At 42.7% G+C, this 113355-nt stretch carries 124 protein-coding genes, 1 riboswitch and 1 other annotated feature (2 of these 126 running past the window's edge); of the genes, 105 read left to right on the forward strand and 19 right to left on the reverse strand.

Going from position 1 to position 113355, the window contains the following annotated elements:
* A protein-coding gene (locus A8F95_RS02950; RefSeq protein ID WP_065409152.1) for a DUF1002 domain-containing protein crosses the window boundary here: on the reverse strand, positions 1-484 show its 5' portion. It extends 377 nt beyond the left edge of the window; the window shows 484 of its 861 coding nt (coding positions 1-484); the start codon lies at positions 482-484; its stop codon lies beyond the left edge, outside the window.
* A gap of 226 nt (positions 485-710) precedes the next feature.
* Between A8F95_RS02950 and A8F95_RS02955 the strand changes: the two genes are divergently transcribed.
* The 5 genes from A8F95_RS02955 to A8F95_RS02975 all read left to right on the forward strand — a co-directional run bounded on the left by A8F95_RS02955 (position 711) and on the right by A8F95_RS02975 (position 7703).
* Complete coding sequence (locus A8F95_RS02955) at positions 711-2630, forward strand: methylmalonyl-CoA mutase family protein (protein WP_065409153.1); 1920 nt, start codon at positions 711-713, stop codon at positions 2628-2630.
* Positions 2623-4815, forward strand: a complete 2193-nt coding sequence (scpA, locus tag A8F95_RS02960) for a methylmalonyl-CoA mutase (RefSeq protein WP_065409154.1) — start codon at positions 2623-2625, stop codon at positions 4813-4815. The genes A8F95_RS02955 and scpA overlap by 8 nt, the downstream gene beginning before the upstream one ends.
* Positions 4815-5921, forward strand: coding sequence for a methylmalonyl Co-A mutase-associated GTPase MeaB (meaB, locus tag A8F95_RS02965; RefSeq protein WP_065409155.1), 1107 nt, complete (start codon positions 4815-4817; stop codon positions 5919-5921). The genes scpA and meaB overlap by 1 nt, the downstream gene beginning before the upstream one ends.
* Positions 5922-6188: 267 nt before the next feature.
* Positions 6189-6626, forward strand: a complete 438-nt coding sequence (locus tag A8F95_RS02970; RefSeq protein ID WP_049663062.1) for a BrxA/BrxB family bacilliredoxin — start codon at positions 6189-6191, stop codon at positions 6624-6626.
* A gap of 78 nt (positions 6627-6704) precedes the next feature.
* Complete coding sequence (locus A8F95_RS02975) at positions 6705-7703, forward strand: aromatic acid exporter family protein (RefSeq protein WP_065409156.1); 999 nt, start codon at positions 6705-6707, stop codon at positions 7701-7703.
* A gap of 19 nt (positions 7704-7722) precedes the next feature.
* On the opposite strand, the gene prli42 is transcribed toward A8F95_RS02975, so the two are convergent.
* Positions 7723-7818 carry a stressosome-associated protein Prli42 gene (gene prli42, locus A8F95_RS22270; RefSeq protein WP_156187042.1) on the reverse strand — a complete coding sequence of 32 codons (96 nt, stop codon included), beginning with the start codon at positions 7816-7818 and terminating at the stop codon, positions 7723-7725.
* Positions 7819-8001: 183 nt separating this feature from the next.
* On the opposite strand from prli42, the gene mce reads away from it, so the two are divergent.
* The 7 genes from mce (at position 8002) to A8F95_RS03010 (ending at position 13656) form a co-directional block, all read left to right on the forward strand.
* A complete protein-coding gene (gene mce, locus A8F95_RS02980; RefSeq protein ID WP_049663058.1) occupies positions 8002-8427 on the forward strand; it encodes a methylmalonyl-CoA epimerase in 426 nt (141 codons plus the stop codon).
* Positions 8424-9980 (forward strand): acyl-CoA carboxylase subunit beta, encoded by a 1557-nt coding sequence (locus tag A8F95_RS02985; protein WP_065409157.1) that lies wholly within the window; start codon positions 8424-8426, stop codon positions 9978-9980. The genes mce and A8F95_RS02985 overlap by 4 nt, the downstream gene beginning before the upstream one ends.
* Before the next feature lie 118 nt (positions 9981-10098).
* Positions 10099-11223: a M20/M25/M40 family metallo-hydrolase gene (locus A8F95_RS02990; RefSeq protein WP_065409158.1), complete on the forward strand. Its 1125-nt coding sequence runs from the start codon at positions 10099-10101 to the stop codon at positions 11221-11223.
* A 103-nt stretch (positions 11224-11326) separates the two neighbouring features.
* Complete coding sequence (locus A8F95_RS02995; RefSeq protein WP_065409159.1) at positions 11327-11806, forward strand: chemotaxis protein CheW; 480 nt, start codon at positions 11327-11329, stop codon at positions 11804-11806.
* A gap of 275 nt (positions 11807-12081) precedes the next feature.
* The gene (locus A8F95_RS03000) at positions 12082-12564 is read left to right on the forward strand and encodes a DUF2975 domain-containing protein (protein WP_065409160.1); all 483 of its coding nucleotides are present in this window, start codon (positions 12082-12084) and stop codon (positions 12562-12564) included.
* A 10-nt stretch (positions 12565-12574) separates the two neighbouring features.
* Positions 12575-12799, forward strand: a complete 225-nt coding sequence (locus A8F95_RS03005) for a helix-turn-helix domain-containing protein (protein WP_065409161.1) — start codon at positions 12575-12577, stop codon at positions 12797-12799.
* 65 nt (positions 12800-12864) lie between these two features.
* Positions 12865-13656: a DUF817 domain-containing protein gene (locus A8F95_RS03010; protein ID WP_065409162.1), complete on the forward strand. Its 792-nt coding sequence runs from the start codon at positions 12865-12867 to the stop codon at positions 13654-13656.
* Positions 13657-13910: 254 nt separating this feature from the next.
* On the opposite strand, the gene A8F95_RS03015 is transcribed toward A8F95_RS03010, so the two are convergent.
* Together A8F95_RS03015 and A8F95_RS03020 are read right to left on the reverse strand one after the other, a co-directional pair.
* A complete protein-coding gene (locus A8F95_RS03015; RefSeq protein ID WP_065409163.1) occupies positions 13911-15239 on the reverse strand; it encodes an aminotransferase family protein in 1329 nt (442 codons plus the stop codon).
* Positions 15226-16629, reverse strand: coding sequence for an APC family permease (locus A8F95_RS03020; RefSeq protein WP_065409164.1), 1404 nt, complete (start codon positions 16627-16629; stop codon positions 15226-15228). Before A8F95_RS03020 ends, A8F95_RS03015 begins: the two co-directional genes overlap by 14 nt.
* A gap of 431 nt (positions 16630-17060) precedes the next feature.
* On the opposite strand from A8F95_RS03020, the gene A8F95_RS03025 reads away from it, so the two are divergent.
* A complete protein-coding gene (locus tag A8F95_RS03025) occupies positions 17061-18311 on the forward strand; it encodes a DNA polymerase IV (RefSeq protein ID WP_065409165.1) in 1251 nt (416 codons plus the stop codon).
* A gap of 22 nt (positions 18312-18333) precedes the next feature.
* Here the strand turns inward: A8F95_RS03025 and A8F95_RS03030 are convergent, their stop codons facing one another.
* Complete coding sequence (locus A8F95_RS03030; protein WP_065409166.1) at positions 18334-18768, reverse strand: DUF1694 domain-containing protein; 435 nt, start codon at positions 18766-18768, stop codon at positions 18334-18336.
* Positions 18769-18878: 110 nt separating this feature from the next.
* Between A8F95_RS03030 and rnz the strand changes: the two genes are divergently transcribed.
* The gene (gene rnz / locus A8F95_RS03035; RefSeq protein WP_065409167.1) at positions 18879-19793 is read left to right on the forward strand and encodes a ribonuclease Z; all 915 of its coding nucleotides are present in this window, start codon (positions 18879-18881) and stop codon (positions 19791-19793) included.
* 149 nt (positions 19794-19942) lie between these two features.
* On the opposite strand, the gene namA is transcribed toward rnz, so the two are convergent.
* Together namA and proC are read right to left on the reverse strand one after the other, a co-directional pair.
* On the reverse strand, positions 19943-20956 hold the full coding sequence (gene namA / locus A8F95_RS03040) for an NADPH dehydrogenase NamA (RefSeq protein WP_065409168.1): 1014 nt from the start codon (positions 20954-20956) through the stop codon (positions 19943-19945).
* A gap of 69 nt (positions 20957-21025) precedes the next feature.
* Positions 21026-21853 (reverse strand): pyrroline-5-carboxylate reductase, encoded by an 828-nt coding sequence (gene proC, locus A8F95_RS03045; protein ID WP_065409169.1) that lies wholly within the window; start codon positions 21851-21853, stop codon positions 21026-21028.
* Positions 21854-21917: 64 nt separating this feature from the next.
* Positions 21918-22137: a binding site (T-box leader), on the reverse strand.
* Positions 22138-22355: 218 nt separating this feature from the next.
* Between proC and A8F95_RS03055 the strand changes: the two genes are divergently transcribed.
* Entirely contained in the window at positions 22356-23327 is a 972-nt protein-coding gene (locus A8F95_RS03055; RefSeq protein WP_065409171.1) for an MBL fold metallo-hydrolase, read from the forward strand.
* Positions 23328-23344: 17 nt separating this feature from the next.
* Positions 23345-24136, forward strand: coding sequence for an SDR family NAD(P)-dependent oxidoreductase (locus A8F95_RS03060; protein ID WP_065409172.1), 792 nt, complete (start codon positions 23345-23347; stop codon positions 24134-24136).
* Between the two features lie 69 nt (positions 24137-24205).
* Here A8F95_RS03060 and A8F95_RS03065 read toward each other — a convergent pair whose 3' ends face one another.
* Positions 24206-24382 carry a YqzH family protein gene (locus tag A8F95_RS03065; protein ID WP_281181735.1) on the reverse strand — a complete coding sequence of 59 codons (177 nt, stop codon included), beginning with the start codon at positions 24380-24382 and terminating at the stop codon, positions 24206-24208.
* A 148-nt stretch (positions 24383-24530) separates the two neighbouring features.
* The gene (locus tag A8F95_RS03070) at positions 24531-24752 is read right to left on the reverse strand and encodes a CDGSH iron-sulfur domain-containing protein (protein WP_065409174.1); all 222 of its coding nucleotides are present in this window, start codon (positions 24750-24752) and stop codon (positions 24531-24533) included.
* Positions 24753-24845: 93 nt separating this feature from the next.
* On the opposite strand from A8F95_RS03070, the gene A8F95_RS03075 reads away from it, so the two are divergent.
* Positions 24846-25163, forward strand: coding sequence for an iron-sulfur cluster biosynthesis family protein (locus A8F95_RS03075; protein WP_065409175.1), 318 nt, complete (start codon positions 24846-24848; stop codon positions 25161-25163).
* Positions 25164-25207: 44 nt separating this feature from the next.
* Here the strand turns inward: A8F95_RS03075 and A8F95_RS03080 are convergent, their stop codons facing one another.
* Positions 25208-26119: an alpha/beta hydrolase gene (locus A8F95_RS03080; RefSeq protein WP_065409176.1), complete on the reverse strand. Its 912-nt coding sequence runs from the start codon at positions 26117-26119 to the stop codon at positions 25208-25210.
* Between the two features lie 123 nt (positions 26120-26242).
* Between A8F95_RS03080 and A8F95_RS03085 the strand changes: the two genes are divergently transcribed.
* Positions 26243-26488 carry a YqkE family protein gene (locus A8F95_RS03085; RefSeq protein WP_049663023.1) on the forward strand — a complete coding sequence of 82 codons (246 nt, stop codon included), beginning with the start codon at positions 26243-26245 and terminating at the stop codon, positions 26486-26488.
* Positions 26489-26580: 92 nt separating this feature from the next.
* On the opposite strand, the gene A8F95_RS03090 is transcribed toward A8F95_RS03085, so the two are convergent.
* Positions 26581-27501 carry an aldo/keto reductase gene (locus tag A8F95_RS03090; RefSeq protein WP_065409177.1) on the reverse strand — a complete coding sequence of 307 codons (921 nt, stop codon included), beginning with the start codon at positions 27499-27501 and terminating at the stop codon, positions 26581-26583.
* A gap of 110 nt (positions 27502-27611) precedes the next feature.
* Here A8F95_RS03090 and A8F95_RS03095 point away from each other — a divergent pair, with 110 nt between their 5' ends.
* The 17 genes from A8F95_RS03095 to A8F95_RS03175 all read left to right on the forward strand — a co-directional run bounded on the left by A8F95_RS03095 (position 27612) and on the right by A8F95_RS03175 (position 42255).
* Positions 27612-28163: an NUDIX hydrolase gene (locus A8F95_RS03095; RefSeq protein ID WP_065409178.1), complete on the forward strand. Its 552-nt coding sequence runs from the start codon at positions 27612-27614 to the stop codon at positions 28161-28163.
* A 101-nt stretch (positions 28164-28264) separates the two neighbouring features.
* The gene (gene spoIIM, locus A8F95_RS03100; RefSeq protein ID WP_049663015.1) at positions 28265-28900 is read left to right on the forward strand and encodes a stage II sporulation protein M; all 636 of its coding nucleotides are present in this window, start codon (positions 28265-28267) and stop codon (positions 28898-28900) included.
* A gap of 108 nt (positions 28901-29008) precedes the next feature.
* Positions 29009-29500 carry a ferric iron uptake transcriptional regulator gene (fur, locus tag A8F95_RS03105; RefSeq protein ID WP_049663013.1) on the forward strand — a complete coding sequence of 164 codons (492 nt, stop codon included), beginning with the start codon at positions 29009-29011 and terminating at the stop codon, positions 29498-29500.
* Between the two features lie 182 nt (positions 29501-29682).
* Positions 29683-29913, forward strand: coding sequence for a YqzK family protein (locus A8F95_RS03110; protein WP_065409179.1), 231 nt, complete (start codon positions 29683-29685; stop codon positions 29911-29913).
* A 5-nt stretch (positions 29914-29918) separates the two neighbouring features.
* Positions 29919-30815 (forward strand): site-specific tyrosine recombinase XerD, encoded by an 897-nt coding sequence (gene xerD / locus A8F95_RS03115; protein ID WP_065409180.1) that lies wholly within the window; start codon positions 29919-29921, stop codon positions 30813-30815.
* A gap of 197 nt (positions 30816-31012) precedes the next feature.
* On the forward strand, positions 31013-32233 hold the full coding sequence (deoB, locus tag A8F95_RS03120; protein WP_065409181.1) for a phosphopentomutase: 1221 nt from the start codon (positions 31013-31015) through the stop codon (positions 32231-32233).
* An 11-nt stretch (positions 32234-32244) separates the two neighbouring features.
* Positions 32245-33060 carry a purine-nucleoside phosphorylase gene (locus A8F95_RS03125; RefSeq protein WP_065409182.1) on the forward strand — a complete coding sequence of 272 codons (816 nt, stop codon included), beginning with the start codon at positions 32245-32247 and terminating at the stop codon, positions 33058-33060.
* Between the two features lie 11 nt (positions 33061-33071).
* Entirely contained in the window at positions 33072-34376 is a 1305-nt protein-coding gene (locus A8F95_RS03130) for a pyrimidine-nucleoside phosphorylase (protein ID WP_049663003.1), read from the forward strand.
* 299 nt (positions 34377-34675) lie between these two features.
* The gene (locus A8F95_RS03135) at positions 34676-35854 is read left to right on the forward strand and encodes a D-alanyl-D-alanine carboxypeptidase family protein (RefSeq protein WP_065409183.1); all 1179 of its coding nucleotides are present in this window, start codon (positions 34676-34678) and stop codon (positions 35852-35854) included.
* 109 nt (positions 35855-35963) lie between these two features.
* Entirely contained in the window at positions 35964-36326 is a 363-nt protein-coding gene (gene spoIIAA, locus A8F95_RS03140; protein ID WP_049662998.1) for an anti-sigma F factor antagonist, read from the forward strand.
* Positions 36316-36756, forward strand: a complete 441-nt coding sequence (gene spoIIAB / locus A8F95_RS03145) for an anti-sigma F factor (protein WP_065409184.1) — start codon at positions 36316-36318, stop codon at positions 36754-36756. Before spoIIAA ends, spoIIAB begins: the two co-directional genes overlap by 11 nt.
* 11 nt (positions 36757-36767) lie before the next feature.
* On the forward strand, positions 36768-37526 hold the full coding sequence (sigF, locus tag A8F95_RS03150; protein WP_065409185.1) for an RNA polymerase sporulation sigma factor SigF: 759 nt from the start codon (positions 36768-36770) through the stop codon (positions 37524-37526).
* Between the two features lie 121 nt (positions 37527-37647).
* A complete protein-coding gene (locus tag A8F95_RS03155; protein WP_065409186.1) occupies positions 37648-38271 on the forward strand; it encodes a stage V sporulation protein AA in 624 nt (207 codons plus the stop codon).
* Positions 38255-38689 (forward strand): stage V sporulation protein AB, encoded by a 435-nt coding sequence (locus A8F95_RS03160; protein WP_065409187.1) that lies wholly within the window; start codon positions 38255-38257, stop codon positions 38687-38689. The genes A8F95_RS03155 and A8F95_RS03160 overlap by 17 nt, the downstream gene beginning before the upstream one ends.
* A 23-nt stretch (positions 38690-38712) precedes the next feature.
* Entirely contained in the window at positions 38713-40185 is a 1473-nt protein-coding gene (locus A8F95_RS03165; RefSeq protein WP_065409188.1) for a spore germination protein, read from the forward strand.
* Positions 40186-40347: 162 nt separating this feature from the next.
* Positions 40348-41667, forward strand: coding sequence for a diaminopimelate decarboxylase (gene lysA, locus A8F95_RS03170; protein ID WP_065409189.1), 1320 nt, complete (start codon positions 40348-40350; stop codon positions 41665-41667).
* A gap of 231 nt (positions 41668-41898) precedes the next feature.
* Complete coding sequence (locus A8F95_RS03175) at positions 41899-42255, forward strand: GNAT family N-acetyltransferase (protein ID WP_065409190.1); 357 nt, start codon at positions 41899-41901, stop codon at positions 42253-42255.
* Positions 42256-42515: 260 nt separating this feature from the next.
* On the opposite strand, the gene A8F95_RS03180 is transcribed toward A8F95_RS03175, so the two are convergent.
* Complete coding sequence (locus A8F95_RS03180) at positions 42516-43058, reverse strand: DUF309 domain-containing protein (RefSeq protein ID WP_065409191.1); 543 nt, start codon at positions 43056-43058, stop codon at positions 42516-42518.
* A 150-nt stretch (positions 43059-43208) separates the two neighbouring features.
* Here A8F95_RS03180 and A8F95_RS03185 point away from each other — a divergent pair, with 150 nt between their 5' ends.
* The 15 genes from A8F95_RS03185 (at position 43209) to A8F95_RS03245 (ending at position 57512) form a co-directional block, all read left to right on the forward strand.
* The gene (locus tag A8F95_RS03185; protein WP_065409446.1) at positions 43209-43958 is read left to right on the forward strand and encodes a segregation/condensation protein A; all 750 of its coding nucleotides are present in this window, start codon (positions 43209-43211) and stop codon (positions 43956-43958) included.
* On the forward strand, positions 43945-44535 hold the full coding sequence (scpB, locus tag A8F95_RS03190) for an SMC-Scp complex subunit ScpB (protein WP_065409192.1): 591 nt from the start codon (positions 43945-43947) through the stop codon (positions 44533-44535). The genes A8F95_RS03185 and scpB overlap by 14 nt, the downstream gene beginning before the upstream one ends.
* Positions 44536-44631: 96 nt before the next feature.
* Positions 44632-45744: a D-alanyl-D-alanine carboxypeptidase family protein gene (locus tag A8F95_RS03195; RefSeq protein WP_065409193.1), complete on the forward strand. Its 1113-nt coding sequence runs from the start codon at positions 44632-44634 to the stop codon at positions 45742-45744.
* Between the two features lie 15 nt (positions 45745-45759).
* Entirely contained in the window at positions 45760-46353 is a 594-nt protein-coding gene (locus tag A8F95_RS03200) for a nucleoside recognition domain-containing protein (protein ID WP_049662973.1), read from the forward strand.
* Positions 46354-46881 (forward strand): spore maturation protein, encoded by a 528-nt coding sequence (locus A8F95_RS03205; RefSeq protein ID WP_095407425.1) that lies wholly within the window; start codon positions 46354-46356, stop codon positions 46879-46881. It abuts the gene before it with no gap.
* 186 nt (positions 46882-47067) lie between these two features.
* Positions 47068-47799, forward strand: coding sequence for a pseudouridine synthase (locus A8F95_RS03210; RefSeq protein WP_049662971.1), 732 nt, complete (start codon positions 47068-47070; stop codon positions 47797-47799).
* A 170-nt stretch (positions 47800-47969) separates the two neighbouring features.
* Positions 47970-48503 carry a thiol-disulfide oxidoreductase ResA gene (gene resA, locus A8F95_RS03215; RefSeq protein ID WP_049662970.1) on the forward strand — a complete coding sequence of 178 codons (534 nt, stop codon included), beginning with the start codon at positions 47970-47972 and terminating at the stop codon, positions 48501-48503.
* 16 nt (positions 48504-48519) lie between these two features.
* Positions 48520-50133 carry a cytochrome c biogenesis protein ResB gene (gene resB / locus A8F95_RS03220; RefSeq protein WP_065409194.1) on the forward strand — a complete coding sequence of 538 codons (1614 nt, stop codon included), beginning with the start codon at positions 48520-48522 and terminating at the stop codon, positions 50131-50133.
* A 135-nt stretch (positions 50134-50268) separates the two neighbouring features.
* Positions 50269-51456, forward strand: coding sequence for a c-type cytochrome biogenesis protein CcsB (gene ccsB, locus A8F95_RS03225; protein ID WP_065409195.1), 1188 nt, complete (start codon positions 50269-50271; stop codon positions 51454-51456).
* 227 nt (positions 51457-51683) lie between these two features.
* A complete protein-coding gene (locus tag A8F95_RS03230) occupies positions 51684-52400 on the forward strand; it encodes a response regulator transcription factor (protein ID WP_049662964.1) in 717 nt (238 codons plus the stop codon).
* On the forward strand, positions 52397-54169 hold the full coding sequence (locus A8F95_RS03235; RefSeq protein ID WP_065409196.1) for an ATP-binding protein: 1773 nt from the start codon (positions 52397-52399) through the stop codon (positions 54167-54169). Before A8F95_RS03230 ends, A8F95_RS03235 begins: the two co-directional genes overlap by 4 nt.
* A 190-nt stretch (positions 54170-54359) precedes the next feature.
* Positions 54360-54533: a hypothetical protein gene (locus A8F95_RS22275; RefSeq protein ID WP_176713602.1), complete on the forward strand. Its 174-nt coding sequence runs from the start codon at positions 54360-54362 to the stop codon at positions 54531-54533.
* 254 nt (positions 54534-54787) lie between these two features.
* Positions 54788-54918, forward strand: a riboswitch (FMN riboswitch).
* Positions 54903-55040, forward strand: coding sequence for a hypothetical protein (locus A8F95_RS22280; protein WP_176713603.1), 138 nt, complete (start codon positions 54903-54905; stop codon positions 55038-55040). (Overlaps the previous riboswitch by 16 nt.)
* A gap of 30 nt (positions 55041-55070) precedes the next feature.
* Positions 55071-55646, forward strand: a complete 576-nt coding sequence (locus A8F95_RS03240; protein ID WP_065409197.1) for an ECF transporter S component — start codon at positions 55071-55073, stop codon at positions 55644-55646.
* Positions 55647-55823: 177 nt separating this feature from the next.
* The gene (locus tag A8F95_RS03245; RefSeq protein WP_065409198.1) at positions 55824-57512 is read left to right on the forward strand and encodes a methyl-accepting chemotaxis protein; all 1689 of its coding nucleotides are present in this window, start codon (positions 55824-55826) and stop codon (positions 57510-57512) included.
* A 69-nt stretch (positions 57513-57581) separates the two neighbouring features.
* Here A8F95_RS03245 and A8F95_RS03250 read toward each other — a convergent pair whose 3' ends face one another.
* Positions 57582-57830, reverse strand: a complete 249-nt coding sequence (locus tag A8F95_RS03250; RefSeq protein WP_049662954.1) for a ferredoxin — start codon at positions 57828-57830, stop codon at positions 57582-57584.
* Between the two features lie 218 nt (positions 57831-58048).
* Here A8F95_RS03250 and A8F95_RS03255 point away from each other — a divergent pair, with 218 nt between their 5' ends.
* The 5 genes from A8F95_RS03255 (at position 58049) to A8F95_RS03275 (ending at position 63418) form a co-directional block, all read left to right on the forward strand.
* Positions 58049-59095 carry a YpbB family protein gene (locus tag A8F95_RS03255; protein WP_065409199.1) on the forward strand — a complete coding sequence of 349 codons (1047 nt, stop codon included), beginning with the start codon at positions 58049-58051 and terminating at the stop codon, positions 59093-59095.
* 6 nt (positions 59096-59101) lie between these two features.
* Positions 59102-60559 (forward strand): RecQ family ATP-dependent DNA helicase, encoded by a 1458-nt coding sequence (locus tag A8F95_RS03260; protein WP_065409200.1) that lies wholly within the window; start codon positions 59102-59104, stop codon positions 60557-60559.
* Between the two features lie 13 nt (positions 60560-60572).
* Positions 60573-61163: a CPBP family intramembrane glutamic endopeptidase gene (locus A8F95_RS03265; protein WP_065409201.1), complete on the forward strand. Its 591-nt coding sequence runs from the start codon at positions 60573-60575 to the stop codon at positions 61161-61163.
* A 14-nt stretch (positions 61164-61177) separates the two neighbouring features.
* Positions 61178-61903, forward strand: a complete 726-nt coding sequence (locus A8F95_RS03270; RefSeq protein ID WP_065409202.1) for a LysM peptidoglycan-binding domain-containing protein — start codon at positions 61178-61180, stop codon at positions 61901-61903.
* Positions 61904-62038: 135 nt separating this feature from the next.
* Positions 62039-63418 carry an amino acid permease gene (locus tag A8F95_RS03275; protein WP_065409203.1) on the forward strand — a complete coding sequence of 460 codons (1380 nt, stop codon included), beginning with the start codon at positions 62039-62041 and terminating at the stop codon, positions 63416-63418.
* Between the two features lie 22 nt (positions 63419-63440).
* On the opposite strand, the gene A8F95_RS03280 is transcribed toward A8F95_RS03275, so the two are convergent.
* From A8F95_RS03280 to A8F95_RS03290, 3 genes are read right to left on the reverse strand one after another with little or no spacing between them, the layout of a single operon-like run.
* Complete coding sequence (locus tag A8F95_RS03280; RefSeq protein WP_049662941.1) at positions 63441-64010, reverse strand: manganese catalase family protein; 570 nt, start codon at positions 64008-64010, stop codon at positions 63441-63443.
* Between the two features lie 28 nt (positions 64011-64038).
* Complete coding sequence (locus A8F95_RS03285; RefSeq protein ID WP_065409204.1) at positions 64039-64299, reverse strand: spore coat protein CotJB; 261 nt, start codon at positions 64297-64299, stop codon at positions 64039-64041.
* A complete protein-coding gene (locus A8F95_RS03290; protein ID WP_065409205.1) occupies positions 64296-64529 on the reverse strand; it encodes a spore coat associated protein CotJA in 234 nt (77 codons plus the stop codon). The genes A8F95_RS03285 and A8F95_RS03290 overlap by 4 nt, the downstream gene beginning before the upstream one ends.
* A 132-nt stretch (positions 64530-64661) precedes the next feature.
* Between A8F95_RS03290 and A8F95_RS03295 the strand changes: the two genes are divergently transcribed.
* The 3 genes from A8F95_RS03295 (at position 64662) to A8F95_RS03305 (ending at position 67195) form a co-directional block, all read left to right on the forward strand.
* Entirely contained in the window at positions 64662-65429 is a 768-nt protein-coding gene (locus tag A8F95_RS03295) for a metallophosphoesterase (RefSeq protein ID WP_077247184.1), read from the forward strand.
* Between the two features lie 97 nt (positions 65430-65526).
* Complete coding sequence (locus A8F95_RS03300; RefSeq protein WP_065409207.1) at positions 65527-66108, forward strand: adaptor protein MecA; 582 nt, start codon at positions 65527-65529, stop codon at positions 66106-66108.
* 97 nt (positions 66109-66205) lie between these two features.
* Complete coding sequence (locus A8F95_RS03305) at positions 66206-67195, forward strand: YpdA family putative bacillithiol disulfide reductase (protein WP_065409208.1); 990 nt, start codon at positions 66206-66208, stop codon at positions 67193-67195.
* 76 nt (positions 67196-67271) lie between these two features.
* Here the strand turns inward: A8F95_RS03305 and A8F95_RS03310 are convergent, their stop codons facing one another.
* Complete coding sequence (locus tag A8F95_RS03310) at positions 67272-68246, reverse strand: asparaginase (RefSeq protein ID WP_176713623.1); 975 nt, start codon at positions 68244-68246, stop codon at positions 67272-67274.
* 99 nt (positions 68247-68345) lie between these two features.
* Here A8F95_RS03310 and prsW point away from each other — a divergent pair, with 99 nt between their 5' ends.
* The 36 genes from prsW (at position 68346) to A8F95_RS03490 (ending at position 100681) form a co-directional block, all read left to right on the forward strand.
* Positions 68346-69029 carry a glutamic-type intramembrane protease PrsW gene (gene prsW / locus A8F95_RS03315; RefSeq protein WP_065409210.1) on the forward strand — a complete coding sequence of 228 codons (684 nt, stop codon included), beginning with the start codon at positions 68346-68348 and terminating at the stop codon, positions 69027-69029.
* A gap of 88 nt (positions 69030-69117) precedes the next feature.
* Positions 69118-69900: a spore cortex-lytic enzyme gene (gene sleB, locus A8F95_RS03320; protein ID WP_077247185.1), complete on the forward strand. Its 783-nt coding sequence runs from the start codon at positions 69118-69120 to the stop codon at positions 69898-69900.
* Positions 69901-69914: 14 nt separating this feature from the next.
* A complete protein-coding gene (gene ypeB, locus A8F95_RS03325) occupies positions 69915-71264 on the forward strand; it encodes a germination protein YpeB (protein WP_065409211.1) in 1350 nt (449 codons plus the stop codon).
* 113 nt (positions 71265-71377) lie between these two features.
* A complete protein-coding gene (locus A8F95_RS03330) occupies positions 71378-72040 on the forward strand; it encodes a flagellar brake protein (RefSeq protein ID WP_065409212.1) in 663 nt (220 codons plus the stop codon).
* 90 nt (positions 72041-72130) lie between these two features.
* Entirely contained in the window at positions 72131-72811 is a 681-nt protein-coding gene (gene cmk, locus A8F95_RS03335; RefSeq protein ID WP_065409213.1) for a (d)CMP kinase, read from the forward strand.
* Complete coding sequence (locus A8F95_RS03340; RefSeq protein ID WP_065409214.1) at positions 72805-73389, forward strand: lysophospholipid acyltransferase family protein; 585 nt, start codon at positions 72805-72807, stop codon at positions 73387-73389. The genes cmk and A8F95_RS03340 overlap by 7 nt, the downstream gene beginning before the upstream one ends.
* A 99-nt stretch (positions 73390-73488) precedes the next feature.
* Positions 73489-74637 (forward strand): 30S ribosomal protein S1, encoded by a 1149-nt coding sequence (gene rpsA / locus A8F95_RS03345; protein WP_065409215.1) that lies wholly within the window; start codon positions 73489-73491, stop codon positions 74635-74637.
* Between the two features lie 81 nt (positions 74638-74718).
* Positions 74719-75768 carry a type 2 isopentenyl-diphosphate Delta-isomerase gene (gene fni / locus A8F95_RS03350; RefSeq protein ID WP_065409216.1) on the forward strand — a complete coding sequence of 350 codons (1050 nt, stop codon included), beginning with the start codon at positions 74719-74721 and terminating at the stop codon, positions 75766-75768.
* A 184-nt stretch (positions 75769-75952) separates the two neighbouring features.
* Entirely contained in the window at positions 75953-77263 is a 1311-nt protein-coding gene (der, locus tag A8F95_RS03355; RefSeq protein ID WP_065409217.1) for a ribosome biogenesis GTPase Der, read from the forward strand.
* 20 nt (positions 77264-77283) lie between these two features.
* Complete coding sequence (locus A8F95_RS03360; protein WP_065409218.1) at positions 77284-78333, forward strand: NAD(P)H-dependent glycerol-3-phosphate dehydrogenase; 1050 nt, start codon at positions 77284-77286, stop codon at positions 78331-78333.
* 208 nt (positions 78334-78541) lie between these two features.
* A complete protein-coding gene (locus A8F95_RS03365) occupies positions 78542-78784 on the forward strand; it encodes a DUF2768 domain-containing protein (protein ID WP_425414965.1) in 243 nt (80 codons plus the stop codon).
* 23 nt (positions 78785-78807) lie between these two features.
* Positions 78808-79515: a hypothetical protein gene (locus A8F95_RS03370; RefSeq protein ID WP_065409219.1), complete on the forward strand. Its 708-nt coding sequence runs from the start codon at positions 78808-78810 to the stop codon at positions 79513-79515.
* A gap of 145 nt (positions 79516-79660) precedes the next feature.
* Positions 79661-81139, forward strand: coding sequence for a stage IV sporulation protein A (gene spoIVA / locus A8F95_RS03375; RefSeq protein WP_065409220.1), 1479 nt, complete (start codon positions 79661-79663; stop codon positions 81137-81139).
* Positions 81140-81407: 268 nt separating this feature from the next.
* A complete protein-coding gene (locus tag A8F95_RS03380) occupies positions 81408-81680 on the forward strand; it encodes an HU family DNA-binding protein (protein WP_041096968.1) in 273 nt (90 codons plus the stop codon).
* Positions 81681-81968: 288 nt separating this feature from the next.
* Positions 81969-82535 (forward strand): GTP cyclohydrolase I FolE, encoded by a 567-nt coding sequence (gene folE / locus A8F95_RS03385; protein ID WP_049662908.1) that lies wholly within the window; start codon positions 81969-81971, stop codon positions 82533-82535.
* 21 nt (positions 82536-82556) lie between these two features.
* A complete protein-coding gene (mtrB, locus tag A8F95_RS03390) occupies positions 82557-82784 on the forward strand; it encodes a trp RNA-binding attenuation protein MtrB (protein ID WP_049662906.1) in 228 nt (75 codons plus the stop codon).
* Between the two features lie 12 nt (positions 82785-82796).
* Complete coding sequence (locus A8F95_RS03395; RefSeq protein ID WP_065409221.1) at positions 82797-83597, forward strand: heptaprenyl diphosphate synthase component 1; 801 nt, start codon at positions 82797-82799, stop codon at positions 83595-83597.
* A gap of 3 nt (positions 83598-83600) precedes the next feature.
* Positions 83601-84308, forward strand: a complete 708-nt coding sequence (locus A8F95_RS03400; protein ID WP_049662903.1) for a demethylmenaquinone methyltransferase — start codon at positions 83601-83603, stop codon at positions 84306-84308.
* Between the two features lie 18 nt (positions 84309-84326).
* Entirely contained in the window at positions 84327-85289 is a 963-nt protein-coding gene (gene hepT, locus A8F95_RS03405; RefSeq protein ID WP_065409222.1) for a heptaprenyl diphosphate synthase component II, read from the forward strand.
* Positions 85290-85383: 94 nt separating this feature from the next.
* Positions 85384-85830 (forward strand): nucleoside-diphosphate kinase, encoded by a 447-nt coding sequence (gene ndk, locus A8F95_RS03410; protein ID WP_065409223.1) that lies wholly within the window; start codon positions 85384-85386, stop codon positions 85828-85830.
* A gap of 463 nt (positions 85831-86293) precedes the next feature.
* Positions 86294-87067, forward strand: coding sequence for a CheR family methyltransferase (locus A8F95_RS03415; RefSeq protein ID WP_065409224.1), 774 nt, complete (start codon positions 86294-86296; stop codon positions 87065-87067).
* A 204-nt stretch (positions 87068-87271) separates the two neighbouring features.
* Positions 87272-88444 carry a chorismate synthase gene (gene aroC, locus A8F95_RS03420; protein WP_049662898.1) on the forward strand — a complete coding sequence of 391 codons (1173 nt, stop codon included), beginning with the start codon at positions 87272-87274 and terminating at the stop codon, positions 88442-88444.
* Between the two features lie 2 nt (positions 88445-88446).
* Positions 88447-89538 (forward strand): 3-dehydroquinate synthase, encoded by a 1092-nt coding sequence (gene aroB, locus A8F95_RS03425; protein WP_065409225.1) that lies wholly within the window; start codon positions 88447-88449, stop codon positions 89536-89538.
* Complete coding sequence (aroH, locus tag A8F95_RS03430) at positions 89535-89924, forward strand: chorismate mutase (protein ID WP_065409226.1); 390 nt, start codon at positions 89535-89537, stop codon at positions 89922-89924. Before aroB ends, aroH begins: the two co-directional genes overlap by 4 nt.
* 24 nt (positions 89925-89948) lie before the next feature.
* Complete coding sequence (hisC, locus tag A8F95_RS03435; RefSeq protein WP_065409447.1) at positions 89949-91049, forward strand: histidinol-phosphate transaminase; 1101 nt, start codon at positions 89949-89951, stop codon at positions 91047-91049.
* 13 nt (positions 91050-91062) lie between these two features.
* On the forward strand, positions 91063-92166 hold the full coding sequence (locus A8F95_RS03440) for a prephenate dehydrogenase (protein ID WP_065409227.1): 1104 nt from the start codon (positions 91063-91065) through the stop codon (positions 92164-92166).
* Between the two features lie 11 nt (positions 92167-92177).
* Entirely contained in the window at positions 92178-93467 is a 1290-nt protein-coding gene (gene aroA / locus A8F95_RS03445) for a 3-phosphoshikimate 1-carboxyvinyltransferase (RefSeq protein ID WP_065409228.1), read from the forward strand.
* Positions 93468-93776: 309 nt separating this feature from the next.
* On the forward strand, positions 93777-95036 hold the full coding sequence (locus A8F95_RS03450) for a tetratricopeptide repeat protein (RefSeq protein ID WP_065409229.1): 1260 nt from the start codon (positions 93777-93779) through the stop codon (positions 95034-95036).
* A 36-nt stretch (positions 95037-95072) separates the two neighbouring features.
* Positions 95073-95612, forward strand: coding sequence for a ReoY family proteolytic degradation factor (locus A8F95_RS03455; protein ID WP_065409230.1), 540 nt, complete (start codon positions 95073-95075; stop codon positions 95610-95612).
* A 52-nt stretch (positions 95613-95664) separates the two neighbouring features.
* Entirely contained in the window at positions 95665-96171 is a 507-nt protein-coding gene (locus A8F95_RS03460; protein ID WP_077247186.1) for a YpiF family protein, read from the forward strand.
* 153 nt (positions 96172-96324) lie between these two features.
* Positions 96325-96828 (forward strand): Rieske (2Fe-2S) protein, encoded by a 504-nt coding sequence (locus A8F95_RS03465; protein WP_049662883.1) that lies wholly within the window; start codon positions 96325-96327, stop codon positions 96826-96828.
* Positions 96829-96842: 14 nt separating this feature from the next.
* Positions 96843-97517: a menaquinol-cytochrome c reductase cytochrome b subunit gene (qcrB, locus tag A8F95_RS03470; protein ID WP_049662881.1), complete on the forward strand. Its 675-nt coding sequence runs from the start codon at positions 96843-96845 to the stop codon at positions 97515-97517.
* A gap of 52 nt (positions 97518-97569) precedes the next feature.
* Positions 97570-98337, forward strand: a complete 768-nt coding sequence (locus A8F95_RS03475; RefSeq protein WP_049662879.1) for a menaquinol-cytochrome c reductase cytochrome b/c subunit — start codon at positions 97570-97572, stop codon at positions 98335-98337.
* A gap of 113 nt (positions 98338-98450) precedes the next feature.
* Entirely contained in the window at positions 98451-99041 is a 591-nt protein-coding gene (gene lhaT, locus A8F95_RS03480) for a lipoprotein heptaprenylglyceryl N-acetyltransferase LhaT (RefSeq protein WP_065409232.1), read from the forward strand.
* A 99-nt stretch (positions 99042-99140) separates the two neighbouring features.
* Positions 99141-99932, forward strand: coding sequence for a sporulation protein YpjB (locus A8F95_RS03485; protein ID WP_065409233.1), 792 nt, complete (start codon positions 99141-99143; stop codon positions 99930-99932).
* A gap of 68 nt (positions 99933-100000) precedes the next feature.
* Positions 100001-100681: a zinc metallopeptidase gene (locus A8F95_RS03490; RefSeq protein ID WP_049662873.1), complete on the forward strand. Its 681-nt coding sequence runs from the start codon at positions 100001-100003 to the stop codon at positions 100679-100681.
* A gap of 44 nt (positions 100682-100725) precedes the next feature.
* Here A8F95_RS03490 and A8F95_RS03495 read toward each other — a convergent pair whose 3' ends face one another.
* Complete coding sequence (locus tag A8F95_RS03495) at positions 100726-101598, reverse strand: YitT family protein (RefSeq protein WP_065409234.1); 873 nt, start codon at positions 101596-101598, stop codon at positions 100726-100728.
* Positions 101599-101717: 119 nt separating this feature from the next.
* Between A8F95_RS03495 and A8F95_RS03500 the strand changes: the two genes are divergently transcribed.
* Genes A8F95_RS03500 through A8F95_RS03530 form a run of 7 tightly spaced genes read left to right on the forward strand, consistent with a single transcriptional unit; the run spans position 101718 to position 107346 of the window.
* Complete coding sequence (locus A8F95_RS03500; protein ID WP_065409235.1) at positions 101718-102107, forward strand: nucleotide pyrophosphohydrolase; 390 nt, start codon at positions 101718-101720, stop codon at positions 102105-102107.
* A 3-nt stretch (positions 102108-102110) separates the two neighbouring features.
* Positions 102111-102911 (forward strand): 4-hydroxy-tetrahydrodipicolinate reductase, encoded by an 801-nt coding sequence (gene dapB, locus A8F95_RS03505; RefSeq protein WP_049662866.1) that lies wholly within the window; start codon positions 102111-102113, stop codon positions 102909-102911.
* A gap of 10 nt (positions 102912-102921) precedes the next feature.
* The gene (mgsA, locus tag A8F95_RS03510; protein WP_049662863.1) at positions 102922-103335 is read left to right on the forward strand and encodes a methylglyoxal synthase; all 414 of its coding nucleotides are present in this window, start codon (positions 102922-102924) and stop codon (positions 103333-103335) included.
* Positions 103322-104035, forward strand: a complete 714-nt coding sequence (gene bshB1 / locus A8F95_RS03515) for a bacillithiol biosynthesis deacetylase BshB1 (protein WP_065409236.1) — start codon at positions 103322-103324, stop codon at positions 104033-104035. The genes mgsA and bshB1 overlap by 14 nt, the downstream gene beginning before the upstream one ends.
* Positions 104035-105186, forward strand: a complete 1152-nt coding sequence (gene bshA / locus A8F95_RS03520) for an N-acetyl-alpha-D-glucosaminyl L-malate synthase BshA (RefSeq protein ID WP_065409237.1) — start codon at positions 104035-104037, stop codon at positions 105184-105186. Before bshB1 ends, bshA begins: the two co-directional genes overlap by 1 nt.
* Positions 105179-106372 carry a CCA tRNA nucleotidyltransferase gene (locus tag A8F95_RS03525; protein ID WP_245671064.1) on the forward strand — a complete coding sequence of 398 codons (1194 nt, stop codon included), beginning with the start codon at positions 105179-105181 and terminating at the stop codon, positions 106370-106372. Before bshA ends, A8F95_RS03525 begins: the two co-directional genes overlap by 8 nt.
* The gene (locus A8F95_RS03530) at positions 106357-107346 is read left to right on the forward strand and encodes a biotin--[acetyl-CoA-carboxylase] ligase (RefSeq protein ID WP_065409238.1); all 990 of its coding nucleotides are present in this window, start codon (positions 106357-106359) and stop codon (positions 107344-107346) included. Before A8F95_RS03525 ends, A8F95_RS03530 begins: the two co-directional genes overlap by 16 nt.
* Positions 107347-107444: 98 nt before the next feature.
* On the opposite strand, the gene A8F95_RS03535 is transcribed toward A8F95_RS03530, so the two are convergent.
* Positions 107445-108509, reverse strand: a complete 1065-nt coding sequence (locus A8F95_RS03535) for a PQQ-dependent sugar dehydrogenase (protein ID WP_065409239.1) — start codon at positions 108507-108509, stop codon at positions 107445-107447.
* 300 nt (positions 108510-108809) lie between these two features.
* Between A8F95_RS03535 and panB the strand changes: the two genes are divergently transcribed.
* From panB to dinG, 4 genes are all read left to right on the forward strand, one after another.
* On the forward strand, positions 108810-109649 hold the full coding sequence (gene panB / locus A8F95_RS03540; protein ID WP_049662857.1) for a 3-methyl-2-oxobutanoate hydroxymethyltransferase: 840 nt from the start codon (positions 108810-108812) through the stop codon (positions 109647-109649).
* Positions 109646-110503: a pantoate--beta-alanine ligase gene (gene panC / locus A8F95_RS03545; protein WP_065409240.1), complete on the forward strand. Its 858-nt coding sequence runs from the start codon at positions 109646-109648 to the stop codon at positions 110501-110503. The genes panB and panC overlap by 4 nt, the downstream gene beginning before the upstream one ends.
* Positions 110504-110505: 2 nt before the next feature.
* The gene (gene panD, locus A8F95_RS03550; protein WP_065409241.1) at positions 110506-110889 is read left to right on the forward strand and encodes an aspartate 1-decarboxylase; all 384 of its coding nucleotides are present in this window, start codon (positions 110506-110508) and stop codon (positions 110887-110889) included.
* Positions 110890-111015: 126 nt separating this feature from the next.
* A protein-coding gene (dinG, locus tag A8F95_RS03555) for an ATP-dependent DNA helicase DinG (RefSeq protein WP_065409242.1) crosses the window boundary here: on the forward strand, positions 111016-113355 show its 5' portion. The gene runs 465 nt beyond the window's last position; the window shows 2340 of its 2805 coding nt (coding positions 1-2340); its start codon is at positions 111016-111018; its stop codon lies off the right edge, out of view.

Genomic DNA, 113355 nt, shown 5'->3' on the forward strand with positions numbered 1-113355 from the left:
CTACTTGTTTTTGTTCTTCTGGAATTTTTTCTCCTGTAGATGTTTCATAGGCTTTAATCAATCCGGTGAGTGCTGCTGTGCCCGATACTTCAAATGGAGCCGTAATATAGATATCTGCATCTTTTACGCCAGCTGTCGATAAAGCGTTCGTATACATTTCTTTGGAAACCCAAGAAATATTATGTGTCTGTACATTAATACCGTATCCTTTTTCTTTCATCGTAATTTTACTAGATGAAATGGCTTTTGAACCAATTTGCGCTTTCGGTATATATTCACCTAAGTATTTATGTTCTTCAGCATTGGATACGGTGACAGTCGTAACATCGCTTGGAACGTCCATTTCTTCTAGAACTTGCTCTTTTTGAGCGGGTGATAAATTTTCGCCGAGAGTGACAATCACGTCGCCGACTACACTGTCAGCATGCGCAATCGTAGTAAAGCTTAACAACAATACTCCCAACCATGCGAAGATTTTTCTCATTTTTTTCTCCCCTAATTCAGTTTCCTTCTAATGAAGAAGGTAAAGATAGCATAGCATGTTATAAAAAAATTTTCACGGATTGACCACGAGAAAAAGGGAGGAGCTGGTTTCTTTTTGGCTGCTTCTCATTGATTGCCGTAATGGGTTCAGATAAAATAATAATAAAGAAAGAGTTAGAATCTTTAAAGAACGATCATTTAAAGCGAGGCGAAGGAGAGGAGATTGCATGGATATTCAAGAAATAAAAGCTCAGCGTTTTCCAAAAGTGACGCTGGAGGAGTGGGAAAAGACAGCAACAGCTTCCTTAAAGGGAAAACCGCTCGCCGCCCTTCAGACAGCCACCTATGAAAAGATTGTGTTAAAGCCTTTATATGGACCGAATGACGCATCATCTGACACCGAGCAGTATCCCGGCTATCCTCTATATACGAGAGGGTTTCACAAAGGTGGCTACATGGAAGTGCCTTGGAAGAATGCCCATGCTGTGAAGGCAGATAATAGTGCCGCTTTAACAGAAAAGCTTGCGGCGGCCCTCAAAGCAGGACAGGATGCGATCTCATTTGCATTAGAAGATCTGCCAGCAATGACGTTCAGTGAGTTTTCCGCATTGCCTTTAGAGGAACACCCGCTGTACATAAATACAAAAGACCACTTTCTTGCGATCGCTTCTTTTTTATTAAAATCAAAAACTAGCAAGCTGTACGGTGCTATCGGAACGGATATTGTTTCGCTTTATGCGGAAAAAGGACTCGTTGCTGGTGAGCAAACGCTCGCTCTGTACGCACAAGCAGCAACCGAATTAAAGAAAGCGTTTCCTAGACTGAAATCGATCCGTATTGACACGGCTCCTTATCATGAAGCTGGAGCAAATGCTTTTCAGGAAATTTCACTGGCGCTCGCTGAAGCCGTCTTTTATATTGAGTGGCTGAAAGAAAAAGGCTGGTCTCCGGCAGAAGTGGTGAAGGGCATGGCGATTCACTTTGCCATTGGTTCACAATTCTTCATGGAAACAGCCAAGCTGAGAGCCTTTCGCCAGTGCTGGACGACGCTTTGTGAAGCATACGGCATAACAGGGGATGATGTAAAAGTATTGATTGGAGCGGAGACTTCTTCTTTCAATTTGTCAAAGCTCGATCGTCATGTGAATATTTTGCGCACAGGAAGTGAAGCGTTTTCAGCCTTGCTTGGAGGTGTGGAGTATTTACAAGTAAAGTCGTTTGATGAGGTAAGCGGAATGCCTTCTGCACTAGGAGAGCGGATCGCTAAAAATATTCCGCTTATTCTAAAAGACGAGTCCCATCTTGGAGAAGTGATTGATCCAGCGGGCGGCTCCTACTATATAGAGACCTTAACGGCTCAGCTTAGCCAATCAGCGTGGGAGCATTTTCTAGCTATCGAACAGGCAGGCGGGATCATTGCCGCCCTGAAAGCGGGGACGCTGCAAGCAGAACTAGCCGAAATGCTAGAAAAGAAAAACGATGAATTGGCTATACAGAAAAAGTCAATGATTGGCACGAATATTTACGCCGATCTTCATGAAGATATATTGAAAGAAAAGCCAAAGCTATCTGTGCTTCGAGCAGAGCAGTCTGTTGCTTCGTTTAATGAGCTGGCTGATCAAGTAACTGAAAAGACAACGATTGCCGAACTCCATGCAAAAGATAGCGGCAGCGAAGTGATTCCTGTCAAGGGACAAAGGCTGGCTGAACCGTTTGAAAGATTGCGAGAAAGAGCAAAAGGCATAGAAGCGAAGGCGGGGCTCATTTGTTTAGGAAAATTAAAAGAGTTTAAACCACGGGCGGATTTCGTAACGGGCGTATTAGCGACGGGTGGTATCATGGCTCATTTAAGTGGAGAGTGCCAGACGCTTGAGGAGGCCGTGCGCTTCATCAAAGAAAGTAAGCTATCTTATTATTGCATCTGTGGAAAGGATGAAGCATACGACCAATTTGGTCCGCAGCTTGTAGCGGCCATGAAGCAGACAAATTCTAGCCTGAGAATAGACCTGGCAGGAAGGCTGTCCGACGAAATTAAAGCAGAATGGCAGCAGGCTGGCCTTGATGGGCAGCTGTATAAAGGACAAAACCTAATCGAAAAAGCAACAGAGCTGCTTGATCATTTGGAAGGAGTGGCGGCATATGAGTAAACCGGATTTTCAGCAATTCAATCCAAAAGGCAAAAACGATTCTCGTTCTTTTCAAGAGTGGAAGACGGCTCTGGAGCAAGAAGTGAAAAAGTCCTTTGAAGAGCTCGCGTTTGAAACGAATGAACAAATCCGTCTGCAGCCTCTTTATACGAAAGAGACGACCAAGGAGATGGAGCATTTACAGGACCTTCCTGGTGTCGCCCCTTACACACGGGGACCTTACCCGACGATGTATGTGAACCGTCCATGGACCATTCGGCAATACGCTGGCTTTTCGACTGCAGAAGAAAGCAATGCCTTTTATCGCCGTAATCTGGCGATGGGGCAAAAAGGGCTGTCTGTTGCTTTTGATTTACCTACTCATCGGGGATATGATTCCGACCATCCGCGTGTTGTCGGCGATGTCGGAAAGGCTGGTGTCGCCATTGATTCCGTGGAAGATATGAAAATTTTATTTGATGGGATTCCGCTGGACCAAATGTCCGTGTCTATGACCATGAATGGAGCGGTACTGCCGGTTATGGCTTTTTACATCATAGCGGCAGAAGAACAGGGCGTTCCACGTGAAAAGCTGTCCGGGACGATTCAGAATGATATTTTAAAAGAATACATGGTGAGAAACACTTATATTTATCCACCGGAAGTTTCGATGCGGATTATTGCCGATATTTTTAAATATACCTCTGAGAACATGCCGAAATTTAATAGCATTAGCATTTCCGGCTATCATATGCAAGAGGCAGGCGCCCCGGCCGATATTGAGCTGGCTTATACACTTGCCGACGGGTTGGATTATGTTCGGACAGGACTAGAGGCGGGTATTGACATCGATTCTTTTGCTCCGCGGCTGTCGTTTTTCTGGGCAATTGGCATGAATTATTTTATGGAAGTAGCAAAAATGCGGGCTGCCCGTCGGATGTGGGCTCAGTTGATGCAGCCGTTTGAGCCAAAAAACGCTAAATCGCTGGCTCTGCGCACTCATTCCCAAACGTCAGGCTGGAGTCTGACAGAGCAGGACCCATTTAATAATGTAACCCGCACATTGATTGAAGCTCATGCAGCTGCCATGGGGCACACACAGTCACTTCATACGAATGCATTGGATGAAGCGATAGCCTTGCCGACAGATTTTTCTGCTCGAATTGCTCGTAACACGCAGCTATACCTGCAGGAGGAAACGGGTATCACGAATGTGATTGATCCATGGGCCGGCTCGTATTATGTGGAGGCGCTCACGCATGAACTGATGGAAAGAGCGTGGAAACACATAGAAGAAGTAGAAGAGCTTGGCGGCATGACAAAAGCGATCGACACGGGCTTGCCAAAAATGAGAATTGAAGAAGCGGCGGCTAGGCGCCAGGCGCAAATCGATTCTGTTGAAGAAACGATTATTGGGGTCAACCGCTACAGGCTGGCGGAGGAAGAACCGATTGATATTCTCGATATTGACAATACCGCCGTGCGTCTTAAGCAAATTGAACGCTTAGAACGTGTAAAAGCAGGACGCAATGAAGAAAAAGTAAAAGAAGCTTTAACAGCTCTAACTAAGGCAACCGAAACTGGAGAGGGGAATTTGCTTGAACTTGCAGTGGATGCAGCAAGGGAGCGTGCGACACTTGGAGAAATTTCCGATGCGATCGAACAGGTAAGCGGAAGACATCAAGCAGTTATCCGGTCAGTGAGCGGTGTGTACAGCTCTCATTTTTCGGATGAAGAGCAAATTGCTGAAGTTAAACGGATGACCGATGAATTCAGTGAGCAGGAAGGACGGCGTCCGCGTCTGCTGATTGCAAAAATGGGACAGGATGGCCATGACCGAGGAGCGAAAGTGGTGGCTACAGCCTACGCTGATCTAGGTTTTGATGTAGATATTGGCCCGTTATTCCAGACCCCGGAAGAAACGGCTTTACAGGCGGTGGAGAATGATGTCCATGCAATCGGTGTCAGCTCGCTCGCTGCAGGACACAAAACCTTGCTTCCGGCTTTAATGAATGAACTGAAGAAACTAGAGCGAGAGGATATTATGGTCTTTATAGGCGGGGTTATTCCAGCTCAAGATTACGAATTCCTCCGTGCCAACGGAGCAGCCGGTATTTTCGGGCCAGGTACGGTCATTCCAGTCTCCGCTCAAAAAATTTTAGAGGAGATCTATCGCAGGCTCGGTTATGAGGAAGTGGCAGAATAATGGTGAAAGAAGAGCATTCCCATCATGAATCGGCTCTCCATGTAAGAAAAGGCATCGCTTCTTCTCATGATGGCTTTGCTTCTCCTCAGAAGAGGCGATTTCGAAAAAAAGAAGAGCAGCTGCCGGATGCAGGAGAGCTGGCCGCAAAAATTCTTGCCGGCGAACGCAAAGACTTGGCTAAAGCTATTACTTTTATTGAAAGCAATGCAAAAAGCCATTATAACTATGGCCAGGAGCTGTTACAGCAGCTGCTTCCCCATACAGGGAAGTCAATTCGTATTGGCATTACGGGCGTTCCGGGAGCTGGAAAAAGTACTTTTATTGAAGCGTTCGGCCATATGCTCTGTGAAAGCGGACTAAAAACAGCGGTGCTGGCTATTGATCCTAGTTCTTCGATTTCCGGCGGCAGTATTCTCGGTGATAAAACGAGAATGGAGTCATTGGCTAGGCATCCGAACGCCTTTATCCGTCCTTCTCCTTCCGGCGGCACGCTTGGCGGCGTGCACCGGAAAACGAGAGAAACGATGCTTCTCTGTGAAGCGGCCGGCTTTGAAGTGATTTTGATCGAAACAGTTGGTGTTGGCCAAAGTGAATTCATGGTCCGCGGCATGGTCGATTTCTTTTTGCTTATCGTCCTGACAGGTGCAGGCGATGAGCTGCAAGGAATGAAAAAAGGAATTATGGAGCTGGCCGATGCAATTGTGGTAAATAAAGCGGACGGTCCTAATAAGCAATTGGCTGAAAAAACGAGAAGGGAATTTAATCAGATCCTTCATATGCTCCAGCCAGCGACAAAAGGCTGGGCATCGCAAGCTTTCACATGCTCTTCTATTCAACGAAACGGCATTCTAGAACTATGGGAAGTCATTCAAGAATTTGAAGAGAAAACAAAAGCAGCCGGCACATTTGAAGAACGGCGGCGGCTGCAAACGAAAGAGTGGCTGCATACGCTTATCGTGGAACAGCTGAAGGCCAATTTTTATCAGCATCCTTATGTCACTCATCACTTGACGGAAATGGAGCAAAAAGCGATGACAGGTGAAATAACGCCGGCTCAGGCACTGGCCAATTTATTTTCCAATGTTTATAAGCAGAATGAGCAATAAAATAAAGACCCTGCTAAAAGCAGATGACATTTTTTCAATGATTGATCGCAGTGAAAATGTAACAGAGACAAAAAAGCGGCTGATACTCATAAGAGTATCAGCCTTCCATTAGGGAGTTTAGGGGGTACGGATCTAGTTGCCTTATTTATCTTCCCCGATTGGCTGTTTTTAAAACATAATTTATAAAAAATTTACTAGATTATTTGAAAACCGTGCGTCGTTGTCTTATCATAAGGGTACACGAATGTGGATAAAGGAGTGGTAACAATGAATATAGACTTTAATTTTTTAATGAATGATGTCGTTCGCCAGGCACGTGAGGAAATCACAGCTGCTGGATATACACAGCTTCAAACACCAGAGGAAGTCGAAGAAACATTTGCTAAAAAGGGCACAACATTAGTAATGATCAATTCAGTGTGTGGCTGTGCTGGCGGCATCGCTCGTCCGGCTGCGGCTCATTCTATTCATCATGACAAGCGCCCAGATCATCTTGTAACGGTTTTTGCCGGCCAGGATAAAGAAGCGACAGCAAAAGCGCGCAGTTACTTTGTCGGTTATCCACCGTCCTCCCCATCTTTTGCTCTTTTGAAAGACGGCGAGCTGTGCACGATGGTAGAACGCCATGAAATTGAAGGACATGATCCAATGTCTGTTGTACAAAAGCTTCAAGATGCTTTTGACAAGTATTGCGAAGAAGTGTAAATATAGATTGAAACCTTGTCATCGTGATGGCAAGGTTTTCTTTCACTACAAACTGATTTTTCAGCACAGGAGACGATTATGTTTAAAATAGGGTATCGGACGGCGAAAACAGCTGTCGGCACGACTGCAGCTATCATGATTTCCCAATGGGTAGGATTGGAAAACTTCGTATCAGCAGGCATTATTACGATCTTATGTATTCAGAACACGAGGAGGAAATCGCTGCAAGCTGCCCGAAGCCGATTTTTTGCGTGCGCCATAGCGATGGTCTTTTCTTTCGCTTTTTTCGAAGGGATTGGCTATTATGCTCCTGTCGTGGGACTCTTGCTTTTGTTTTTCATTCCTACTCTTGTGGCTACCAAGCTGAAAGAAGGAGTGGTGACAAGCAGTGTCATTATCCTTCATATTTTTTCTGCCGGTGAAGTGACGGGGCAGCTGATTCTAAATGAATTTTATATTATTTCAATTGGAATTGGCGTTGCCTTGCTTATGAACCTTTACATGCCTAGTGTAGAGAAGAAGTTATATGGCTTTCAGGAAGAGATTGAACGGAATTTTACAGCCATCTTCCATGAAATCGCTTTGTATTTACGTAATCAAGATCACATGTGGGATGGAAAAGAAATAGTTAAGACAGAGAAAATGATCAAAGAAGGAAAAATGCTTGCTTTTCAAAATGTAGAAAACCATTTGTTAAAGGATGATAAAATCTTTTACAGTTACTTTGTGATGAGAGAAAAGCAGTTTGACATCATCGAGCGGATTTTAGGAATTGTCACTTCTATTTCTCATCAAGTTAAGGCTGCCATCGTGTTAGCTGATTTTATGGATGCTTTAAGCGAGCGTGTGCATCCGGGCAATACAGCACTGCTTCATCTAGCCAAACTATATGATTTAAAAGCCGAAATTGATCAGATGGATCTGCCGGATACCCGCGAAGAATTCGAAGCAAGAGCGGCACTGTTTCAGTTCATTAAAGAAATGGAAGAGTACTTGCTCATAAAAAGCTCTTTTAAAGGGTTGAAAAAAGAGAAAGCTGCCGGAAGAACAAGAAAGCCGGCCCCCCAGATGGAGTAAGCCGGCTTCTTTTTTGCTGCTATAAAAACATAGATAAGCCAAAAAACAGAGTGGAAACGAGCATCGTCAGCAGCATAATATAAATGACCGTTTTTTGTACTACTTTATTTCTCATAAAAGCTTATACGCTCCTTTTATTATTCCGGACAGGATTCTTTATGTAATTCTATCATAGCGGTTTTCTCGTAAAATCTCAAGTTGAATGGACGGGACAAAAGCAGTAAAAAAGAAGGGATTTTTTTAGTTGTTATCGAAGACTACACATGTTTCAGTTCTTTTCGAAAGGGAGGTCTTGATAATGAACCGTATAGATCATATCGGTATTGCGGTTAGCTCATTGGAAGAAACACTGCGTTTTTATACGGAGCAGCTTGGACTTGCTTTAATGAAAATAGAAGAGGTGGCTTCGGAACAAGTGAAAGTCGCTTTTATTGATGCTGGAAATGTAAAGTTTGAATTACTTGAGCCGATGAGCAGTGAAAGTGCCATAGCTAAGTTTATTGAAAAGCGGGGCCAAGGTATTCATCATGTAGCATTTAAAGTAGAAAATATTGAACAGCGTATCCAGGAAATAAAAGAAAACGGCATTCGCATGATTAACGACATACCGAAGCCGGGGGCGGGAGGGGCAGAGGTCGCCTTTATGCATCCTAAATCAGCCCACGGAGTGCTATTCGAACTTTGTGACAAGAGCAAGACGGAAGGAGAAAAGAAATCATTATGACAACCCCAGATATTTTTACGAGCATTAATGAATTATACGACAGACGGCGGGAGGTAGAGCTTGGCGGCGGCGACGAACGAATTGAAAAACAGCATGAAAAAGGCAAACTGACCGCTCGCGAGCGTATTGACTTGCTTCTCGATCCCGATACGTTTGTTGAAATCAATCCGTTTATTGAGCATCGTAGCACACATTTTGGGTTAGAAGATGTAAAAGGACCGGGTGATGGAGTCGTAACAGGCTACGGAAAAGTGAATGGACGTCCTGTTTATTTGTTCTCTCAGGACTTTACGGTTTTCGGCGGCGCCCTTGGGGAAATGCATGCTAAAAAAATAGCCAATGTGATGGATCTCGCAGCTAAAAACGGAGCTCCTTTCATTGGGCTGAATGATTCGGGTGGTGCACGCATTCAAGAAGGTGTCGTTTCACTAGATGGCTATGGTCATATTTTTTATCGTAATGCGATTTATTCAGGGGTGATTCCGCAAATCTCTGTCATTATGGGACCTTGTGCCGGCGGTGCTGTTTATTCACCAGCGATTACCGATTTTGTTTTTATGGTTGACCAGACGAGCCAAATGTTTATCACGGGGCCAAAAGTAATCGAAACCGTTACGGGAGAAAAAATCTCCTCTGAGGACCTTGGAGGTTCGAAAGTACATAATACCATTAGCGGCAATGCTCATTTTCGCGGCAGCTCTGAAGAAGAGGTACTGGCAATGGTTCGAGCTTTGCTCACTTATTTGCCACAAAATAATGAAGAAAAAACACCGGCAGCTAACCATTCTGAGGAAGACGACTACCGGGAAGATATGACCGATATCGTTCCTTTTGATGGGCTTCGTCCTTACGACGTTCGAAAAGTCATTGAACAGGTAGTAGATGAGCAGTCCTTTATGGAAGTTCAAAAAGAGTTTGCTAAGAATATCGTCGTTGGTTTTGCGCGCATCAAAGGAGAAACAGTGGGTCTCGTCTGCAATCAGCCGAAATTTATGGCTGGGGGGCTCGACATCGATTCATCGGATAAGGCAGCACGGTTTATTCGCTTTTGCGATTCCTTTAATATTCCTCTCATTACGTTTGAAGATGTATCCGGCTTTTTCCCGGGCATCAAACAGGAACATGGGGGGATTATCCGTCATGGCGCTAAAATTTTATACGCTTATTCAGAAGCAACTGTACCAAAGATTACGGTTATTTTGCGTAAGGCATATGGCGGAGCTTATGTAGCTCTTAATAGTAAATCAATTGGAGCCGATCTCGTTTTCTCCTGGCCGAACGCTGAAATTGCGGTAATGGGCCCACAAGGAGCGGCTAACATCATTTTTGCAAAAGAAATTGCCAATAGTGAGAACCCGGAAGAAACAAGAGCGAAGAAAATTGAGGAGTACCGTGAAAAATTTGCTAATCCTTATGTAGCGGCAGCTCACGGTATGGTCGATGATGTCATTGATCCGCGCGAGACAAGAATCAAGCTGATTCAAGCGCTTGAAATGATGAGAACGAAAAAAGAAGAACGTCCAAAGAAAAAGCACGGAAATATCCCGCTTTAATTTCTATCCCCATCTAGCCGCTTTATGAGCGAGATGGGGTCTTTGCTATGTGAAAGATTTGGAATTGCTCAGTGGAAAGAGTATACTGAAAATGGAAAGAATCAGGGAGGTACATAAAATGATTAATAAAGAACGATTACTAAATGAATTTCTTGAACTTGTGCAAATTGATTCAGAAACAAAAAATGAAGCCGCTATTGCAAAAGTATTGAAGAGTAAATTTGAAGAATTGGGTGTGCACGTATACGAAGATGATTCCGCAGCCAAAACGGGTCACGGAGCCGGCAATTTAATTTGTACACTAGAAGCGACAAAAGAGGGGGTAGACCCGATTTATTTTACCTCTCATATGGATACGGTTGTACCAGGAGCGGGTGTCAAGCCGAGCATTGAAAACGGGTACGTGATTACAGACGGAACAACGATTCTAGGAGCAGATGATAAAGCGGGTCTTGCGGCTATGTTTGAATTGGTGAGAGTGCTAAAGGAACAAAATTTTAGACACGGCCTTATTCAATTTATTATCACAGCGGGCGAAGAATCTGGACTTGTGGGAGCAAAAGCGTTAGATCCGTCTCTCGTGAAAGCGAAATTTGGCTATGCATTAGACAGTGATGGTACAGTAGGGAATATTATTGTCGCAGCTCCAACACAGGCAAAAATCAAAGCCGAGATTTTTGGGAAAACAGCTCATGCCGGGGTTGCACCTGAAAAAGGAGTATCCGCTATTACGATCGCAGCAAAAGCGATTGCAAAAATGCCGCTCGGCCGGATTGACGAAGAAACGACAGCCAATATTGGCCGTTTCGAGGGAGGACAGGCAACGAACATCGTTTGTGATTATGTCTCCATCTTAGCAGAAGCGCGTTCACTCGTCCCAGAAAAGATGGAAGCACAAGTACAGAAAATGAAAGAAGCATTTGAACAAACAGCTGCCGAAATGAATGGACGGGCAGAAGTGAACGTGGAAGTGATGTATCCAGGGTTCAAGTTCGGCGAGGGAGACCATGTAGTAGAAGTGGCAAAGAGAGCCGCTGAGCGCATTGGCCGTCCAAGCAAACTGTTAACGAGCGGCGGCGGAAGCGATGCAAACGTAATCGCTGGCTTCGGTATTCCGACAGTAAACTTAGCCGTTGGATATGAAGAAATCCATACAAAAAATGAAAGAATGCCTATTGAGGAGCTTGTGAAGCTCGCTGAAATAGCAACCGCGATTGTGGCCATTACAGCCGAAGAAAAATAAGGACAGTCTCAATGATCGAATGAAGCAAGCCTGAAATAAGTCTTTTTGCCTGTTTCCTCCTCCTTATGATACAGTAAAAGAAAAAGACAAAAGGGGAGTTTTTATGCAGCCAGTCAATAAAGCTGTCATTTTTGAAAGCGGCCGAGAAGAATATGCAGTTTCAGTGCAATCCGTTATCTCAATTGAAAAAGTAGAGTTCATTAACCCTATTCCTCATATGCCTTTTTATATGAGAGGAGTGACCAAGGCGAGAGGGGATCTTATACCGGTTATTGATTTTGAAGCAGTTCTTTATAATCGAACCCTTGCTGAATCAGAGGAGGCGCGGCTGCTCGTCGTGCAAACACAGGCACTGCCGATTGGATTCTTAGTCAAAGAAGCGAAGGAAATTATCGATATCTCGCCCGAATCGTTAAAACAGCTAGGAATTGCGGCTTATGATAAAACGAAATATTTTACGGGGATTGCTTCTTTTTCAGAACGTCTCATCACGATCATCGACCCGGATATACTCGTCTCTTCACTTGAAGGGATAAAGGATATCCAAGAGTATATGAAGAATACGAAAGCCTCTTCTGTATAGACAATATAAAAGGTACAGCGGTAAGTTAAACGTATATAAATGGCGAAGATAGTAAGGATCACCGATCCCTGCTATCTTTTTGTATGGACGGAACGAATTCATTGAAGACGTTATAAAGCATTTCTTTGTAATGAGGAATGCTTTTTCTTTTTGCTAAAAATAATAAGAATATTTGTTTAGCAATAAAATTATAATATAAATAGATAAAAATTTATTGTAAAACGATAAATGATATGGTAAATTCAAATTGAAAATATAGATGTGAGGTGTTTTGTATGGAACGAGGGACAACACTCTTTTTAAAGATAGCTGTTATAATTATTGGCATTCCAGTTCTTGCTTTGTGTATATTTTTAGTGCCTGAAATAGCGAATTTTGCAGAAGAATTGTATCCAGATAGGGCCTATTTGAAATATCTCGTTTTAATTGGCTTGGATGCAGCGGCGATTCCTTTTTACTTCGCTTTGTATCAGGCTTTTAAATTGTTACACTATATTGACCGGAACGAAGCGTTCTCCGAATTATCTGTAGGAGCTTTAAAAAATATAAAATATTGTGCCATTACAATCAGTATCTTATATGTGTTCAATATGCCGCTTTTATATCTCATAGCGGAGAAGGATGACGCCCCGGGTATCATATTAATCGGGCTGATCATCATCTTTGCTTCCATCGTGATTGCTGTCTTCGCTGCTGTTCTGCAAAGGCTTTTAAAAGCTGCTATTGATATAAAATCAGAAAACGATTTAACGGTCTGAGGTGAATAACGTGGCAATTATCATCAATATTGATGTCATGCTGGCTAAAAGAAAAATGAGCGTAACGGAACTTTCGGAGAGGGTAGGGATCACAATGGCTAACCTTTCGATATTAAAAAATGGCAAGGCAAAAGCGATTCGATTTTCAACTTTAGAAGCGATTTGCAAAGCTTTAGAATGTCAGCCAGGAGACATTTTAGAATACCGAAGTGATGAGGACACTCAAGACGGGTGACGAGGAATGGTACTAGTTTGTCTACAGTACTTACATATATTCCAAAAAAACTGGAGGAACAAAGCATGAGAGCACTGACACAACTCGTTCGCTTTGGTTGGGAGCAGGCCTTATCCTGTTTATTTCCTGTCGTTCTTTTTGCCTCTTTAGCTTTTACACAGATCGTGCCGCTTCCTTTCCTGGCACGGTACGACTGGATGCTCATCATCTGTTTGCTGATGCAGTGGTGGATGGTGCGTTCTGGACTTGAAACCCGGGATGAACTAAAGGTTATTACATTATTTCATCTTATCGGGCTTGCGCTTGAACTTTTCAAGGTACATATGGGCTCCTGGTCTTATCCGGAGGAAGGGTATTTCAAAGTTTTTGGAGTGCCTTTGTATAGTGGATTCATGTATGCCAGTGTAGCGAGTTATCTTTGCCAGGCGTGGAGGAGGCTTAAGATTGAACTAATGAAATGGCCGCCGCTTGTAGTCGTTGTGCCGCTTGCAGCAGCGATTTATTTGAATTTTTTCATTCATCATTTTTGGATGGACGTTCGTTGGTGGTTATCTGCCCTTGTCATCATCGTCTTTTGGAAATCCTGGGTCATATATGAGGTTGGCGGAACTCGTTACCGTATGCCGCTTGCGCTTTCTTTTGTGCTCATCGGATTTTTTATATGGATCGCTGAAAATATCGCTACGTTTTTTGGAGCTTGGCAATATCCAAACCAAACTGATGCATGGAGTCTCGTTCATCTCGGAAAGGTAAGTTCTTGGCTCTTGTTAGTAATTGTTAGCTTTCTGATAGTAGCGACGTTAAAACAGGTGAAGGAAAAAAGCCCTGCTAGGGTGAATATTAGGCAAGTGGTCTAACAGTTTAGAATTCTCTTTTAAGTTGAAATTCTCCTGGCGTACAAAACTCCGCCATGCTGCCTCTTCATATAAACAGGCAGGCTCAAGAAAACATAAACGACTAAAGGGTACAGTTAAAAAGAAAAGATGATTTTAAAGAAGCCTGGATCGCTGATTACTTGGTAAACTGCGATCCAGGCTTTATATTTCATGAGTATCAAAGGAAATCGACGTTTGTTAACAGAGTGAAAACAGAACCTGTCACTCTTGGTGTCTTATAAAGCAGCTTGTTGAACTTCTAAAATAGCAGCCTTTAAAATGCTGACAAGTTCGTTTACTTCTTCTTCATTGATGACGAGTGGCGGGGCAAATACGATTGTATCAGAGTCGCCAAACGTAACGGTACGCAGGATGAGTCCGCGTTTTCGTGCTTCTGTAATAATTTGCGGAGCAAGCTTTTCGGAGAAGCGTTCATTCGTTTGCTGGTTTTTCACGATTTCTAAAGCGCCGATTAGACCAAGGAAACGAACTTCTCCGACGATGTTTGTTTCTGATTGGAACGCTCTTAATTTCTCATGAAGGAGGGCTCCCATTTCTTTTGAGTTTTGAACAAGATTCTCTCTCTCTAGAATTTCAATATTTTTTAATCCAACTGCGCATGCGGTCGGATGGCCGCTATACGTAAATCCGTGTAAGAGAGTTCCTTCAGACAGATTAATAAAGTCTTGGTGAACATGGTCACGCACGACAACCGCACCAAGTGGAATGTACCCGCTAGAAATTCCTTTTGCGAGCAGCATGACATCAGGAACGATGCCCCAATGCTCGCAGGCAAACATTTTACCTGTCCGGCCAAACCCCGTAATGACCTCATCCGCAATTAAAAGGATGTTGTATTCATCACAAATTTTACGGATTTCCTGAAAATAACCGTCCGGCGGGATATTGACTCCGCCAGCTCCTTGAACAGGCTCGGCGATGAAGGCAGCAATCGTATCGGCACCTTCTGCTTCAATCGTCTTTCTTAATGCTTCCGGTGAAAAAGATTCAGTATGAACAAACCCTGTTGCGAGAGAGGTCGTCATATGGTGGAAATCCTTAATGCCCGTAGCACTCGTAGAGCCGACTGCTACTCCATGGTAAGCGCGTTCCCGGGAAATAATTTTTGTTTTGTTTGGCTGTCCTTTTATTTTCCAATAATGGCGAACAAGTTTATAAGAGGTGTCATTTGATTCTGAGCCGCCAGATGTAAAGAAAACAGCGTTTAAATCGCCTGGTGCCATGTCGGCTACTTTTGTGGCAAGACGGATAGCGGGCTCGTTGCTGAATGTAGCAAAGCTTGAAGCAAATGCAAGGGTTTCTAATTGTTCTTTCGCTGCTTCGGCTAATTCTGTCCGTCCATAACCGACATTAACATTCCAAAGGGATGCCATTCCTTCAATATATTTTTTCCCTTCAATATCTGTTAAGTAGACACCTTTTCCTTCTTTAAAAATAATAGCTGGTCCATTTTCCTGCTGTTCTTTAATAGAAGAAGTTGGATGGATAAAGTGTTTCTTGTCAAGCTCTACTAATTCGTTAGTTAAGGTTTCATTTATTGACATGTTTATTCACCTCATTATTTGATATTGCTGGTGTTGTTGGAGAGGACTTTTTAAACAAGAAGTAGAAACCAACAGCCCACCAGGCAAGTGTAATAACCCATTCATAAGGCCAGATTAGTGCAGATGGCATACCTGGCATATACAAAATGATAAAGCCAATGGTCAAGATTAGAGAAGACCAGCCGATCAAGCTACTGTTGCCAGCTTTGAAAGGTCTTTCTAACTCGGGCTTGTTTTTACGCAGCCACAAAAAGGAAACAGAAACCATAAAGTAAGCGAGTACAATAGCAAGTCCTCCAGCATCAACAAACCAGACGAGTGCCGGCCGGCCGAGCAGTGGGCTCAGAGTAGAAAGAAGACCAATAACTAAAATGGCATTAGCAGGTGTTTTGTATGTTGGATGGATTTTACCGAACCACGCTGGCAGGGCTCCATCTTGTGCCATAGCATACATAATCCGGCTCGCGCCAATGATAAAAGCATTCCAGCTCGTTAAAATACCAGCAATTCCGCCAAGAATCAAAATTTTAGCAAATAACGGTGAACCAAAAGCCGCTCCCATCGCATCAGCTGTCGCAAGAGTGGAAAGCTTTAATTCATTTGGTCCAAGACTTAGGGAAACACCGTAAATAATAAGTACATACCATAGAACAGCGAAACTAACAGATAAAATAATGATTTTGCCAATCGCTTTCATTGGAATGTTCATTTCTTCGGCTACTTGCGGGATAACGTCAAATCCAACGAATAAGAAAGGGGTCATGATCATCACACCCATCACGCCTGCCATTCCTCCGACAAACAATGGATCCATATTTTGAATTTCACCGCCGCCAAATGTAGAACCAAACACGAGCATTAATCCGATAGCCGTTAACAACAAAGTTAAAACAATTTGCAAAAAGGCCGCCTGCTTAACACCGATCCAGTTAATGATGGTTACGATGATCGATCCGACCATTCCGATCGCTGCCCAGGAAAAGTAAACATCCCAGCCGCCAAGGGTCCATAGATAACCAGCTTGATAATTAGGAAAAATATACTCTACGACTGTAGGCAGAGCAACTGCTTCAAATGCCACCACTGAAATATAGCCAAGCAAGAGGGCCCAGGCCACAATGAAGGCTGCTTTCATTCCGAGTGTTTCTTTGAGAAAGTGATAGGCGCCCCCAGTCTTTGGGAAAACGGTTGTCATTTCCGCGTAGGTTAGACCTACACAAATAACGAGAACACCGCCGAGAAGAAAGGCGATAATGGAGCCGATTGATCCTGCTTTTAGTATCCAATCGCCTGACAAGACGACCCAGCCCCAGCCGATCATAGCGCCAAAAGCGAGTACAAGAACATCGACCCTAGACAATACTTTGTTGAAATCTTGCTGCTTTTCCATTATGTATAACCTCCTGTAAATCCTTAAGCCTTTCCACAATGTAGCAAAAACACTGTTTATTATGAATTTTTAGTTTTTTATGTATAATAAAAGCCAGCAGTAATCAACCGATCTAAAGACAACAGGTTGGTACAGACTGGCTCTTTGACTGCTGGAACAATTCTGGAAGGAAAAGTGAGCAGACTAAACAGTTCTATATTAAAATTGAATAAAAATGTTAAATTGTTAAATTTCTGTGAAAAGGCTTATTTAATGTCAGTTTATCTTATTCTAAAAAATTTGTAAATGAATTTTCAAAATTATTTAATGAATAATAATATTTCTATCAAGAGGCTCAGTTCTATCTTCAATAGAATACATGTTGTTTTTCCTTTTTCGTTGTATAATAAAAAGATAGTTATTATTCGAAAATAACAGCGGGAGTGGATAAATTGGAAAATTTTTATCCAAAGAATGGACGTGTCATCCTGCATGTTGATATGAACAGCTTTTATGCATCCGTAGAAGTTGCCCATGATCCCTCGTTGCGGGGAAGGCCTCTTGCGATCGCTGGAAATCCCCAAGAACGGAAAGGCATTATTGTCACTTGCAGCTATGAAGCAAGAGAGTTTGGGATAAAAACGACGATGACAGTTTGGGAAGCAAAGAGACTATGTCCGGAATTAATTATTTTGCCCCCAAATTTTGAACGGTACCGGCAGGCGTCACAGGAAATGTTTCGTATTTTGACCCAATATACTCCGCTTATCGAACCCGTATCTATTGACGAAGGATACTTAGATATAACGAATAGTCATTCGCTCGGGAAGCCTTTAGACATTGCTCGGGCGATTCAGGAACAAATTTTAGCACACTTGTCACTGCCGTGCAGCATCGGAGTAGCACCTAATAAGTTTCTAGCTAAAATGGCATCAGACATGAAAAAACCTCTCGGGATTACCGTATTAAGAAAGAGAGAGGTCCCCGCTGTTTTATGGCCTCTACCCGTGATAAACATGCACGGTGTCGGGCAAAAAACAGCAGATAAGCTCGCAGCTCTTGGCATTTTAACGATTGGCGATTTAGCTAAGGGAAATGATCATTTGCTTAAAAGTCGCTTGGGTATTAGAGGAATGCGTTTGAAAGAGCGAGCGAATGGCGTTGATCATCGTAAAGTTGATCCTGAGGCAGCGAATGATTTTAAAAGTGTAGGACAGTCTATTACACTGCCAAAAGATGAAACAAAGCAGCAGGAGCTTTTGGCCGTGCTTCAGAAGCTGTCTGAGAGAGTCGCTGCCCGGTTGCAAAAAAAAGAGGTTCTTGGTACGTCCATTAGTATTATGATTCGTTACAAAGATTGGAAGACGATTACACGCAGCAAAAGGTTAGCAGAACCAACGCAAAATACTAGTGCTATCTTAGAAGAGGCTAAATATTTATTTCTAAAGCATTGGAACGGAAATGGAGTCCGTCTTCTCGGTATTACGCTGTCTGACCTAGTGGAGAAAGGGCAGGCAGATGTACAGCTTGATTTATTTTCCTATGAGCAGACGGCTAAAAAAGCCTCATTAATGGAAACGATGAAAAGGATCAATGAAAAATATGGGGATGGAATCATTCATCAGGCAAACGAAAAGAGACCGGTTGGCAAAGAAGCCGTACCCGGCCATACAGAAGAAGATGATGACGTAAAGAATGAATAAAAGTTACAAGAATGATTGTAGTTCAGGAATGTTCACCTTCCACAGCAAAGAATGGATCGATTTGCCGTTTCAAAGTGATAGAGGGACTGTTTTTTCCGATTTTTTTCTCATCTTTCAGCCAAATGCTGTCTTTATCAACGGCATAAGCATGGGCGATCACGAGGCCAATATTTGTCTCAAATTCGTCGCTTTCTACAATTAGATAGGGGATTTGATATTGAATAGCCAATTGAATATAAGGGGTTAAGTATGTGTAATCAAGATCGCTATTTAAGCGCATTTCTCCTTCGCGAATAATGGAGATCCATTTCTCTACTTCGTCTCTTCCTTGTTTTTTGTAGATTTGTTTGGCTGTGAGTGCGCCTTCAATCCGCTCTCTTTCTGTCCCCAAGTATTCTCTTGCTCCATCAGACAGGGTAGCAGCGGATGTTTTGAAAGCTGACATAAATCTTTTCAAAAGCCCAACCTCCCTCTGTATAGACAGCATTTTATTTTGTATACCCTTAATGGCTGCAGATTAACGCACTTTTTGTCTTATTGTTAAATTTTTTTAAGGAAGTGGACAGAATGGATATTTTATTTCTAGGAACCGGAGCAGGTGTGCCGGGAAAAGTAAGAAATGTAAGTTCACTAGCGCTCAGGATGTTGAACGAAAGAGGGGCAGTCTGGCTATTTGATTGCGGGGAAGCGACACAGCATCAAATTTTACATACGTCTCTTAAACCGAGACGGATTGAAAAAATATTTATTACTCATTTGCACGGTGACCATATTTTTGGTCTGCCGGGTTTGCTCGGAAGCCGCTCTTTCCAAGGCGGCGAGCTGCCGCTTACAGTGTATGGGCCAAAAGGAATTAAAGAGTTTATTCAAGTCTCTATCAGTATAAGCGGAACAAGGCTGCAGTATGAGTTGGAAATAATAGAAATAGATGAAGGACATGTGTTTGAAGATGACCATCTAACCGTAACAGCCCGTCGGCTTGAACACGGCATTGAGTCGTACGGATATCGACTTCAAGAAAAGGACAAGCCGGGAGTCCTGCTTGTGGAAGAGTTGAAAAAAGACGGAATACCTCCGGGGCCTCTCTATAAAGAAATTAAATTAGGAAATACGGTTACATTAGAGGATGGCCGGCTTATTGATCCGAAAAAGTATACCGGCTTGCCGCAAAAAGGTAAAACTATCGCGATTTTAGGGGATTCGCGGCCTTGTGAGGCGGCTGTTGAACTTGCGAGGGAAGCCGATCTGCTCATTCATGAAGCAACATTTTCAGCGGAAACTCCGCAAATGGCCCACGACTATTTTCATTCTACAACGGCTCAGGCAGCAGAAATTGCTTCAAAAGCCGGTGTAAAAACACTCATTTTAAATCACATTAGTTCCAGGTATACAAAAGATGAAATGGAACAGCTAAAGAGAGAAGCGGAAGCCGTCTTTACCCCGGTCCTTCTTGCTTATGATTTTATGGAGTTTTCGATTTGATGAAAAGCGAAAAAGTCCGCTTTCCTTCCAGGAAAGCAGACTCTAGAGTATAGATGAAAAATCATTTATATCACGTCAGGCTGATGGCCAACAGATATCTTTCAAAACGTACAAGAAAGAGGGAGTTGGTTAATAGCCTGACATTTTTATTACCAGCCCCGTTCGTACTGTACAGGTGCTTTTATTTCTGTTTTTAACTCGATCGCTGCTCGGCGCGGCCAATAAGGATCTCGCAATAATTCACGGCCGAGGAAAATTAAGTCTGCTCGTTCGTTACGCAAAATTTCTTCAGCCTGAGAAGGGGACGTAATCATGCCGACCGCTCCTACAGGAATGTTGGCACCATGTTTAATCGTTTCAGCAAATTTCACTTGATAGCCGGGGAAAACACTGATTTTTGCCGGTACAACGGCTCCTGAGCTAACATCTATTAAATCAACACCCAACTCTTTCAATTGCTTAGCGATCTCGCTGTAGTCATCGGCATTCAGCCCGTTTTCATTGTAATCATTCGCTGATACCCGAACAAACAAAGGGCCGTTCCAAATGCTTCGGACTGCTTGAATGATTTGTTGTAAAAAGCGAAGTCTATTTTCCGTGCTTCCGCCGTATTCATCTTCCCGGTGATTCGTCAGCGGGGAAAGGAATTCATTGATTAAGTATCCGTGTGCACCATGAAGCTCGATAACGTCAAAGCCTGCTTCTTTTGCTCGTCTAGCTCCTTCGGCAAACGCTTCGATCGTTTGTTTAATTTCAGCTTTTGTCATTTCTTTCGGTGTTTTCATTGTTTCATCGAATGCTAATGCAGTAGGGGCTAAAATTTCTCCTCTTACTTCGGACTTACGCCCAGCATGAGCGAGCTGAATGCCAATTTTCGCATCGTGGGCTTTTACTAAAGAAACGAGCTTTTTAAATCCAGCTGTATGGTCATCGCTCCATATGCCGAGATCATTTTCGCTAATTCGGCCTTCAGGAGTAACCGCAGTTGCTTCTACGATAATCAAACCAACTTGACCGACTGCTCGCCCTGGGTAGTGAACGAGGTGCCAATCGTTTACTTTGCCGTCCTCTTCCGCAGAATACATGCACATCGGCGACATGACGATTCGGTTCTTTAAGGTAACATCTTTAATCGTGTAAGGTTCAAATAATTTTCTTGCCATTGGAATCCTCCTTCAATATCTGCCAAATTCCATTATAGCAAGGCATTTTGAAGAGCCAAAATAATTGGCTTATTGCTTTACTGGGTTTTGGTAAGGAAGGCCGAGGCGTTTGGATTGGGCAGTGGCTTCTACAATGCAGTCTACAAAAGCTTGCTTGACTTTTTCGTCTTCTAAAATTCGAATGCCAGCTTCTGTTGTGCCGCCTGGGCTCGTGACACCTTTGCGAAGCTGTTCCGCTTTTCCTTCTGACACAGAAAGCATTTCAGCTGCCCCGAGCAGCGTTTGGATGATAAGCGGTTTGGCCGTTTCTTTTTCAAGACCAATGGCTTCTGCCGCTTGTTCCATCGCCTCTGCGACATAATAAATGTAAGCTGGGCCGCTCCCAGAAAGACCTGTCACCGCATCTAATTGCTCTTCTTTTACAATTTTTGTAAGTCCGATGGAAGAAAAAAGAGCGAGCGCCGCCATTTTTTGTTGTTCTGTCACATGCTCATTTATAGCGATGGCTGTCGCTGATTTTCCAACTGCTGCAGATGTATTCGGCATAGCACGAACGATTGCACAAGACCGTCCTGTCATTTGTTCAATAAAATGAGTCGTTACCCCTGCCATCAGCGTAACAATTAAAGAGGAAGGTGAGAGGTGCTCTTTAATCTTTTCTAACGCATCTTTTGCATCTTTTGGTTTCATCGCTAACACGACAATGCTGCTATCTGAAAGCATAGCTTCTATTTCGTAGCCAGTGTGAATTCCATAACGCTTGTTAAGTTTCTGAAGCCGGTCTGAGTTCGCTTTGTTCGTTGCATAAATATCATCGGCAGTAAGGGCACCGTTTGAGATAGCACCTGAAATCATCGCTTCCGCCATAGAGCCAGCACCGATAAATGTCGTTTTCATCTGAATATCCTCCTTTAAATAAAATGTGAGTCGATAAATAAAAAAAACACCCTTTCGTCCTCTAGTAAAGGACGAAAGGGTGTTTGCTTCCGTGGTACCACCTTTGTTTGCAGAAATAAAAATTCTGCACACTCTGATCCCGATAACGCCGGGTCTGCGTTTAGGTTTTCCTAAAGGCTCAAAAGGCAGGTTCAATAAAAAAGCGGGTGATGGAGCTTTTCAGCCGGCGGGCTCCATTCTCTGGCACCATTTTTTATTTACTGATCCTTTTTCATCGCTCGTTTATTATGAGAATTTTCTTTTAAGTGTTTATAGTTTGAGTTATATGTGATTATGCAAAAAACCAATTCATCTGTCAAGGGCAAATGAAAAATAAAGTTAATTTTTCCAATTCCATTGTGTGAAAATAATGACAAATACTTAGAGAGAAGCTAAAATGAGTAAAAAGATTGTTTTTTTGAAATAAAGATATGCTTATTATATGCAGGCAGGTGTTTCGTTTATGAATGTTGAAAGTTTTGGCGATATTATAAAAATCACATTGCCGACTCCTTTTCCGGTCGGTGATGTAAATGTTTTTCTAATAAAAGGTGACCGTTTAACCCTTGTAGATGCAGGTGTTAAAACAGCTGCTTCTTTTGAAGCGTTCACATCTGGCTTATCTGAGATTGGTTATACAGTGGATGATATCGAACAAGCTGTTTTAACTCATCATCATCCTGATCATATTGGACTGCTTGATTTTCTTCCAGAAGGCATTGACATTATCGGACACCCATATTGCAAAAAGTGGCTCGCTAAGGATGAAGAATTTTTAAAAGAAAATTTTCTCTTTTTTCGAGAGCTTTTTTTACAAGCTGGTTTACCGCCAGAAGCAGAGACGATGCTTGGGAAGATACAGTCGCCGTTAAAGTTCAGCAGTGAAAATAGTGCGTTAACGACTGCTGTCCAAGAAGGTGACCGACTGCCAGGGCTGGAAGAGTGGCGTGTTTTTGAAACGCCTGGTCATGCTCAAAGCCACCTGGCCTTTTTTCGGGAGAGAGATGGGGCTTTAATTGCTGGGGACCATATTTTAGCGACGATTTCTTCCAATCCACTTCTTGAGCCGCCGCTTAACCGTGGAGAAGAACGGCCGAAGCCTCAGCTTCAGTATAATGAATCGCTGAGAAAAATGATGAATGTTCCGGTTGACACGGTTTATACAGGACATGGAAAAGAAGTAAGAAATATTGTGCCTTTGATAACTCGTCGCTTAGAGCGTCAGCATGAGCGGGCGATGTCTGTGAAAGAGATGCTGAAAGAAAAGCCGCACACAGCGTTTGAGGTGTGTATGCGTCTTTTCCCGGCTGTATACAAAAAGGAAACGGGCTTAACGATGTCAGAGACCATTGGGCAGCTTGATTATCTTCTTCATATTGGGGAAGCAGGAGTTGAGCGGGACGATAAAGGAGTCCTGTTTTATTTTCCTTTGTGAAGAAGAGGAGGAGTAAAATGAGCCGTTTACAAGGAAAAACGATCATCATTACAGGTGCATCGAGTGGCTTGGGAATGGAAATAGCAAAGCAATCGGCAGCTGAAGGAGCTAGCGTAGTGCTGCTTGCCCGCCGTTTAGACCGCCTAAAAGAAATAAAAGAAGAGCTCACCCGCACTTTTTCAACGGATGTATTCATTTATTCTATTGACATTAGCCGCAAAGAAGAAGTAGAGTGTGTATTTGATGAAATTTTAAAAACGGTAGCCTCTGTTGATGTTCTCGTCAATAATGCCGGCTTTGGTGTGTTCAATGAAGCCCATGAAGCGAAATGGGAAGAGATAGAATCAATGTTTCAAGTAAATGTTCTCGGGTTAATTGCTTGTACACAAATGATTCTTCCTCACATGAAAACCCGGCGAAGCGGCCATATTATTAATATTGCTTCACAGGCTGGTAAGATGGCTACGCCTAAATCAAGTGTATACGCGGCCACAAAGCATGCGGTTCTTGGCTATACAAATAGCCTGCGAATGGAAATGGCACGTGACGGGGTTCAAGTAACGGCAGTGAATCCAGGGCCAATTGCTACAGAGTTTTTCACGACGGCCGATCCGTCTGGCTCCTATGAGAAAAATGTAGCCCGATGGATGCTAAAGCCCGAGAAAGTGGCTAGTGAAGTAGTAAAAGCGATGAATACGAATAAAAGAGAAGTTAACTTGCCAAAGTGGATGAATGCCGGCAGTGTTCTTTATACTTTATTTCCGCGTGTAGTGGAGCGGCTTGGCCGCAAAGCATTTTTTAAAAAATAATCAGGGTTAGGCAGCCTAATCCTGATTATTTATTATAAATTCCAAGTGCCGGATAAGCACCCGGAGTCTTTATGTATTTGTGATAAAAGCATAGACCTCATCTTCAATAATTTCATACAATTCATCATCATCCGTGGCCCGCCGCTGTTGAACGCGGTCGATCAATGTGTTATAGATGCTTTCAGCTTCATTTTCCTCTAACGAAAAATGGTATTGAGACAAGTTTTGTTTAATCATTTTTTTCATAAATACCCGTTCCAAAAGATCACTCCTTTGCCGATGGTGGAGAAGAAAAGAGCCGCCAATCGTGACGGCTCACAGGCTGTTGCAAAGAATCCCTTTTCTTTGAAAGACAAGCGCTTTTACTCAGCCTATAGCAAAACTTGAACAAGTTTTATTTTCCGTCTTCGTCTAACACCTTTTCTGCACGGACGCAAGAAGCGAATTGTCCTTTATGGGAAGCATCGCAGAACGGCATTTTTTGTGATCGGCCACAGCGGCAAAGTGAGAATACCGGTTTTGTTTCAAATACGTTTCCATCCATATCGATGAGTTCTACATCCCCTGATACTTTAAATGAACCGTTATCCATTACTTTAATTTGTGCTTTTGACATCTTTTTTGTCCCCTCTCTTATTTGTTGACTCAGTTTGATAGTATAAAGAAAAAGGATAAAAAGCAATCATCGCTATTGAAAGGAGCAGTAAAAATGAACATTCATATTACAGAACAAGCAGCACGGAAATTGGCAGACAGGCTAGATGAAGACAAGCATTTAAAGCTTTATTATGATACAGAAGGCTGTGGCTGTGGGGTGGATGGGATCCCGGTATTATGGATTACCGATCAGATGTCTCCAGATGATATCGAAATAGAGACAAATGCTATGCCTGTGGTTGTAGAAAAGTCGCAAATGATGTTCTATGCAGACCAGTTAACGATTGATGCATCGGGTTCTAATTATTATCGTTTGAGCAGTCCGGGAGAAATTCTAAACGGGCGTATGAACATCATTAATCATTCGTAATATAAATCCCCCGCTCTCGCCACGATGGAAGCGGGGGATTGTCATTAGCTGTGTTTATAATATTGATTAAGAAAGCGGTCAATGGCCTTTCCGTACGCTTCAGGATCCTCATTATAAGATTGGGCATGGGCACCTTTTGGAGCGAGATAAATAGCTTTTGGCCCTTTCTTTTGTTCGTACAGCTCTCTTGTCATATTAGGAAGGATATAAGTATCTTCTTCACTATGAATAAAGAGAACTGGTTTTTCGATGTTTTTTACAGCCTTGAGCGGTGAGACATCCGCAAGGCGAAAGCGGCCGCGCAGTAAAACAGCCCAGTCAGCAAGGTGAACGAGCAGGCGCGGTGCGGCTTTGATTTCACGCTTCATTTGATGAATTAATTGAGTGCGGAAATCAGAAAAAGGGCAGTCTGCAATATAAAAGTCAGCTCGGTCTTCGACGAGGCCGGCATACAAAAGGGCAGTGGCCGCTCCCATGGATTCCCCATGGATGCCAAAAGAAACATCGCTGCCTTCACGACGGATCAGTTCATTTACCACTGCTTGTAAATCTTCCTTCTCATAATAGCCGTAACTTGTTGTCTTCCCTCCTGATTCCCCGTGACGACGGTGATCATATAACACCCCGTTAAAGCCGCGCTCTAAAAATAAATTCATATATTTAATAGAGTTGATTTTCGTTTCTGTGACGCCGTGGCAAAAAATCATATAGGGTCCGCGGGGATAAGGAGTCACAAATACGGCCCGCAATCGATAGCCGAAAGGAGAATCAATCCATACTTCTTCTTTCGGCAGCTGTTCATACTGTTGAACGTCGAGCCGTTTCGCTTCCACCTCACGCCGGTAGATGAAGTCCTCGTTTTTCTTTCTCATATTCAGGACACGGCTTGATAAATAAAAGCCAGCTGCAGCCGTTAGCGCAGCGGCAGAGCTAAGGGCTGTTACCCATTTCTTCATTCATGGTCACCTCGGAATGTTAATATTTTTCAGTGTACCACTTCTGAAAAGAAAGATCATTTGAACTCCTTGCCAGCTCCCATGTAAAATAAGAAAAATAAGGTGAGGGGGAAGAGAGATACAATGAAAAAGAAAAAGCAAGCGAGCTCAAATGAAAAAGCGCAAGAACAGCTGACGTTAAAAGACACGCTAAACGCCGGTATTCTCGAGCAGCTAAAAGAAAAACAAAAGAAATTAAAGATGGAAGAAGAAGAGAAAAAAGCCGCCGCTGAAAAGCAGAAAAGAGAAGAACGGCGCCAGCGTGAAAAAAATAAAAGCTTTGAAGAATTGTTAAATGAAAGCCATATGGACTGGAAAAGGTTCAAATAGATCATCTGTCAATGCAGACAGACCATCAGGCTGATTGAAAGCGAACGTTTGTCAACAGCCTGAAAGCGGCCATTTAATGGCCGCTTCTTTCATTAACGATGTTGTTCATAACGGTTTGCTTTTGTCAGCTGCTCAACAAGCTGCAGCTCCTCTTTTGACAGCGGAGGTTCTTTTACGGCACGGACATTTTCTTTTAATTGGCCGACAGTACTTGCTCCCGCTACAACAGCCGCTACTCCGTCATGCTGAAGGGTATAACGCAGGGCAAGGGCATTTAACGTGCGGTGATCGGCAAGTTTCGCTTCAAGCTCGTTCAGTAACTCAGCGAGTTCAGCTGCAGAATAATCAAGAAAGCCTTTTTCCTGAAAGGCATCAAGTTTTTCCCGCCAGCTCGTACTGAGCAAGCCTTTAGCAAGCGGTCCCCGGGCTACAACACTGATACCGTGCGCATGAAGCAGCGGCAGAGCCTCCTCTTCTGGACGGCGATCAAGCGGGCTGTACTGCATCATAACACTATCGATAGAAGAGCGGACAGCAAATTCGCGAATGACATTTGGACGGATGGAGGAAATTCCGTATGCACGAATCAAGCCTTCTTTTTTTAAGTCCTCAAAGGCTTCGATCGTTTCCTCTAGTGGATCCCCTATTGTTCCGCCGTGCAGTTGATAAAGATCAATATAATCCGTTTGCAGACGGGAGAGGCTCTTCTTTACGGCTTCCTTTATGTATGCTTTCGTGGGATCCCACGTCCAGCCTTCTTTTCCCTCTTCCCAACGGTTTCCAACCTTTGTGGCAATAATGACGTTTTCGCGCACGGGTTTTAAGGCAGTGCCGACGATTTTTTCATTGGTACCAAAATCATATAAGTCCGCAGTGTCAAAGTAATTGATTCCCTGCTCGAGAGCCGTCTCCATAATCGCATGAGCCGCCTTTTCCTCTTTTCCAAGCGACATGCAGCCTAGAGCAAGCTCGCTTACACGCAGATCCGATTTACCAAGCACATTCTTTTTCATTTCGTTCAACCCCTTTCTTTTGTTATCATAGCGAAACAAGAACCGTTCGCCAAATGATCTGTCCAGGGCAGGTATGATAAACTAAATGAGAGATAAAAGGAGTGAAGAGAATGAAAAAATTTGAAGAAAAGACGGTTGATACTGAAATTATTTTTGAAGGAAAAGTGATCCGGTTGCAAGTGGAGGATGTTGAGCTGCCTGATGGCAAAAGAGGGAAAAGGGAAATTATAAAACACCCTGGTGCGGTAGCAGTGCTTGCTTTAACGAATGAAGGAAAGATTGTGCTTGTGGAGCAATACCGTAAAGCTCTCGAGCGTTCTATCGTAGAAATTCCCGCTGGAAAATTGGAAAAGGGGGAAGGGCCGGAAGTGACTGCCCGCCGTGAGCTAGAAGAAGAGACGGGTTACGTTTGCCAGAGCATGAAGCTGCTGCAGTCTTTCTATACGTCTCCGGGCTTCGCGGATGAGATCGTGTACTTATATTTGGCAGAAGGGCTGACTCAAAAAGAAGAACGGCTGCAGCCAGATGAAGATGAGTTTGTTGAATTGATGGAAGTGACACTCGAAGAAGCAGAAAAATTAATGGAAGAACAGCGGATTTGGGATGCTAAAACAGCTTACGCCATTCAATATCTTCAACTCCAAAAGGCATTGACAGAGTAATCGTTCAGCGGCTGAAATTTATCCAAATGAATGTCTAGCATATAAGCATAACAGCCCCCTTTCACACATAAATTGGAGTAATCGCAAAAGGGGGAGCTTATATGCAGAAAAAATTATCGTCGATTATGATTGGCCGCCATATCCAAGCACATGCTTCTATTTACTTATTTGTGAGTGTGCTATTTTTTATGGGAGTTATTTTTGGAGCGATCGTGGTAAATAGTTTATCGCTCGCTCAAAAAGAGGATTTAGCGTATTATTTGCAACAATTTTTTGGACAAGTATCGACTGGGCAAATGGCGGATTCCGAAGATTTATTCCGCCAAAGCTTTATGCACAATTTAAAATACTTAGGCTGCATGTGGTTGTTCGGCATCTCGATCATCGGCTTGCCGCTTATTTTTATTTTTCTCTTTATGAAAGGGATTGTGATTGGTTTTTCAGTCGGCTTTCTCGTACAGCAAATGAACTGGCAAGGCTTCTTTTTAGCGGTCGCCACGATCCTTCCGCAAAACTTAATTATCATCCCGGCTTTTGTTTTTGTTGCGGCTATCTCGATTGCCTTCTCTCTGCAGCTGATCAAAAAGATTCTCATGAGACAAGCAGGCCATTTCTACATTTCGTCCCTTTTTTCAAGATACGTCCTTTTTTTGCTACTCGCGGCTGGTATGGCTGCGCTCGCAGCAGGAATCGAAGCATACATATCTCCTGCTTTCATGAAATTTGTAATAAAATAGTCGTTCTTATCTAATAATTACTATCAGAGATATACGATAATGATTTTATTTTGCAACTTCCTGCCATTTTGTTATAATAAGAATACATCGGCGAGGGAGGGGCTAAATATGGAAAGCCGGATCGAACGCATTAAGAAACAATTACATTCTGCGAGTTACAAATTGACACCCCAGCGGGAAGCCACTGTTCGGGTACTGCTTGAACATGAAGAAGATCATCTAAGCGCAGAAGATGTCTACCTCCTCGTTAAAGAAAAAGCACCTGAAATAGGGTTGGCTACTGTCTATCGAACGCTGGAATTGCTGAATGAACTGAAAGTTGTTGATAAAATAAATTTCGGAGATGGGGTATCCCGCTATGATTTACGTCAAGAAGGGGCGGCTCATTTCCATCATCACCTTGTCTGTATCGAATGTGGGGCAGTAGATGAAATTCAGGAAGACTTGCTCGAAGACGTAGAGAAGGTTGTTGAAAGAGATTGGAAGTTTCAAGTGAAAGATCACCGATTAACGTTTCATGGCATTTGCTGGCGCTGTCAGGACAAAACCGACACAGAAGACGCGAAACAAGACTCGCTTGAAAAACAACATGTTGAATAAAAACCTTTCGCTTGCTAAAAGGCTGAAGCTTGCAGACAACAGCTGCTTCTGCTGGGTGTTCGCAGCCTGAAGCCTTTCGCCTGTCGGAAGGCTTTTTATTTTAATTAAAATCCTATTGTTCTACTTTCTAATCGCGCGCATAAGCTTGTGTATAAAAAGCAAATGGCGGGGGAGATCCATTAATGAAACGGGATTTAGCCAAAGCTGTGTGGCGGACAGGAAAAGTCTTTATTTTATTTACGAGCTGTACCCTATTATTTTATAGTGCCATACTGTGGATTCAGCATGAATATGAAGAAAAGCACCGTTACAAAGAGCCGCAAGGGGAAGCCATGAAAGTAGGTCTTCGCCTGGAGGAAAATGCCGATCAGTGGCTAGAGAGACTGTTGCTTTTTTATTTAGATGGGGAGTAATAAAGATGAAAGAACATTTGCAAGACTTTATTCATTACATGATTGTTGAAAAAGGACTGGCCAAAAACACTGTTGCTGCTTACGAACGCGACTTAAAGCACTATTTGTTATTTTTGGACAAGGTTGAACAGCTTTCTTCGTTAAATGAAGTTTCGCGCATTCACATCGTCCAGTTTCTCGGTCATTTAAAATCAGAAGGAAAATCAGCAAAAACAATTGCTCGCCACGTCGCTTCTATCCGTTCTTTTCATCAATTTCTCTTGCGTGATAAAGCTGTTGAACAAGATCCTTCTGTTCATATTGAGCCGCCTAAAATGGAGAAGACACTGCCAAAGGTGCTTAATTTAACGGAGGTGGAAGCGCTGCTTGAAGCTCCTGACACTTCCACTTCTTTTGGACAGCGTGATCAAGCTATGCTTGAGCTTTTATATGCGACAGGTATGCGGGTGAGCGAATTGACTTCTCTTAACTTAGATGCTGTCCATCTAACTATGGGATTTGTCCGCTGTACCGGAAAAGGAAATAAGGAACGAATCATCCCAATCGGGACAACGGCGATACGGGTCTTAGAAACATACTTACAGACGGGTCGTCCAAATTTAAAGTCTAAAAAACATGCAACAGAGGAAGCTTTATTTTTAAATCATCACGGAAAACGTTTATCAAGACAGGGATTTTGGAAGATTTTAAAAGCACTCGCTAAAAAGGCAAATATTGAAAAAGAATTAACGCCTCATACGTTAAGGCATTCATTTGCGACTCATTTATTAGAAAATGGGGCGGATTTACGAGCGGTACAAGAAATGCTCGGCCATGCCGACATTTCTACTACGCAAATTTATACCCATGTCACGAAAACGCGGATGAAGGACGTTTACACGCAGTTTCATCCGCGGGCATAATCACTATTTATCGGAGCCGTTCTATGAACAGCCGGTTTCTTTCCAACAGTAAATATACTAAGGGAGGGAATCGCCTCATATAGAGCGGTTTCTTTTTACTTGTAAAAAAACGGATGATTTCATAAACTAAAGTAAGCGGCCAGTTGTCAGACATCTGACAGATAACCATTGGATTATTTGAATCGGAATAGGGTATCATGGCAGTAAAAGAATTTACAAAGGGAGGAAACACAGTGACATCACCTACATATAAGCGTATTCATTTGATTGTCATGGACTCGGTTGGGATTGGAGAAGCACCTGATGCTGAAAAATTTAATGATTTGGGAGCGGATACAATTGGACATATCGCAGAGAAAATGAATGGCTTAAAGCTTCCGCATATGGAAAAGCTGGGACTTGCTAATGTCCGTGCCATTCAGGGGCTGGATAAGATGGACAAACCACTTGCTTATTATACAAAAATGCAAGAAGCTTCCAGTGGAAAAGACACCATGACAGGTCACTGGGAAATGATGGGCCTCCGTATTGATACGCCATTTCAAGTTTTCCCAGAGGGGTTCCCGAAAGAGCTAATCGATGAGATTGAAGAAAAGACAGGAAGAAAAGTGATCGGCAATAAGCCGGCGAGCGGAACTGCTATACTAGACGAACTCGGTCCCGAGCATATGGAGACCGGTTCTATTATCGTATATACATCGGCTGACTCCGTTTTACAAATAGCGGCGCACGAAGAAATCGTTCCGCTAGAAGAACTTTACCGAATTTGTGAAATTGCCAGGGAGTTGACGCTTGATGAAAAATATATGGTCGGCCGTATTATTGCCCGGCCATTTATCGGCCAGCCTGGTGCTTTCGTCCGCACAGCGAATCGCCATGATTATGCGCTGAAGCCTTTTGATCGGACAGTAATGAATGAACTGCAGGACGCCGGCTATGATGTAATTGCGATTGGGAAAATCTCTGATATTTTTGATGGAGAAGGAGTGACCGAATCGATACGCACGAAGTCTAATATGGACGGTATGGATCAATTTATCCGCGTGTTTGATAAAGACTTCACTGGCCTCAGCTTTGTTAACCTTGTTGATTTTGATGCGCTATTCGGCCATCGCCGCGACCCAGAAGGATATGGACGGGCTCTTGAAGAGTTTGACGCGCGTCTCCCAGAAGTATTTGCGCAGATGACAGAAGATGATTTACTGATTATTACAGCTGATCATGGCAATGATCCTGTTCATCACGGAACAGACCATACGAGAGAATATGTGCCGCTTTTAGTGTATTCAAAACGAATGGCTCAAGGAAACGAATTACCTGTTCGAAAAACGTTTGCTGACGTTGGGGCGACGGTTGCGGATAACTTCCAAGTGAAAAAACCGACTCACGGAGAAAGCTTTTTGCAAGACCTATCATAAGGGAGAGAAACATGATGAGAGAGAAAATAGAAAAGGCTGCCGAATTTTTAAAAAGAGAAAGCAGCAAAACTCCAAAAACTGGTTTGATCTTAGGGTCTGGTCTCGGTGTGCTGGCTGACGAGATCGAAAGCCCGGTAAAAATTGAGTATAGTCGTATTCCCGATTTTCCTATTTCTACAGTAGAAGGACATGCCGGTCAGCTTGTGTTCGGTACACTTTCTGGAAAAGAAGTAGTGGCGATGCAGGGAAGATTTCATTATTACGAAGGGTATTCTTTTGAGCAGGTGACGTTTCCCGTACGGGTTATGAAGGCACTAGGAGTAGAAACGATTATCGTAACGAACGCAGCAGGCGGCGTCAATGAATCATTCCAGCCAGGTGATTTGATGATCATCACAGACCATATTAATAATATGGGAGGAAATCCGTTGATTGGACCGAATGACAGCGAGCTTGGTGTCCGCTTCCCAGATATGTCGGAAGCTTATAGCAGAAAGCTGCAAAAGATCGCCAAAGAGACAGCTGAGAGCATTCAGTTGTCTATCCGAGAGGGTGTATACGTTGGCAATACCGGTCCTGTTTATGAGACACCTGCAGAAGTTCGAATGACCCGGATCCTTGGCGGAGATGCTGTCGGTATGTCAACCGTTCCAGAGGTGATTGTTGCCCGGCACAGCGGCATGCAGGTACTCGGCATTTCCTGTATTTCTAATATGGCTGCAGGGATTCTTGATCAGCCGCTTACACACGATGAAGTTATCGAAACGACGGAAAGAGTTCGAGCCGATTTTCTTCGCTATATTAAAGAGATCGTAAAATCAATATAAGAGGTGATTGGATGAGAATGGTTGACCTTATTCAAAAGAAACGCGATGGAGAACAGTTGACGACTGAAGAGATCAACTTTATTGTGGAAAGTTATACAGACGGCACGATCCCTGACTACCAGGTGAGCGCATGGCTAATGGCAGTTTATTTTCAAGACATGACTGAAAAGGAACGCGCCGATTTAACCATGGCTATGGTATCTTCAGGAGATCAAATTGACCTTAGAGCGATTGAAGGCATTAAGGTTGACAAGCACTCTACAGGCGGTGTCGGCGATACGACAACCTTGGTTCTTGGTCCCTTAGTAGCTGCGGCAGGAGTGCCAGTCGCTAAGATGAGCGGCCGCGGACTTGGCCATACAGGCGGAACGATTGATAAACTGGAGTCCATTGCTGGATTTCACGTAGAAATTTCAAATGAGCAGTTTATTGAACTTGTTAATAAAAATAAAATCGCTGTTATAGGACAAAGCGGTAATTTAACGCCAGCTGATAAAAAGCTTTATGCTTTAAGAGACGTGACCGCTACAGTCAATAGCATTCCACTCATTGCAAGCTCGATTATGAGTAAGAAGATTGCGGCAGGAGCGGACGCGATTGTGCTTGATGTAAAAACGGGCGCAGGCGCTTTTATGAAGACATTAGAAGATTCTCGGGAGCTTGCGAAGGCCATGGTTAACATCGGTAACAATGTCGGACGTAAAACGATGGCAATTATTTCTGACATGAGCCAGCCATTAGGCTTTGCTATCGGTAACGCGCTTGAAGTAAAAGAAGCGATTGATACATTAAAAGGAGAAGGCCCAGAGGATTTGACAGAACTTTGCCTTGTCCTTGGCAGTCACATGGTATACGCTTCTGGGAAAGCGGACTCATTAGAGGATGCCCGCCAACTCCTTATTAAGCTGATGAACAACGGAGAGGCGTTGGATAAATTCAAGCTTTTCATTGAAGCACAAGGCGGCGACAGCTCAGTAGTAGATCAGCCAGAACGGCTGCCGCAGGCAAAATACAAAATTGAATTGCCAGCGAAAGAGGACGGCTGGGTAGCCGAAATTATCGCGGATCATGTTGGAACAGCAGCTATGTGGCTTGGAGCCGGCCGGGCAACGAAAGATTCACAGATTGATCTTGCTGTAGGGATTATGTTGAATAAAAAGATCGGTGAGAGCGTCAAAGCAGGAGAATCATTGGCTACAATTTATAGCAACCAAGAGGAAATTGAACAAGTAAAAGAGGAATTGTATAGAAGTATTCTCTTGTCACAAGAGCAAGTGGCACCTCCTATCCTGATTCACGAGGAAATAACAGAGTAGGGACTTGAAAGAAGCATCTTTTAACGGATGCTTCTCAGGCTGTTGACAAGCGTTCGCTTTCTTCGTTGCTCACCTGTCTGCGGTGCTCATGACCTTTATGGTCACTCCGCTCCTCGTCAGGTTTCGCGCCTCGAAAGACAAACGCTTTCAATCAGCCTGATGGCATATAAAGTAGACCTTGTCTACAATCTAAGAAGCATCTTTTAATGGATGCTTCTTTTTTTGTATAAAAATAGGGAAAATGGAAAAAATGGGTGTAGATAGAATGGGAATTTTACCACTACACTGGAGGTCATGACATGACGAAGCGAATATTTCTACTATTCATCGCCATTTTATTTGTTTTCTCTGCTGTTTTACCGACATCTATAGCTGACGCTGCAGAGGAGAAAATCAAAATGGCAGAGCAGTCCAAATCTGCTGTCTTGCTAGAGAGGGACACAGGAGCCATTTTGTTTGAAAAAAACAGCCACAAACCGTTGCCGCCAGCTTCCATGACCAAAATAATGACGATGCTGCTCATTATGGAAGCGATTGAGGAAAAGAAACTAACATGGAATGAAAAAATCCGTACGAGTGAATATGCAGCTTCCATGGGCGGCTCACAAATTTTTTTAGAGCCCGGTGAAGAAATGACGACACGCGAGATGCTCCAAGGTATAGCGATTGGCTCGGCTAATGACGCTTCTGTTGCTATGGCGGAAAGAATAGCAGGAAGCGAGGAAATGTTCGTCAAGAAAATGAATCAGAAAGCGAAAGAGCTTGGTTTAAAGCAAACAAAGTTCAAAAATGCGACAGGTCTGCCGCAGCCGGGACACTACAGTTCGGCTTATGATATGGCGATAATGGCGAAAGAGTTGTTAAAACACGAGGGAATTACTAAATATACAGGTACATATGAGGCCTACTTACGTGAAAACAGCGATAAAAAGTTCTGGCTTGTTAATACAAATCGGCTCATTCGATTTTATCCAGGTGTAGATGGGCTGAAAACAGGTTTTACAAATGAAGCAAAATACTGTTTGACTGCTACCGCTTCAAAGGGAAATATGAGAGTGATCGCAGTCATCTTTGGTGCACCGACTCCGAAGGATAGAAATGCACAAATTACTAAAATGCTTGACTATGGTTTTCATCAATATGAGGTGACTCCTTTATACGGAAAAGGAAAAATAATGAGCTCAATCCCAATAGCCAAAGGGGATAAACCCGTTGTTCGTTTGGAAACAGCTGATAAGATCTCGGTGTTAATGAAAAAAGGTGAAAAGAAGGGGAAATTCTCTAAGGACATTCATGTGAAGAAAGATATTCAAGCCCCTATCAAAAAAGGAGAGCGGCTCGGGGAGCTGACGATCAAACAAGATGGAAAAGTCATTTCCAAGACACCGCTTCTTGCAAAAGAAGATGTGAACAGAGCAAGTTGGTGGCAGTTCTATAAAAAAGTATTCCATTATTTCTCTAAGACGGATGCTGCTTAATGCCGAAAGAGCGGCTCTTTTAGCGAATTCATTCTAGTTTTGTCACAGGGAAGGATTGCGTGATGGAACCGTCGAATTGCTCTCTATCAAGGTAAAAGGGGGACTGTCAATGAGTTTAGCAGTGGAGCTTGAAGTAGTCGATCAAGTACTATGTCTGCGGCTTGCAGGCGAATTAGACCATCACACGGCTGAATCGCTCCGTGAGCAGGCGAGTGATGCAATCGAAAGAGAAGGTGTGCGGCACATCATCTTGAACATGGGTGATTTAACGTTTATGGATAGCTCGGGCCTCGGTGTGATTTTAGGCCGCTATAAACATATTAAACAAAAAAATGGCGAAATGGTTGTCTGTGCTATTTCTCCAGCCGTCCGCAGGCTATTTGAGATGTCAGGTCTCTTCAAAATTGTCCGCATGGAGGCATCAGAACAAGAAGCACTGGAACGATTGGGGGCTGCTTGCTATGAGAAATGAGATGAATGTTCAATTCAGCGCTCTAAGCGAAAATGAATCATTTGCGAGGATAACAGTAGCTGCTTTTGTGGCTCAGCTGGATCCAACAATGGATGAATTGACAGAAATTAAAACAGTCGTTTCAGAGGCCGTAACGAATGCCATTATCCATGGATATGAAGGAAATCCAGCGGGAACTGTTTATATTTCCGTTGTTCTTGAGGATGGGGTAGTCGACCTGATCATCCGTGATGAAGGGATTGGCATGGATGACATTGAAGAGGCAAGAGAGCCTTTGTTTACGACGAAACCTGAGCTTGAGCGGTCGGGTATGGGATTCACTATTATGGAAAACTTCATGGACGAAATTGAAGTGATTTCACATAAAGGAACAGGTACAATCATTCGATTGAAAAAGCAGCTTGCAAATAAAAAAGCGATGTGTAATTAAGGGGTCCGGTCATGGATGTCGAAATAAAAAAACAAAAGACGGAAATTTTATCAGACGCTCAGCTAAAGCAGCTAATTAAAGAAAGTCAAGAAGGCAACCAGGAAGCAAGGGATACGATTGTCGAGCGCAACATGAGGCTCGTCTGGTCTGTTGTCCAACGCTTTATTAACCGGGGGTATGACCCGGATGACTTATTCCAAATTGGCTGCATTGGTTTACTAAAGTCAGTGGACAAATTTAATCTAAGCTATGACGTGAAATTTTCCACCTACGCCGTGCCGATGATTATTGGTGAAATCCAGCGGTTTATCCGCGATGACGGCACTGTAAAAGTGAGCCGCTCTTTAAAAGAAATGAGTAATAAAATACGCCGAGCACGCGAGGAGCTACTAAAGCTGCACAGCCGAACACCAACTATCCAGGAAATAGCCAGTTATCTTGATATCTCCCCTGAGGAAGCGATTATGGCACAGGAAGCGGCCCGTTCACCATCCTCTATTCATGAAACAGTCTATGAAAATGATGGTGACCCGATCACCCTGCTTGATCAGATGGCAGATAAAAGCAGTGAGCATCCTTTTGATCAAGTCATATTGAAAGAGGCTATCAGGGAGTTGGAGGAAAGAGAACGGCTGATTGTGTATCTGCGTTATTACAAGGATCAGACGCAGTCCGAAGTAGCTGTCAGGCTCGGAATATCACAAGTTCAAGTATCCAGGCTCGAAAAGAAAATACTCTCCCAAATGAAGGAACGGATGAACGCCACATAGAAATAAAAGCCGGTTGGGCCATTGGGCCCCCGGCTTTTATTTCGTCTGGAAAGCTGTGCATGATTCTCTCTCTTCCGCCCATACTAATTGTTAACAATTTATTTAACAGGGTGGGAGACTAATGGAAGCTCCGATTTACATTCGGCTTCGCCACCGTATTCGGCACCAAGCAAACGTGCCAGTGCAGTTAAAAGAGATTGCAGAAGTGAGCGCGCCGGAAAACTTGCTGCCCGATCTGTTATCGATGGTGATTCACGAAATTAAACAGGAAGAAGGACAAATTATTATTGTTGATGCGATGACAGTTGTAGAAAAGCTGAGTCAGCATTGGCCAGGGGTGGATATTCAATTTATCGGACCGTCTCAAACGATTATTGATACAGCAGCGCAGTCAAAAAAACTGTCTATGCCCATTTTTCTATTTGTCTGGTGCCTGCTTTTTATTGGGGCAGCCCTTACGATTATGAATTTTCATGAAGATGTCAGCATGAGAGATGTACAGATCAAGCTATACGAGATTGTGACGGGAGAAAAGACAGAGTACCCGCTGATTTTCCAAATCCCCTACTCCATTGGTCTCGGGACAGGCATGGTGTTGTTTTTCAATCATCTATTCAAAAAGAGATTCAATGAAGAGCCGAGCCCGCTTGAAGTAGAAATGTTCAATTATCAACAGGATCTCGATCAATACGTGATATTGCATGAACGAAAGGAAAGCAGGAATGATGATGACTCTTCTTCATAACCTTATCCTTGTACTGGCCGGCTTTGCGGGGGGATTGGCAGTAGGGGCAGGTTATGTTGCTTTTATTACGGTTTTAGGCATCATTCCCCGTCTTATGCAAATGACCAAAACGTGGAAGAAAATCAGGAGCTATGAATGGGCGGTGATTGGGGGAGTCATGGCGGGGACGCTCGTCAGCTTTGTACCTGTTACGCTTGGTTTGACATCGCTTCTGTTGATTCCTGTCGGGTTATTGAGCGGTATTTTTATTGGTCTGTTAGCGGCAGCTTTAACAGAGGTGTTGAACGTTTTCCCTATTTTAGCAAAGAGGATTGGGATGCATGAACAGATAATCGCCCTCATGATGGCCATTGCTCTTGGAAAAATAGCTGGTTCACTGTTTCATTGGCTTTATTTTGTTTATCAACAAAGGGTTTGATCAGACAGCAGGGAGGATTCTACATGATAGATCAGAAGTTAAAAGTCCCAAAAGATCCAGAGAAAATGGATCGAATCATGAAAGAGAAGATTGGCCTCGGAGAAAGCTACGACGCTGGAGTGCGGAAGTTTACGATACTCGGGAAACAGGTGCATATCTATTATATAAACGGCTTAGCCGATTCAGATTCTATTATTAAAATTCTAACGGCGCTAACAAGACTGGACGGAAAAGAAAGAAGAAGCCTGCACGCTGCAGAAACAATTGAGAATCACCTGGTCCACGAGTCTGTTGAGCAAATCGAAAAAGTAGATGACGTCGTCGTCGAAGTGCTGTCAGGATTAATGGCTGTTGTCATTGAAGGCAGTGAAAAAGCGTTAGTTGTTGACGTCCGCAGTTATCCTGGCCGTCAGCCTGAGGAGCCGGATACGGAAAAAGTCGTCCGTGGTTCGCGGGATGGGTATGTAGAGAATATTGTGGTGAATACGGCACTGACGAGAAGAAGGATAAGAGATGGCCGTGTTCGCTTTGAAATGACAAAAGTGGGAAAACGATCTAAGACTGATATTGCGATCGCTTACATCGAAGGAGTCGCCGACCCTGATCTTGTCAAAATTATCAAGAAGGAATTAGATGCAATTGATATTGATGGGATTCCAATGGCTGATAAAACGATTGAGGAATTTATTGTGAAACAAGGGTATAATCCATACCCCATTGTCCGCTATACAGAAAGAGCAGATATTGGAGCAGTTCATTTACTGGAAGGGCATGTGCTGTTATTTGTAGACACTTCGCCAAGCGTCATCATTCTGCCAGCTACTTTCTTCCACCACATGCAGCATGCGGAAGAATACCGGCAGTCGCCGGCCGTAGGTACTTTCGTCCGCTGGATTCGATTTATCGGTGTCTTGCTTTCGTTGTTTTTGCTGCCGTTCTGGCTTCTAGTTTCCATTGAACCTGGTTTGCTGCCCCATGCTATCGAATTCATTGGACCGAATAAGAAAACGAACATACCACTCGTTCTGCAGTTATTCATTGCCGATATTGGGATTGAATTTTTGAGGATTGCGGCTATTCACACGCCAACTCCATTGTCCACAGCTATGGGATTAATTGCCGCTGTACTCATTGGTCAAATTGCGATCGATGTCGGTTTATTCGTGCCTGAAGTTATTTTGTATGCAGCGATAGCGGGCATTGGTACTTTTGCAACGCCGAGCTACGAAGTCAGCATCGCCAATAAATTATTTCGCATGTTTTTGCTTGCCGTTGTCGCAATCTTTAAGGTGCCCGGCTTTATGATCGGTAGTACAGTGATTATTATTTATTTAGCAAGAATGCGCGCTTTGAATACACCTTATTTATGGCCTTTGCTGCCGTTTGATCCAAAAGCATTTTCCCAAGTATTCATTCGGCGGGCTATCCCCGGTTCAAAGCTTCGTCCAAGCATCGTACATCCGGAAGACCTTTACAGACAACCGTCCGAGAAATAACGATGTTGAGGAGAAAAGCAATGTATGGTATATTACTTTTAATCTAAATTTTTGTTTGCTGATAGACAGTCTGCTACAGAGCAGCTGTCTATTTCTTCTAAGATATCATCGCAACAAAACAACACGACCGGCAAACAAAACTTCAAGAACCGAGGTGAGGGCATGTATAATTATGGAACGGCTTGTATAAACAAAGAAGGTCATTTGGAAGTTGGGGGAATAGATGTTGTCAGCTTAGCTGAACATTATGGTACGCCTCTCTATATTTACGATGTAGCATTGATTCGGCAGAGAGCCCGGGGGTTTAAGAACACGTTTGAGCAGCTTGGTGTGACAGCCCAGGTTGCTTATGCAAGTAAAGCTTTTGCAGCTATTGGTATGATGCAGCTAGCTAATCAAGAAGGGTTGTCTCTGGACGTGGTTTCCGGAGGAGAGCTCTACACAGCGATGAAAGCGGGCTTTCCAGCCGAGCGCATTCATTTTCATGGCAACAACAAAAGCCGAGAAGAACTAGTGATGGCACTTGAACATCGCATCGGCTGCATCGTGGTTGATAATTTTTATGAATTGGAACTTTTGGAATCGATCTGCAAGGAAAAAAGTGAGAAAGTAAACATTTTGCTGCGCGTTACGCCGGGAATAGAAGCCCATACGCACGATTACATTTTAACCGGACAGGAAGATTCTAAGTTCGGATTTGACTTGAACAATGGACAAGCAGAAGAAGCATTGAAAAGGGCAATGGATATGACAGGGGTAGAAGTATTAGGCCTTCATTGCCATATCGGTTCTCAAATTTTTGAAACAACGGGTTTCAAACTTGCTGCTGATAAAATTATCCAAAAGCTCTCTGAATGGAAAAACCGCTTCCAGTTTGAATCAAAAGTTTTAAATCTTGGCGGGGGATTTGGTATCCGGTATACAGAAGAGGACGAGCCCCTTGAGCCTGCTAAATATGTAGAAGAGATCATTAAGGAAGTTCAAAAGAAGACAGACGAGCACAATCTTGCTATGCCGGAAATTTGGATTGAACCGGGCCGCTCGCTTGTCGGTGATGCGGGGATTACGCTTTACAGTATCGGTTCTGAAAAGTTCGTTCCGGAAGTAAGAAAGTATTTGGCTATAGATGGCGGCATGAACGATAATATTCGTCCTGCTCTTTACAATGCAAAATATGAAGCTATACTTGCTAACCGCGCTAACGATCCGGTTGAAGAAACCGTCTCCATCGCTGGCAAGTGCTGTGAATCTGGTGACATGCTTATTTGGGATTTACCGCTTCCTAAAGCATCTCACAATGATCTTCTTGCTGTCTTTTGCACAGGAGCGTATGGCTATTCAATGGCGAATAATTATAACCGTATTCCTAGACCGCCGGTAGTGTTCGTCGAAAATAGCCAGGCAGAATTAGTGATTAGACGGGAAAGCTATGACGACTTGGTAAAGCTTGATTTGCCGTTGAATGTGACAGTAAAACAATAGCTAACCACCGTCGACTAGAGGTGAAATGATGTGGACAAAAAGAATATACTGCTCTTTATCATATTGCTAATATTCGCCGTTGGCTGGGGATTCTATTATGCCTTTTTTATTATGAAATAAATGGAAGGGAAGTTGAAAAAGCTCCATTTATTTAGTAACATAGTAAATAGTGAACAAAAACAAGGAATAGTAGCAATTTAGATTGAGAATTAAACTGAAGAGGGACTTGGGATGCTGATTCGTTATAAAAAACCTTTTGAAAAAATCGCCATGGGTTTGCTGTCATTCATGCCTGAAGAAAGAGATATTAAAAAGCTTCAAGAAACAATGAAGGCTTATGAAACAGCAGACGACTGGCAGTTGTATTTATGGAAAGAAGAAGATATTGTTGGCGCAATCGGAGCCAGAGTCACAGCGGATGAAGTAGAGATTCAGCATATTAGCGTGAATCCTTCCTATAGACAGGAAGGGATCGGCAAGAAAATGATAAAAGCATTAAAAGACATGTATTCGGATAAACAAATTATACCTAATTCGACTACATCTGCATTCTTTTATAAGTGTGAACAAGAAGAAGACCCGGCATAAGGAGCCAGGGTCTTCTTTCAAGCTTTGACAAACGTTCGCTTTCTTCGTTGCTCGCCTGCCTGCGGTGCTCATGACCATCATGGTCGTTCCGCTTCTCGTCAGGTTTCGCGCCTCGAAAGACAAACGCTTGCAATCAGCCTGGTGGTGTATAAAGTAAAAAGACCCGGTATAACGACCCCGGGTCTTCTTTTTCGCATTTTAGCGTAGGCTCAAGAAAAAAAGATGACTGCTTCAATAGATGTCTGCCCATTAGCAGAAGCTTAAGGATTAGCAGGCGGGTCCATTGTTGGCAGCAATTTACGGCGTTCCCTTAAAGACTGTTCACGGGCGGCGAGCACCTGTGATCGATCCCTTACTAAGTGCTTGTTATATAAATAATTGGGATCACTTTCGAGAGAAAGGGCACCGCTTTCTAAGAAGTGGCGATATTGTTGAACCACTTTTTGATCAGCAAAAGGAATTGTCATGTCAGTAAATGATGTTCCTGCTTTTATTTCCTGGAGACGATGAGTAAACTGGTTAATAAACGTTTCGCTGTCAATGCCAAGAGCGGTTAACTCATCTTTGCGCTTTTTAAAGATTTTCAGTGCTTTACCTGCTAATTTTTGGGCTCCCGAAAGATTTCCTCGGCGATGATGATATAGAGAAACGGCTGCTTGGATCAATCCGACCCAGACAGAGTCCCGTGATTGGTCTGTTTTTTCTTTCCAATATTCTTCTAATACTTCATGGCATTCAAAATAATCATGATTTTCATGAAAGTAAACTAAAAAACTCAAATACGGCAACGGAAAAGAATACATGAAAGTCCTCCCACATGAGATACATACTCTTTCTACTTTACCACGTCCTTCACATTTCAATCAAATTGAAAAAATGGCTGGACACGAACGGTGATTCCTCTATACTAAAAAAAGGGATCGATTAAAGATCAAGAAAAACTGGTGATGAAAATGCAATATAATGTAAAAACAGAAGTGTTTGAGGGGCCGCTTGATTTGTTGCTGCATTTAATTCAGCGGCTGGAAATAGATATATATGATATCCCGATGGCGGAAATTACAGAACAGTATCTTTTGTTTATCCATGCGATGAAAGAGCTTGAACTAGATGTAGCGAGTGAATATTTAGTGATGGCTGCAACGCTTCTCGCTATTAAAAGCAAGACGCTTCTTCCTGTTCATGAGGAAGAGGAAGCGGAGGAGCTGTGGGAGGAAGACCCGCGTGAAGAATTGGTTGAACAGTTGGTGGAATACAGGAAATTTAAAGAGGCAGCCAAGAAGCTTCAAGATAAAGAGCAGGAGCGCGGACAAATTTTTACAAAACCCCCCAGTGATCTAACGGCTTTTAGCAGCGAAGAAACGACCGTGTCTGATTTAAATGTAACAGTGTATGATATGCTCGGAGCCTTCCATAAGCTTCTCCGACGCCAAAAATTAAAGCGCCCTTATACAGCGACAGTAGCAAGGCAGGAGATTCCGATTGAAAGAAGGATGGATGAAATTCTATCCGTGCTAAAACAAAGCCGGAAGCTGTTTAAATTTGAAGAATTGTTTACTGAAGGAGACAAAGAAGTAGTAGTTGTTAGCTTTCTAGCTGTTCTGGAATTAATGAAACAAAATGAGATTATAGTAGAGCAGCAGGAGAACTTTTCAGAGTTGTTCATCCGAGCGAAAGGAGGAGCAGACGATGGCGATTATTAATTGGTTAGGTATAACAGAGAGCCTGCTTTTTGCTGCAGGTGATGGAGGATTGACTTTAAAGCAGCTTGCCCAAGTGCTTGAAATAGAGGAATTCGAAGCGGCGGGTATTATAGAAGAATTAAAAGAGAGATATGAAAAGGAAGAAGAACGAGGCATCGGTTTAATGGAATTGGCCGGAACTTATCAACTCGCAACGAAAAGGGAGCATGCTCCTTATTTAAAAAAATTGGTCGAGAGCAGTCAGCCACAGACTCTCTCCCAAGCTGCACTTGAAACTCTAGCCATTGTCGCGTATAAACAGCCGATTACGAGGGCAGAGATTGAAGACATTCGTGGAGTGAAAACAGAAAGTGCTCTTCATACGCTTGTCGTTAAAGGGCTAATTCAGGAAACAGGGCGCAGCGAGGGACCAGGGCGGCCCATTCTGTACGGTACAACGAAGGAATTTCTCGATTGTTTTGGATTAAGGGATTTGGCGGAATTGCCGCCGCTTTCCGAAGAATTAACTTCAGCTGAACCAGAAGAAGCTGATTTGTTTTTTGAACAATTTGAGCAAGTATTTTCAAACGAATCCTAAAAAAGCGGCATATGCCGCTTTTTTTATTTTTCTATTCATTCTAAATGAGCTCGTCTGGCATATATTTGTACAAATGAGCAAGGGAGAGAAGAGTGGATGAAAAAAAAGCTGCCAATTGCCATCCTGGCTTTCCTGCTGTTTCTGGCAACCGGAACACCCGCAGCAGCCGAGCCGAGTGCAGCGAGTGCTGTATTAATGGAACAGCAAAGTGGACGAGTTCTTTACGCGAAAAACCCTCATGCTGTCATGCGCATTGCCAGTATTACAAAAATTATGACAGCCATCATAGCGATCGAATCGGACAAGCTTGATGAAAAAGTAAAAGTAAGCGAGCGGGCTGTACACACCGAAGGATCGTCAGTTTACTTAAAAAAAAGAGAGAAAATTCCGCTTGAAGATTTAGTATACGGACTAATGCTGCGTTCGGGAAATGATGCGGCAGTCGCTATTGCCGAGCATGTCGGCGGAAGCTTAGAAGGATTTGTCTACCTCATGAATGAAAAAGCTAAAGAAATTGGCATGAAGCATACGTACTTTGCTAATCCGCATGGGTTAGATGACAGCGAAAAGCACCGTTCCACCGCTTATGATATGGCTCTGTTGACAAGGTATGCCATGAAAAATGCCGAGTACCGTAAGATTTCAGGAACGGAAGTATACAGGTCTCCTGATCCGGACGGGGAATGGGATCGAATTTGGTATAACAAAAACCGTCTGTTAACAGAAAAGTATAAGTATTGTACGGGCGGCAAAACCGGATATACGAAAAAAGCAAAGCGGACACTTGTCACAACTGCCACAAAAGGGGATTTGGATTTAATTGCCGTCACGTTAAATGCTCCGGATGATTGGAATGATCATATTTACCTTTATGAACAAGGCTTTTTGAAGTATGATCCGAAAATCATTCTCCAAAAAGGAGAAGTAAAAGCAGGAAACCATCCTTTTTACAAAGGGAATATTTATCTGAAGAGAGATGTCGTCTATCCTTTAACGAAAAAAGAAGAAAAGCAGGTTGCGATCCGGTTCCATATGTTGAAACCAAAAAAGCAGTGGCAAAATGGGGAAGTGCCGCCTGTTGTAGGACAAGCAGAAGTGTATTTGAAAAAAGAGAAGCTGTATTCCTTGCCAGTATATTATAAAAATGAACAAAAAAAGCAGGAACCATCAATTTGGGAAAAGTGGAAGGAATGGTTGCCTTGGTCATGAATGGCGGAATAGAATATGGTTAACTTTATATGGGTAGGGCTGACAATTATTGGTCTTGTTTTTGCAGCTGTAAATGGGAGAATGGAGGAAGTGAATGAAGCTGTTTTTAAATCAGCCGGTGAAGCAGTGACCATTTGTATTGGTCTTGTTAGCGTGCTCGTATTTTGGCTCGGATTGATGAGGATAGCCGAGGAGGCGGGGCTGCTTAGGCAGCTGGCTCGGCTAGTTGAACCATTTGCCAAAAGGCTTTTTCCTGAAGTCCCCTCTGGACATCCGGCAATGGGATATATCCTTTCCAATATGACAGCTAATTTTTTCGGGCTCGGAAATGCCGCCACTCCGCTCGGCATTAAAGCGATGGAGGAGCTGAAGCGGCTTAACGGCGGGAAGGCAGAAGCGAGTCGTTCTATGATCACTTTCCTCGCCATTAATACATCGAGCATTACCTTGATCCCGACGACTGTGCTCGCTATTCGCTTTTCTTATCATTCCGCTTCTCCCGCCGAAATCATTGCTCCTACTATTTTTGCGACTGCCTGTTCGACAATGGCGGCAATTGCCATTGACCGTTTCTTTTATATACGAAGAAGAAAAAAGGAGGGGAAGTAAGTGGCATGGCTTTCTCTCATGTCCATGTGGCTTATTCCAGCCATGATTGCTTTCATCCTGCTGTACGGAACATTTAAAAAAGTACCGACATATGAGAGTTTTGTAGAGGGAGGGAAAGAAGGCATTCATATCGCTGTTTCCATTATTCCTTATTTAATTGGGATGATGGTAGCGATTGGGATATTTCGGGCTTCAGGAGCATTAGATAGTTTAGTAGAATGGGTGAGACCAGTCCTATTATGGATTGGGCTGCCGCCGGAAGTATTTCCGCTCGCGATCATCCGGCCCATTTCCGGAAATGCAGCCCTTGGAATGGTGAGCGATTTAATTGCTGTCCATGGACCGGATTCTTTTATTGGGCGGCTCGCTTCAGTGATGCAGGGGAGTACAGATACGACCTTTTACGTATTAACGGTTTATTTTGGAGCGGTAGGAATTAAGAAAATGGGGGATGCGTTAAAGGTTGGACTATGGGCTGATGTAGCAGGATTTATTGCAGCCCTTGTGATTGTGTCTTGGATGTTTTAAATCATAGTATTCTAACTCTGATGAGCGGTTCCTGCATTCGCAGGAACCGCTTTTTTTTAGCGGGAACAAATAGAAAAGGGAAACAGGTACAATATCATGATTTTAGAAGAATGCTCTTCCTTTTCTTATTTGAATGGATGTGTAATAATGCATAAGGATACATACTGAAAACATGAGGTGAAAAGAATGGAACGATTACAAAAGGTAATTGCCCAAGCTGGCATCGCTTCCAGACGAAAAGCGGAAGAGTTGATCATAGAAGGAAAAGTAAAGGTAAATGGAAAAGTTGTAACAGAGCTTGGTACAAAAGTGGGAGTTTCTGATCGAGTAGAAGTAGGCGGAGTCCCGGTTGAACGAGAAAGAAAAGTTTATTATTTATTTTACAAGCCGCGGGGCGTGATTTCGGCTGTATCGGATGATAAGCAGCGTAAAGTGGTAACAGATTTTTTCCCGTTCGTTGAGCAGCGGATTTTTCCGGTAGGCCGCTTAGATTATGATACATCGGGCTTGTTAATCTTAACGAATGATGGAGAATTCTCTAATTTGCTTACTCACCCGCGCTATCAAATAGATAAAACGTATGTTGCTCGTTTGAATGGAATTCCTCAACGCCATCTGCTCAAAAGGCTAGCAGAAGGGATCCAGCTAGAAGACGGCAAGACGGCCCCTGCTAGAGTGAAGGAGTTGTCGGTTGATCGAAAGAAACAGCGGGCATTGATCGAGATCACGATTCATGAAGGCAGGAACCGCCAAGTAAGGCGTATGTTTGAAGCGATTGGCTTTGAAGTGCAAAAGTTAAAAAGAGAGCGCTATGCTTTTTTAAATTTAAATGGATTGAATGCTGGGGAATTTCGGGAACTTACCACTCATGAAGTGAAACAGCTGCGCACGTTGGCTGAGACAGGCTCTTTGCGATAAGTGATGAAACTGTCACATATCCTTCAAATCCCTTTTCATCAGAAAAAAGACAAAATGGTATAATGGGGGTAGTTTTGAATGTTTTTTGTCGAATAACTACAGTTAATCTTCCCATTCGTTGAAGGATAAGTAGAAAAACAGATGTCTATACTTCATAAGGAGGGCCAGTCTTGAACAAGAAGAAAAAAAGGTTAGTCATTCGCTCTATTATTTTAGCAATACTTGCGATCGCGGTTGGCTATACGTTTTATTCGAATTTGACGAAAGAAGCACGCGGCAATTTAAAGGAAGGTGATCAAGCGCCTGACTTTGTGCTAACGGATTTATCGGGTAAAGAACGACAGTTATCCGACTATAAAGGAAAGGGCGTTTTCTTGAATTTTTGGGGCAGCTGGTGTGAGCCGTGTAAAAAAGAAATGCCTCACATGGAAAAACTGTCTAAAGAGTTCAAGGAACAAGGGGTTGAGGTCCTCGCCGTGAATGTCGGCGATTCGGAGTTGCAGACGAAGAAATTCGCTAAGCAGTACGGACTGACTTTCCCGATCGCCATTGACTCGACGAAGGAAGTGCAGGATGCGTACGGGATTAACCCGCTGCCGGCTACTTTTATGATCAGCCCAGACGGGAAAGTTGAACAAATTGTTATTGGGGGATTAGTGAAAGAAGAACAGGTTCGCGCTTTGTTTGAAAAAGTGAAACCTTAACTTAAGGAGTTTTAGTATGGGGAAAGTAAAATGTGAATGTGGCCACGTAAATCCACATGGAACGATTTTATGTGAGTCTTGCGGCAGGGCACTGACAGAAGAAGCCCAAAGGGAAAAGCTTCATGATATGCGTTATGAAGGCAGTGCCCGGCGATCACAAACGTACAACAAAACGATTATTGATAAAGTGTGGAACTTTTTCTCTTCTGTTAAAGTTGGGATTTGGCTGATTGTGCTAACGTTAATTGCCTCTTCTATCGGGACGATTTTTCCGCAAAAGCTATTTATTCCGAACAATGTCTCTCCGGAAACTTATTATGAAGACACTTACGGCGTAGCTGGTAAGATCTATTACACGCTCGGTTTTTATGATTTATATAATTCTATTTGGTTTATTGGTTTAATTGCGGCAATCGGCGTGTCACTCGTGATTTGTAGTCTAGACCGTGTCATTCCATTATACCGGGCGTTGAAAAATCAGCGTGTTGCCCGGCATAGCTCGTTCATGAAAAAGCAGCGTTTGTTCACTTCAAAAGAAGGGACACTTCAATCTGGCGAGCTTGATAAAGTAAAAGAAAAATTGAAAAGCAAACGTTATCATATCCGGGAAGAAGAGGGAAGTCTTCTTGCTGAAAAAGGACGTTTTTCCCGCTGGGGCCCTTATATCAATCATATTGGATTAATTATCTTTCTAATTGGCGCCATGCTCCGCTCTACAGAGGGGATGTATACGGATGCGATGTTATGGATTCGTGAAGGAGAAACGCTCGAGATCCCAGGGACACAGGGAGAATATTACTTAAAAAACGAAAAATTCACAATTGAAAATTACGATGAAAAGAAAGACCCTGAAGTTTTCAAGGAAGCCCTTAAACGAACAGGAGGCGTCGTGAAGAATTACCAAACTGATGCTGTTCTTTATCGGGATGAAAACCGGGATCTTCCAGGAGCAAAGCCAAAACTTGTGAAAGTAAAAGACGCGGAGATCAGGGTGAACGAGCCGCTAAAGTTTGATAAGTTTGCTCTTTATCAGGATAGCTACAGCAAAGATGAAATGAAGGCAATGGAATTCGCTTTAGCCGACAAAGCCACGCAAAAAGAAGCGGGAAGAGTAAAGATTGATCTCTTTAATCCAAAGGATACATACGATCTTGGCAAGGGGTATAAGGTCGAAATAATTGGTTACTACCCTGATTATGATGGCATTGGATCAGACGGGGAACCGAAAACAAAGTCTCCGCTTCCGAACAATCCAGCCTTCTTATTTAAAATGATCTCCCCCGAGCATCCAAAGGGAGAAATCAGTTTTACAGCGATCCGTCAAACGCTTGAACCTGTTGGAAAAACGGATTATAAAATGGAGTTTAGGGGAATCGAAACGCGGAATATTTCTGCCTTGACGGTTCGCAAAGATTTAACTTTATGGATACTTGGTCTAGGTGGAGCGATCTTTATGATTGGAGTTATTCAAGGGGCCTATTGGAACCATCGTCGTTTGTGGATTCGTGAAATAAACGGTGAAATCTATGTTGCTGCCCATACGAATAAAAATTGGCATGGGTTAAAGCGGGAGATCAATTCCGTGATTGAAGGCACATCCGTTCCGATCCCAGAAGACCAACAAGGATAGTGGGAGACTATGGTGCAACTAAGTTGATGTTGACTTGTGAGTGACCTTTCTTTATTTAGAAATGAACGTGCAAAAAATGAGGCCGACAATCAACTATAGTGTGGCATAGCTTAATTTAAAAGGAGGAAGTATCCTATGTCCGATTTAGTCCAATGGAGCGGAAATCTACTATACGCTTCATTTATTATGTATTTAGTCGCCACTTTTTTCTTCGGCGGAGCGATTCGTCCAAAGAAAAATGGTGAAAAACAGGAAGAGAACCGTTGGGGAAAGCTGGGAATTACGGTAGCCATCATTGGCTTCATTTCCCAGCTAGGTTACTTTTTTACTCGTTGGGCCGCTTCAGGACATGCGCCTGTAAGTAACTTATTTGAATTTATTACGTTTTTCTCAATGATGTTAGTTGGTGCTTTTATTATTATTTATTTTATGTACCGCCTCCCGGTGCTTGGCGTATTTGCTTTGCCCGTCGCCCTTGTCATTATTGCCTATGCGAGTATGTTTCCGCGGGACATTAGTCCGCTTATCCCGGCGCTGCAAAGCCAATGGCTGCATATTCACGTAACAACGGTTGCGGCCGGGGAAGGGATCCTTGCTATTAGCTTTATTGCAGGATTAGTTTATTTAATCAAAACAATTGATCAGTCGAAGCGTAATAAACAGACGTTTTGGCTTGAAATGATTATGTATAGCCTTGTGGCTGTTATCGGGTTTGTTGCTGTTACGACGACTTTCACGCTGTCTGGTTATGAAGCGCAATTTGAGTACGTGAATAAGGACGGCAATGTCGCAAAAGAAACGTTTACGATTCCGGCTATTGTTGGTCCAAATGAAAGTAAATTGCTAACAGACGGAAAATTTGAGCCGATTGTCGATATGCCAGCCTTTATTAATGCCAAGAAATTGAACACTACACTTTGGTCACTTGCTGCCGGCGCTGTATTGTACGGTTTACTTCGTCTATTGACAAGAAAGCGAATGGGCGCTCTCGTGCAGCCGCTCGTTAAAAACGTTAATACGGATTTGATGGACGAGGTAAGCTACCGTTCTATCTTAATCGGTTTTCCTGTTTTCACGCTTGGCGGCCTGATTTTTGCGATGATTTGGGCGCAGATTGCTTGGACTAGATTCTGGGGATGGGACCCAAAAGAAGTGTGGGCGCTTATTACTTGGCTTTTCTATGCTGCCTTTTTACATTTACGCTTATCGAAAGGCTGGCATGGAGAAAAGTCTGCCTGGCTTGCCGTAATCGGGTTTGTCATTATTATGTTTAACCTGGTTGCTGTTAATCTAGTCATTGCTGGTTTGCATTCGTATGCTTGATCGTCTCCGCTCCGCGCGGGGGCTTCACGCCTTGAAAGACAAGCGTTTTCAATGAGCCTGAGATATTGAAAATAGACTTTGTCTATATTCTTTCGTCTCCGCCCTGTGCGGGGGCTTTTTTATAAGGCGCGAATAAATTGAAAAACCGTTTTAATTAGTTAATAATAAAAAAGACAAGCTTATCGGAATTACGATGAATTTTATTGTGCAAACAGGGAGGAATTCAGGTGGATAACGAACTGAAAATTTTAGTCGTTGATGATGAAGAAAGGATACGCCGTTTACTGCGGATGTATTTAGAGAGGGAAAACTACGAAGTAGATGAAGCGGAAGATGGAGAAGCCGCTCTTGAGCTTGCGTTAAATAAAGAGTACGATTGTATATTACTCGATATTATGATGCCAGGAAAAGACGGCATTGAGGTGTGCCGAGAGCTGCGGGAAAAGAAATCAACGCCTGTTATTATGTTAACAGCAAAAGGCGAAGAGGCAAACCGTGTACAGGGATTTGAAGTCGGCACCGATGACTATATTGTTAAGCCGTTCAGCCCTAGAGAAGTTGTTCTTCGGGTAAAGGCACTTTTAAGAAGGTCGTCGCCAACCTCTTATTTGCAAACCGATACAAAGTCAAAAGACTTAATTGTTTACCCTCATTTAACCATTGATAATGATGCTCATCGTGTGACGGCAGATGGGGAAGAAGTAAACTTAACGCCTAAAGAATACGAATTGCTTTACTTTCTTGCTAAATCACCAGATAAAGTATTCGACCGGGAGCATTTATTAAAAGAAGTGTGGCATTATGAGTTTTTTGGTGACCTTCGAACAGTAGATACACATGTGAAGCGCCTGCGCGAAAAATTAAATAAAGTGTCAGAAAAGGCATCAAAAATGATTGTGACCGTGTGGGGGGTAGGTTATAAATTCGAGGTAGTGAATGAATGAAACTTTGGAGAAGTGTAGTAGGGAAGCTATGGATGACCATTTTACTGCTGGTTTCCTTTGTTCTCTTTTTCCTGACGATTTTGCTATTAGAGTTTTTTGAGAACTATCATACAAATGAAGTGGAAAGAGAATTATCGGAAACAGCTGTAAAAATTTCTAAAGTGATCTCTGATCATGAAAACAAAACAACAGGAATGGAAGTAGCGTGGGAGTTAGTGGATCGACCTGTTCACGTCATTATCGCCGAGAATAGGGATACGTTTCATTACTCACCGAGTGATCCGGCTTCTAAAAGGCTTAAACAGAGTGAAATCGTGAATGACCCTACACTTTCCCGTGTGTTTACAGACAAAAAGAAAGTAAAGGCGGAGCTAGAGGTAGACGAAGACGGCCGATCTAATCGTCATGAGAATTCGATCGCCATTGCCGTTCCCTTGAAAATGAATAAGGGAGAAGATGGTGCGGTTATTATTTACCAATCACTTGAAGTGATAAAAGAAACGTCCCATCAGACAACGAAGCTAATCTTGCTCGCTGCTGGCATTGCTATATTTTTGACAACCATTTTCGCGTTCTTTTTATCCACAAGGATCACGGCTCCATTGCGCAAAATGCGAGAAGCGGCAAATGAACTGACAAAAGGAAATTTCGATACGACTGTCCCCATTTTAACAACAGATGAAATTGGCGCGCTTGCTACTTCATTTAATCAAATGGCGAAACAACTAAATCATAATATCCATGCACTGAATCAGGAAAAAGAGCAGTTAGCAAGTATTTTAAGCAGTATGGCAGATGGCGTCATGACCTTTAATCGGGATGGAACTATCCTCATTACTAACCCGCCCGCAGAGCGCTTCTTGCAAAATTGGTATTATGAAGTAGGAAAAGAAAATCCAAAACAAACGATGCCTTCGCTTGTCGAGGATCTTCTCAAAGAGGCTGTTCAAACAGAAACAGAAAAGATTGGTGAGTTCTCCATGCAGGGCCGTTCTTACGTTATCATTGTTAGTCCGCTGTATAATGGAAAAGCGGTCCGTGGAGCAGTGGCTGTCGTTCGTGATATGACGGAAGAACGCCGCCTTGATAAGTTGAGAAAAGATTTTGTTGCGAATGTGTCTCATGAACTTCGCACTCCCATTTCAATGCTTCAAGGATATAGTGAGGCAATTATTGACGACATTGCCGCTACTGAAGATGAAAAAAGAGAAATGGCTCGAATTATTTACGATGAATCGCTGCGGATTGGCCGGCTTGTGAATGAGCTGTTAGATTTAGCTCGTATGGAAGCAGGGCATATTTCTTTAAATCTGGAAGAAATTGATTTCCCAGCCTTTATTAAGCGGGTGACCGATAAGTTTCAAGGGCTTGCGAAAGAAAAGCATATTGATCTGACATGGCAGATTCCTAGCGAACAAGTCATCGTTAAATTGGATCCAGACCGAATTGAACAAGTCTTAACGAATTTAATAGACAATGCTTTACGCCATACACCAGAACACGGTTTCGTTAAAGTGAGCTGTGAATATAGGACAGACGGTCACCATGTGTCTGTGCAGGATTCAGGAGCAGGCATCAGCGAAGAGGATTTGCCCTTTGTATTCGAGCGCTTTTACAAAGGAGACAAAGCAAGAACGAGAGGCCGTTCCGGAACAGGACTCGGACTTTCTATTGCTAAAAACATTATCTCTGCCCATAATGGCAGTATCAAAGTGCAGAGCAAATTGGGACAAGGTACTATATTTTCATTCCGGTTACCAAGAGAATAAATGTTTCTAGCCTTTATGATGTTAGGGCATGAGCATTCAGTCTGCCAGTCGTGAAGAAAGTGAGTGCTTGTCAGCGGCCTGCAAAGCATTTGCAGCTTTTATCGTTTATCTAGAAAAGTAGTCATACTGGAAACACTTTCCGTCATACAACTAATAGGGCAGTAAAAAAGCAAGTTGGAGGCGGTACAACATGAAAGACTACGTGAAACGTTTTATGATCGCTTTGCTTATGGGGGTATGTGTTAGTTTGCTGATGATCGGCGGAGGGCTTGCCCAGTCAAAAAGTGAAAAGAAGCAGTCTCAGGTTCAAACTGGTGATCTTGAAGGCACGATTGGAATGCTACATACAAGCAAGGCTGCTTAGCGCAAGTATGGAAATAGCAGAAGCTATTAGCTGTGTCGGACGTCTGATCAAGTTTACTTTATTCACTGATCGCTTGGTCTTTAGGCATAGCAGTTGGCTGTCGGAGACATAAAGCATGAAAAAGCGAGCGTTTGTCAACAGCTTGAAGCAAGGGGATCCCCTTGCTTTTTTTTTATAAGGTTGTTATCATTAAATAAATCTATTAAGATTCTCTTGTCGCAATGACATGAGAATCTTAGTGGAAAAAATTTTATATTCATCTTCGGGGCAGGGTGCAATTCCCGACCGGCGGTATGGAAAGAATGTTTTCCGAGCCCGCGAGCCGAAAGGTTGATTTGGTGAGAAGCCAAAGCCGACAGTATAGTCTGGATGGGAGAAGGTGAAGGTCTGCCAACGTTCAAAAAGTGCAGATTTGAACGTTTATTTGAGTATGACTTTTCTTCCCCTAAGCGAGCAGCTTGGGGGATTGTCGTTTCTCGAGGGTTTTGGCAGCCTTTCTTCTTATGAATGATGAATGAGAAGAAGGAGAGAATGATCGTGAGAAAAATGAATATTCGTACGCTGACGTCTGTGGGGTTATTAAGTACACTGTCTTATCTATTAATGCTGTTGAACTTTCCAATCCCCCCATTTCCGAGCTTTTTAATGATTGATTTCAGCGATATACCTGCACTAATCGCTGCTATTATCTTTGGGCCGCTTGCAGGTATCATGGTCGAACTAGTGAAAAATGTAATAGACTTCTTTATGACTGGGAGTCCGACAGGTGTACCTGTTGGCCACTTAGCCAATTTCGTTGCTGGCATCACGTTTATTCTTCCAGTTTATTATGTGTACAAAAAATTCGAATCGAAAAAAGGATTAACCTTTGCTTTAGTAGTAGGTACATTGTTTATGGCGATGATGATGAGTGTGTTAAATTACTATATTATCCTGCCCGCCTACACACTTTTCCTAAACGCACCAGCAATGAGTGCTCCGGAAACGAAGCAAATGGTTGTCTCAGCTATTCTGCCCTTTAACATTGTAAAAGGAGTTCTGATGGCTACTCTATTCATGTTAATTTACTCCCGTATTCATGTGTGGATGCGCAAGCAGGCAGCCGCTTTATAAAAATAGAGTTGTAGGGAAGAAGCTCTAAAAGTCACAAATAGGACTTTTAGAGCTTCTTTTTTATCTATCTTTTTTACTGATACATAGTTCAAAAGAACTTGAATGTTGCATGGCGAATAGTATAATTGTTCGTGGAAGGCATTATAAAATGTTAAAGAGATGATAGGAGGGATGAAAGTGGGCTTTTCGGTAGCAAAAAAATTGTATACAGGTTTTATTGCTGTGTTATTGATCTTAATGGCAGTGGGAGTAATCGGCTATTTGGCAGCTATGAAGCTTAATAACGAGTATGCTTTCTTGCTCGATGACCGTGTGAAGAAAGTAGAAATGATTAATGAACTTATTAGTATCGAAAAAGATATATCGATCAACTCGCTCACTTATTTTGCTTTTTCGGAACAACGAAATTTAGAGGAGATCAAGAAAAAGCAAAAAGAATTTGCCGACATACATAATGAACTTAGCCAAATAATTAAACAGCCCAACAACAGGAGAATATTGAGTGAATTGGAAGAAGCGGGCAGCCGGTATAGCGACCTTGTTTTTAAGGTTTTTGACAGCCAGGAGAAGGGGCTGCAAGCTCAGACAGCTGAATATGCAGATGAGGCTAACAAGGCAGAAGAGGTGTTTAAGAACAAAGCATTAGAGTTAAAAGAAGTACAGGTATCCTTGATGAATGAAACGAGGACTGATTTAAACGGTTTTGTTCGTGCCATGAAGATATTTCTCATTATTATGGTGGTCGCAGGTGTCGCTTTAGGAGGAGTCATTGCTTATCTAATCGGAAAGTCCATTACAGTTCCTGTCAAGAAAATGACAATAGCTCTCAATGAAGTGGCCGCTGGTAATTTACAAATAGAAAAAGTGAGAATAAGAAATAAAGATGAAATCGGGGAAATGGGTGCAGCCTTTAACGAAATGACTGAGGATTTGCGGACTATTCTTAGCCAGGTGAATCAGTCTGCCCTTCAATTGTCCGCCCAGTCTCAGGAGTTGTCAGCCAGCACTGAGCAAAGCACGGCCTCTTCACAAATGGTAGCAGGGGCAGCAGAAGAAAATATGAGGGGAAGCAGTGAACAGCTGGAGCTTGTCGGTAAAGTGGTCGTTTCCATGGAGGAAATGACAGAGGGAATTAAGCAAATTGCCAAAAATAATGAGGAGATGCTTTATTCCGCAGAGGCGGTAGAAGCCCTTATTTCAGAGGGAGAAAAAGCTACAGAAAATGTATCTAGCCAAATTGAAGACATTCACTCTTCTATGCAGGAAACAGAAGAATACATGAGTATTTTAGAAAAGCATGCAACGGAGATTCAAAGGGTCACCGGCTTGATTACGGTCATTTCTGAACAGACAAATTTGTTAGCTTTAAATGCTGCTATTGAAGCAGCACGAGCAGGAGAAAATGGCAAAGGATTTGCTGTGGTAGCGGAAGAAGTACGAAAGCTTGCGGAACAATCCAAAACTTCTGCTGCCGATATTGAAGAAATGGTAAAAGAAATTCAGAAGGACACGAATTTAGCTGCTAGTTCGATCGGAACAGCAAGCCACAAGATCGAAGAGGGATTATCTGCTTCGGAAACATCACGTAACGTATTTAAGAAGATAACAGATTCCGTTAAAGAGGTAGGAGACAAAGTGGAGACCGTGGCTGCTGCTGTGGAAGAGCTGGAAGCGATGACGGGATCTATTGCTGAAAATGCTAATCAAGTAAGACAAATAGCTGAAAAGACAGCTGCCACAGCGCACGATTCAAGCGCAGCAACGGAGGAACAATTAGCGGCTATTGAACAGATAACCGCAAGCACTCAAGCTTTAGCGACAATGGCGGTGGAGCTGCAATCTGAAGCAAGTAAGTTCAGAGTGTAAAGACAAATTTCTATACAATGAGCAAAAACCCGGTAAGGCTTGTTCGCCTTACCGGGTTCTCATTTCCTATTATTCGTGCTTTAAAGGATCGCCTTCAAATGGCTCATCCGCCACTTTAATAGAATCAGTTGGGCAGCCTTCAAATGCGTCCTGCATGTCTTCTTCTAATACTTCTGGTACTGGCGTATTTCCTTCGTTATCATCTAAAATTACGAATGCAAGGCCTTCATCATCGTAATCGTAGATATCAGGCGCAGCTGCACCGCAAGCACCGCAGGCAATGCATGTATCCTGATCAACAATTGTATACTTTGGCATTTCAAAACCTCCTAAAATCTATCCAAGCTATGTGGCATTTGTATATCCACGCTCGTTTGAAAACTTCTTCCCTCATTGTATATCCGATTAGTTTTCTTTTCAATCATAATTTCTTAATAAAAAAATGATAAGGCTTTCATTAGTAATTCCTCCACATACGAGGAATTTTGACAAAATTCATGGTAAAATAGATGAAAGTATGAAAAGGGAGGAAAGGTATGCCTTTTCTACAGGTACTTTTATTGATGATGATTGATCAAATAAATGGACAAAGAACTTCTTCAGCTGTTTTTCATTTGTTAAAGGGAAAAAAGTCCTCCCAAACGATACAGGATGCCAAGCTATATCACTTAGACAAATGGTTTCAAACGGCACCCTTTCTTGAAAGGGAGGCGTTTGAGCGTTTCATTCATAATCTGGCTGATCATAGGCTTATTGAATTTGATCCTTTAAACCATGTTAATATTACGGTTTTGGGAAAAGAAAAGTTGAAGGCTCTCTCTGCAGCATTGCCATCACTGACGTCCTTAAATGGCTGGAAATTGCAGGATTGCGCAACCCTTTTTTGGAAAAGGCTCTCTTTAGCTGTTCAGGTGGCTTCTCACTTGCTTTACCGGGATCGTACTTATTTTCCAGTCTCTCGAGATGAACAAACTCAAAGGTGGCTAAAGTCATTTTTGGCAGCCAGGCAGTCGTCTAGAGAAGAGTTAGCGGCACATCTTTATGAAGAACTGCTAATGCTTCTGAAAGACCAACAAGCTGATGATCCGCTTATTCTCGTTCTCCGGCTTTCAGGTAAAAAGCGGACCGGTAAAACAACAGCCCAAGCAGGAGAACTGCTTAATATAGAAAGCACTGAATATTGGTATCGCTTTTTAAATTTATTGCATTTTGCAATCCAGCATATTATTCAGCATGCCGCACATTTTCCACTATTATTCGCCATGATACAAGATATCTATGAACCAGTTGTGTTAACACAATCGACAAGAAAAACAGTCGATATGTTACAAAGCGGCTTCACGATTGAAGACATCATTGCGAAGCGGCGCTTAAAGCGGAGCACAGTCGAGGATCATATCGTAGAGCTGGCATTTCATTATCCGGATTTCTCCATCCGGCCTTTTGTCAGTGAAGCGATGGAGGAAGAAGTGCTTAACATAGCGGCAGTGCTTTCTAATAAACGAATAAAGCCGATTAAAGAGAAGCTGCCGGACGTCTCCTATTTTCAGATTAGACTCGTGCTTGCGAAATATAGCAAATAAAGGAAGATGACCATGGATCAAGTTTTATTCAAACGGTTTGGCTACTCTGCTTTTAGAACCGGCCAAAGAGAAACGATTCAATCCTTGCTTTCAGGCCGACATACTTTGGCTATGCTTCCGACAGGGACTGGGAAATCTCTATGTTACCAACTGCCAGCCTATTTATTGCCAGGAAGTGTTCTTATCGTTTCGCCGCTGTTGTCATTAATGCAAGATCAGGTCGAACAATTGAAAATGCGCGGAGAAAAACAAGTAGCCGCTTTGAATTCATTTTTGACTTTTGAAGAAAAGCAACAGGTTATTAGAAGGCTGGCGAATTATCGTTTTATCTTTTTGTCGCCTGAAATGCTAATGAACAAACAGGTTATTCAAGCATTGAGCAGGGTACAGCTTTCTCTGTTTGTTGTGGATGAAGCACACTGTATTTCCCAATGGGGACATGACTTCCGCCCTGATTATCGTCTTTTAGGCGAGGTGAGGGAAAAGCTGGGGAATCCTTTAACACTTGCTTTAACAGCAACTGCTACAGCTGAAGTAAGAAAGGATATTATCCGGTATTTGAAGGTAGATCATATGGAGGAATGGATTTTTTCAGTTGATCGGCCAAATATCGGGATAGCCGTCGAGCATCTTTCATCGCAAAATGAGAAGCAGGCTCGGCTTTTACACTTGGTTAGCCAGCTTCAAAAACCGGGAATTGTGTATTTTTCAAGCAAACGGGCAACAGAGGAAGGTGCCGATTGGCTGCGGCAGCGTGGCATTGGAAAATCAGCGTTTTATCATGGCGGAATGGAGCAGGAAGATAGGATTTTAATTCAGCAGCAATTTTTGCGTGGTGAATTAGACGTGATCTGTGCTACTAGTGCTTTTGGAATGGGGGTTAATAAGGACAACATTCGGTTTGTCATCCATTATCATCTTCCTGCTCAGCTTGAATCTTATTTACAAGAGATCGGCAGAGCAGGCAGGGATGGAGGAGAAGCGCTTTCTGTTCTGCTGTATGTGCCGGGTGATGAAGAGCTTCACTCGATTATAGCTGAAGGGGAGTTTCCTTCAGATAGCCAAATTATTGGCTATTTGTCGTCTAGCGATCAGGCTGAGGAGGCGAAGGCAGCTGCCTTGGAGCTGACTGATATACAATACCGGTTTCTTCGCCATTATGCTCAAGAAGCTCTGCAAAAAGAAAAAGGAAATCCAGCTGAATATGTGATCAGCAAGCGGCAAAAGCGATTAGCACAGAAAGAAGAAAAACGGTTGACGATGCTGCGGTGGGTATGGATAAAGCAATGCCGGCGAAAAGAAATCCTCCGCTACTTTGAAGAAAAATTAGAAAATCGACCAGCTGATTGCTGCGACATATGCGGCTTAAACTGGGAAAAATATAATAAGCAATTTGATCAAGAGGAGAATGAGGCACTAAATTGGAAAGCTATACTAAGTTCTTTGCTGCAAATTGAGAGGTGATGAGGATAGGAATATGAAAAGAAATAAACAAGCGGAGCTTATCCGGGAAATGACTGATAAAGAAGTGCTCAATGCCCTTTATTTAACACAGTTTCTTTTGCTGTCACTTTCCCTCATTATCGGAATTTTTATATTTAAAGATGCAGCAGACTTTTATCGCCTGTTCCAATGGTCCTTTGCTGACATAGTCGTGCTAGGCGGAGGAGCAGGACTTTTAGTAGTTATTATGGATGTATATATGATGCACAAGCTGCCCGAAAAGTATTACGATGATGGCGGGATTAATGAGAGGCTGTTTGGCGGCCGCTCAACTGCCGGAATTTTTTGGATTGCTTGTATTGTGGCAGTTGCTGAAGAAATTTTCTTTAGAGGAATGATTCAGACCATCTTCGGATTTGTTCCGGCAAGTATTCTTTTTGCTATTATTCATGTGAGATATTTATCGCAATGGTATTTAACGGTAAATGTAATTCTTTTAAGCTTTGGGATCGGATGGTTATTTGAATGGACAGGCAATCTGGCAGTGGTCATCGTTATGCATTTTACTATTGATTTCCTACTTGGTCTTGCCATTCGCCGTAAACAAAATAAGAAGAACCAGTAAAGAAGGGATGAATTATGACGAAAGACCCTTACCGTGAATTAGCGAAAAAAACTCGTGTAGAAATTCAAAGAGTGAAGCGTGAACAGGAAGAACAACCTGATCAGGCAGCATCCTCAAGAATGGAAAGAAAAGAAGAGAAAAAACAAAAGAAGTATCCATTATTAAAAGTGCTGCTCATCTTTTTTATTGCTTTGCCTTTTATCACATTATTCTGGTACACGCATGAGAAGGACCGAGGCCTCTCCTCAACAACTGTAGTGACAGAAAGCTCTGGTTCCTCAACACCAGTATATGCAGTACCAGAGGACGAGGAGGAGCAAGATGAATCAGAGGTCGAAGAAAATAGTGAGCAAATAGAAGAAAAAACGGCGGAACCGGCCCAAGAAACAATAGCCTCAGCAGTTGAGGTGCCAGTTGAAAAGACGAGTGAGCAGCCTAAAGAACAAGAAAGGCCAAAGGCGAAACCAATACAGGAAGAACCAAAAGCAGTGCAGGAAGAACCGAAAAAAGAAACTCAGCCAGTGAAACAAACGGAAACAAAAAAAGAAGAAGTACCAAAGAAGGAAGAAGAGCCGGCTGGAAAAGTTATTTATCATACCGTGAAGCCTCAGGAAACAGTTTTTCGAATTTCAATGATGTATTACAAATCGCAGGCAGGTATCGAAAAAATCAGACAGGCTAATCATTTAAATGGCAATGAAATTCGAGTAGGTCAAGTATTAAAAATCCCTCTGCCTTAAAATCAGGTAGAGGGATTTTTGGATTATTCATGGAATTTAGAAAAATGAAAAAAAGGAAGAATATTGTCGAAATGTGATATACTAGGCTCCTGTAACCGCTTTATTTTAAAATTGACAGAGGGGAAAGGTGGATTTATGGGGGATCAAAAACTTAAAAGGGGTTTAGAAGAGAGGCATATTACGTTAATGTCACTCGGTGCTTGTATTGGGGTAGGTTTATTTTTAGGATCCGCTACGACAATAAAAATGGCGGGACCAGCGATTTTATTAGCTTATATTGTAGCTGGCGCTGTAATGTTTGTTATTATGAGGTCCCTTGGAGAAATGGCCATTGAAAATCCAGTTGCGGGCTCTTTTAGCCGTTATGCACAGGATCATTTAGGGCCCATTTACGGTTACATTACTGGTTGGAACTATTGGTTTTTGTGGATTGTTACTTGTATGGCGGAGATTACAGCGGTAGGGGTATACATGCATTTATGGTATCCAAGTGTCCCTAACTGGATTTGGGCGCTTGCTGCATTAGTTATTATGGCTGCAGTGAACTTAATTACAGTGAAGGCTTATGGAGAATTTGAGTTTTGGTTTGCTTTAATTAAAATTGTCGCAATTATTTTAATGATTATCGTAGGGTTGGCCATCATTTTATTCGGAATTGGAAATGGCGGAGTAGCGACTGGTATTCATAATCTTTGGACACATGGCGGATTTGCTCCGAATGGCTTAAAGGGAATTTTAATGTCGATGACGATGGTGATGTTCGCTTATCTTGGAATTGAGATGCTCGGTGTAACAGCGGGAGAAGTGAAAAATCCAGAGAAAGCGATTTCACGTGCTGTCAATACAGTATTTTGGCGGATACTTGTTTTTTACGTTGGGGCACTATTCGTTATTATGTCGATCTACCCGTGGAATGAAATCGGCACAGCAGGAAGCCCATTCGTATTAACGTTTGAGAAAATCGGCATTCCGAGTGCTGCCGGAATTATCAACTTCGTTGTCTTAACAGCGGCTCTTTCTAGTTGTAACAGCGGGATTTTCAGTACAGGACGAATGTTATTTAACTTGGCCGATCAAGGTCAGGCATCGTCTTCTTTTAAAAGAATTAGTAGATCAGGCGTTCCTTCCCGGGCGATTCTTGCATCGGCAGGCGTTCTATTAATCGGTGTTGTGCTAAACTATTTCGTCCCGGAAAAAGTATTTGTGTGGGTAACGAGCATTTCTACATTTGGAGCGATTTGGACCTGGTCGATGATTTTACTTTCACAATTGAAGTTTAGAAAGAATCTGTCTGCTGAACAACAAAAAATATTAAAATTTGCTGCTCCATTTTGGCCGATAGGTTCCTATCTTTCTTTAGCATTTTTAGCGATGGTCATTGTGTTGATGGCTTTCTCGCCAGATACACGAATTGCTTTATATGTTGGTCCACTTTGGTTGTTATTCTTAGTGGGAATGTATTATGGAAAAGGGCTGCAGCAACAGGCTTCTAATTCAAAAAGCTCCGGAGTGTAAGACTCCGGAGCTTTTTAGCTGATTAAAAAACTTTTTTGCGGTCTCGTTCCTCTTTTAACATTTCAACAGCTTCACGGAAGCGTTGGGAATGAATGACTTCCCGTTCCCGTAAATAGCGGAGTCCATCATTAAGGTCAGGATCATCACTTAAATCAATGAGCCATTGGTAGGTCGCCCGTGCTTTTTCCTCTGCGGCAATATCCTCGTAAAGATCAGCAATCGGATCTCCTTTTGCCTGAATATAAGTGGCTGTCCATGGAACGCCAGCAGCATTATGGTAAAAAAGTGCCTTATCATGATCGGCGAAATGACCAGAGAGCCCGGCTGCTTTCATTTGATCAGGCGTGGCATCTTTCGTTAGTTTATACACCATTGTCGCGATCATTTCCAAGTGAGCGAACTCTTCTGTGCCGATGTCGGTTAATAAGCCAACGACCTTATCTGGAATAGTGTAGCGCTGATTTAAGTAGCGCAGAGCGGCAGCCAGCTCTCCATCTGCTCCACCGTATTGTTCGATTAAATATTTGGCAAGCGTCGGGTTGCATGTGCTTACTCGTACTGGATATTGTAATTTTTTTTCATATACCCACATAGTGATCTCCTTTCGGCTGACATCTTTGTTACACTTGCCAAGGCCATGGCGCTTCCTTGTAATCAAACGGACAACGGGCATAGCTATAGCCAAAGCTGGTGAGAGCACCGTACTTTCTTTCAAAATCTTTCTTTAAACTTTTGCTTAATTTTACATATTCATTGTATTGCTTCACTGCCTCAAGGTCGTTAGGATGTGTATGAAGGTAGAGCGCTAGTTCAACAATGACAAAATCAGCAGCTTGGATTTCTTCTAGCTCACTATAATAATCAGGAGGAAGCTGCTTCATTCTCTTTCCCCCTTTTTTATTTCCTTCATTGAATAATAAGGATCATAAAAACATTTCCATAGTGTCCCGGCCTTTAGTGCAGCAAGTGCTGGAAACTGCTCGAGACCTGGCGGTTGAAATCCGACGTATAGTTGGGGCGGGGTAGAATATCGCTTTACTCTTATGGGCGGACAGGGGTCCATTGGACTGATATACGGACGGTATGTTTTGTACCAGGTGTGTTTGTTCATTCCCTTCCTCCTTTTTTAGACTTCAATTTATATGTATGGGAAGAAAGGTGATATTATTTCTTTTTTTAGTCCAATCTGTTATTCTGATTATTATTTTGCTTTATTACTATTCAAGGAACGAAGGGAAAAATGATGTTTTATTTGGCTATAGCTTTTCTTTTTTTAGTTAGTTTAGTTGTTTTTATGTGGAGGGAAGCGCAGCGAAATGAAGTCCTCGCAGATGTGCTTACTTTTCCGCATTATCCATGGCAAAAGCCATTGACGATTTTTTTTATTTCGGATATTCACCGTCGGACTATTCATCCTTCTATTATTGAACAGGTGAAAGGAAGAACAGATATCGTTATAATCGGCGGTGACCTGGCGGAAAAGGGAGTACCGCTCGAAAGAATATCTCGTAATCTAGAAAGCCTAAAACAGGTGGCCCCTGTTTTTTTCGTATGGGGAAATAATGATTATGAAATTCCTTCAGCGGAACTTTCGAAATTATTTCAAGAGCAAGGCATCCATGTTTTGCGGAATGATTCTTTCTGTTTATCAGCTGACGTGACCGATGACAGCTCCGTATATTTAATAGGAGTAGACGATGTTAGCAAAGGCAATAGCTGCAAAACTTCAGCTTTTAAAGAAGTACGAAATGAGGCGTTTAAAATTTTAGTCAGCCATAATCCGATCTTTCGAAATAAACTAACAGCTGCCGATGATGTTTCGCTTTTTTTAAGCGGTCATACACATGGGGGACAAATCCGTTTCTTAGGGTTCGGCCCTTACAAAAAAGGCGGCTGGGAAAGACAGGGGGAAATGGAAGTTCTCGTTTCAAATGGATACGGCACGAGTGGTGTGCCGCTTCGCCTTGGCGCCAAAGCAGAAACGCATTTAATCACAATTAAGAAGGAATAAGCGGGCGCCTTTACTAAAATCAAATAACAAACTCACCATCTGCGTTTTGATTCATAGTATGTGGTAAAAGAGGTCCTTAAGCAGGGGGCAGCAAACTATGAGGATAGAACGTTTATCAGATAATAAGGTGATGCTTTCCATTACTTATGAAGAGTTAAGAAAAAAAGGTTGTTTGAAGAAGCATATTTTGGAGGATTCTTATATCTGGCATGAAATTTTTGATGAAATGTTAGATGTAATTGAAGAACAGCTGGATATTGACACGGAAGGAATGATTGCGATTGAAGTTCATTCCATGTCAGGTGATGAGCTTGTCCTAATCTTAACGATTGACCATTTCGATTTTTTGAACAAAGTAGAGGAGGTGCCGGCAGAGACTGAGGATCCATATGGTTGTGAATTAACGTTTAAATTCGCCGATATTGAAGATATTATTGGATTAGTCCACGATGAGAAAAAGATAAGAGATATACAAAGTTCCCTTTTCTATTTTAAAGATGCCTATTATCTTTGCTTTTCTTTCGACTTCGACAGCCAGTATGATGCACTGGAAGCCGCTTTGCTGGAGTACGGTTGGATGTCCAGTCTTTCGGAGGAGCTGCTGAAAGAGTATGCCATTCTTGTTATCCCGCTAGAGGCAACGCAGAAAGTCTATGAGTACTTTGTAAAGAAAGCATAATTCTCTTAAGGTCTATCCGTTGAAAGTCGGACGATTTTCTCCTATCATCAAAGTATAGTAGGAAATTTTGTTGTCCGGATAACGAGGAGTGGGAATTATGCGCAAGGAAGATTGTATTATTGTCGGCGGTGGACCATGCGGCTTAGCTGCTGCGATTGCTTTAAAGGAAATTGGTAAAGATCCGCTTATTATTGAAAAAGGCAACATCGTAAATTCTATTTACAAATACCCAACCCATCAGACATTTTTCAGCTCAAGTGAAAAACTGGCAATCGGCGATGTGCCATTTATTATTGAAGAGCGCAAGCCGAAGCGCAATCAGGCATTAACGTATTACCGGGAAGTTGTAAAAATGAAAAATCTTCGGATTCATCGTTTTGAAACCGTTGAGAGAGTAGAAAAAATGTCTGATGGGTTGTTTCGTATTGATACATCAGCTCAAACATATGAGGCGAAATACGTCATCATTGCAACAGGTTATTATGATCACCCGAACTATATGAATATTCCAGGGGAGGAACTTGATAAAGTATTACATTATTTTAAAGAAGCTCATCCTTATTTTGATACAGACGTTGCGGTGATCGGCGGCAAGAACTCAGCTGTTGATGCTGCTTTAGAGCTTCACAAGGCAGGGGCGCGAGTGACGGTGTTATATCGCGGCAGCGAGTACTCCAAAAGTATTAAGCCGTGGATTCTCCCTGAATTTGAAGGACTTGTCCGCAATGGGGAAATCAAAATGGAATTCGACGCGGAGGTTATGGAGATCACAAAAGACATGGTGATTTATCAGCAATATGGTGAAGAAAAGTGCTTGAAAAATGACTTTGTTTTTGCGATGACCGGGTATCACCCAGATCATCATTTCTTGAAAGAGATGGGTGTAGGCATTGATCAAGAAACAGGCCGCCCTATCTATAATGAAGAAACAAAAGAAACGAACGTAAAAGGAATTTTTATCGCTGGAGTCATCGCTGCCGGAAATAACGCTAACGAAATTTTTATTGAAAACGGTCGTTTTCATGGCGGTGAAATTGCCACCGCTATTGCAGAGAGAGAAGACATAAAGGATAAGCCAGAACAATAAGTGATGGTTCTTATGGAAGTCTAGCTTTGGAGGCTTAATGACTGTATGTAAAAAACGGGCAGCGTTTGCCCGTTTTTTATGATTCAAATAACGCTTCAAGATTTATGGAGGCTTGTTCAGACCCTAAAGCGATGAGCAGCTTTAAGCGTGCTTTTTGCCCATTTAATCCATTGGAGAAGATAACCCCCAGCTCTTTCAATTGTTTGCCGCCGCCTTCATATCCGTATATGTCTTGGACGATGCCGTTAAAGCATCGAGAGACGAGTACAACAGGGATTTTTTCATTGATCAGTTCTTTCACTGCTGAAACGGCGGCAGGAGGCAGGTTGCCTTGGCCAAGCGCTTCGATCACCACTCCGTCGTAATGGAGTTCTTTCAAAGCGGACAGCAAATAAGAGTCCATGCCGGCGTATGCTTTTATTAACGCTACTCGCTTATCGACTGCAGCGACAGGAATTTTCCGGCGAATGGCCGGCTCGTGATGAAAAAGAACCTTTCTTTTTGTAATAATCCCGATCGGCCCGTATTGAGGACTTTGGAAGGTTGAAATATTGCTGGTATGCGTCTTTGTGACGTTATCAGCTGAGTGAATCTCATCATTCAAAACGACCATCACCCCTTTGCCCTTAGCCTCGCTGCAGGCTGCTACACGGACAGATGAAATTAAATTATAAAGCCCGTCTGCTCCGATTTCATTGCTAGAGCGCATAGCACCTGTTACAACTACCGGAACATCCGTTGTCAGGGTTAAATCGAGAAAATAAGCGGTCTCTTCCAGCGTGTCTGTCCCATGCGTGATGACGACCCCATCAAATGGTTTTTTCTGAAGTGTCTGCTCAATTAAATTTTTAAGTTCAAGCATCTCTTTCGGAGTAATGTGTGGAGAAGGAAGATGAAATGGTTCGGCAGAAACAATTGTCGCCACCTCATCGAATAAATGGTCAAATGAAACGAGAGGATTTTTATCGGTTGGCTTCACTGCCCCTGATTGCTTGTCTTCCTGCATCGAAATAGTACCGCCTGTATGGATAACGAATATTCGTTTTTTCAACAAAAGAAAAACCTCCAATGTACAAATTTGGATTATCTATGTTCAATCCTTTTTAATAATGATACGATGAAGAAAACCGAAAGAAAAGAGGCTAAACGAATGCTGGCGGTTTTTTCGGCAGGTGTGGCTCCTGGACTGGCGCTTTTATGTTATTTTTATTTGCGTGATCAATATGAAACAGAACCGGTAGCAACGGTAGCGAAAGCGTTTATTTACGGGGTGCTGCTTACTTTTCCGGTCATGTTCATTCAGTATGTGATAGCAGAAGAGGGAATCGCTCTTTCTAATGCGGCTACTGCTTTTTTAACGAGCGGGCTGTTTGAAGAGTTCGTGAAATGGTTTATCTTATTTTATTTAATTTATCAGCATATGGACTTTGATGAGCCGTATGATGGCATTGTGTATGGGACGAGTGTGTCGCTTGGTTTTGCGACAGCGGAAAATATTCTCTACTTATTGGCTTACGGGGTAGAACATGCTTTTTTTCGGGCATTGCTTCCAGTTTCAAGCCATGCACTTTTTGGGGTGCTAATGGGATTTTATTTGGGAAAGGCTAAATTCAGCCAAGATGGGAAGAGAAACAAATGGTTATGGCTTTCTCTTCTCAGTCCATTTTTGCTGCATGGATTATACGATTATATTTTATTTATTGAATCGGTTTGGCTTTATTATATGATCCCTTTTATGTTATTTCTTTGGTGGTTAGCCTTGAAGAAGGTGAAGCAAGCCCATAGATTGACGGACCAACATCATCTTCGAATCGTTCGGGATAGAAGCTCTTAATTGAAAAGGGCTTCTTTTTTTGTATAAAAATATGCACCTTGCAAAAAATACCCGTACACATCATCGATGAGATGGAGGGCAAAAAAAGATGAGAATTCGTTCTAATATGAAACAAACAGCGGTCATGATTTCGTTTGCTATTAGTCTCTTCACCGGCAGCTTATTTATTATGCCGGAAACTTCGCGTGCATTTTCCGGACAGGTCATCCAAAAAGGAGCTTCAGGGGATGATGTTATTGAACTGCAAGCGAGGCTTCAATACATCGGTTATTACAAAGGAAAAATCGACGGTGTATATGGCTGGGGAACTTACTGGGCGGTCCGCAACTTTCAAGAGGCTTTTGGACTGCCAATTGATGGTCTTGTTGGTGCCTCAACAAAGAATAAACTTGTAAAGGCATCAAAGTATGATGAAGCATATGTAAAATCACAAATTAATAAAGGCGGTTCCTTTACTTACTACGGAAAAGGAACCTCAAAGAATAAGCCGATAGCTCAAAGCACACCGCCTGGTTTTTCGCAGAATGATATCCAGTTAATGGCCAATGCAGTCCATGGAGAAGCGCGCGGAGAACCATACGAAGGGCAAGTAGCCGTAGCGGCAGTTATTTTAAATCGATTAGAAAGCCAAAGCTTCCCCAACACCGTATCTGGTGTTATTTTTGAGCCTCGCGCCTTCACTGCTGTTGCAGATGGACAAATTTGGCTTACGCCGAACGAAACATCAAAGCGTGCGGTATTAGATGCCATTAACGGCTGGGATCCGACGGGGAATGCTTTGTATTATTTTAATCCTGATACAGCAACAAGTGCATGGATTTGGACGAGACCGCAAATTAAAAAAATCGGAAAGCATATTTTCTGTGAATAAAAGGGGGGATTACGATGCTGCGTGGATTAATGATTGCTGTATTATCGCTGGCCGCTGTTGGTGCTGGTGTCTGGGGTTATCAAGAGCATAAAGAAAAGAATGCTATTTTAATCAATGCTGAAAACAGCTACCAACGCGCTTTTCATGATTTAACCTTTGGAATAGACCGGATCCATGATCAAATCGGGGCTACTTTAGCTATGAACTCTCGTAAGTCGCTTTCGCCGGCGCTTGCTGATGTCTGGCGGCTTACATCGGAAGCACAAAGTGACGTTGGCCAGCTGCCGCTGACCCTCTTGCCATTCAATAAAACAGAAGAATTTCTCGGCAATATGGGTGAGTTTAGTTATAAAGCGGCTGTTAGAGATTTAGAGAAAGAACCGCTTACCGATAAGGAATATAATCACTTAAAAAATCTATATAACCAGTCAGCTGATATTCAAGGTGAATTGAGAAAAGTTCAGCATATGACACTAAAAAATAACTTAAGATGGATGGACGTAGAAATGGCTTTAGCTTCTGAAAAAGAAGGAGACGATAATACTATCATCGATGGATTCAAAACAGTAGAGAAAAAAGCAGAAGGCTACAGTGAAACGAATGCTAGTACACTTCCCGGTGACACAAATGAGCTGGATGTAAATCATTTGAAGGATAGTAAAGCAGCGCCAATCACGAAAAGAGAAGCGAAAGAAAGAGCAAAATCCTACATTCAGATGAAGCAGGTAAACGATGTCAAGGTAACGAAAAGCGGGAAAGGATCTGACTTTTCTTTTTACAGTGTCTACATGAGAAATAACAAAGGTGAGGAAGCGAATATCGATATCACTAGAAAAGGCGGCTATCCGCTTTGGTATATCGTAAATAGAGAAGTGGGGGAGCAAAAAATTAGTTTAAATGAAGCAAACAACAAGGCTGCCGCTTTCTTAGAGCGGCACAAAATGAAGGATCTGGTGCTTTATGATAGTACGCAATATGACAATGTTGGTGTCTTCACTTTTGTTGGCCAGCAGGATAAGGTTCGAATTTACCCAGATGCCGTGAAAGTAAAAGTAGCTTTGGATAATGGGCAAGTTGTTGGGGTAGCAGCGAACGAATATTTAGAGAACCATCACGAGAGAAAATTGGAAAAGCCTGTATTAACAGAGAAGGAAGCAGAAAAATTTATTAACCCAAGAGTCCGCATACAGGAAAAGCGACTTGCTGTTGTTACAAATGAACTTAATCAGGAAGTGCTGTGCTATGAGTTTTTAGGCACTCTGGGTGAGGAAACCTATCGCATTTTAATTAATGCAAAAGACGGAACAGAGGAGCAAGTGGAACGAATGAATCAAGCAGAACCAGTTTATGACAACCTGTTATAAAAGTTCCAATTAGAGTGATCGTTCATTGCTTTTTTACTACTCACCTACTATAATTCGAAGAAAGAATGAATGTAAGCCCCCGCTAGGGAGAAGGAATTAGGTGAGTGATAACAATGATTGAGACGGGGATGTATTTACTGCTTGTTTCTACAGATGAGGAAGGTCAACAAGAGCATTATCGCTGCCGAGTAGCGGATATCGATGAGGGAGAGGTACTCATTGATTACCCGGTGAATATTAGCACGAATCGCTCTACTTTTTTCGTGGATGGTACACAGCTCTCGGCTGAATTCATTGATCCAAAATATTCTTCAGCTGTTTACACGTTTAATACTGAAATAAAAGGCCGGACGAAAAGGGAGATTCCACTTTTAATCCTCCATGATCCAGGTCCAGAGAAGTATGAGCGCATTCAAAGGCGGAAATTCGTCCGGGTTCCTACACCGGTTGATATAGCTGTTCACTTGGACAATACTCCCCCTTTTACAGCTGCGACGGAGGATATTAGTGCTGGAGGGATTGCCGTAGCTCTGCCAACAGGAATAGAGGCCGAAAGTGGAAATAGAGGAAGAGTATATCTTTCTATTCCGATGCAATCCGGTGAGCGTTATTATTTTGAAATACCTGTGTCTATTGTACGAGTACGCACAGATCATAAAGATCGGGTTATTGCCTCGGTTGAGTTCATAGACATACGGCAGACGGACCAGCAGATTTTACTTCGCTTCTGTTTTGAACGCCAGCTCATTATGAAAAGAAAAGGATTAATTCAATGACCACCTGCCAGTCGGCAGGCTTTTTTTTGCAGAAATAATCTCTCTCCATATGATAGAATAAGGAGAAAAAATGTTTAGAAGGTGGACGTTATGAAAAAACAAATTCAAATAGCCATTGACGGCCCGGCTGCCGCAGGGAAAAGTACCGTAGCAAAAATTATCGCTGAAAAGCTATCCTATATTTATATTGATACAGGTGCCATGTATCGAGCTCTGACATACAAAGCTCTTCAAACAGATACTAATTTAGAAGATGCAGAAAAGCTGTTAGAGCTGCTCCGTAAATCAGTTATTGATTTAAGACCAGGAAAAGCCGGCCAGCTCGTCTTTATAAATGATCAAGATGTGACAAACGAAATTAGAACAAACGAAGTAACAAATGTCGTTTCCTTTGTCGCCAAACATGCGCCTGTTCGCCAAGAGATGGTCAAGCGCCAGCAGCTGTTTGCTGAAAAGGGGGGAGTCGTCATGGATGGACGTGATATCGGTACCCACGTCCTTCCTGATGCCGAGGTGAAGATTTTTCTTAAGGCAAGTGTAGAAGAGCGAGCGAAAAGAAGACATTTGGAAAACATTTCTAAAGGGTTTTCGTCAGATATAGAGAAATTAAAAGAAGAGATTATTCTTCGCGATAAAATGGATTCAGAACGAGAAGCCGCTCCGCTAAAAAAAGCGGAAGATGCAGTAGAACTAGATACGACTTCTTTATCCATTATGGATGTTGTCGATAAAATTATTTCTATTGTAAAAGAAAGGGAACAAGCATGGTAACATTTTATACAATTGCTAGATCAGTCGTAAAATCGGTATTAATGCCCCTTTATCGTGTAGAAGTACGTGGACGGGAGCATTTTCCGAAAGAAGGCGGTGTCCTTCTATGCAGCAATCATATTGATAATCTTGATCCTCCATTAGTAGGTATTACCGCTCCAAGACCTATTTTATTTATGGCAAAAGAAGAGTTGTTTAAAATTCCCGTTTTCGGGAAAATGTTAGCTAACTTGAATGCATTTCCCGTTAAAAGAGGAGCGAGTGATAGAGAAGCTCTTCGAAAAGGGATTAAATTTTTAAAAGAAGGCAAAGTGCTCGGGCTTTTTCCGGAAGGCACCCGTTCTAAAACAGGTGAAATCGGCGAAGGAATGGCAGGGGCAGGATTCTTTGCTTTGCGCACAGATGCCCATGTTGTGCCATGTGCCATCATTGGCCCCTATAAAGCATTTCGGAAGGTGAAAGTAGTATACGGTCCTCCGATTGATATGGAAGAGCTGCGCGGCCGCAAAGCAAGTGCTGAAGAAACAACAGCCGTCATTATGTCTCATATCCGTCGCTTAAAAGAGGAATCACAATAAAAGCTTACTGCTTGACAAATGCGGTCAATTGTTAGAAGTTAGTAGAAAGAATATTTTATCAAATAAATGTAAGTAGTTCTGTATTAAGGAGGAGTACATATGACAGAGGACATGAATCAAGTAGAAGTGAACAATTACGCAGTGGGCGATAAAGTACAAGCAACTGTGGTAAAAGTGGAAGAAAAACAAGTCCAAGTTGAAATTGAAGGAAGCAAAAAAGATGGTATTATTCCAATCAGTGAACTTTCCAGCCTCCATGTAGAAAAAGCAACCGATGTTGTGAAAGAGGGAGACAAACTCGAACTCCAAATAACAAAAGAAGAAGACGATCTTTATGTTCTTTCCAAACGAAAAGCAGATGCAGAAAAAGCTTGGGAAGAAATGCAAAAGCGCTTCGAGAATGGTGAAGTGTTTGAAGCTGAAGTAAAAGAAGTAGTAAAAGGCGGACTCGTTGTAGATCTTGGCATTCGCGGATTTATTCCTGCTTCGTTAGTGGAAGATCACTACGTTGAAGACTTTGAAGATTACAAAGGAAAAACAATGAGCTTTAAAATTGTTGAACTTGATCAGGAAAAGAACCGCTTGATCTTATCCCATCGAGCTGTGATTGATATGCAAAAATCAGAAAACAAAAAGAAAGTGCTTTCTGAAATTCAGGCAGGAGATGTCCTTGAAGGGAAAGTACAGCGTCTAACAGATTTCGGGGCGTTCGTTGATATTGGCGGCGTAGATGGACTCGTGCACATCTCACAGTTGTCACATGAGCACGTTGAAAAGCCGTCTGATGTTATCCAAGAAGGCCAAGAAGTAAAGGTGAAAGTATTATCTGTTGACCGAGACAGTGAAAGAATTTCTTTATCCATTAAAGAAACGCTTCCAGGACCTTGGACAAATATTTCTGAGAAAGCCCCTGTTGGAGCTGAGTTAACAGGAACTGTTAAGCGTCTAGTTTCTTATGGCGCATTCGTAGAAGTTTTCCCAGGAGTAGAAGGGTTAGTTCACATTTCGCAAATTTCTAACAGACATATCGGTACTCCTCATGAAGTATTAAAAGAGGGTCAAGAAGTAAAAGTAAAAGTCCTTGATGTGAACGAAGAAGAAAATCGTCTATCATTGACGATGAAACCATTTGATGAAGAACCATCCCGCCAAGAAACAGAATCTTATACGATGCCGGAAGAAAATACTGGATTCCAGCTTGGCGAAATGATTGGGGATCAATTAAAAGGATTAAAACGAGAAGAATAAGCACTACACGAAGTTCGGATCTGTTTGATATAGATCCGTTCTTCTTTTTGAACGCATAGCATAAGAAAACGGTGATAAATAGTGACGAGGGCACAAAGAAAACGAGATCATATTCAATATGCGCTTTCTACAGGGCAAAATAGACGGACGGGGCTTGATGATATAACGTTTGTTCATCAAAGTCTTCCCGATACCGCGCTTGAGGAAATATCCATCCAAACGGAAATTGGCGGACTTTCACTAGGTTCGCCAATTTTTATCAATGCCATGACAGGCGGTGGCGGAAGAGAAACAGAGAGAATTAACGGCGAGCTGGCTCTAGCGGCAAAAGAAGCGGGAGTGGCGATGGCGGTCGGTTCCCAAATGTCGGCTTTAAAAAACCCGGAGGAACGGCGATCATTTAAAGTTGTTCGCAGGCTTTACAGAGACGGGATTATTTTGGCTAATTTAGGCAGCGAGGCAACTGTAGAACAGGCTGAAGCAGCGGTCGAAATGGTTGAAGCGAATGCTTTGCAAATCCACTTAAATGTCATTCAAGAGCTAACCATGCCGGAGGGTGATAGAAGCTTTAAGGGGGCGCTTGAGAGGATTGGGTTAATAGCTGATAAGTTGCCTGTCCCAGTCATCGTAAAAGAAACAGGCTTTGGGTTAGGTCGAGAGGCTATAAAGAAGTTGGCTGCCTTGCCTGTTGCTGCTGTTGATGTAAGCGGATTCGGCGGTACCAACTTTGCTGCTGTAGAAAATAAACGCCGTACGAAGAGACTGGATTATTTCAATAGCTGGGGAATTCCAACAGCCGCAGCCATTGTTGAATGTAAAACAGCTGTTGATCAGTTGGACGTGATCGCATCTGGAGGGCTGCAGAACAGCCTGGATGTCGCCAAATCGCTTGCACTTGGGGCAGCAGCGGCTGGGATGGCCGGTTCGCTGCTTAGTGTATTGATGGAAAGCGGCGCGGAGGCGTTGGCAGCGGAGCTATCTTCCCTGCACGAGGACCTTAAGCTGATTATGTGTGCGGTAGGAGCAAAGAAAGTGACAGATCTCCATAAAGTGCCTCTCATCCTTAGCGGAGAGACGTTCCACTGGCTTCATATCCGCGGATGTGATCCGGCTGCATTGGCTCAAAGATAGGGACATCACCCGTTCACAAGCAGCGGTTATTTCGGAAAACAAATGATTATAGTTGCTTGGTACTAGGAATATTGATAAAATGAACGAGTTCAGAAAAAGCCCTTCTCCTGTCAGAAGGGTTTTATTTTTACGGATGGAAAAGCTAAAAATGAGATAGAATGTAGGTATAGAAAGGGTGAACCAAATGGTGAAACCAGTTGTGGCGATTGTCGGTCGCCCGAACGTTGGAAAATCAACTATTTTTAACCGGATCGTCGGTGAGAGAATTTCAATTGTTGAAGATGTACCGGGCGTGACGAGAGATCGCATATATAGTACAGGTGAATGGCTAAATAATGAGTTTAATATCATTGATACAGGTGGAATTGACATTGGCGATGAACCATTTTTAGAACAAATACGCCAACAAGCGGAAATCGCCATTGAAGAAGCAGATGTCATCATTTTCTTAACGAGCGGCCGTGAAGGAGTGACAACGGCAGATGAAGAAGTAGCTAAAATATTATACCGGTCCAAAAAGCCAATCGTTTTAGCTGTTAATAAAGTAGATAATCCGGAAATGAGAAGCCAAATTTATGATTTTTATGCTTTAGGCTTTGGTGAACCGTTCCCGATTTCAGGAGCTCACGGTATTGGCCTTGGGGATATGCTGGACGCTGTTGTCAGCCATTTTCCAAATGCGGATGAAGAAGAGTATGATGAGGATGTTATCAAATTTTCTTTAATTGGCCGCCCGAATGTCGGCAAATCTTCGTTGGTGAACGCGCTGCTTGGAGAAGAACGTGTCATTGTCAGTGACATCGCCGGCACAACGAGAGATGCCATTGACTCCCCTTATATGTATGAGGGCCAAGAATATGTGATTATTGATACAGCCGGCATGCGTAAAAAAGGGAAGATTTACGAAACAACCGAAAAATACAGTGTGCTTCGGGCGCTCCGTGCCATCGAACGATCCGATGTCGTCCTCGTCGTTTTAAATGCTGAAGAAGGCATAAGAGAACAGGATAAGCATATTGCGGGCTACGCTCATGAAGCTGGACGAGCTGTCATTATTGTCGTCAATAAGTGGGATGCTATTGAAAAAGATGAAAAAACAATGAAAGCATTCGAGGAAAAAATTCGTAGCCACTTTTTATTCCTTGACTATGCACCGATTGTTTTCCTTTCTGCTAAGACAAAGAAGCGGGTGCATACGTTGCTGCCAGTTATTAATCAGGTAAGCGAAAGTCATTCTATGCGCGTTCAATCCAGCGTCTTAAATGATGTTGTGATGGATGCAGTTGCAATGAATCCGACACCGACTGATAAAGGCAAGCGCTTGAGAATTTACTATGCAACACAGGTAGCCGTTAAGCCGCCAACATTTGTTGTTTTTGTGAATGAGCCAGAGCTTATGCATTTCTCTTATGAGCGCTTTTTGCAAAATCGTATCCGTGAAGCGTTTGGCTTTGAAGGGACGCCGATACGCATTCTTTCACGTGCCCGAAAATAAGGAAAAGCTGGTGAGTATCCATGAAAAACAAAGAGAGCATTGCAGTGGTTGGCGCAGGCAGCTGGGGAACGGCACTAGCCATCGTCTTGGCTGATAATGGTCATGAAGTTCGCCTGTGGACCCAAAATGAGAAACGTGTAGAAGAAATTAATGGAAAACATACCAATCATCAATATTTACCTGATGTCGAGTTACCTAAAAACATCCTTGCGTTTAGTTCGATAAAGGACGTATTAAGCGGATTGGATGTCGTTGTGTTGGCTGTGCCAACAAAAGCTATTCGCGAGGTGCTCCAGTCGATCAAAAATATCCGGACAGAACCTTTTACTGTTGTCCATGTTAGCAAAGGGATTGAGCCTGACACCCTTATGCGCATATCAGAAATGATTAGAGAAGAGCTGCCTGAAGAGCTCTGTAAAGATATTGTTGTTCTCTCTGGGCCAAGCCATGCGGAGGAAGTGAGTCTTCGTCACCCGACGACTGTGACAGTTTCCTCTGAGAATATGAAAGCGGCAGAAGGAATCCAAGATATTTTTATGAATCAGCATTTTCGCGTTTACACGAATCCAGATGTAGTCGGAGTGGAAATCGGAGGAGCTTTAAAAAATATCATCGCGCTGGCAGCGGGTATATCTGACGGCCTTGGCTACGGAGACAATGCAAAGGCAGCTTTAATCACAAGGGGCCTTGCGGAAATTGCCCGCCTAGGAACAAAAATGGGAGCCGATCCGCTCACCTTTTCCGGTTTAACGGGAATTGGCGATTTAATTGTGACGTGCACAAGTGTTCATTCACGAAATTGGCGTGCGGGTAATATGCTTGGAAAAGGCCAGAAGCTGCAAGACGTTCTTGATAATATGGGAATGGTTGTTGAAGGCGTACGCACAACGAGGGCAGCCCGTCAGCTTTCTGTTAAGTATGGCGTAGAGATGCCGATTACGGAAGCGTTATATGGGATTTTATTTGAAGAAAAGGACCCGAAAGTGGCTGTAGATGAATTAATGGCCCGTATGAAGACAAATGAAATGGAAAGCCTAGTCCACATTATGGATCGACAACAGGAGATCTGAGAGGAAAGGGCGTTTGAAATAATCAAAGCTTGCAGTATAGTCATATAATGAAAGTGAATAAGCCAGCACTTAATAAATTGATGGCCGTTAAGCTAAAGCAGTAAAAGCTGCTTTAGCTCTTTTTATGTGGTTAGGTTGCCCAATTGTCCAGTTGTTATGTTATAATCATGACGACAAGAAGAGCGGTTGCCGAGTCTTACTCTGATGTATGACTCTCGATACACCGATTGATCAAGGAAAGGGGCAGTGGAAGATGTCAGCAGCCATGATGAATATGTGGATTTCCTTTGCGGGTATGGGGTTAATGATTTTCTCTGTTTTTGCTATCTATGTAAGCCGTTATAAATTTAAAAATGTTGTTTTAAAAGCTATCTCCGCTCTGTTAGCATACGCTTGTATGATTATCGGCGGCTTGATCATGGTATATATTGTATTTAGCGGTCCAGCGTAATGATTGAAGGAGAGAATCAGTGAATGAAAAAACTAGCAATTGTTCTCATAGTTACCCTCACAGCGGCGTTTATGAGCGGCTGTATGTTCCCTCAAGAGCGGCGCGCAGAAAATCGAATGCCGTATGAGGATCAAGTTCGGTCTGTTCAGTCTGCAGTCGATCAGTTTAAAGAGGCGAATGGCGGGATTTTGCCGATTAAAACAAAAGAAGAAGGCACGCCGTTATACGAAAAATATCCAATAGATTTTAAAAAGCTCATGCCGCAGTTTATAGCTGAACCTCCGGGGAATGCTTTTGAGTCGGGTGGGATTTTTCAATATGCCCTCGTGGATGTTGAGAAGAATCCTACTGTTAAATTAATTGATTTGCGCATGGCGGAACAAATTAGAGATATACAAATGCGTATCAGGTCACAAGGATACCCGCCCTTTAAAGACAATATAGCGAATAATGTTTATACATTAGACTTTAAAAAGATAGGGTTTAAAGAGGAACCTTATGTTGTCAGTCCGTATACGAACCAAAACCTTCCTCTTGTTATTTCAGGTGACGGTCATATTTATGTAGATTACAGCAGTGATTTGTATGCGGCGCTGAAGAAATCAGGAAAAAAGATGAAGCCAGGGGAAGACATTAGACCGTTATTGTTAGAAGGTTCCCTATTTGCTCCCGCTTTTTCTCTTCCTTATACAGTAAACGAGAAAAATGAGCCCATTTTTATGGTGAAATGATGAGGAGTCGTCCGCTTTCAGGACGGCTTCTTTTATTTTATAGGAATATTTTCAGTCATATAAGAGCAGGACAACATCATACAATTTACTGTAGGAACAATGCCGCTAATAAAAAAAGCAAACAATAAAGTCGGGAGGGAATTTCTTGGAAAAAGCAGATATTTTTAAAGATATAGCTGAACGGACAGGTGGAGATATCTATTTAGGAGTAGTTGGGGCGGTCCGTACGGGGAAATCCACGTTCATTAAAAAATTTATGGAACTGCTTGTTCTTCCTAATATAGACAATGAAGCGGAAAAAGCGAGAGCGCTTGATGAACTGCCACAAAGCGCGGCAGGCAAACAAATCATGACGACAGAGCCTAAATTTGTGCCCAATCAGGCAATTTCTATAAATGTGGATGAAGGACTTTCGGTAAATGTACGGCTTGTTGACTGTGTAGGATATGTGATTGAGGGAGCGAAAGGATATGAAGATGAAAACGGCCCTCGGATGATTCATACTCCTTGGTTTGAAGAGCCGATTCCTTTTCATGAAGCAGCCGAAATCGGCACGAGAAAAGTAATTCAAGAGCATTCAACAATTGGCGTATTAATTACAACAGATGGGACCGTCGGAGAAATTCCAAGAGCGAACTATTTGGAAGCGGAAGAGCGTCTCGTTGAAGAATTAAAAGAAGTAGGCAAACCATTTATTATGATTGTGAATTCCGCTCGCCCTCACCATGCAGAGACAGAAAGCCTGCGTGAAAGTTTAGTAGAGAAATATGATATCCCAGTTGTAGCAATGTCGGTTGAGAGCATGAGGGAAACTGATGTAATGAGTGTGCTGCGCGAGGCCTTGTTTGAGTTTCCAGTACATGAGGTGAATGTGAATCTGCCTGGATGGGTAATGGTGCTAAAGGAAAACCATTGGCTGCGTGGCCATTACCAAGAAGCGATAAAAGAAACGGTCCAGGATATTAAACGTCTTAGAGATGTAGACCGAGTCATTGGACAATTTGATCAGTATGAATTTATTGAGAGTGCTGGACTGGCAGGCATGGATATGGGGCAAGGTGTAGCAGAAATCGATTTATATGCTCCAGATGAGTTATACGACCGGGTATTAAAAGAAATTGTAGGAGTGGAGATTCGTGGAAAAGATCATTTGCTCGAATTAATGCAGGAATTTGCCACGGCTAAGACAGAGTATGATCAAATTGCTGACGCTCTGCGTATGGTAAAACAGACGGGGTATGGTGTAGCAGCTCCTTCACTTACGGATATGAGTCTTGATGAACCAGAAATCATCAGACAAGGGTCGCGCTTCGGAGTAAGGCTGAAAGCAGTGGCTCCTTCTATTCATATGATTAAAGTGGATGTAGAATCGGAATTTGCGCCAATCATAGGAACGGAAAAGCAAAGTGAGGAGCTCGTTCGCTACTTAATGCAAGACTTTGAGGATGATCCGCTATCGATCTGGAACTCTGACATATTTGGCCGGAATTTAAGCTCGATCGTACGGGAAGGGATTCAGGGTAAGCTCTCACTGATGCCGGAGAATGCGCGATATAAGCTAAAAGAAACATTAGAGAGAATTATAAATGAAGGCTCAGGAGGCATGATTGCCATTATTTTGTAAGTATTTGTTCGCAGACTTCCTTTAACGGCAGGGGAGTCTTTTTTGTTTTTTGCCCCAAAGCTAGAAAGAATGAGAATTATTAAGGGATTCTGCTTGATATGGCATTTCTTATGTGATAATCTTTTAACAGAATTAATGTGTAAAAACATTGATTTAAAAGCTTTTTTTCGTTTTAATGTATAAAAAATGAAAAAATGGCTTAGGAATGAAAGTAATGGTACAAGATACACACTTTCGTTGAAACCCCCTTTGGGAGGAGGTGAATGGCATGAACAAAACAGATTTAATTAATCAAGTTGCAGAAACAGCAGAATTATCTAAAAAAGATGCTACTAAAGCGGTTGAGGCCGTCTTTGATGCCATCCAAAACTCATTAGCAAGCGGAGACAAAGTTCAATTGATTGGTTTCGGAAACTTTGAAGTACGCGAGCGTTCTGCACGTAAAGGGCGCAACCCGCAAACTGGAGCAGAAATCGAGATTGCAGCGAGCAAAGTACCTGCATTTAAACCAGGAAAAGCTTTGAAAGATGCAGTTAAATAATTACATAGCCTAACGGCTACAGGGAGAGGCCTTCATGGTCTCTCTTTTTTGTTCCATCCATTTGTACTCATATAAAACAAAGTGTTCACTTTCTTATTTAGGTGAATGAATTCCATTACTTTTTTCTAGTGAACTACAAAAAAGACAGGGGTGACTGTCCTCAGGCGTTATTGGACAGGGAAAAACAATTGCCTGTCCAGACAGAACAGGCGCTTCCGCTTTTTGAATAGTTATGCTACTATTTAGTGAGTGTTTTAATTTTACGATTGATAGAGAGGATTGTAGAGGATGGCTGAAGTGAATCGTGCTCAAATTGAAGAAGCAGTTCGGATGATCTTAGAGGCAGTCGGAGAGGATCCTAACCGTGAAGGGCTGCTAGATACACCTAAGCGGGTAGCTAAAATGTACGAGGAAATTTTCTCCGGTTTAAATAAAGATCCAAAAGAATATTTTGAAACTATTTTTGGGGAGGATTATGAAGAGCTTGTATTAGTGAAAGACATTCCTTTTTACTCTTTGTGCGAGCATCATCTTGTTCCCTTTTTCGGACACGCTCATGTAGCGTATCTTCCTAAGAACGGAAAAGTTACAGGGCTTAGCAAATTGGCAAGAGCAGTAGAAACGGTAGCAAGACGCCCGCAGCTCCAGGAACGCATCACGGCTGAAGTAGCTGATGCCATTATGGAGAAGCTGCAGCCACATGGTGTAATGGTCGTAATAGAGGCGGAGCATATGTGCATGGCGATGCGTGGAGTGAAGAAGCCGGGAGCGAAAACAGTCACAACAGCAGCACGCGGAAAGTATGCCAATGACGTACACTTACGCTCAGAGCTGTTGAATTTGATTAAAGGCTGATAGAAAAGAGGTTGAGGTCAAATGAAGAATAATCAGGCCGACTTTATTATGATCCGAGCGATAGAAGACGGAGTGAATGTGATTGGTTTAACAAGAGGATCAGACACTCGCTTTCATCATTCGGAAAAGCTGGATAAAGGAGAAGTCATGATTGCTCAGTTTACAGAGCATACTTCGGCCATTAAAGTTCGCGGCCGCGCAAAAATTATTACAAGTTTCGGTGAAGTGGAAAGCGGAAATGAATCGTAAGGGGTAGACGAGATGAATGAATGGCTTGAGAGAAAAATAATGATTAAACAAGAAGTGCAACGGAGGCTTTCTTATCCATATTTAAAGAAATTTATTGAAAAGCCAGAAGTTGACGAGCTTCGCTTGCTCACTTTAATGCTGCCTTTCACTATGGATCAATTGTCGTCAGACGAGACAGTAAAATATATTACAACAGCCAGCTTAATTCAGATCGCTCTTGATACCCACGAAAAAGTAATAACTTCATCGGATGAAATTGCAATAGATCAACAGCTAACCGTACTCGCCGGTGATTATTTCAGCGGCTTGTACTATCAGATTTTAGCGGAATTAAAAGACATTCGAATGATCCGTGCTCTTTCAGATGCTGTTAAAAGTATTAATGAGAACAAAATTATCCTTTATCAGCAAGAACACACCTCTATGGAATCTTTAATGGAAAGTGTGTGTAAAATTGAGACGGAAATTGTCGAACGCTTTTACACTGTCTTTCGCGTTCAGTCTTTTTTTCCGCTCGTTTCTCGGTTATTGTTTGCTAAACGGCTATTACGGGAAAAACAGCGCTTTATAACAGAAGGACAGGCTTTAACAGCTAAAGCGATCGAAAGCTTGATCTTTCCGCAAAGAACAAGTTCACTTTCACTTGAGAATCACAAAGCTATTGTGCAGGTTTATGATGACTATATCAATCAAGTGAAAGAAGAGGCGGAACGAGCTTTAGATGAACAATGGCCTGCTAATTCGGAGGAGCAATTATACGGATTGCTGTATAATACGGTCTTCGGAAACAAAACATATGCGGAAGAAGGTTAATGAATGCAACAATCGAAAGAAGAAAAAGTTCATGGCGTGTTTGAGAAGATTTCCTCTAATTACGATCAAATGAATTCCTTAATCAGCTTTCAGCAGCATAAGCGGTGGAGAAATAACACGATGAAGAAAATGAATGTCCAGAAAAAGGAGACAGCCCTTGATGTATGCTGTGGAACAGGGGACTGGACGATCGCCCTCGCTCAAGCTGTTGGGCCAGAGGGACGTGTAGTCGGACTCGATTTTAGTCAAAATATGTTGAGTGTTGGCAAAAGGAAGATAGAAGAATTCGGTTTAGATCAAGTAGAAATGATTCAGGGGAATGCAATGGAGCTTCCGTTTGAGGACAATACGTTTGATTATGTGACGATTGGATTTGGTCTTCGCAATGTACCGGATTATATGCAGGTACTTCGCGAGATGCACCGCGTTCTTAAGCCGGGCGGTATGGCTGTGTGCCTGGAAACCTCCCAGCCGACCATGCTCGGTTTCCGGCAGCTGTATTTCTTTTACTTTCGTTTTATTATGCCGCTGTTTGGAAAGTTATTCGCAAAGAGCTATAAAGAATATTCCTGGCTTCAGGAATCTGCCCGTGATTTTCCCGGAATGAAAGAGTTAAAGCAAATGTTTGAACAGGCAGGGCTTATCAATGTCAGTTATATGCCACATACAGGCGGCGTAGCGGCAACCCATATTGGTTTTAAACAAAAGTAAATAAGCTGGGTGGAAAAAATGAAGTTAACTATGCTATATTCGTTCCTAAAAGCGGATATTGATTTAATAGAAAAAGAATTAGAGATGGCGATTTCTTCTTCCTCTCCTTCATTGCGGGATGCATCGCTTCATTTGCTGCAGGCAGGGGGAAAACGGATTCGACCAGTTTTTGTGCTGCTTGCCGCCAAATTTGGTGACTATAATATAGAACGGGTTAAAAACATAGCGGTGGCTCTTGAATTAATTCATATGGCTTCATTAGTACATGATGACGTGATTGATAATGCAGAGCTCCGGCGAGGGCAGCCGACAGTAAAAGCTGAGTGGGATAATCGAGTAGCTATGTATACGGGCGATTATATTTTCGCGCGAGCCTTAGAATACATGACAGAAATTGAAGATATCGAAGCGCACCGGATTTTGTCGAACACAATGGTCGAATTATGCATTGGGGAAATCAATCAAATCAAGGATAAGTATCGTTTTGACCAAAATTTGCGGGATTACTTGCGGAGAATTAAGCGTAAGACCGCTATATTAATTGCAGCAAGCTGCCAAATAGGTGCCATTTCTGCCAATGTCCCGAAAGCTGTTCATGAAAAGCTGTTTCAATTTGGCTACAATGTTGGAATGGCTTTTCAAATTACAGACGACATACTGGATCTAACTGCGACAGAAGAGGAGCTGGGCAAGCCGGCCGGAAGTGATCTTTGGCAAGGGAATGTGACGCTTCCGGTTCTGTATGCACTAGAAGATGAGCAGTTGCAAGCAAGAATTGTTCAGGTTAATAAGCATACAGTAAAATCAGATATAGATGATATTATTCATCGTATCAAGCAGAGTGATGCTATCGACCGCTCACATGCGTTAAGTCAGCGCTATTTAAACCGAGCTTTAACTATACTGGACGATCTGCCCTCCAATCGTACGAAAAAATCACTTCGGGATATTGCCAGATTCATCGGCAAGCGAAAATATTAGTTTTTTAGCGGAAATGTTGTCAACTGGCCCAATCAATGGTACTATTTTTAAGGATTGTTATTAAAAAACGATACATATTATAGGAGTGAATACAATGGAAAAAACATATTTAATGGTGAAACCTGATGGTGTTCAAAGAGGCTTAGTTGGCGAAATCGTAGCTCGCTTTGAAAAGAAAGGTTTTCAATTAGTAGGCGCAAAATTAATGAGCGTTTCTAAAGAAACAGCTGAACAGCATTATGCAGAGCATAAAGAGCGTCCTTTCTTCGGTGAGTTAGTAGACTTCATTACTTCTAGCCCTGTATTTGCTATGGTTTGGGAAGGCGAAAATGTGATTGCTACAGCTCGTCAAATGATGGGATCTACAAACCCTAAAGATGCAGCACCTGGAACAATCCGCGGCGATTTCGGCGTAACAGTCGGCAAAAATATCATTCACGGTTCTGATTCTCCAGAAAGCGCAGAAAGAGAAATCTCTATCTTCTTTAAAGAAGAAGAATTAACAACTTACAACAAACAAATCAACGAGTGGATTTACTAATAAAAGCGGAAACGGCCGTTTATCGGCGACAAGCATAAGACGAGCCGTCTGGAAGGTTGTTCTTTAACCTTTGGGCGGCTTGACTTATGACCTCGAGCCGATGGCCGTTGCAGCTGGATAAAATAAAAGCGGAAGGTGCTCGTTCAGCGTGATAGGGGGATTGAAGGGGAGTCCGAGGAGTCGTTCTTTGACCCCTTGAAAATTCCGAAGCACTGTCCAAAAGTTTTTTAAATGAAATGATATAAAAAGAAAAGGCAGAAATATTGTTAGATCAACATTTCAGCCTTTTCTTTTTTTATTTATTTCTGGACGGATCACCTCTCTTGAGGCAGCCCCTTTTTAATTGTTCTTTAATTTTCCAAAAAATAATCTCCTTTCCCCCCTGCTCTTCGTTATAATAGGAACTATAGAACGGTAATAAATACCTACCGGTGGTTGTCCAAGTGAGAAAGGGGAAGGACATATGAATGATTATGAAAATTTTATAGCAAATATTAAACGAAAAACAGGTATCGACCTTGGAAAATATAAAGAAGCCCAAATGAAAAGACGTTTAACCTCATTATATGAAAAGAAAGGCTGCCGTTCTTTTAAAGAATTTTTTGAGTTGATGAGTAAAGACCCTAATCTTCTTAATGAGTTTTTAGATAGAATGACAATTAATGTATCTGAATTTTACCGAAACGCTAAGAGGTGGGAAGTACTGGAGAAAAAAATTTTCCCCCGGCTGCTTTCAGAAAATAAAAAATTAAAAATATGGAGTGCAGCTTGTTCAACAGGGGAAGAACCGTACACCACAGCAATGGTTCTCTCTAATTATTTGCCGCTATCACAAATTTCGATTCTGGCGACAGATTTAGATTCCAATGCTATTCAGAAAGCGAAGCGGGCAGTATACCCTGAACGTTCACTCGCAGAGGTTCCGGCTGATAAAAAACAAAAGTTTTTCACGAAACAAGGGGAATTTTATACGGTAAGCGAAGAGGTTAAGCGAACGGTCACATTTAAGAAGCAGGATTTGCTGGCAGATCGCTTTGATTCGGGTTTTGACCTCATTATTTGTCGGAATGTGATGATTTATTTTACTGAGGAAGCAAAGGACCAATTGTATAAGAAATTTAGTGCAGCATTGAGGAAAGGCGGAGTGTTGTTCGTCGGCAGCACAGAGCAAATCTTCAATCCTGGGGATTATCATTTTGAGGCAGAAGATACATTTTTCTACCAAAAAGTTAAATAAAGAGGGAGAGAGAATGTAAGGCCTTTCATAGAAAGGCCTTTTTCTTTATGTACATTAATATTTCGAAAAATGTAAAGAATTATGACAAATGTGCCTGTAATTGTGGTAAAATTCTCAAAAACATACTTAAGAATTGAATCACAATGAAAAAAATATGTTATAGTAGTACATAACCGCTTTAACGAGTTGAAGGGAGAAAGTATTATGAGATATTTAACAGCAGGAGAATCGCATGGACCACAATTAACAACCATTATTGAGGGGCTGCCAGCCGGAATGCCGCTTACAGCCGAAGCTATAAACAAAGAGCTCAGCCGCAGACAAAAAGGGCACGGCAGAGGCCGCAGAATGCAAATCGAAAAGGATCAGGCACAAATTAAGAGCGGTGTCCGCCATGGTTACACACTTGGATCACCTGTTGCTCTCGTCGTTGAAAATAACGATTGGAAACATTGGACAAAAATTATGGGCAGTGAGCCGTTTGATGAAGCAGATGGGGAAGAGATGAAGCGGCAGATTACCCGTCCGCGTCCGGGGCACGCTGATTTAAATGGCGGCTTAAAATACGGCCATCGGGATATGAGAAACGTACTGGAGCGCTCTTCTGCCCGCGAAACAACTGTACGGGTAGCAGCTGGCGCTGTTGCAAAACAGTTATTGAAACTTTTAGGCATCGAAATTGCTTCTCACGTCATTGAAATTGGCGGCATTAAAGCCGAGCATGTAGAATTTGAGAGTTTAGCACAATTACAAGAGTTAAGTGAAAACTCACCGGTTCGCTGTCTGGACCAAGAAGCTGAGAAAAAAATGATGCAGGCCATCGATGATGCAAAAGCAAACGGTGATTCAATTGGCGGTGTCGTTGAAGTGATCGCCGAAGGTATGCCAGCAGGAGTAGGAAGCTACGTTCACTGGGACAGAAAGTTAGATGCTAAAATTGCAGCAGCCGTTATGAGCATAAACGCTTTTAAAGGAGTAGAAATCGGAATTGGTTTCGAAGCAGCAGAGAGATTTGGCAGTGAAGTGCACGATGAAATTGCTTGGAGTGAAGAAAGAGGATATTACCGGAAAACGAATCGTCTAGGCGGTTTCGAAGGTGGAATGACAACAGGCATGCCGGTAGTTGTTCGTGGGGTGATGAAGCCGATTCCTACACTATACAAACCGCTTGAAAGTGTTGATATTGATACGAAAGAGCCATTCACTGCAAGTATTGAACGTTCAGATAGCTGTGCGGTACCTGCAGCAGCCGTTGTGGCTGAAGCGGTTGTAGCTTGGGAGCTTGCTTCCGCTATTGTTGACCAATTTTATAGCGACCGAATGGATACGTTAGCAGCGTCGCTAGAAGAATTCCGGCGCTATGCAAAGGAGTTCTAATCATGAGAGAGTTAACGATTGAAACACCAGATCAATCTTACCCTGTCTACGTTGGAGAAGGCGCGCTAAGCAAATTGACTGAGTTATTTGCCGGTCCTTTAAAGGGGACAACTAAACTTCTTGTCATTGCCGATGAGCTTGTTGCCTCGTTACATAGTGAGGCATTGCAGCAGGCTCTTCCGCCTCAGCTCTCATGTGAGTGGCTGACAGTGCCGAATGGCGAGGCAGCTAAAACCTTCTCTTCCTTTGAGAACTGTTTAACGTTTGCCCTTGAAAAAGGACTTGATCGTAAATCTTGTATCCTAGCATTCGGCGGCGGGGCTACTGGTGACTTGGCTGGATACGTAGCAGCAAGTTATATGCGGGGAATTTCATTCATCCAAATTCCGACGACTATTTTGGCCCACGATAGTGCGGTAGGCGGAAAAACGGCTATTAATCATCCGCTCGGCAAAAATATGATTGGCCATTTTCATCAGCCAGCAGCTGTTGTGTTCGATACTCGCTTTCTTCAAACATTGCCTGAGCAGCAAGTTCGTTCGGGTTTTGCGGAAGTGATCAAGCACGCCTTAATTGCTGATCCAGCTTTTTTAGCTGAGTTAAAGGCTAATGTTAAGAGCTTTAAAGACTTGTCTGCTGATTTTCTCGCTTATTGTCTTGAAAAAGGCATCCAAATTAAAGGGGAGATTGTCGGAAAGGATGTAAAAGAGCAGGGAGTCAGGGCTTACTTGAATTTTGGCCATACTTATGGCCATGCGCTTGAGGCAAAGCTTGGCTACGGCCGGATTACACATGGAGAAGCTGTAGCAGCAGGAATGGTGTTTGCGCTTCATGTCAGTGAAAGAAAAGCAGGCTTGTCATTCGATTTAAAAGAATTTATCGTTTGGCTTAAAGGGCTGGGCTATCCGTTAGATTTGAATAACGGATTGCCGTTTGAAGAACTATACACATTAATGGCAAGAGATAAAAAGACGATCGGTGAAACTATTCGTTTTGTATTATTGCAGGAAGTAGGGCGACCGGTTATGAAAGAAATGAGCCGGCAGGAACTAGAAGAGGCCGATCGATTTATGAGAGAGGAGGCTGCCGTGTGATCAGGGGAATTAGGGGAGCAACGACGGTAAAAGAAAATAATGAAAAAGAAATGATCGATTGTACGGAAGTGCTTTTGAAAGAAATGGTTCAACAAAATAATTTGCAGCCTGAGGATGTTTGCTCGGTTTTTATTTCCGTAACGAATGATATTGATGCGGCTTTTCCTGCGAGAGCTTTAAGGAGACTATCCGGGTGGGAGTATGTACCGGTGATGTGTATGAATGAGATCCCGGTACCCGGCAGTTTAGCGCAATGCATTAGGGTTATGATGCATGTGAATACTAAAGCGGCGCAGCAAGAAGTTAAACATATTTATTTAGAAGAAGCTGTGAAGCTGCGGCCCGATCTGCAACAATCAAGCCAATGCGGTCAGCTGAGCAAGTAACCAAAAGAAGGGATTGTGATGAAGATGAAATGGAAACAACAAATTAATGGTCTGAAAGCCTATCAGCCTGGACGTTCAATTGAAGATGTAAAAAAAGAATACGGTCTTGAGAAAATCGTTAAGCTTGCATCAAATGAAAATCCTTTCGGTTCATCCAATAAAGCGAAAGAATGGGTACAATCGTATGATTCCTCCTACGCCCTTTATCCGGATGGTTATACAACTGTTCTGCGCTCTGCTCTTAGTGAATTTCTTGGTGTAGATGAAAAGCAGCTTATTTTTGGCAATGGTTCTGATGAGTTAATTTTAATTATTTCTAGAGCTCTGCTTGAGCCAGGAAAAAATACGGTGATGGCAACACCTACTTTCCCGCAATACCGACACAATGCAACAGTGGAAGGAGCTGAAATTCGCGAGGTTCCACTTGTAGACGGTGCTCATGATCTAGATGCCATGCTTGCAGCCATTGACGAACAGACAGCGGTTGTCTGGCTGTGCAGTCCGAACAATCCAACGGGGATTTATATTAACAATGAGCATCTCATTCAATTTTTAGATAAAGTACCGAATGATGTTCTCGTTGTTCTCGATGAAGCCTACTATGAATACGTAACAGCGGATGATTATTATAATGCTTTAGAGGTTGCGAAAAATTATTCAAACGTAATTGTTTTAAGAACGTTCTCTAAAATCTATGGACTCGCTAGCTTCCGTGTTGGCTATGGGTTTGGTTCTGAAGAAATCATTCGTGCTTTAGAGCCAGTGCGTGAACCATTTAATATTAATACGCTTGGAGGAGGTGCGGCTTTAGCTGCCCTCGCGGATCAAGAGTTTGTGAATAAGTGTAAAGAAGAGAATAAAAAGGGACTCGAACAGTTCTACCAATTCTGTCAAAAAGAAAATCTAGACTATTATCCGTCGGAAGGAAATTTCATTTTAATCGATTTTAAATGTGACAGCGATCAGCTATTTGAGTATTTAATGAAAAAAGGCTATATCGTCCGCTCAGGAAACGCTCTTGGCTGCCCAGGCGCGGTTCGGGTAACCGTCGGATCACACGATCAAAATGAAGGAGTTATTCAAGCTATGAAGAGTTTCATAGTAGAAAACGCGATTAGACAGTAGGTGCTTGTGGAAAATGAGAGGAACTGTATTAGTTGCCGGAATGGGATTAATTGGCGGATCGCTGGCAAAAGCGATCAAGGCAGCCCATCCCCAGGCAGAAATAATCGGATACGACATTCGCGAAGATGAAGTAGGTCTTGCGGAAGCGTTAAATATCATTGACAAAAAAGCAGAATCGTTTCAGCAAGGGGCTGAACAGGCCGATCTAATCGTTTTAGCTGTACCTGTTTTACAGACAGAAAAGCTAATTAACGAGCTGGCTGAATTTACTTTAAAAGAAGAGGTTATTATTACAGACACAGGCAGTACGAAAAAACGAATTATGTCCTGTGCGGCTATCTTGGAGGACCGTCAGATCACCTTTATTGGTGGTCATCCGATGGCTGGATCTCACAAAAGCGGAGTGGCAGCTGCCAAAGAACTTCTGTTTGAAAATGCCTTTTATTTGTTAACCCCGGGGGAAGGGGCTAATGAAAAGCAAATAGCCGTCCTGAAAAAATGGCTGCAAGGAACAAAAGCTAAAATAATAGAAATCTCTGCTGACGACCATGATCGCCTGACAGGTGTCGTCAGCCATTTCCCTCATGTGATCGCGGCTTCTCTTGTTCACCAGGCTCGCAAATACAATAATAGCAATTCTCTTATTTCTCGTCTTGCGGCTGGTGGATTTCGTGACTTGACGAGAATCGCTTCATCTAATCCCGAAATGTGGAAGGATATTTCCTTACATAACAAAGACGTATTGCTGACACTTTTGCATGATTGGAAAATAGAGATGGAGAGAGTAATAGAAGTTTTGGAAGAAGAGAGTGAGCCTCTTCTATTTGACTATTTTAATGAAGCGAAAGAATTTAGAGATGATCTTCCTGCTAAAGCGATGGGGGCGATTCCTTCATTCTATGATTTATACGTCGATGTACCGGATTATCCAGGCGTAATATCGGAAGTTACGGCCTATTTAGCAGAAGAAAGAATCAGCATTACGAACATTAGAATTATGGAAACGCGAGAAGACGTGTACGGAGTGCTTGTGATTAGCTTTCAAAATGAAAGAGATCGGAAACGAGCACAGCAATGTATAGAAAAGCAAACAAACTATGACTTATTTTTAGCCTAAAGGGTGATTCGATGAAGGAAATGGAGTTAGAACTAACAAATTCCCCGCTGAATGGGCGAATAGAAGTACCAGGAGATAAATCAATTTCCCACCGCTCGGTTATGTTCGGTGCCTTAGCAGAAGGTAAAACAACGATCCGACATTTTTTGAAGGGTGAGGATTGTTTGCGGACGATTGATTGTTTTCGCAAGCTAGGGGTTAACATCGAAGAAACCGATGAAGAAATTATTGTGTACGGAAAGGGCTGGGAAGGGTTAAGTGAGCCAACCGAAATTCTCGATGCCGGCAATTCGGGTACAACGACGAGACTTTTGTTAGGGATTCTCGCTGGAAGACCATTCCATACTGTATTAATTGGCGACGAATCTATTGCCAAGCGGCCAATGGATCGGGTAGTCGTGCCGCTGACAAGCATGGGGGCAAAAATTAATGGAAGAAGCAGCGGCCGGTTTACACCGCTTGCCGTTAATGGTTCCAAACTTCATGCCATTCAATATGAATTGCCTGTAGCCAGCGCTCAAGTGAAGTCCGCTATCTTATTTGCTGCTCTTCAGGCAGAGGGAGAGACGGTTATTACGGAGCCGCAGCTAACCCGTGATCATACAGAAAAAATGATCAAGCAGTTTGGTGGGGATATTACTAGACGCGGCAATGAAATCGTCGTACAAGGCGGCCAGTCGTTTACAGGCACGAATGTATATGTACCGGGAGACATTTCTTCAGCGGCCTTTTTTCTCGTTGCCGGCGCTATGGTGCCTGGCAGTGAAATCGTCCTTGAAAACGTGGGCTTGAACCCGACAAGAAGGGGAATTATTGATGTTCTCGTTCAAATGGGTGCAGATATTCATGTTGAAGCGAGTGACGCGATTGGAGAAGAGATAGGGACGATTACGATTCGCACTTCCCAGTTAAAGGGCATTGAAATTGGCGGCGATTTGATTCCAAAGCTGATTGATGAAATTCCGATCATTGCGTTACTTGCTACCCAAGCAGAGGGAAAGACCGTCATCAAAGATGCGGAAGAATTAAAAGTAAAAGAAACGAATCGCATTGATACAGTTGTAAATGAATTGAAAAAGCTCGGAGCAGAAATTGAGGCAACCGAAGACGGTATGATTGTATATGGCAAGAGCCCGCTGACTGGAGCGCGTGTCTCATCACATGGGGATCATCGGATTGGTATGATGCTCGCGGTTGCGTCTCTTGTGGCTAACGGAACGCTTACGCTCGAAAATCCTGAGTCTATCGCCGTTTCCTATCCTTCTTTTTTTGAAGATATGAAACAGCTGACTCAAAAATAATCAACCGAAGATACTGATTTATAAAAGCGATACGTATAGATAAAAAGGAGCTGATTTCATCGGCTCCTTTTTTTACATGAGGAAGGAAAATGCTCTTTCCTGGAGAATGTATTAATTATTACAGATAAAAAAGTTGCTGTCGGGCTTTTCTTTCACTATGATAACAATATTACAAGGTGTTGATAAGGAATGTGATGAACACCGTCAGGCTGATTGGCAATACACGAAGATCCTCTGCGTGCGGCGGATAAGTGTATACGAGCAGCCTAGGTAGCAGCAAACTGTTTTTTCAGAAAGGATTCGAAGAAAATGTCTTATGCACAGCAAATGCTCGAAAGTTTGGAAAGAGGGGAAAATGAAAAGGCGCTTTCCCTGTTTAAAAAAGTTCAGTCGTTTTCCTCGGACGAAGAAAAGTTTGCCCTGGCTGAACAACTGTATGGTCTAGGTTTTCTCGAAGAAGCGCGAGAGCTGTATGAAAAGCTTCTTGAAGCCTTTCCGGAAGAAGGAGAATTGCGTGTCCTTCTAGCTGAAGTGCTCGTTGATATGGATAAAGAAGAAGAGGCCATGCTTCTTCTTGAGCAGCTGGATCAAACGGATGAAAATTACCCAAGGGCGCTCTTGCTCCTCGCAGATCTCTACCAAATGCAGGGTTTGTATGAAGTGAGCGAGCAAAAGCTGCAAGCTGCAAATGAATTGTTACCTGACGAACCTGTCATTCAATTTGCGCTCGCTGAATTTTACTCAGAGCAGGGAAGGTTTCTGGAAGCGATCCGCCTTTATAAACAGCTGCTCACGGGCGGTCAGCAAGAGATAGCTGGTATTTCTATTGACCAGCGCTTAGCCGAATCATTAAGCGCAGGCGGCGCATTTGAAGAAAGTCTGGAACATTATGAAAAGGCGCTTGATCAGCACTTAGAGATTAACACGCTGTTCGGTTATGCTTTTACTGCATTTCAGGCTGGTTTTTATCAAACGGCGATCGCTAAATTTGAAGAGTTAAAAGCACTCGATCCGGACTATCATTCTATTTATCTGTATTTAGCAAAAGCTTACGAGCACGAGGATGAGTTAGAAAAAGGGCTAGAGGCAGCTAAAGAGGGAATTCGTCATGATGAATTTCATAAAGAGCTTCATCTTATTGCCGGCAAACTTAGCTTGAAATTAGGTCGTGAGGAGGAGGCTGAGCACTATTTGCGTTCCGCCCTCGTATTAGACCCTGAGTTCTCGGAAGCTGCTCTTACCTTGAATAAGCTGCTTTTTCATCAAGAGCGCTACGAAGATGTGCTTGAAATTACAGAGCTGCTAAAAAAGGATGGGGAAGCAGACCCGCAATTTTTATGGGATGAGGCAAAAGCCCTCAATGAATTGGAAGAGTATAGTCAGGCATTAACTGCATATGAAGAAGCATATAATTTCTTTAAAAGTCATGCCCACTTTCTAGAAGAGTATGGATATTTCTTAATGGAAGAAGGAAAACGTAAAGAAGCCCTGCAAATATTCCGTCAACTGCTGCAGGATGATCCGGCAAATGAAGAGTGGCTGCTGCTCATTGAGCGGCTTTCAGATTAATTAATTGACTATCTTTACAGAGGAGGGATTTACAAAATGGCTGCCCCTGTATCTGTTCATGAGAAAAAAGATTTTATCCGCTGGTTTTTAAATCACTATCAATTGAAAAGAAGAGAATCCGTTTGGATTTTAAATTACTTAATGAGCCATGACCAACTGATGGAAAAGGTACATTTTGTAGAGGATGCCCAGTATTGTCCACGTGGAATGATTATGTCTACTCATTGTGTAGATAGCGCTCCATTTCGTTTTTTTAAAGAAAACGTGATGACGACTGATGCTGAAAAGTCATTCCACGATATTCGGCTGAACAAAGAAGAGGACATTTATATTGAGTTAAAGTTCAAGTCTTCTAATGTTTCTCATCAGTATGCGGCTGTTATGGAAGAGAATCCATTTATGCCAAGGAATTTAAGAATTACAGAAAAGGATAAAGCACTCGCTGAAAATTTTCTAAGAGAAGGAATTTATCGTTTTCAGAAGGAGCGATTGCTCGAAGACATTGATAAGGCGCTTGATCGTGGAGACAAAGTAGCATTCTTAAAGCTGACTGATCAATTGAATGCGTTGAAATAGTCTTTTGCCACAGGCAAAAGACTTTATTTCTGAATAAAAAGGACGATTCTTAATGAGTCGCCATGACATTATGAAACAAGAGGTGGACAACATGAATTGGAATGGTAAAGATATAGAAAGCTTTCAACAGCAAAAAGAATATATAGATACGGCGCTTGTGCCGCTTGTTCCTATTTCTTTTGAAAGTGACATGAAAGAAACAGCTTCCCAATATGAATTTATTCAGCTTTTAACGACACTGCTTGAGAAGCAATTTAAAGGAAGAATGCTGCTTCTCCCGCCATTCACGTATATCAAACAACAGGAAGAAGAGGGAAAACTTGCAGCCTTAAATCTTCTAGCTGAAGAATTGGACAAGGCAGGCTTTCAGCATGCATTATTCTTTACTTCAGACAGCAGTTGGAAGCTTGCTGAAGACAAGATTAATGGCTCACTAATTTGGGTGCCTTCCGTGCCGCTTGAGCATATGGAGGACTCTTATAAGTATTCCCTCATAGAAGATCAAGCGAAACAATTTGTCAATATAATCGTCCATAAATGGCAGCAGGATTTGTCATAATTCAGAAAATCGTCACACACTTTGACACATTTTTGAACGTTGTGATATTGACCTGTTTCCAAGTTTGGATTATCATAGTGATGTCCTAGTTTATGTTTGTGCGCTTATATACTGTCCATTGCGGACACAGCTTACAATAGAGGGGGGAAAAGAATGAGTAAACAACCTGTATCAAGACGTCAATTTCTTAACTATACACTGACAGGCGTTGGCGGCTTTATGGCAGCTGGCATGTTGATGCCAATGGTTCGTTTTGCAATTGATCCGGTTTTGGCGCATAGTGGAAAAGGCGAATACCACACAACGAAGCAGAAAGTGGATGAATTGTCTACGAAACCGACTCGTGTGGACTTCTCTTACGAACAAAAAGATGCATGGTACACATCTGACGTTACACAGACAGCTTGGGTTTACAAAAATGATAAAGGCGAAATCGTTGCCCTTTCACCTGTATGTAAACACTTAGGCTGTACGGTTGACTGGGAAGGAAGCGGTCACAAAAACAAGTTCTATTGCCCTTGTCATGGTGGTTTATATGAAAAGAGTGGAAAGAACATTCCAGGTACACCGCCGACAAGACCGCTTGATGTTTACCCAACAAAAGTAAAAGACGGTTTCTTGCAGCTTGGCAAGCCAGAGCCACAAACCATCGCGTAAAGGAGGCGTAATTCATGCTGAACAAAATTTATGATTGGGTTGATGAGCGTTTAGATATTACGCCTTTGTGGCGGGATATTGCTGATCATGAAGTGCCTGAACATGTAAACCCAGCCCATCACTTTTCGGCTTTCGTTTACTGTTTTGGCGGATTAACATTCTTCGTAACGGTTATCCAAATTTTATCAGGAATGTTTTTAACAATGTATTACGTGCCTGATATTAAAAATGCTTGGGAATCTGTTTATTATCTTCAAAATGAAGTAGCGTTTGGTATGATCGTGCGCGGTATGCACCACTGGGGTGCGAGTTTAGTTATCGTTATGATATTCTTACATACTTTGCGTGTGTTCTTCCAAGGGGCTTATAAAAAACCTCGTGAATTAAACTGGGTAGTCGGCGTATTGATTTTCTTCGTTATGCTTGGTCTCGGTTTCACTGGTTACTTATTACCATGGGATATGAAAGCGTTATTCGCAACGAAGGTAGGTATTCAAATTGCCGCTTCTACTCCGTTTATTGGGGAACAGGTGAAAATCCTGCTTGCGGGTCATCCTGATATTGTTGGGGCTCAAACACTTACTCGTTTCTTCGCGATTCACGTGTTCTTCCTGCCGGCAGCATTGCTTGGCTTAATGGCAGCCCACTTTATCATGATTCGTAGACAAGGTATTTCCGGACCATTGTAAAATTAAAATTTCATTGAATGTGTAAAGATCTTTTTTAAAGGAGGGGAACGCCATGCATCGTGGAAAAGGGATGAAATTCGTTGGTGATTCGCGTATCCCGGCAGTACGCAAACCGAATGTTCCGAAAGACTATTCGGAATATCCAGGTAAAACTGAAGCCTTTTGGCCGAACTTTTTATTAAAAGAGTGGATGGTCGGTGCCGTTTTCTTAGTTGGTTATCTCTGCTTGACAGTAGCACATCCATCTCCGCTTGAGCGTGTCGCGGATCCGACGGATACAGGTTATATTCCACTTCCAGACTGGTACTTTTTATTTCTTTACCAGTTACTGAAATATACGTACGCTTCCGGGCCTTATAATGTAATTGGGGCGTTCGTTATTCCAGGACTAGCTTTCGGAGGACTTTTACTTGCTCCATTTATTGACCGTGGACCGGAACGCAGACCGATCAAGCGTCCGTTTGCTACAGGTTTCATGCTTCTTGCTTTAGCAGCAACTATTTTCTTAACATGGGAATCTGTTATTCACCATGACTGGGAAGCTGCGGAAGCACAAGGTAAAATTGTCGAAGAGGCGGATTTTGATAAAAACGACGAGGGCTACAAAATCTTTGCTGACCAGAAGAATGGCTGTATTAACTGTCACGGTGAAAATCTAACCGGCGGTGCTGCAGCGCCATCTCTTGTAGGCACTGGATTAAAGCCGGAAGAAATTAAGAAGATTGCTCATGAAGGTAAAGGGGCTATGCCTCCAAATATGTTCAAGGGCACGGACGAAGAGCTCGATAAAATGGCTGAATTTATTTCTAACTTAAAATAATACGAAGAAAAGATGTCCCGTCTTGTATGGGGCATCTTTTTTTCTATATAATAAATGTATTCATTTCATTATATTTCCGGGTTATTTAATAGAGAAGACAGGATGGTGCCATTTTGCAATATGTATATTGGTTTTTAGTGAACAAAAGGTTTTTGCTGACTTTATTTTTTATTAATTTAGTCGGCACGGTTTACGGATATATATGGTACATGCCGCAATTATCTGATACCCCTTGGTATTTCTGGCCATTTGTTCCCGATAGTCCTACAGCCAGTCTCTTTTTTACGATTGTCCTGCTCGGCTTCTTATGGAAAAAATCGTGGGGGCTTTTTCAAGCATTGGCTATTATCACTTTATTCAAATACGGCATATGGGCAGTTGTGATGAATCTGCTCGTATTGAAAGTGACTGGCTATTTGCCGTGGGAAGGTTACATGCTAATGGCTTCACATTTAGGGATGGCTGTTCAAGGGCTTCTTTATGCGCCGTTTTATCGGGTTAAGGTATGGCATTTAGCTGCAGCTGCTCTTTGGGCCCTTCATAACGAAATCATTGATTATGTTTATATGCAGTATCCGATGTATCCGCAATTAAACTTATATATTAAAGAAATCGGCTATTTCACTTTTTGGCTAAGTGTAGGCTCCATTTTTCTTGCCTGGTATTTAGCCGTTCGAGAAAAGCGTCTGAAATGGACTCTTTAAAGAAAGACTAACAGCAAATAAGGACATACTTATGAAGTTTCTCTTCTCGTTTCTTTCGCTCATGCATATATTAACAGCAGGAGCGGAGGAGGGAGAGAAATGAAAAAAATAAAATGCTTGCTTCTTATCTGTTGCTTATTTATCATTCCCATTCACAGCCAGGCAAAGGATGCCGATGCCCGCCTTCTTAGAATAGATCAAATAGCCGGCCAGGCTTTAGAATTCACGAAAGCTGGTCTCTACGGGGATGCAGAAGCACAGTTAAAAGCTGTCCAGCTTGAACTTATACACATTCAGTTTAAGGAAAGTGAGCTTTCTATAGAAGACTGGACAGTTTTATCGACGGCTCTTAGTGAAGCGCTGCAAGTCATTGATTCCCCAGAAGGAAAAGAAACAGAGACGCTGGAAACAGTGACAACCTTCCGCTTAGCAGCCGATGCGGTTGTTTCCCGCTACCAGCCGTTATGGATTGAAATGGAACAGCCTGTTATGTCTTCGCTGCAGTCTTTAAAAAATTCTTCTATTGCAGCTGATTCCTCCGGTTTTCATGAATCCCTCAATCGATTTTTGGCTAATTATTACATGATCCAGCCTAGTTTAAAAGTAGATGTTTCTGAAAAGAAAGTGAAAATGCTTGATAAACAAGTTCGCTATATAGAACACAATGGAGAGAGGATGTTAGAAAAGTCTTCTGCCGAAGCTGAAATTGGAGAACTTGAGAAAGCAGTGGAAATGGTGTTTAAAGAAATGCAAAAAGAAGATTCTACTCAGCCTTCTCTTGGATGGGTGATTAGCATCACTGGCGGAATTATTATTATCACGCTTTCCTACGTGGGCTGGAAGAAGTATAAAGCACAGAAGGCCGAGGAGAGAGAGAAGCAGAATAATTGATATAAAAGACCGGAGAGGGTAAAATAAAGGTGTATTAAATAAAATACAAATGGGGGTAACACCAAATAATGGGCTTTTTAATTTACTTTCTTATTCTTATTCTCGTTCCAATATGGGCACAGATGAAAGTAAAAAGTACGTACAATAAATATTCAAAAGTACCTGTTTCTACCGGTATAACTGGAGCACAATCTGCTCGGCGCATTTTAGATGAAAATGGTCTTCACCATGTTAAAGTAGTGGAAACGAGTGGTTTTTTAAGTGATCATTATAATCCATTGACAAAAACGGTACATCTTTCTCCGAATAACTATCATGGTCATTCGATTGCTGGAGCTGCTGTGGCAGCCCATGAGGTAGGCCATGCTATTCAGGATAAAGAGGGATACGCCTTTCTTCGCTTCCGTCATGCTCTTGTGCCGGTAGCTAATATCGGATCAAACTTATCATGGATCTTTATTATGATTGGTATATTTACATCGATGACAGGTGCATTTTTACTCGGAATTATTTTAATGGCAGCCGCTGTTCTCTTCCAAATGGTGACCTTGCCTGTTGAGTTTAATGCTTCTTCACGTGCCATGGATCAAATTGTGTCGGCGGGGATTATCCGTAATGATGAAGAGCGAGAAGCACGCAAAGTGTTAAATGCCGCAGCTATGACGTATGTCGCTGCCGCAGCTGTAGCTGTTCTCGAATTGGTTCGTTTAATCCTAATGTTTACCGGGATGCAGCAAAGTCAGGATTAATTTAATAGAAAAAGAAAAGCAGGAGGACGAATCCCCTGCTTTTTTTATACTTGGATCGGCTGCTTGTTCTCATCAAGGGTAAATCCCTCGCCGAGCACATCGTGAACCACCGTAACGGAAACGAAGGCGTGCGGGTCAACAGAGTTAATAATGTTTTTTAGACGGACAATCTCATTTTTGCCGACTACGCAATATAAGACTTCTCTGTTTTCTTTCGTAAATGCTCCATGTCCTTTTAATATTGTGACGCCTCTTTCCATCTGTTTGTTGATTCTTTCCGCAATTTCTTGGTTATGAGTAGAGATAATCATAGCTCCTCTTGCTGCGTAGGCCCCCTCCTGCATAAAGTCAATCACTCTGGCTCCAACAAAAACGGCGACGAGTGTGTACATGGCTTCGCGGTAATGGAGGTAGGTGAGCAGAGATGCGGTAATCACGACAGCATCGAATAAAAACATTGTTTTTCCCATGCTTACATTTTGATATTTATGAATCAGCCGGGCGATAATGTCTACTCCTCCTGTCGTCCCCCCGTAGCGGAAAATAATACCTAGCCCCACACCGGCAAAAACACCTGCAAATAAAGCGGCGAGAAACAAATCTTCATGAAGCGGAATAGGCAGCTGCTTTCGTTGAAAAATCCACAGAAAAATAGACACGCCAACAGTTCCGGTGATCGTGTAGAAAAATGACATTCTGCCGAGCAGCTTCCAGCCGATAAAAAATACCGGCACGTTCAGAATTAAGTTTGTATAAGAAGGGTCGAATTTAAACAGATTGTACAAGAGGAGAGTAATACCAGTAAAGCCACCTTCGGCAAGCTTGTTCTCCATATTGAAATGAACAAGGCCAAAGCTATAAATGGCACTCCCCAGAAGAATAAAGAAAATATTTTTAAGTTTCATGCCAAATATCATATGCCAGCCACCTTTGAATTAATATTAAGACAATTATTGATACCTGTCATTATATAGAACTGGATAGAATTCGACAATAAGAAACGTGAAAGTCAAGCTTTTAAAGAAGGATAAATTCATTGTCAACTACTCAAGAATTAGCTAACATAAAATTAATTAAGGAAGAAAGCAGGGAAGACATGGACAAAACGATCAAAGAGATGCAGAAAGAGGTTGATGAGTACATCGGCCAATTTAAGGAAGGCTATTTCAGCCCTCTTGCTATGATGGCCCGGCTCACTGAGGAATTAGGAGAATTAGCCCGTGAGATTAACCATTACTATGGGGAGAAGCCTAAAAAGGCAACAGAAGAGGAGAGAACGATTGCGGAAGAACTTGGGGATCTGCAATTTGTCATCGTCTGTTTAGCCAATTCATTAAATATTGATCTGCAAGCATCTCATGAACAGGTTATGGAGAAGTTTAATACGAGAGATAAAGATCGTTGGACGAGAAAAGAGGAGGAATAAAGAATGGAAACAATTAAAGTCATTATTGCAGGACCGCGTGGAAGAATGGGGAAAGAAGCGGTGTACATGGTAGAGCAGTCTAAAAACTTACAGCTTGCTGCTGTTTTAGATCGCAAATACAATGGACAGAAGCTCAGTGAAATCGAAGGCTTTTCAGGAGTAGAGGCACCGATTTTTACAGATATAAATGAATGCTTTAGCGAAGTAGAAGCAGATGTGCTTATTGATTTAACGACACCGGAAACAGGATATATACATACGAAGACGGCACTTGAACATAACATTCGGCCAGTGGTTGGTACGACTGGTTTTACAGAGGAGCAATTAAAAGAATTAAAGGAGCTGGCTGAGGAAAAAAGCCTTGGGTGCATTATTGCGCCAAACTTTGCGATTGGTGCAGTCCTAATGATGAAGTTTTCTGAAATGGCTGCTAAATACTTCCAAGATGTAGAGATCATTGAGCTTCATCATGATAGAAAATTAGATGCTCCATCCGGCACAGCGATTAAGACGGCCCAGATGATTGCTGGAGTAAGAGAAAGAAAACAACAAGGACACCCGGAAGAAAAAGAAACGATGAAAGGGGCGCGCGGCGCTGATATGGAAGGGATGCATATCCACAGCGTGCGCTTACCAGGATTGATTGCCCATCAACAGGTGCTGTTCGGAGCAGACGGAGAAACATTGACGATTCGCCATGATTCCTATAATCGAGCTTCTTTTATGACAGGAGTCAAAGTATGTGTAGAAACAGTTGTGAAGGTGGAAACACTTATTTATGGCATGGAAAACATTTTAGATTAAGGAGGCTCTTATGAAAATAGCTTTAATTGCCCACGATGAGAAGAAAGATGACTTAATTAACTTTTTTCTGGAGCATCAGGACGTGTTTTCTGAACATGAATTGTTCGCAACGGGCACAACTGGGCGGCGGCTGATGAAGACGTCCGGTTTGTCTATTCATTGCTTTCAGTCTGGACCGCTTGGCGGCGATCAGGAAATTGGAGCGAGTATTGCCAGAGGGGAAATGGATTTAATCTTCTTTTTTAGAGACCCGCTTACAGCTCAGCCGCATGAGCCAGACGTATCGGCGCTTGTCCGCCTTTGCGATGTATATTCTGTCCCGCTGGCAACAAATATCGGCACAGGGACCATTTTGGTAGAAGGTCTCAAGCGGGGTGACTTTGATCAATTGCATGGAAAGAGGCCAACATATGGAAACCATTAAAGCTGATATTCTTGCTTTCGGTGCCCATGCCGATGATATTGAGATTGGCATGGGGGGAACGGCGGCTAAGTATACAGCTGCAGGTAAAACTGTTGTTTTCTGTGATCTCACAAAAGCAGAGCTGTCTTCTAACGGTACGGTAGCTTCTCGGGCAGAAGAGGCGAAAAGAGCCGCTTCTCTTCTAGGTGTTCAAGAGAGAGTGACGCTTGATTTGCCGGATCGCGGATTATTCTTAACCGAGGAAGCGATTCGATTAGCGGCAGAGATCATTCGCCGTTACCGACCGAAAGTTATCTTCGCTCCTTACGAGAGGGATCGTCATCCTGATCATGGAGCTTGTTCGCGGATTGTGCAGGAAGCATTTTTCTCCGCGGGCATTAGAAAATATAAAACGAACGGTGAGGAAGAGGCCCATAAAGCAAGCCGTCTTTATTTCTACATGATTAATGGCTTTCATAAACCCGACTTTTGCGTAGATACAACCGAATGTATGGATAAGAAAAAACAAAGTCTGCGCGCTTATCAAAGTCAATTTGAGATGGGAGAAAAGTCAGTCGCCACCCCTTTAACGAACGGCTACATAGAAGCAGTGGAAGCAAGAGACCGTATGATGGGAAAAGAAGTGGGGCGGACATTTGCTGAGGGCTTTTTAACCGCCATGCCTTTATTAATAGAACAAGATCTGATTGGGGAGTCATAATGAAATTAAAAATAGGAATTACGTGCTACCCCACTGTCGGTGGATCAGGCGTAGTGGCAGCAGAGCTTGGAAAGCTGCTGGCAGAAAAAGGACATGATATTCACTTTATTACAACAGATCGTCCATTTAGGCTAAATCGAATGTATCCGAACATTTATTTTCATCAAGTGGACGTAAATCAATATTCTGTTTTTCAGCACCCGCCGTACGAGATTGCACTAGCCAATAAAATTGCAGAAATTATTAAAAGGGAGCAGCTTGATCTTTTGCACGTGCATTACGCGATTCCGCATGCTGTTTGTGCTATTTTAGGCAAACAAATTGCTCGTTCTGATATTAAGATCGTCACAACGCTGCACGGTACAGACATTACCGTGCTGGGCCACGATCCTTCTCTAACAGCGGCGATCCGTTTTGGAATTGAAGAATCAGATGCCGTTACCGCTGTGTCACGAGCGCTGATTGCTCAAACGATGGATGTGATTCAGCCTCAAAAGAGCATTCAGCCAATTTATAATTTTATTGATGAGCGGGTTTATCGGAAAAGACCGGCAAATGATCCGCTTCGTAAAGAGCTAGGGATTGCCGAAGAGGATAAAGTCATTATGCACGTATCGAACTTTCGCAGTGTCAAACGAGTACCAGATGTTGTCCGTGTGTTTAGGAAATTAAGAGAGCATATGCCTGCGAAACTTCTCCTCGTCGGAGACGGCCCGGAAATGACGATTGTGTGCAAACTCGTTTCTGAATTCAATTTGGAACATTGTGTATTGTTTCTTGGCAAGCAAGATAATTTAGAGGAGTTATATGCGCTCAGTGATCTTGTATTACTCTTATCAGAAAAAGAAAGCTTCGGCCTTGTGCTATTAGAAGCGATGGCTTGTGGAGTACCTTGTATCGGAACGAATGTTGGCGGCATTCCAGAAGTCATTGAGAATGAGAAAAATGGTTTTATTTCTGAAGTAGGGGATATTGAATCGATGGCGAAGCAAGCTTTACAATTGCTGACCGATGATGCTTTTTATCAAAGGATGAGTGAAGAGGCGCTAAAAACAGTGGAAACCCGCTTCCATTCAGATAGCATTATTTGTGAATATGAAAAGTTGTATTTTAGCCTGCTTCAGGAACAGGCAGGTGTAGATTGTGAATAATCAATCAATCTTTGAGCAAGCCGCCCCAATCCTCGAACAATTGGAGAAAGCAGGATTTGATGCCTACTATGTAGGTGGAGCGGTGCGGGATTTTTTACTAAATAGGCCGATTGGAGATGTTGACATCGCTACCTCTGCTTTGCCGGAAGAAGTGAAAAGCGTTTTTCCTAAAACAGTGGATGTTGGAATTGAACATGGAACAGTTCTTGTGATTTGGCGGGGAGACGGCTATGAAATTACTACTTTTCGAACAGAGTCGGATTACAAAGATTTTCGCCGCCCGGAAAAGGTGGCCTTTGTGCGTACGCTCGAAGAAGATTTAAAACGAAGAGATTTCACTATTAATGCGATGGCAATGGACCGGCATGGAGCTATTATCGATCCGTTTGATGGAAAGACGGCTTTGCAGCTGCGCCAAATTCAAACGGTCGGTGAGGCGAGAGAGCGGTTTTCAGAAGATGCTCTTCGGATGATGAGAGCAGCCCGGTTTGTCAGCCAGCTTGGTTTTCAGTTACATCCGAAAACCGAAGAGGCCTTAAGCCGTTGTGCTCATTTGCTGCAGCACATTGCCGTTGAGCGCAAGCTAATGGAGATGGATAAGCTGCTTGCCGGAAAAGAAGTTACAGCTGGCCTGCGGGTATTAGTCAATGGTGGATTGTTGGCTTACTTGCCCGGACTCACCGGAAAGGAACAGCTAATCGATCAGATGCTTTCTTACGATCTTAGCCGCTTAACGGCTAGACAAAACTGGCTTTTCTTGCTCGTTCTTCTTGCTCCTGATCAGCCGGGCGATTGGTTGAAAGAGTGGAGGATGCCGGCTAAGAAAATAAAATATTTAGCCGGAACATATGAGTGGTTTCTTAAAGTGCAGGAAGTCGACTGGTCTGCGTTTTCCTTATACGAGGCCGGGATAGAACGAGCGGCAGATGCAGAGGCGGTGAGTGCACTTTATGCTGGCCGACCGCCGCGTGCAGAAGAACTCAAACGGCAGCATGAAGCACTTCCGATCAAAAACAGAAAAGAACTCGCCATTACAGGCAAGGAACTAAAAGAGTGGAAACATGAAACGGGTGGTCCGTGGATGAAACAATATCTTGAAATGATTGAACGGGCTGTTGTGCAAAAAAAAGTTGAAAACCGTAAAGATAAAATAAAGGAGTGGCTCGAAGCGTGCAATCTTCTGTAAAACAGCAATTATTAGAGGCGTTTTCCAAAGCGGATGGAGAATTTGTATCCGGTCAGGCGCTTGCGGAAATTCTCGGCTGCTCGCGGACGGCTATTTGGAAGCATATTGAATCATTGAGACAGGAAGGCTTTGAACTAGAAGCAGTTCGAAAAAAAGGCTACCGTATTTTGACGAAGCCAGATAAGGTAACTGAAAATGAAATTTTAATTGGCTTGCAAACGAATTGGCTCGGCAAGGAGATTGTGGCGTTGGAGTCGACGTCATCTACCCAAAAGGAAGCCCATCGTTTGGCGCAGGAGACTTTTAAAGAGGGCACGGTCGTCATTGCTGAAGAGCAAACAGAAGGGCGCGGCCGGATGACACGAGCATGGCATTCACCAAAGTATACCGGTATCTGGATGAGTGTTTTATTAAAACCCTCACTGCCGCCGTATAAGGCGCCCCAATTCACCTTAATTACAGCGGTAGCCGTTGTCGAGGCGATTATGGAGGTAACCGGGCTGCAGCCGGAAATTAAATGGCCAAACGACATTTTATTAAACGGCAAGAAAATTACCGGCATTTTAACAGAGCTGCAGGCTGATGCTGACCGGATTCATTCCATTATCATTGGCATTGGCATTAATGTGAATCAAAAAGAATTTCCGGATGAATTAAAAGAGATTGCTACCTCGCTCGCTATCGAAAAAGGAGGACCCGTCTCACGATCGCAGCTCGTCCAAGAAATCTTAAAAAATCTTGAAGTATACTATGATATCTATCTAAAAGAGGGCTTTGCCAATATTAAAAAACGCTGGGAAAAATTTGCTTTATCGATCGGCAAAAAAATTACAGCGCGGACAGTATCCGGTACTATTCGAGGAAAAGCGCTCGGTATTACGGAAGAGGGCGTATTAAAGCTGCTCGATGAAGAGGGGACGATTCATGATATTTACTCAGCGGACATCGAAATCGAGAAAAAATCGAATGAATAAGAAAAGAGCTGCTCTGACTGTAAAAAGTCAGGCAGCATTTTTTATGTAAAGAATACAGTAAGCCGTTAGATTTTACTGCCCTTACACTAATTCTTCTCTCATGGCAAAGATAGACGGAGTAAGCGATCATCCTGTTCAGCTGGCGTGCCTCGTCCATCTGTATTATTTGTTACTACATGTAAAGAGCCGCTGCGGACGTATACATCTCTGAGTCGGCCAGCGCCTTTAAAAGGAACAGTCATTTTCTTGCTTTTAGGATCAAAGGCAAGCAGCTTTTCGCCTCTTAGTGCGGCAATAAAGAGCTTTCCGTCAGTATAAGCTAGTCCAGAGGGAGCCCACGTTTCTTCTCCAGAATGAACGAGAGGGGTTACCATTCCCTCTTTTTTTTCGTCTCCTTCAATTACAGGCCAGCCATAGTTTTTCCCCGATTCAATTTTGTTCACTTCATCGTGGGCACTTTGGCCATGTTCCGTTGCATACATCGTGCCATCTTCACTCCAGGCCATGCCTTGTGGATTTCGGTGTCCATAAGAGAAAATATAGGAATTTTCAAATGGATTGTCCGATGGAATGGAACCGTCCAAATTTAATCGCAAAATTTTTCCTGAAAGAGTTTGTTGATCCTGTGCTGATGACTTTTGGCCAGCGTCTCCTGCTGTTGCATACAGCTTTTTGTCAGGACCGATGGCGAGCCGTCCGCCATTATGAATGGAGCCGCCCGGAATGTTCGCTAACAATTCCTTGGTCTCCTGCCAAGTCTCGTTTTGTTTTTGAATTTGTACGATTCGATTAGCTATTCTGTCTTCTGTTAAGTAGGTATGATATATATAAGCCAGTCCATTTTTTGAAAAGTTAGGATGGAGCTCAAACCCTAATAAGCCGCCTTCGCCTTCACGCAGCACTGGTTGAGCCAGCTTTACTTCCATTTCCTTTTTTTCTCCATCACGATTGATTCGGACAACCATCCCTTTTCGCTCACTAATAAAAAAGCTGCCGCCAGATTTCGTAATGTCCCAGGGAATCTTTAAGTTTTCCGCGAGTATATCCGCAGCGGAAACTGTACTTGCAGGAACATGTCTTGAAGAGTCCTCTCCATCAGGGGCCTGTTTCGGGGAGGCACAACCTGAAAGCAGCAAAAGAAAAGCTAATAGCCATTTACTCATCGTTTCACTTCCTTTTGAAAGTTATTTAAACGGTTATACTATTATGAACAAACAAATTTCCAATAGTCAAAAAAAAGGGATGTTGCTATAATGAAGGCGGGCAGTATCTAAGATAGAACTGCACTTGTCTCGTAGTTAGCCGCTGGCACAATCAAATAAGCAAAAGTTCTGCCTTGATCCGTAAGGACAGGGACAGAGGGTCGAAACAACGAATCGAATTATTCGAGTCCTTCTGTCTGGAGGACTCTTTTTATTTACTTATTGTTTCGTCTCCTCTGATTAAAAAAGGAGGAAGCGTGCATGAAGCAAACGAGTGATTTTATTAAGATGAAGGAGAACGGCGAAAAGATCGCCATGATCACTGCCTATGACTACCCATCTGCCAAATTATCCGAAGAAGGCGGAGCAGACATTATTTTAGTTGGTGATTCACTTGGTATGGTCGTTCTTGGATATGAATCGACGGTTCCGGTAACGCTCGCCGACATGATTCACCATACGAAAGCGGTGAAGAGAGGCGCAAAAGAAACGTTTATTGTGACTGACTTGCCTTTTATGTCTTACCACATTAGCCGTGAAGAAACGATGCGGGCGGCGAGAGCGCTTATGCAGGAAGCAGGAGCACATGCGGTGAAGATTGAAGGCGGAGAAGAGGCAGTAGAAGCTGTGCGGGATTTGACGCTCGCCGGTGTACCAACGGTCGCTCACTTAGGTCTGACTCCACAATCAGTTGGTGTGCTAGGTGGTTACAAAGTACAAGGGAAAACAGCAGAAGCAGCCAAAAAGCTGTTGCTTGACGCAAAGAAGCTGGAGGAAGCGGGAGCCTTTATGGCCGTACTCGAGTGTGTACCTTATCAAATTGCAGCTCAAGTAGCGGGTGCTCTCACCATTCCGGTTATTGGCATTGGTGCAGGAAAAGAAACAGATGGGCAGGTGCTCGTCTATCATGATCTTATCCGATATGGTGTAAGCCGGACACCTAAATTCGTTAAATCATATGCCAATGTGAACGAGGAGATTATCCCGGCGGTTTCAGCCTATGTAGCAGAAGTGAAGGAAGGGGCATTTCCTGCTCAGGAGCATTCATTTACGATGAAAGAAGAAGAGTTAGAAGCGCTGTATGGAGGGGCACGTTCATGAGAGTCATCAAGACAGTAAAAGAGTTAAAAGAGTTTGTTCGGACGGAGAAGAAGGCCGGACATCAAATCGGCCTCGTGCCGACAATGGGGTTTCTGCATGAAGGGCATCTCACCTTAGCAAATCAAGCAAGACAGGAAAACGATACAGTCATTATGAGTATCTTTGTAAACCCGCTGCAATTTGGGCCAAATGAAGACTTCGATCGTTATCCGCGGAATTTAGAACGGGATGAACAGCTGGCAGCTTCAGCCGGCGTAGATTGTCTTTTTACCCCTGATGTAGAAGAAATGTATCCGGAGCCATCTATCATAACAATGACGGTGACAGCCAGAGCAGACAAGCTATGCGGTGTGAAACGCCCGGGCCACTTTGATGGAGTCGTCACCGTAGTAACGAAGCTTTTTCATTTAGCAGAACCGGATAAAGCCTACTTCGGCTTAAAGGATGCCCAACAATTTGCTGTCATTGATGGTCTCGTTACATCATTGAATTTTCCAGTAGAAATTGTGGGAGTGGAGACCGTTAGGGAAGAAGACGGATTAGCAAAGAGCTCTCGTAACGTCTACTTGACAGAAGAGGAACGCCTAAAAGCACCTCATTTGCAAAAGGGGCTTCAGCTCGGTGTTCAAGCAGCCAAACAGGGAGATAAGAGCGTTGAAGAGGTTATTGAGCGCACGGTTTCTTATTTGCAGGACCATACTGGGGCGGCTATTGACTATGTGGAGCTGCTCTCTTATCCAGAGCTGGATTCTTTAGAAAAAGTCCAAGGGAAGATGATCCTGGCCGCAGCGGTTCAGTATAGAAAAGCGCGTTTGATCGACAATATCATTTTTACTGTTAGAGGAGAATGCTAAAGATGTTCCGTACAATGATGAATGGAAAAATCCACCGAGCTACTGTTACAGAAGCGAATTTAAATTATGTTGGCAGCATTACGATTGATGAAGATTTAATCGATGCGGCTGGCATGATGGTGAATGAGAAAGTCCAAATCGTGAATAACAATAACGGTGCCCGCTTGGAAACGTATATTATACCGGGAGAGCGCGGCAGCGGAGTTATTTGTTTAAATGGAGCGGCAGCAAGACTTGTACAGCCTGGTGACAAAGTGATTATTATCTCTTATGTGATGGTAGCTGAAGAGAAAGTAAAGGATCACAAGCCAAAAGTGGTTGTTGCTGGAGAGAACAATCAAATTGAGCAGCTTCTGCATGAGGAAATTGCCGGTACAGTCCTTTAATATAGAAAAGAAGGGGTCTCTCATATCGATTTGAGGGGCTCTTTCTATTGCACGCTCTGGCTCTTTGGCAAATTCATATGTTAAACTGAGGAAGAAAGTTTAACAGAAAAAGGTGCGTAACCGACTATGAAGCATTTAAAATTTGTCGTAACTGACTTTGAAACGACCGGCCACGCGTCGAAAGGGAATGACCGAATTATACAGGCTTCCTTTGTCGTTATTGAAAATAAACAAATTACCGGACAATATACCTCTTTTTTCAATCCGGAAATACCTATTCCAGCATTTATTGAAGAGCTGACAGGTATTTCAGATGATCTCGTGCAAGATGCTCCTTTTTTTCATGAAGCAGCAAAGGATATCTTGCCGTTGCTAGAAGGGGCTGTGTTTGTTGCTCATAACGTAGCATTTGATCTGCAATTTTTACAGTCAGAGCTTGAACGGGCAGGGTATCCTGCTTTTTCTGGAGCGGCTATTGACACAGTCGAGCTGGCTAGAATTGTCTGGCCAACATCAGACAGTTATAAGCTGGGTGAATTAACAGGCAATCTTGGCCTCGTTCATGACCGGCCTCATCAAGCTGACAGTGATGCCTATGTAACAGCCGAAATGCTGCTATTAATGATAGAAAAGCTTGAGAAATTACCAATGGTCACACTTGAGAAGCTTCAGCGGCTGTCTATACGCTTAAAAAGTGATATCTATTTGTTAATAAAAGCGATCATTCAGACAAAACAATCGAATATTGAGCAGTTGCCAGAGCAAGTGGAAGTGTATCGCGGGCTTGCTTTGCGTAAAAAGAAAATTGAGCAAAGAATGATTGAAAAAAATACGCCGTCTTATCCGGAAACAGAGGAGGAAAAAGCAGCGCTATTTGCTGCTGTTCCGCATCTTGAACTTCGCAACAGCCAAATGGATATGATGGATCTCGTCCATCGGTCACTGCAAACTTCTCAGCATTTAGCGGTAGAGGCTGGGACCGGCACCGGAAAATCTCTCGGCTATTTATTACCGGCCGTTTATCAAAGCAAACAAGAAAAGGAACCCGTTATTGTCAGTACATATACAGTGATTTTACAACAGCAGCTTTTGCAAAAAGAGATTCGCCAGCTGCAGCAGTTATTACCTTTTCCAGTTCAAGCGACGGTATTAAAAGGCAGAAACCATTATATTGATCTATATAAGTTTTCCCAAAGCTTGAAAGATACGAACGATAATTATGATTTTATTCTGGCAAAGATGCAAATTTTGACGTGGCTGCTTGAGACAGAAACAGGAGACGTCGATGAAATTAATTTGTCTTCAGGCGGTGAGCTGTTTTGGAATGAAGTCCGTCAAGACAGCGATTATATGAATAAAGGCCGAAAAGCCTGGCTTGATAAAGACTTTTATATCCATGCAAAAAAACAGGCAAAAGAAGCGGACATCGTCATTACAAACCATTCTTTGCTCGTAGCGGATTTAATGAAAGAAAACGCATTTATTCCTGCTTGCCGTCATGTCATCATTGATGAAGCCCACCACTTTGAACGTGCGGCAAGAGACCGTCTTGGTTTATCGATCGACCCAATTACGTGCAAACAATTGCTTGGGAGGGTTGGCACGTATGAGCAAAAGGAATTATTTTATGAAATAGAAAAGTTGGTTGTTAAATACGGTTCGTCCGATAAAGAGGATGAGCGGCGAGCGATTAATCGTAAGCTGCAGGAGCTTCAATTCGAAATGGATGAATGGTTTAAAGTGCTGCAATTATATTTCGAGAAGCATACGAAAAAGCGGTCAGGAAACTGGCATAGACGCCAGCTTAGATTAACCGATGAGACGAGAAGTCTTTCCCATTGGGATCACATAGAATATGGCGCAGAAAGAATAGAGTCTCTACTAGGAGAACTGATTTCTTGGATGAAGCAGCGGCTTGGACAAATAGGAGAATCCCGGGAACAAATGACAGCTTCAGAACAAGTGAGGATGGACAATTTTAAAGAAGTCATGGAAGAGTGGCAAGAGTTTCAGCACACGCTTTTGCGATTGATTTTCCGTCCAGAAGAGGAAGAAGTTATTTGGCTGGAAGGGGATGGCCGTTCATTTGCCAATACATTTGTGATCAGATCCCATCCAATGGAAGCAGCGAACATGATTCAAGATACGCTGCTTCGTCATAAGCATGTGATTTTTACTTCGGCAACACTGGCGGTTAATGACTCTTTTCGCTTTTTCACTGCCGAGACAGGTCTTTCCTCATTTGATCATGAAGAGGTAATCCTGCCGTCTCCTTTTGACTTCAAGCAAAATTGCCGAATGGTCATTCCTAATGATGTCCCGGAAGTAAAAAGCGTACATCAAGAAGAATATATTGAGTCTTTAGCTAATCATTTAACAGCAGTCGCTGAAGCAGCTAAAGGCAGAATGCTCGTGTTGTTTACGTCATTTGACATGATGAAAAAAACGTATGATTTAATGAAAGAC

The sequence above is a fragment of the Pseudobacillus wudalianchiensis genome (assembly GCF_001685015.1).
Taxonomy (GTDB): domain Bacteria; phylum Bacillota; class Bacilli; order Bacillales; family Domibacillaceae; genus Pseudobacillus; species Pseudobacillus wudalianchiensis.

Excerpts from the sequence above, each read along its gene's own strand:
- A8F95_RS02955 (WP_065409153.1), top strand. The coding sequence starts at position 711 with ATGGATATTCAAGAAATAAAAGCTCAGCGTTTTCCAAAAGTGACGCTG.
- scpA (WP_065409154.1), top strand. The coding sequence starts at position 2,623 with ATGAGTAAACCGGATTTTCAGCAATTCAATCCAAAAGGCAAAAACGAT.
- meaB (WP_065409155.1), top strand. The coding sequence starts at position 4,815 with ATGGTGAAAGAAGAGCATTCCCATCATGAATCGGCTCTCCATGTAAGA.
- A8F95_RS02970 (WP_049663062.1), top strand. The coding sequence starts at position 6,189 with ATGAATATAGACTTTAATTTTTTAATGAATGATGTCGTTCGCCAGGCA.
- A8F95_RS02975 (WP_065409156.1), top strand. The coding sequence starts at position 6,705 with ATGTTTAAAATAGGGTATCGGACGGCGAAAACAGCTGTCGGCACGACT.
- prli42 (WP_156187042.1), bottom strand. The coding sequence starts at position 7,818 with ATGAGAAATAAAGTAGTACAAAAAACGGTCATTTATATTATGCTGCTG.
- mce (WP_049663058.1), top strand. The coding sequence starts at position 8,002 with ATGAACCGTATAGATCATATCGGTATTGCGGTTAGCTCATTGGAAGAA.
- A8F95_RS02985 (WP_065409157.1), top strand. The coding sequence starts at position 8,424 with ATGACAACCCCAGATATTTTTACGAGCATTAATGAATTATACGACAGA.
- A8F95_RS02990 (WP_065409158.1), top strand. The coding sequence starts at position 10,099 with ATGATTAATAAAGAACGATTACTAAATGAATTTCTTGAACTTGTGCAA.
- A8F95_RS02995 (WP_065409159.1), top strand. The coding sequence starts at position 11,327 with ATGCAGCCAGTCAATAAAGCTGTCATTTTTGAAAGCGGCCGAGAAGAA.
- A8F95_RS03000 (WP_065409160.1), top strand. The coding sequence starts at position 12,082 with ATGGAACGAGGGACAACACTCTTTTTAAAGATAGCTGTTATAATTATT.
- A8F95_RS03010 (WP_065409162.1), top strand. The coding sequence starts at position 12,865 with ATGAGAGCACTGACACAACTCGTTCGCTTTGGTTGGGAGCAGGCCTTA.
- A8F95_RS03015 (WP_065409163.1), bottom strand. The coding sequence starts at position 15,239 with ATGTCAATAAATGAAACCTTAACTAACGAATTAGTAGAGCTTGACAAG.
- A8F95_RS03020 (WP_065409164.1), bottom strand. The coding sequence starts at position 16,629 with ATGGAAAAGCAGCAAGATTTCAACAAAGTATTGTCTAGGGTCGATGTT.
- rnz (WP_065409167.1), top strand. The coding sequence starts at position 18,879 with ATGGATATTTTATTTCTAGGAACCGGAGCAGGTGTGCCGGGAAAAGTA.
- namA (WP_065409168.1), bottom strand. The coding sequence starts at position 20,956 with ATGGCAAGAAAATTATTTGAACCTTACACGATTAAAGATGTTACCTTA.
- proC (WP_065409169.1), bottom strand. The coding sequence starts at position 21,853 with ATGAAAACGACATTTATCGGTGCTGGCTCTATGGCGGAAGCGATGATT.
- A8F95_RS03055 (WP_065409171.1), top strand. The coding sequence starts at position 22,356 with ATGAATGTTGAAAGTTTTGGCGATATTATAAAAATCACATTGCCGACT.
- A8F95_RS03060 (WP_065409172.1), top strand. The coding sequence starts at position 23,345 with ATGAGCCGTTTACAAGGAAAAACGATCATCATTACAGGTGCATCGAGT.
- A8F95_RS03065 (WP_281181735.1), bottom strand. The coding sequence starts at position 24,382 with ATGAAAAAAATGATTAAACAAAACTTGTCTCAATACCATTTTTCGTTA.
- A8F95_RS03070 (WP_065409174.1), bottom strand. The coding sequence starts at position 24,752 with ATGTCAAAAGCACAAATTAAAGTAATGGATAACGGTTCATTTAAAGTA.
- A8F95_RS03075 (WP_065409175.1), top strand. The coding sequence starts at position 24,846 with ATGAACATTCATATTACAGAACAAGCAGCACGGAAATTGGCAGACAGG.
- A8F95_RS03080 (WP_065409176.1), bottom strand. The coding sequence starts at position 26,119 with ATGAAGAAATGGGTAACAGCCCTTAGCTCTGCCGCTGCGCTAACGGCT.
- A8F95_RS03085 (WP_049663023.1), top strand. The coding sequence starts at position 26,243 with ATGAAAAAGAAAAAGCAAGCGAGCTCAAATGAAAAAGCGCAAGAACAG.
- A8F95_RS03090 (WP_065409177.1), bottom strand. The coding sequence starts at position 27,501 with ATGAAAAAGAATGTGCTTGGTAAATCGGATCTGCGTGTAAGCGAGCTT.
- A8F95_RS03095 (WP_065409178.1), top strand. The coding sequence starts at position 27,612 with ATGAAAAAATTTGAAGAAAAGACGGTTGATACTGAAATTATTTTTGAA.
- spoIIM (WP_049663015.1), top strand. The coding sequence starts at position 28,265 with ATGCAGAAAAAATTATCGTCGATTATGATTGGCCGCCATATCCAAGCA.
- fur (WP_049663013.1), top strand. The coding sequence starts at position 29,009 with ATGGAAAGCCGGATCGAACGCATTAAGAAACAATTACATTCTGCGAGT.
- A8F95_RS03110 (WP_065409179.1), top strand. The coding sequence starts at position 29,683 with ATGAAACGGGATTTAGCCAAAGCTGTGTGGCGGACAGGAAAAGTCTTT.
- xerD (WP_065409180.1), top strand. The coding sequence starts at position 29,919 with ATGAAAGAACATTTGCAAGACTTTATTCATTACATGATTGTTGAAAAA.
- deoB (WP_065409181.1), top strand. The coding sequence starts at position 31,013 with ATGGCAGTAAAAGAATTTACAAAGGGAGGAAACACAGTGACATCACCT.
- A8F95_RS03125 (WP_065409182.1), top strand. The coding sequence starts at position 32,245 with ATGATGAGAGAGAAAATAGAAAAGGCTGCCGAATTTTTAAAAAGAGAA.
- A8F95_RS03130 (WP_049663003.1), top strand. The coding sequence starts at position 33,072 with ATGAGAATGGTTGACCTTATTCAAAAGAAACGCGATGGAGAACAGTTG.
- A8F95_RS03135 (WP_065409183.1), top strand. The coding sequence starts at position 34,676 with ATGACGAAGCGAATATTTCTACTATTCATCGCCATTTTATTTGTTTTC.
- spoIIAA (WP_049662998.1), top strand. The coding sequence starts at position 35,964 with ATGAGTTTAGCAGTGGAGCTTGAAGTAGTCGATCAAGTACTATGTCTG.
- spoIIAB (WP_065409184.1), top strand. The coding sequence starts at position 36,316 with ATGAGAAATGAGATGAATGTTCAATTCAGCGCTCTAAGCGAAAATGAA.
- sigF (WP_065409185.1), top strand. The coding sequence starts at position 36,768 with ATGGATGTCGAAATAAAAAAACAAAAGACGGAAATTTTATCAGACGCT.
- A8F95_RS03155 (WP_065409186.1), top strand. The coding sequence starts at position 37,648 with ATGGAAGCTCCGATTTACATTCGGCTTCGCCACCGTATTCGGCACCAA.
- A8F95_RS03160 (WP_065409187.1), top strand. The coding sequence starts at position 38,255 with ATGACTCTTCTTCATAACCTTATCCTTGTACTGGCCGGCTTTGCGGGG.
- A8F95_RS03165 (WP_065409188.1), top strand. The coding sequence starts at position 38,713 with ATGATAGATCAGAAGTTAAAAGTCCCAAAAGATCCAGAGAAAATGGAT.
- lysA (WP_065409189.1), top strand. The coding sequence starts at position 40,348 with ATGTATAATTATGGAACGGCTTGTATAAACAAAGAAGGTCATTTGGAA.
- A8F95_RS03175 (WP_065409190.1), top strand. The coding sequence starts at position 41,899 with ATGCTGATTCGTTATAAAAAACCTTTTGAAAAAATCGCCATGGGTTTG.
- A8F95_RS03180 (WP_065409191.1), bottom strand. The coding sequence starts at position 43,058 with ATGTATTCTTTTCCGTTGCCGTATTTGAGTTTTTTAGTTTACTTTCAT.
- A8F95_RS03185 (WP_065409446.1), top strand. The coding sequence starts at position 43,209 with ATGCAATATAATGTAAAAACAGAAGTGTTTGAGGGGCCGCTTGATTTG.
- scpB (WP_065409192.1), top strand. The coding sequence starts at position 43,945 with ATGGCGATTATTAATTGGTTAGGTATAACAGAGAGCCTGCTTTTTGCT.
- A8F95_RS03195 (WP_065409193.1), top strand. The coding sequence starts at position 44,632 with ATGAAAAAAAAGCTGCCAATTGCCATCCTGGCTTTCCTGCTGTTTCTG.
- A8F95_RS03200 (WP_049662973.1), top strand. The coding sequence starts at position 45,760 with ATGGTTAACTTTATATGGGTAGGGCTGACAATTATTGGTCTTGTTTTT.
- A8F95_RS03210 (WP_049662971.1), top strand. The coding sequence starts at position 47,068 with ATGGAACGATTACAAAAGGTAATTGCCCAAGCTGGCATCGCTTCCAGA.
- resB (WP_065409194.1), top strand. The coding sequence starts at position 48,520 with ATGGGGAAAGTAAAATGTGAATGTGGCCACGTAAATCCACATGGAACG.
- ccsB (WP_065409195.1), top strand. The coding sequence starts at position 50,269 with ATGTCCGATTTAGTCCAATGGAGCGGAAATCTACTATACGCTTCATTT.
- A8F95_RS03235 (WP_065409196.1), top strand. The coding sequence starts at position 52,397 with ATGAAACTTTGGAGAAGTGTAGTAGGGAAGCTATGGATGACCATTTTA.
- A8F95_RS22275 (WP_176713602.1), top strand. The coding sequence starts at position 54,360 with ATGAAAGACTACGTGAAACGTTTTATGATCGCTTTGCTTATGGGGGTA.
- A8F95_RS22280 (WP_176713603.1), top strand. The coding sequence starts at position 54,903 with ATGGGAGAAGGTGAAGGTCTGCCAACGTTCAAAAAGTGCAGATTTGAA.
- A8F95_RS03250 (WP_049662954.1), bottom strand. The coding sequence starts at position 57,830 with ATGCCAAAGTATACAATTGTTGATCAGGATACATGCATTGCCTGCGGT.
- A8F95_RS03255 (WP_065409199.1), top strand. The coding sequence starts at position 58,049 with ATGCCTTTTCTACAGGTACTTTTATTGATGATGATTGATCAAATAAAT.
- A8F95_RS03260 (WP_065409200.1), top strand. The coding sequence starts at position 59,102 with ATGACCATGGATCAAGTTTTATTCAAACGGTTTGGCTACTCTGCTTTT.
- A8F95_RS03265 (WP_065409201.1), top strand. The coding sequence starts at position 60,573 with ATGAAAAGAAATAAACAAGCGGAGCTTATCCGGGAAATGACTGATAAA.
- A8F95_RS03270 (WP_065409202.1), top strand. The coding sequence starts at position 61,178 with ATGACGAAAGACCCTTACCGTGAATTAGCGAAAAAAACTCGTGTAGAA.
- A8F95_RS03275 (WP_065409203.1), top strand. The coding sequence starts at position 62,039 with ATGGGGGATCAAAAACTTAAAAGGGGTTTAGAAGAGAGGCATATTACG.
- A8F95_RS03280 (WP_049662941.1), bottom strand. The coding sequence starts at position 64,010 with ATGTGGGTATATGAAAAAAAATTACAATATCCAGTACGAGTAAGCACA.
- A8F95_RS03285 (WP_065409204.1), bottom strand. The coding sequence starts at position 64,299 with ATGAAGCAGCTTCCTCCTGATTATTATAGTGAGCTAGAAGAAATCCAA.
- A8F95_RS03290 (WP_065409205.1), bottom strand. The coding sequence starts at position 64,529 with ATGAACAAACACACCTGGTACAAAACATACCGTCCGTATATCAGTCCA.
- A8F95_RS03295 (WP_077247184.1), top strand. The coding sequence starts at position 64,662 with ATGTTTTATTTGGCTATAGCTTTTCTTTTTTTAGTTAGTTTAGTTGTT.
- A8F95_RS03300 (WP_065409207.1), top strand. The coding sequence starts at position 65,527 with ATGAGGATAGAACGTTTATCAGATAATAAGGTGATGCTTTCCATTACT.
- A8F95_RS03305 (WP_065409208.1), top strand. The coding sequence starts at position 66,206 with ATGCGCAAGGAAGATTGTATTATTGTCGGCGGTGGACCATGCGGCTTA.
- prsW (WP_065409210.1), top strand. The coding sequence starts at position 68,346 with ATGCTGGCGGTTTTTTCGGCAGGTGTGGCTCCTGGACTGGCGCTTTTA.
- sleB (WP_077247185.1), top strand. The coding sequence starts at position 69,118 with ATGAGAATTCGTTCTAATATGAAACAAACAGCGGTCATGATTTCGTTT.
- ypeB (WP_065409211.1), top strand. The coding sequence starts at position 69,915 with ATGCTGCGTGGATTAATGATTGCTGTATTATCGCTGGCCGCTGTTGGT.
- A8F95_RS03330 (WP_065409212.1), top strand. The coding sequence starts at position 71,378 with ATGATTGAGACGGGGATGTATTTACTGCTTGTTTCTACAGATGAGGAA.
- cmk (WP_065409213.1), top strand. The coding sequence starts at position 72,131 with ATGAAAAAACAAATTCAAATAGCCATTGACGGCCCGGCTGCCGCAGGG.
- A8F95_RS03340 (WP_065409214.1), top strand. The coding sequence starts at position 72,805 with ATGGTAACATTTTATACAATTGCTAGATCAGTCGTAAAATCGGTATTA.
- rpsA (WP_065409215.1), top strand. The coding sequence starts at position 73,489 with ATGACAGAGGACATGAATCAAGTAGAAGTGAACAATTACGCAGTGGGC.
- der (WP_065409217.1), top strand. The coding sequence starts at position 75,953 with ATGGTGAAACCAGTTGTGGCGATTGTCGGTCGCCCGAACGTTGGAAAA.
- A8F95_RS03360 (WP_065409218.1), top strand. The coding sequence starts at position 77,284 with ATGAAAAACAAAGAGAGCATTGCAGTGGTTGGCGCAGGCAGCTGGGGA.
- A8F95_RS03365 (WP_425414965.1), top strand. The coding sequence starts at position 78,542 with ATGACTCTCGATACACCGATTGATCAAGGAAAGGGGCAGTGGAAGATG.
- A8F95_RS03370 (WP_065409219.1), top strand. The coding sequence starts at position 78,808 with ATGAAAAAACTAGCAATTGTTCTCATAGTTACCCTCACAGCGGCGTTT.
- A8F95_RS03380 (WP_041096968.1), top strand. The coding sequence starts at position 81,408 with ATGAACAAAACAGATTTAATTAATCAAGTTGCAGAAACAGCAGAATTA.
- folE (WP_049662908.1), top strand. The coding sequence starts at position 81,969 with ATGGCTGAAGTGAATCGTGCTCAAATTGAAGAAGCAGTTCGGATGATC.
- mtrB (WP_049662906.1), top strand. The coding sequence starts at position 82,557 with ATGAAGAATAATCAGGCCGACTTTATTATGATCCGAGCGATAGAAGAC.
- A8F95_RS03395 (WP_065409221.1), top strand. The coding sequence starts at position 82,797 with ATGAATGAATGGCTTGAGAGAAAAATAATGATTAAACAAGAAGTGCAA.
- A8F95_RS03400 (WP_049662903.1), top strand. The coding sequence starts at position 83,601 with ATGCAACAATCGAAAGAAGAAAAAGTTCATGGCGTGTTTGAGAAGATT.
- hepT (WP_065409222.1), top strand. The coding sequence starts at position 84,327 with ATGAAGTTAACTATGCTATATTCGTTCCTAAAAGCGGATATTGATTTA.
- ndk (WP_065409223.1), top strand. The coding sequence starts at position 85,384 with ATGGAAAAAACATATTTAATGGTGAAACCTGATGGTGTTCAAAGAGGC.
- A8F95_RS03415 (WP_065409224.1), top strand. The coding sequence starts at position 86,294 with ATGAATGATTATGAAAATTTTATAGCAAATATTAAACGAAAAACAGGT.
- aroC (WP_049662898.1), top strand. The coding sequence starts at position 87,272 with ATGAGATATTTAACAGCAGGAGAATCGCATGGACCACAATTAACAACC.
- aroB (WP_065409225.1), top strand. The coding sequence starts at position 88,447 with ATGAGAGAGTTAACGATTGAAACACCAGATCAATCTTACCCTGTCTAC.
- hisC (WP_065409447.1), top strand. The coding sequence starts at position 89,949 with ATGAAATGGAAACAACAAATTAATGGTCTGAAAGCCTATCAGCCTGGA.
- A8F95_RS03440 (WP_065409227.1), top strand. The coding sequence starts at position 91,063 with ATGAGAGGAACTGTATTAGTTGCCGGAATGGGATTAATTGGCGGATCG.
- aroA (WP_065409228.1), top strand. The coding sequence starts at position 92,178 with ATGAAGGAAATGGAGTTAGAACTAACAAATTCCCCGCTGAATGGGCGA.
- A8F95_RS03450 (WP_065409229.1), top strand. The coding sequence starts at position 93,777 with ATGTCTTATGCACAGCAAATGCTCGAAAGTTTGGAAAGAGGGGAAAAT.
- A8F95_RS03455 (WP_065409230.1), top strand. The coding sequence starts at position 95,073 with ATGGCTGCCCCTGTATCTGTTCATGAGAAAAAAGATTTTATCCGCTGG.
- A8F95_RS03460 (WP_077247186.1), top strand. The coding sequence starts at position 95,665 with ATGAGTCGCCATGACATTATGAAACAAGAGGTGGACAACATGAATTGG.
- A8F95_RS03465 (WP_049662883.1), top strand. The coding sequence starts at position 96,325 with ATGAGTAAACAACCTGTATCAAGACGTCAATTTCTTAACTATACACTG.
- qcrB (WP_049662881.1), top strand. The coding sequence starts at position 96,843 with ATGCTGAACAAAATTTATGATTGGGTTGATGAGCGTTTAGATATTACG.
- A8F95_RS03475 (WP_049662879.1), top strand. The coding sequence starts at position 97,570 with ATGCATCGTGGAAAAGGGATGAAATTCGTTGGTGATTCGCGTATCCCG.
- A8F95_RS03485 (WP_065409233.1), top strand. The coding sequence starts at position 99,141 with ATGAAAAAAATAAAATGCTTGCTTCTTATCTGTTGCTTATTTATCATT.
- A8F95_RS03490 (WP_049662873.1), top strand. The coding sequence starts at position 100,001 with ATGGGCTTTTTAATTTACTTTCTTATTCTTATTCTCGTTCCAATATGG.
- A8F95_RS03495 (WP_065409234.1), bottom strand. The coding sequence starts at position 101,598 with ATGATATTTGGCATGAAACTTAAAAATATTTTCTTTATTCTTCTGGGG.
- dapB (WP_049662866.1), top strand. The coding sequence starts at position 102,111 with ATGGAAACAATTAAAGTCATTATTGCAGGACCGCGTGGAAGAATGGGG.
- mgsA (WP_049662863.1), top strand. The coding sequence starts at position 102,922 with ATGAAAATAGCTTTAATTGCCCACGATGAGAAGAAAGATGACTTAATT.
- bshB1 (WP_065409236.1), top strand. The coding sequence starts at position 103,322 with ATGGAAACCATTAAAGCTGATATTCTTGCTTTCGGTGCCCATGCCGAT.
- bshA (WP_065409237.1), top strand. The coding sequence starts at position 104,035 with ATGAAATTAAAAATAGGAATTACGTGCTACCCCACTGTCGGTGGATCA.
- A8F95_RS03535 (WP_065409239.1), bottom strand. The coding sequence starts at position 108,509 with ATGAGTAAATGGCTATTAGCTTTTCTTTTGCTGCTTTCAGGTTGTGCC.
- panB (WP_049662857.1), top strand. The coding sequence starts at position 108,810 with ATGAAGCAAACGAGTGATTTTATTAAGATGAAGGAGAACGGCGAAAAG.
- panC (WP_065409240.1), top strand. The coding sequence starts at position 109,646 with ATGAGAGTCATCAAGACAGTAAAAGAGTTAAAAGAGTTTGTTCGGACG.
- panD (WP_065409241.1), top strand. The coding sequence starts at position 110,506 with ATGTTCCGTACAATGATGAATGGAAAAATCCACCGAGCTACTGTTACA.